Consider the following 87,824-nt stretch of genomic DNA (forward strand, 5'->3'; position numbering starts at 1 on the left):
GATCGAGCCGTCCGAGACGCGCGGGCAGATCGTCAGGGCGCTGCGCGCGCTGCGCAGCAAGCGCGCCGCGCTCCCGCCCAAGAAGCACGGGAACATCCCCCTGTGAGCGAGGACGCGGTCAACGCTGCCGCGGGCCTCCGCGTCGTCCGCGGCACGCCGGACGATGCGGAGCTGGCCGCGCTCGTGGCCGCCGCGGCCGCGATGGTCGCGGCGGGCGACGACGCGGAGCAGCCGGGCGACCCCCGTTCCGCGTGGATGGACCGCTCGCGGACGATGCGCGGCGACCACGGCCCGCTCCCGTTCGGCCGCGGCGACGGCGCCTGGCGCCACTCGCTCCGCTGACATGGCCCGGGCGCGCCTCGATCCGCGGCACCGCTGGAAGGTCGCGGCGCTGGTCGCGATCCCGTCGCTGCTGGCCGCGCCGTGGGTCGTGGTGACCGCGCAGACCTCGGCCGCGGTGCGCCCCGCCGCCGCGACCGGCTTCGCCCATGCTGACGCCGCGCTCGTGCTGGGCGCGGGGGTGCGCGCCGACGGCAGCCCGTCGCCCTTCCTCCTCGACCGGGTGACGGTCGCGGCGGAGCTGTACCGGTCGGGCGCGGTCGACACGCTCCTCATGAGCGGCGACGGGGAGGACTCGTCGGGCTTCGGCGAGCCGACCGTGATGCGCGGTCTCGCGGAGTCGATGGGCGTGCCGGCGGAGGCGATCGTCGAGGACCCGCTGGGCCTCGACACGTACTCCTCGTGCGTGCGCGCGCACGACGAGTACGGCCTGGGCTCCGTCATCGTCGCGACGCAGCAGTTCCACCAGGCCCGCGCGGTGTGGCTGTGCGACCAGGTCGGGATGGACGCCCAGGGCGCCTACCCGTCCCCCACCGCGACGCGCCACACCCTGCTCGGACACGTCCGGGAGGTGCCAGCGATCGCGAAGTCGATGGTCGACCTCGCGCGCGGGCGCGCGCCGGAGGCGGGGTGACGATGCGAGCCGTGGCAGCCGCCGCCGGCGCCGCCCTCGCGGCGCTCGCCGCGCCGCAGGCCTATGCCCGCGCATCGTCCCTGGGGCGGCGGCATCCGACCGCGTCGGAGGCGTTCGTCCCGGCGGACGCGGCGCTGGTGCTGGGCGCGCGCGTGTGGCCCGATGGCCGCCCGTCGCGCGCGCTGCGTCAGCGGGTCGAGACCGGCGCGGCGCTCTACCACCGGGGGCTGGTGCCCCTGCTCGTCCTCACCGGCGCCGCGAGCAACCGCGAGGGGCTCGACGAGACCGAGGCGATGGAGCGCACCGCGCTCGCCCTCGGCGTGCCGCGCGAGGCGCTCGTGCGCGACGGATCCGGCCACGACACCCGCGCCTCGGCGCGGAACGCCCGCGACGCCCTGGGACTCGCGAGCGTCATCGTCTGCACGCAGGAGTTCCATGTGCCGCGCGCGATGTGGCTGTGCCGGAGCGTCGGGATCGACGCGCAGGGCGCCTACCCGCCGGTGCTCGCACATCGTCACACCGCGCTCGGCTACGTCCGCGAGCTCCCGGCGACGTGGAAGGCGGCCCTCGAGATCGCGCGCGACTCCGTGGCGCCCGACGACGCGCCGCGCTGAGCCCTCCCCCTGGCGTGGTGGGACAGCGTGCTCCACCATGGGAGCATGCCGTCCCGATGGTCCATCGCCTCCGAGGACTCGTTCCTGTCGATCGCCAGCAAGGGTTCGACGCTGTCGATCCTGTCGGTGGGGAGCTTCGCGTCGATCGGGTCGATCGGCTCGGCTTGGTCCGCGTTCAGCATCGCCAGCACCGCGAGCATCGGATCGGCGATGTCGTTCGCCTCGCGTGGCACCGTGATGGCCTCACGCGCGAACGGCCATGTCATGGCGACGGCGCGGCCGGGCCCGGCCGGTCGCTGGGTCGTCGTGCAGGGACTCCTGGTAGGTGCACTGGCGATGGCCGCGATCGTCGGCACCCGCCGGGGGCGCGTGAGCCCGCAGGACGGCTAGGCAACGGCCCGCGCATCGGCCCGCTCGGCGCGTCGCCGCGCGGGTCAGACCGCGGCGCGCGTCGCAGGCAGGCCCGCCGTCATCGCATCGAGCGCGTCCCGGATGAGCGCGAGCTGGGCGTCGTCCAGGGCGGCGAGCTGCGCGCGGCGCTGGATGCGCGCGGTGCCCACGATCTCCATCGCGAGGTCGCGCCCCTCGGGCGTGAGGGTGAGCCTGCGGATGCGACGGTCGGTCGGGTCCTCGTGGCGGTCGAAGATGCCGCGCTGGACCATGCGCTGCACGATGCCGGTGGCGACCGAGGGGTGGACGCCGACCGCCTCCGCGAGGTCCGTGGTCGTGCACCCGTCCTCGGCGTACAGGATCACGACGGCGCGGAACTGGTGGAGCGTGAGCCCCATGTGGGAGACGGTCTCCGCGAGCGACGGCACCGACTTCCGAAGGAAGACGACCAGCGACTCGCACGCCGCCTCCAGCAGGTCATCGCGCTCGCTCATGGTGCTCCCCCCTTCGCCGCATCCCCTCGGCAAAGCCCACTATAGCCGCGTTATACAGGCCCTTTGTACGGACCAATGCGACACATCAGATATACACCCCGCGGCAATTGTCCACGCGACAAATAGCGAACCCGGGTGCGTCGTCAGCAGTCGAGGCGGCCGCCGCCGTCGGCGACGATGGTGGCGAGGATGCCGTGCAGCTGCGCGACCTGCTCGTCGCTGAGCGCGCCCAGGTGTGAGACGAACCCGCGCTCGGCCTCGTCGATCGCCTCGTCGACGAGCGCGATTCCCGCGGCCGTGAGCGACAGCAGACGCACCCGGCCATCCTCGGGCGACGAGGCGCGCTCGATCCATCCGCGATCCACGAGGCGCTGCACCACGCCGGTGGCGATGTTCGGCTTGAGCCCGAGCGTGTCCGCCGCGTCCGCGGTCGCGACGCCCGGCTGGCCGTGCAGGAGGACCAGCAGGTGGAACTGCACGGGCGTGAGCCCCTCGGCGACGAGCGTCCGCGAGTGGTCGCGGATCGAAGCCCGCATGACCTGCCGCTGCAGCTCGAGGATGCCCGTGATCGCCACGTCCCGGTCCATGCCGCCCTCGTCACATAGTTCGCCTCACACGAACTTGATAGTTCGCGTCACTAGAAGTACCCTAGCGGACATCCCACCGTCGGGACGTCCCCCTCCCCCTCTCCCAGGAGACCTCCGTGTCCAAGCAACCCGCCGCGCCCGCGTCGAGCCTCGACGATGCCCTCGCCGAGGGCATCTCCGAGCGCACCTACCGCCGCCGCTGGGCGATCCTCGCGACGCTGTGCTTCGCGCTCATGACCGCGATGATCGCGAACATGAGCCTCAACCTCGCGCTGCCTGATCTTGCGGTCGAGTTCGAGCTCACGCAGCTGCAGATGACCTGGGTGGTCGAAGCCTTCGCGCTCGTGTTCGCCTCGCTGCTCTTCGTCGCGGCGGCGATCGCCGACCGCTACGGGCGCAAGCGCACCATGATGGTCGGCCTCGCGATCTTCGTGATCGCCTCGCTGTACGCGCCCTTCCTCGCGCAGACCGGCGGCGAGCTCATCGCCTCGCGCGCCTTCATGGGCATCGGCGGCGCGCTCGTCATGCCCACCACGCTCTCGCTCGTGAACGTGGTCTTCCCGTCGAAGGAGCGCCCCAAGGCCATCGCGATCTGGTCGGCGGTCGCGGGCGTCGGCATGATGCTCGGCTCGGTCCTCACCGGCGTGCTGCTGCACTTCTTCGACTGGCACGCGGCATTCCTCCTGGGCGCCGTGTTCGGCCTCGTCGCCCTGCCCGTGACCGCGCGCATCGTCCCCGAGTCGGTGGACGAGAAGCGCACGCCCGTCGACTGGCTCGGCGGCGCGCTCATCACGGTCGCGCTCGCGGGCATCGTCTACACGATCATGGAGGTGCCCTCGCACGGGTGGGACGACGCCCTCACGGTGGTGGCGGCCGTCGCCGGGGGCGTGTCCCTCGCGCTGTTCCTCGCGTGGCAGGCACGTGCACGCTTCCCGATGATCGACCTCGCGCTGTTCCGCAGCTCGCGGTTCTCGCTGTCCGTCGTCTCGGTGACCCTGACGTTCTTCGCGATGATGGGCGCCTTCTTCGGCATGACCCAGATCTTCCAGCTGGTGATGGGCTACAGCGCCCTCACCACGTCGGTCGCCTTCATCCCGTCGATGCTGCCCATGATGATCGTCGGCCCGATGATCCCCAAGCTGGTCGAGAAGGTGGGCACGCGCTGGACCGTGGTCCCCGGGCTCGTCATCATCGCGGGCGGCTTCCTGCTCATGACGACGTGGCCCACGGTGCCGTCGTACTGGGACTTCCTCATCGCGATGAGCACGGTCACGCTCGGCATGGCGATGGTCATGACCCCGGCGACGAACATGATGATGTCCTCGGTCCCGCGCAACCGCTCGGGCATGGGCTCCGCGATGAACGACACGACGCGCGAGCTGGGCGCCTCGCTCGGCGTGGCGGTGCTCGGCTCGATGATCGCGAACGCCTACACCTCGAACATCGCCCCCGTGGCGGAGCAGCTGCCCGCCGAGGTCTCGGGCGTGGTCCAGGACTCGCTCGCCGGCGCGATCGCCGTCACCGCGGAGATGGGCGACGCGGGCGCCGCGATCGCCGAGGCGGCCCGCACGGCGTTCATGGACGCGAACCAGCACTCCATGCTCATCTCCGCGATCATCGCGGGCGTGACCGCCGTCATCATGCTCATCGCGCTGCCGCGCGGCGAGCGCTCCCTCAGCGCCGAGCCCGCGGAGGATGCCGATGCGGCGCTCGAGCCCGAGCTGGCCGGGGACGCCACCGCCTGACCCGCTCCGCGTCCTGGCGGGACCTGCGGGTCCCGCCAGGACGCGGAGCGTCCGCACCCGAGCAACTAGGCTCGCACCCATGCCCGTCCCCCTCCTGCTCGCCTCGCAGTCCCCCGCCCGCCTCGCGACCCTCAGGTCCGCGGGCGTCGACCCGGACGTCATCGTGTCCGACGTCGACGAGGACGCCGCCCTGGACGCGGCCCGCGCCGCCGCGGCGGTCGCGGGCGAGGCCCTCGCCCCGGCAGATGCGGTGCTCGCCCTCGCGCGCGCCAAGGCCGAGCACGTGGTCGCGGAGTATGAGTGCGAGGCGATCGTGCTCGGTTGCGACTCGATGCTCGAGCTCGACGGCGAGATCCTGGGCAAGCCCGCGGACGCCGCGACCGCGGTCCGCCGGTGGCGCACGATGCGGGGCCGCACCGGCGTGCTCCACACCGGGCACTGGCTGGTCGACGACCGCGAGGGCGGCACGAGCGGGACGCTCGGCGCCACCTCGTCCACCGTGGTGCGCTTCGCGGCTCTCACCGACGCGGAGATCGACGCCTATGTGGCGACCGGCGAGCCGCTGCGGGTCGCCGGAGCCTTCACCGTCGACGGGCTCGGCGGGCCGTACGTCGAGGCGATCGAGGGCGACCACCACGGCGTGGTCGGCGTGAGCCTGCCGCTCCTCCGCCACCTCCTCGCGGACCTGGGAGTCGCGTTCCACGAGCTGCGCGGCTGACCCCGGCTCCCCGCGCGTTTGTAGGCGCGGCACAACCTACGCGCCCGTAGGGCGGCGGAGCCCGGCAATCCTTTGTGGGAACCCCACAAGCCAGGCGCCACGCGCTTAGAGGCGCGCACAGACTTAGGTCCCGGTACCGCCGCGTGCGCCGGATGCCGTCAGGCCCCGCGCTACCGTTTCGGGGTGACCGCCTTCTCCTCCGTGCTCATCGCGAACCGTGGCGAGATCGCCGTCCGCATCATCCGCGCCTGTGCGGACGCGGGACTGCGCTCGATCGCCGTCTACGCGGACCCCGACCGCGACGCGCCGCACGTCTCCCTCGCCGACGAGGCGTACGCGCTCGGCGGCGCGACCGCACGTGAGACCTACCTCGACATCGCGAAGATCATCGACGCCGCGCGCCGCTCGGGCGCCGAGTCCGTCCACCCCGGCTACGGCTTCCTCGCGGAGAACTCGGACTTCGCGCGTGCCGTGATCGACGCCGGACTCACCTGGATCGGCCCCTCGCCCGAGGCGATCGACGGGCTCGGCGACAAGGTCAGCGCACGCCACATCGCGCAGCGCGCCGGCGCCCCGCTGGTGCCCGGCACCCCCGATCCCGTCGAGTCGGCCGACGAGGTGGTCGCCTTCGCACGCGAGCACGGCCTGCCCGTCGCTATCAAGGCGGCCTTCGGCGGAGGCGGACGCGGCCTCAAGGTCGCGCGCACGCTCGACGAGATCCCCGAGCTGTTCGACTCGGCCACGCGCGAGGCGGTCGCGGCCTTCGGCCGCGGAGAGTGCTTCGTCGAGCGCTTCCTCGACCGTCCCCGCCACGTCGAGACGCAGTGCCTCGCGGATGCGCACGGCAACGTCCGGGTGGTCTCGACGCGCGACTGCTCGCTCCAGCGCCGCCACCAGAAGCTGGTCGAGGAGGCGCCTGCGCCGTTCCTCACCGACGCCCAGAACGCCCGCCTGATCGAGGCATCGGAGGCGATCCTCAAGGAGGCCGGCTACCAGGGCGCGGGCACGTGCGAGTTCCTCGTCGGCGTGGACGGCACCATCAGCTTCCTCGAGGTCAACACGCGCCTCCAGGTCGAGCACCCCGTCACCGAGGAGGTCACCGGCGTCGACCTGGTCCTCGAGCAGTTCCGCATCGCGGCGGGCGGGTCCATCGCGGACCTCGCGCCCGAGACCCGCGGACACTCGATCGAGTTCCGCATCAACGGCGAGGACCCCGCGAACGGCTTCATGCCCGCCCCCGGCCGCCTCACCACCCTGCGCTTCCCTTCCGGCCCCGGCGTCCGCGTGGACGCGGGCGTCGCCGAGGGCGACACCGTGTCGGGCAACTTCGACTCGATGATCGCCAAGGTCATCGTCACGGGCGCGACGCGCGACCAGGCGCTCGCCCGGGCCCGCCGCGCGCTCGCGGAGATGACCGTCGAGGGCATCCCGACCGTGGTGCCGTTCCACCGCGCCGTGCTGGACGCACCGCAGTTCGCGGCCGCCTCGGGCGACTTCGGCGTGTACACGACCTGGATCGAGTCGGAGTTCACCGCCACCCTCGCGACCCTCGCCGCGCCGCCTGCATCGTCCCCCTCGGCCCCCGAGGAGGACGAGGTCGAGGCCACCGAACGCGTGGTGGTCGAGGTCGGCGGCAAGCGGCTCGAGGTGGTGCTGCCAGCGTCGCTCGCGCGTGCAGGTCGCGCCAACGCGCGCGCCGCGGGGCGCCGGCCGATGCGCAGGACGGGCAACGGCGCGGGGCGCTCCGCCACCGGCGCGACGCTCGCATCCCCCATGCAGGGCACCATCGTCAAGGTCGCGGTCGAGGAGGGCGCGACCGTCGCCGAGGGCGACCTCGTGGTGGTCCTCGAGGCCATGAAGATGGAGCAGCCGCTCACCGCCCACCGCGCGGGCGTCGTGCGCTCGCTGTCAGCCTCCGTCGGCGCGGGGGTCTCGGCCGGCACGGCGATCTGCGAGATCGTCGACGCCGAGGCCTGACCTCCCGCCGCCGGCTTTCCGGCACGCTGCGCCACCGTTGCGTGGTGCGCCTACCAGGGGCGACGCCTCGCCGCCGAGGATTTACGCAACGATGACGTTGGCTATATTTGACACTGCCCAGGCGGCGCCCCTACGCTCGCGGGAGCACGGGTAAGGCACGCCTTACCGTCCCCGAACGGAAGGCGCGTCGATGCTCGCCAACTACCTCATCGGCCTGCGCGAGGGCCTCGAGGCCGCGCTCGTCGTGAGCATCCTCGTGGCGTACCTGGTCCGCACCGACCGGCGCCCGTTGCTGCGCCAGGTGTGGTTCGGCGTGGGCATCGCGGCCGGCGTCTCCATCGGGCTCGGCGCGCTGCTCACGCTCGGCCCCCAAGGGCTCTCATTCGAGGCTCAGGAGGCGATCGGAGGCGCGCTCAGCATCGTCGCCGTGGGCCTCATCACCTGGATGATCTTCTGGATGGGCCGCAACGCCCGCCACCTCAAGGGACAGCTCGAGGGTGCGCTCGAGAACGCGATCGCCGTGGGCAAGGGCGCCGTCGTCGCGATGGCGCTGCTCGCGGTGGGGCGCGAGGGCCTCGAGACCGCGCTGTTCCTGTGGGCCGGCATCACCTCGGCCGGGTCGACCTGGGCACCCATCGCGGGCGCGTCGCTCGGCATCGCGACCGCCGTCGGGCTCGGCTTCCTCATGTACCGGGGCGCCGTCCGCGTCAACCTGCGCACGTTCTTCCAGTGGACCGGGGTGTTCCTCGTCCTCGTGGCCGGCGGGGTCCTCGCCTACGGGGTCCACGACCTTCAGGAGGCCGGCATCCTCCCGGGCCTCCACACCCTGGCGTTCGACGTGTCCGATGCGGTGCCCGCCGGCTCCGTCCACGGCACCCTCCTCAAGGGCATCTTCAACCTCTCGCCGCAGACCACGGTGCTCGAGGCCGTCGCGTGGGTCGCGTACGTGGTGCCCGTCATGTGGATCTTCATCGGGATGGCCTTCCGCGGCGGACCGCCGAGGGCCGCACGGACCGCACCCGCCGCATCGTCCCCCGACCTGGCCGCCGCCGGCGCCTGACAGCCGTCCCACCCCACCACCCCGACCCGCCGAAGGATCACCCATGCCCCGCCCCGCCCTCGCACGCCCTCTCGCCGCGACCGGAGCCGCCTTGTCGGCCCTCGCGCTGACCGCGTGCGTGCCCAACGCCTCCGCCGACGACGAGGCGATCGCCGTCGAGTCGACCGCCGACGAGTGCAAGGTCGCGTCGACCGAGGTGCCGTCGGGCACCGTGGTCTTCGACGTCACCAACTCCGGCGACGACGTCACCGAGTTCTACCTGCTCGCCTCCGACGGCCTGCGGATCATCTCCGAGGTCGAGAACGTGGGGCCCGGCATCACGCGTCAGCTCGTGGTGCAGGTGCCGGCAGGCGATTACCTCACGCAGTGCAAGCCCGGCATGACCGGCGACGGCATCCAGGCCGCGTTCACCGTCACCGACTCGGGTGAGGACGTCTTCTCGGGCGACGACGCCGAGCTCCTCGCTGCGGCGGGCGAGCAGTACCTGCTCTACGTCCGCGACCAGATCCAGACCCTCGAGGACAAGACCGACGCCTTCCTCGCGGCCTACACCGCGGGCGACGACGACGAGGCGCGCGCGCTCTACGCCGACGCCCGCGTCCACTGGGAGCGCATCGAGCCCGTCGCCGAGTCCTTCGGCGACCTCGATCCCATGATGGACGCCCGCGAGGCGGACCTCGCCGAGGGCGAGTCGTGGACCGGCTGGCACCGCATCGAGAAGAACCTGTGGCCCCCGGCGGAGGGCTACGACCTCACCTCCGCCGAGCGGGAGGAGCTGGCCGACAAGCTCGCCGCCGACACCGCGGATCTCGCCGCACGCGTGAACGCCGAGGACTTCGCCATCGACGCGTTCCAGGTGGGCAACGGCGCCAAGGAGCTGCTCGACGAGGTCGCCGCCGGCAAGATCACCGGCGAGGAGGAGATCTGGTCGCACACGGACCTGTGGGACTTCCAGGCGAACGTCGACGGGGCGTCCGTCGCGTACGGCGTGCTCCACGACGTGGTCGCCGAGTCCGACCCGGCCCTGGTCGAGGAGCTCGACTCGCGCTTCGCGGAGCTGGAAGGCCTGCTCGCGCAGCACGGCTCGGTCGACGAGGGCTTCGTGCTCTACACCGAGCTCACCGACGATCAGATCGTCGAGCTCGCGCGCGCGGTCGACGCCCTGGGCGAGCCCTTGTCGCGCCTCACCGCCGCGGCCGTCGCCTAAGGTTCGCCGCATGACGCAGGACCGTACGGACGCCCCCGCCCCCGCCCCTGAGGCGGGCGGGGGCACCCCCGCGCCGGCGGACGATGCGCGAGAGGGCTCCGGCCTCTCGCGTCGCACCGCGCTGGGAGCCGCCGGCGCGGTCGCCGGCGCCGCCGCGCTGACGGCCGGCGGCTTCGCCGCGGGCCGGACCGCCGCATCGTCCCCGCAGACGAGCGCCTACGACTTCTTCGGCGCCCACCAGAGCGGCATCGTCACGCCGCAGCAGGACCGCCTGCACTTCGCCGCCTTCGACATCACCACCGACTCGACGGCGCGCGTCGTCTCGCTGCTGCGCCGCTGGACGGAGGCCGCAGCGCGGCTCATGGCCGGCTCGGAGCTCGGGTCGGGCGCGGCGGGAGGCGCGTACGCCGCGCCGCCGGACGACACGGGCGAGGCGCTCGGCCTGCCCGCCTCGGGCCTGACCATCACCGTCGGGTTCGGTCCCGGGCTGTTCGACGAGCGCTTCGGGCTCGCGTCGAGGCGGCCCGACCAGCTCATCGACCTGCCGCAGTTCTCGGGCGACACCCTCGACGAGCGGTTCGTGGGCGGCGACCTGTGCATCCAGGCCTGCGCCGACGACCCGCAGGTCGCGGTCCACGCGATCCGCAACCTCTCGCGGATCGCGTTCGGCGACGCGGCGATCCGTTGGGCGCAGCTCGGCTTCGGCCGCACCTCCTCGACCACGCGCGAGCAGGACACCCCGCGCAACTTCATGGGGTTCAAGGACGGCACGGCCAACCTTCGCGCCGAGGACACTGCGCTGGTGGACCGGTGGGTGTGGGCCGATGCGTCGGACGGCCAGGACTGGATGGCCGGGGGCTCGTACCTGGTGGCACGGCGCATCCGCATCCTCGCCGAGATCTGGGACCGCACGTCGCTCCAGGAGCAGGAGGCGACCGTGGGCCGCACCAAGGGCTCGGGAGCGCCGCTGTCGGGCGGATCCGAGTTCACCGCGCCCGACTTCGCGGCGACGGGCCGCGATGACGCGCCGCTGATCCGCCCCGACTCGCACGTGGCCCTCGCCCACCCGAGCGCTCACGGCGGCGCCATGATGCTGCGCCGCGGCTACAACTTCACCGACGGCGCGGACGAGCTCGGGCGTCTCGACGCGGGGCTGTTCTTCCTCGCGTACGTCCGCGACCCGCGCGAGCAGTTCGTGCCCGTCCAGAACGCGCTGTCGAGCTCGGACGTGATGACCGTCGAGTACCTGCGCACCACCGGCTCGGCGCTTTTCGCGGTGCCGCGCGGCGTCGCGCCCGGCTCGGCGCTGGGCGCCGAGGGCGCCTACGTGGGCCAGGAGCTCTTCGCGTAGCTCGCCGTCATCGTCCTCCCCCTCCACCCCCAGACACCTCTCCACACGTGCGAGGCGCCTCTCCGCACCAGGGGCGCCGATCAGCACGACGATGTCCATGGCGACGTCACCATCCGCGTCGGTGCGTGGAGAGGCGTCGCCGCGAGAGATGCCGACCGTCGGCGCCTGTGGCGGCGTGTCGTCACCTTCCGCGCCTCGACTGACGGCGGGTCGCGCTCGACTCCGTTCGCAGTGCCGGGCGGGATCGGACGTGGGTTCTCCACAGGATGAGCCGGGCCGATTGAGCCCGTCCCGAGCTCCGGGTTAGCGTCGCTGCGACGGACCATCCAAGGGGGATCATGAGGCTCGTACCACGTATTTCGCTCGCCCTCGTGGCAGTGCTCGCGATTGTCGCGGGCAGCGGCGAGGCAACTCCGGCGGCAGCGGCGGGACCTGGCGGTCCGCCGGCGCACGCATCCGACCCGCGGGACCGGTTCGCCGGGATGTCGGGCGAGGAGATTGTCGACAAAGGCCTCGCCGGCGAGGGCTTCGACGCGGAAGCCGTCGAGGTCGGGCTCGACGGGATCGGGATCGTCGCGCGCTCGGCGACCGACAGCGACTTCATGATGCGCCTCGACCTGGCCGCCGGGTCAAGCAACGGGACGATGACAGTCTCCGAGACGGTCGACGGTCTGCACGTGACCGATGTGTACGGCGTCGACATCCGGGAGTCGACGGTCGAGCGCGCCGTGTTCGACCTCACCGATACGACGACCGGCGAGGTGCTCCACTACGACTCCACGGCGGCGAGCCCCTCGATCGCGTTCGTGATCCCGATCGCCTTCGCCGCGATCTCGCTCAGCACGGCGCTGTACTACCTGGCCGTCGGCGCCGCGATCGTGATCTCGGGCGCGCTCGCCCTCGAGACCGCGAAGGCCGTCAGCAAGATCCTCGAGGAGAACGACCGCCGCTCCGCCTCGAAGCGTCGCTACTACTACGCGGCCGTCCGCGAGAACGGGAAGGTGTACATCAGCCCCTCGGGCCTCACCGCCACGCAGGCGCTCGCTCGGGGCCGCAAGGGCTGGGATGTGTGGGCGACGTCGGCCGCATACGCGCGGAGCCTGGCGCGCAAGTTGAATCCGTCGAGGAGCCCTGAGTGGCATCCTGCCCACAAGGATGGGTACCTGCGCCACTACCACCCATACATGCACCGACCGAACATGCACGCTTTCTACGGCTTGCCGTCGTAGCCACCTGCGCGCGACTTCATGAACAAGGAGAGACATGGCAACGAGCGACGTGGGTGCGGCTGCAGCCGAGTACCGGGCGCAGCACCACATCCCCTTCTCACCGACAGTGACCGAGGCTTCGGCGCTTCTCGAGTCCTTGGGCGCGCAACCCTTCGCGTTCGAGCGGCATATCGAGCGGCTTCGCGACGAGTGGGTCGAGCCCGACCTGATCTCGGCGGTCTACTCCTTCGCCGACGTGGACCTGCTTCACTACCGCGCCAGCGACGAAGAGGTCCAGGACAGCATCGAAGCGGCCCAGTTCGCTTACGACCCGCTTGAGTACGGCCCCGACAATGTTGAGGACACGGTGCTCGCGCACGAGCTCGAATGCCTCGAGCGCATCATCGTCGCTCTCGAGCACAAGGCCGATGACGCGGAATTCGTCGGCGGGTTCCGGGTATGGGGCAGCGGCCACTGGCTCCGCGAGCTCGTCTGGGCCGCGACCGCCGTCATCCCACGTGAGCCAGGCTGGCCGAAGCAGTACTCGCCGCTCTTCGCTCGCGCGTTCGAGGAGGTGGGTATGCGCCCCTTCGAAGGCCGCCCCCTCGACTGGCCGTGAGGTCCGCCATGGCCGCGTCGACCCGCCGGGCCATCGCGGTGGCCGCCGCAGCCGCGTGCGCGGCCCCTGTCCTCGCATCGTGCGCCCCGACACCGGCAGGCCCAACAGTCATCGGCCTCGTCGACACCGGGGTGATCGTCGACGCCCCGCAGTTCGAGGCCTACGCGATCGACCAGGAGTCGCCCACCGTGTCGGGCGAGCACGGAACACTCGTGCTCTCCGTGCTCCTCGGCGTCGCGGGAGACGACGACGCGCTGCCACCCAAGGACGTGGACGTCGTGAGTGTCGACGTGGGCGCGGATGCGACCGCGGACGACCTCGCGGCGGGGATCGAGGCCGCTCTCGATGCGGACGTCGATGTGGTCTCCATCAGCATGGGATGCCGACGCGGCAGCCCGGCGCTCGCGGCCGCGGTGGGACGTGCCGAAGTCCTCGGTACGCCCATCGTCGCCGCGGCCGGGAACGTGCGGTTCCTCGCCCCCGACTACCCCGCGCGCTACGCATCGGTCATCGGGGTCGGCGCCGTCGCGGCTGGCAGGCGCCCGTGGAGCGAGTCTGCGTCCGACGGTGTCGAGGTGACGGCGCTCGGCGTCGACGTGCATGCGCTGGACGCGCACGGTGAGCCGCGCACCGTGTCCGGCACCTCGTTCGCCACGGCCCTCGCAACCCACGACCTCGTCCTCGACCTGGGATAAGCGCGCGCCCGGCGAGGCGCTCAGCGCTCAGATCCGTCGTTCTCGAGCACTGCGCACCTCGCCGGGAACATGTCGGGGGCTCCCAGCCGCCCCAAGGGCCACGACGACGCACGCCGTCTTGTCACATCCAGTAGTCGATCTGTTACAGTACTCGATGTGACACAGACAGACGCGTTCGCTGCCGACCTCCTGCGCGGCAACACCGAGACGATCGTGCTCGGCGTGCTCCGCCGCGGCGACAGCTACGGCTTCGAGATCCACAAGGCGATCCGCGACGCCGCGGGCGGCGAGCACGAGATCAAGGAGGCGACGCTCTACGCCGCCTACCGGCGCCTGGAGAAGGAAGGCCTCGTCGAGTCCTACTGGGGCGACGAGTCACAGGGCGGGCGCCGCAAGTACTACCGCATCACCGACGCGGGGCGCGCGGTCTACCGAGGGCGCGTGGACGCCTGGACCGCCACCCGCCGCATCATCGACACCCTCCTCGACGTGAAGGATCTGCCATGAACACCGACATCCACCGTCTGCTCGACGAGGCCTTCGCGGACGTCGAGATGACCTCCGAGGCGCGCGACCTCAAGGAGGAGATCCGCGCCAACCTCATGGCCCGCACCGGGGAGCTCGAGGGAGACGGCCTCTCCCCCGTCGCGGCGGCCCGCCGCGCGATCGAGGAGCTCGGCCCGCTCGATGAGCTTCTCGGCGAGACGGCGCCCTCGAGCGCCGCATCGGGACGGCCCGAGCCCGTCGCCGTGCTTCACGCACGCCACAAGGTGCGCCCGAAGCCGGGGTTCGTGGTCCGCGCGACGCTGCTGCCCGTGGTCGCGGCCGCGGCCGCCACCGTGGCGACGCTGGTCGCGGTCAACGTGATCGACGGCCGCCCGGGAGCGATCCTCGGGCTCGGCCTCCTGGCGGCGGCGGCGCTCGGGTGGGTCACCGCCGACGCGCTCGCGCAGGAGACCACCACCAACCACCCCATGCCCGTCGGGCGCGCCGCGGCGTGGGGCGCCGCCACGTTCGCGGCGCTCGGTGCCGTCGCCGCCGGCGGCACCTTCGCCGCAGACACGGACACGGTCGGCTTCGCGGCCCTCGGCGGCACGCTCGCGCTGGCCGCCACCGGGATGTTCGCCTGGCTCGGCGCGACGCAGACCAACCGCCACAAGGCCTGGGTGCGCGGGCCGGCGACCGATCCGGCGCACCACCTCGACCGCTTCGCGACCGACGAGGCCGCCGCGACGCGGTTCGGCCTCTCCATGGCCGCGCTCTGGGTGGTCGGCCTCGCCCTCGCGGTCGCGCTGGCCGTGGCGGTCGCGTGGTGGTGGGCGCTCATCGTCCTCGCCGCGTGCGTCGCGGCCATGATGCTCATGCTCGCGACGATGCTCGTCGGCTCGCACTCGACGCGCTGACGAGCCGCCCGGCGCTACGCCTCGTCGGTGATGCGATGCAGGCGCCGCGCGGCCTCGGAGATGGTGCCCGACAGCGACGGGTAGACCGTGAACGCGCCCGCGACGTCGTCAACGGTGAGGTGCTGGGCCACCGCGAGCGAGAGCGGGTAGATGTGCTCGCTCGCCCGCGGACCCACCACCACCGCGCCGAAGACCTGACCGGTCACCTTGTGGCCGAAGATCTTGACGAAGCCCTCGTCGATCCCGAGCATCTTCGCGCGCGGGTTGCGCGCGAGGTCGAGCCGGGAGACCTCGTAGAAGAGGCCCCGCTTCTCGAGCTCGGCCTCCGAGGCGCCCACGGCGGCGATCTCCGGCACCGTGAACACGTTCGACGCGACCCTGCGCAGGTCGAGCGGCGTCACCGCGTCGCCGAGCGCGTGCGCCATCGCGATGCGGCCCTGCGTCGCGGCGACGCTCGCGAGCGGCAGCACGCCCGTGCAGTCGCCCGCCGCGTACACGCCGCGCGCCGTCGTGCGCGAGACCCGGTCGACGCGGATGAGCCCGCGCTCGTCGAGCTCGACGCCCGCCTCCTCGAGGCCGAGCCCCTCGGTGTTGGGCACCGAGCCGACCGCCATGAGGACATGGCTGCCCTCGAGCACCGTGCCGTCCTCGAGGGCGACCCGCACCCCGGCATCGTCCCTGGTGACGGACGATGCGCGGCCTCCCACGAGCGTCATGCCCCGCTCTTTGAACACCTCGGTGAGGTGTGCCGAGGCGTCGGGATCCTCGCGCGAGAGCACGCGGTCGCCCGACGCGACGAGCGTGACGCGGCTGCCGAGCAGGTTGTAGGCGCCTGCGAACTCGGCGCCGGTGACGCCGCTGCCGACCACGATGAGGTGCTCGGGCAGCTCCGTGAGGTCGTACAGCTGGGTCCACGTGAGGATCCGCTCGCCGTCCGGCGCGCAGCCGGGGACGATGCGCGGGCGGGCGCCGACCGCGAGGAGCACGGCGTCGGCGTCGAGGGCCGTGCCCCCGACGACGACGCGGTGGGGCGCCGCGAGGCGGGCCTCGCCCTCGATCACCCGGACCCCGTTCGACGCGAGGCGGGACGCGATGTCGGCCGACTGCTTCCGCACCAGGCCCTTGATGCGCGAGTTGACCTGCGCCATGTCGACCGTGAGCGAGGAGGCCAGATCGGCGCCGTCGGGACGCCTGATGCCGAGCTCCGGCGCGCGGTGCGCGATGGTGAGCCACTCCGCGGTGGCGATGACGGTCTTGGAGGGGACGACGTCGGTGAGGACGGCATTGCCGCCGAGGCCCTGACGCTCGACGAGCGTCACATCGGCACCGGCCTTGACGGCCACCAGGGCCGCCTCGTAGCCGCCCGGACCGCCGCCGACGATGACGACGCGAGGGGACATGGCTCCATCTAACCGCACCCCCGGGCACGCCCCCGACCGCGCCCGCCAGGCCGCCCCCGACTAGGCTCGTCGCATGACATCTGCCACCGAGTTCGCCGCGGAGGCCGCGGCCGCCCTCGCCGCCGCCACCGGCGTCGACACCCACGACATCGCCCTCGTGCTGGGCTCCGGATGGGGCGGCGCCGCCGAGCTCATCGGCGAGGAGACGGCGCGCGTCGACGCGAGCGACATCCCCGGCTTCGACGCCCACGTGGTGCCCGGGCATCACCCGGTGTTCCGCTCGCTCGTCGCCCCCAGCGGTCAGCGCGTGCTCGTGCTCGGCGCGCGCCAGCACTACTACCAGGTGCGCGACGCCGGGAAGGTCGCGCACGCGATCCGCATGGCCGCCGCGGCCGGCTGCACCCGCCTGGTGCTCACCAACGGGTGCGGCTCGACGCGCCCCGAGGTCGGGCCCGGGTCGGTGGTGCTGCTCGCCGACCACATCAACCTCACCGGCCAGACCCCGCTCGAGGGAGCGACATTCGTCGACATGAGCCAGGTGTACTCGCCGCGCCTGCGCGAGCTCGCGCGGAGCATCGACCCCGACCTTCCGGACGGCGTCTACGCGCAGTTCACCGGCCCGCAGTACGAGACCCCCGCCGAGGTGCGCATGGCGGCGATCCTCGGCGCGAACCTCGTCGGCATGTCGACGGTGCTCGAGGCCATCGCCGCGCGCGAGGCGGGCCTCGAGGTGCTCGGCCTGTCGCTCGTCACCAATCTGGCGGCGGGCATCGGCGGGGACACGCTCGACCACCAGGAGGTGCTCGACGCCGGCAACGCCGCGGGTCCGCGGATCTCCGCGCTGCTCGCGGCGATCGTCAGGGGGATGTGATGGAGGAGCTGCTGGCCAGGGCAGAGGCCTGGATCGAGGACGACCCGGACGATGCGACGCGCGAGGAGCTCGCCGGCGTCCTCGAGGCGGCGGTCGCCGGCGGCGCCGACGCCCTCGCCGATCTCGAGGACCGGTTCCGGGGCTTCCTCGAGTTCGGCACCGCGGGCCTGCGCGGCCGCATCGGCGCGGGCCCGAACCGCATGAACCGCGCCGTGGTGATCCGCGCCGCCGCGGGGCTCGCGCGCTACATGACCGATGCGCTCGGCGAGCTCGGGGTCGAGGGGCCCGGCCGCATCGTCATCGGCTACGACGCACGCCACGGCTCGTCGGCCTTCGCGCTCGACACCGCCGCCGTGATGACCGCCGCCGGGCACGAGGCGCTGCTCCTCCCCCGGACGCTCCCCACCCCGGTGCTCGCCTTCGCGACGCGCCTGCTGGACGCGGACGCCGGGGTCATGGTGACCGCGTCGCACAACCCGCCGCAGGACAACGGTTACAAGGTCTACCTGGGTGGACGCATCGTCACCGACGAGGGCCAGGGCGCGCAGATCGTGCCGCCGTACGATGCGGCGATCGCGTCGCGCATCGCGGCGGTCCCGTCGGTCGAGTCCGTGCCCCGCGCCGACGAGGGCTGGCGCGAGCTCGGCGAGGGCGTGGTCGACGACTACGTCGCGCAGGTCGCCGCGCTGGGCGGCGACGTCGCACCTGTCGCCTCGCGCCGGGCCGCCACGCGCATCGTCCTCACGCCTCTCCACGGCGTGGGCGGCGAGACCGTCGAGCGCGTGCTCGCGGCCGCCGGCTTCACGGACGTGCACACGGTCGCGGAGCAGGCCGAGCCGGACCCCGACTTCCCCACCGTCGACTTCCCCAACCCGGAGGAGAAGGGCGCGATCGACCTGGCGCTCGCCCTCGCGGAGCGCGTGGAGGCCGACGTGGTGATCGCGAACGACCCCGACGCGGACCGCTGCGCGGTCGCCACCCTGGTCGACGGGCGGTGGACCATGCTGCACGGCGACGTGGTGGGCTCGCTGCTCGGCGAGCGCGTGGCGTCGCGCACGCCCGCGGGCTCGCACGTGCTCGCGAACTCGATCGTGTCCTCGCAGCAGCTCGACGCCATCGCCGAGGCCCACGGGCTCGGGCACGCGAACACGCTCACGGGGTTCAAGTGGATCGGCCGGACGCCGCGCATGGCCTTCGGCTACGAGGAGGCCCTGGGCTACTGCGTCGCGCCCGACCTGGTCCGCGACAAGGACGGCGTCTCCGCGGCGCTCCTCATGGCGGACTTCGTCTCCGAGCTCAAGGCCGCGGGCCGCACGCTCGCCGATGCGATCGACGACCTCGCCCGCGCGTACGGCGTGTACCTGACGTCCCAGGTCTCGGCTCGCTACGCCGACCTCGCGGAGATCCCGGCCACCATGGCGAGGCTCATGGCGTCGCCCCCGGCGACGCTCGCGGGCTCGCCTGTGGTCGCGACCGACGACATGTCGCAGGGCTTCCGCGGGCTTCCCGGCACCACCGGGCTGCACCTCGCGGCCGCCTCGGGGGCACGCGTCATCATCCGCCCGTCGGGCACCGAGCCGAAGGTCAAGGCATACCTCGAGGTCGTGGTCCCGGTCGAGGAGGACGACGTGACCGGAGCGAAGGCGGCGGCGGCGGACACCATGGAGGCGCTGCGCGCCGACGTGGCCGCCGCGCTCGGGATCTGATCGGCGCGAAGGCACACCTCTCGCCCGACTTGCTTGCCATGACAATCCTCAGGATTGCCATGGCAGGCAATCTCGACGCGACTCACGCCACCCCGCGCCTCGGCGCGGCGGATCGCGGGGTGGGCCGTCGACGTGCGCGCCCCGGCGGGCGGGCTCAGTACGAGCCCGTGGCCTCGCCCCCGTCGAGCACCGCGGCGGTGCCGGACAGCCCCAGCCGGGTCGCGCCCGCCTCGATCATCGCCACCGCATCGTCCCAGGTACGGATGCCGCCCGAGGCCTTGACGCCCAGTCGCCCCCCGACCGTGTCCGCCATGAGCTTCACGGCGTGCACCGTCGCGCCGCCCGTCGCGTGGAAGCCCGTCGACGTCTTCACGAAGTCGGCACCCGCGGCCTCGGAGGCCAGGCACGCCCCGACGATCGCCTCGTCGGTCAGCGCGGCGGACTCGATGATCACCTTGAGGATCTTCGGTGCGGGAACCGCGGCGCGCACCGCGGCGATGTCCGCCTCGACCGCCGCGAAGTCCCCCGCGAGGGCGGCCGCGACGTCGATCACCATGTCGACCTCGTCCGCGCCCTGCTCGATGCTCAGCGCCGCCTCGGCGGCCTTGACCGATGAGTGGTGCTTGCCCGACGGGAAGCCGCACACCGTCGCGACGGCGAGACCATCCGGCGTCGCGACCGGCAGCATCGACGGCGACACGCACACGGAGAAGACCCCGAGCGAGGCCCCCTCCGCGATGAGCGCCTCGACGTCCGCCGGGGAGGACTCGGGCTTGAGAAGGGTGTGGTCGACGTAGCGGGCCAGCTCGGCGCGGGTGAGAGTCATGGCTCCAGCCTAGGGCGCGCGCGGGCTTGCCACCCGCGCACGGGTGTGCGACCCTCGAGACCAGCGGCCCGCGATGGGCCTCCCGGACGAGCAGCGACGTACCCGGAACGCGACAAGACGACGCCCCAGGAGCACGTCATGCCGTGGATCGTCCTCATCCTGTCCGGGATCCTCGAGGCCGTGTGGGCCACCGCCCTCGGCCGCTCGGGGGGCCTCTCCAGACCCGTCCCCAGCCTCGTCTTCGCGCTCGCGCTCGTCGCGAGCATGGGAGGCCTCGCGTACGCGATGCGCACCCTCCCCACCGGGACCGCCTACGCCGTCTGGGTGGGCATCGGCGCCTCCCTCACGGTCGGCTACGCCATGGTGACGGGAGCCGAGGCCGCGAGCGTCCTCCGCATCGCGCTCATCCTCGGCATCGTCGGGTGCGTCGTGGGCCTCAAGCTCGCCCGCTGACGCGTGCCCGGAGGTGCTGGGCGCCCATCGCTGTCGCGTTCGGGCGCTCAGCACCTCCCCCGGCTCCGCGGCCGGCGGCGCGCTACAGCTCGAGGCCGTAGCCCTCGATGACCAGCTCGGCGAGGTCCGCCTTCTCGTCGTACGGCAGGAACGCGCCCCACGCGGCCGCCAGCGTCGCCTCGAAGAGGTCCTCCTTGTCCCACCCGACCGCGGCCAGCGCGGCGAACTCGGAGGACATCGACACGCCCGAGACCAGGCGGTTGTCGGTGTTGACCGTGACCGCGAAGCCGAGGTTGCGCAGCTCGTGCATCGGATGGTCCGCGATGGACGATGCGGCGGCCGTCTGGACGTTCGAGGTCGGGCAGCACTCGAGCGGGATCTGCAGGTCGAGCGCGTGCTGCGCGATCACGCCGAGCACCAGCTCCTCGCCGCCGAAGCCCTCGATGTCCTCGTGGATGCGGACGCCGTGGCCGATGCGGCGCGCCGAGCCCAGGCCGAGCGCCTCGCCCACGGAGGCGGCGCCGTCGGCCTCGCCCGCGTGGATGGTGACGGGCATGTGGTGCTCGCGCAGCAGCTGGAACGCCTCGCGGTGGTTCGACGCGGGGAAGCCCGCCTCCGGGCCGGCGATGTCGAAGCCGACGCAGCACCGGCCGCGGTTCGCGAGCGCGAGCTCCGCGATCTCGACCGAGCGGTCGAGGTGGCGCATCGCGTCGAGGATGGCGGCGGCGCGGATCGCGTAGCCGGCCTCGAGCGCCTCGGAGACGCCCTCCTCGATGCCCGCCTGCACCGCCTCGACGACCTCCTGGAGGGAGAGCCCTCCGGAGACGTGCTGCTCGGGCGCGTAGCGGAGCTCGGCGTAGATGACGCCGTCGGCGGCGAGGTCGAGCACGGCCTCGCGTGCGACGCGCGTGAGGTTTGCGGCGGTCTGCATCACCACGGTGGTGTGCGCGAACGCCTCGAGGTAGCGCACCAGGTCGCCCGAGTCTGCGTTCTCCGCGAAGATGCGCGCGAGCGCGTCGGGGTCGGTCGAGGGAAGCTCGTGGCCGATCCCCGCGGCGAGCTCGATGAGCGTCGCGGGGCGCAGGCCGCCGTCGAGGTGATCGTGCAGCACGACCTTGGGCAGGGCGAGGATCTCGTCAGAGGTGAGGGTCATGAGGCCAGGCTAGTCGCGGCGCGCGGCCGCCGCGCCATCGAGGAGCGCGGGGGCGCTACCCGCGCCTCGGGACGGGCAGGACCACCCACGAGGCGCGCGACCAGTTCCCGAGCGCGGGCTGCCGCCCCGCGCCCGGCCGCAGCTCCGCGTCCGCGATCGGCAGGATCCGCGCGGTGCCGGGCTCGTAGACCAGGAAGCCCTCGCCCGTGTCGCCGACGATGAGCACCACGTGGCGAGGGATCACCGAGTCGAGCCCGAGGCTCGAGTCTCCGGACGCGTACAAGGGCACCGGGATGCCGTCATGCACCGCGCGACGCACGTGGGCGAGCAACGGGGCGAGCGCCTCCGGCGTCGAGTCGTCTACGAGCGCGCCGCGGAACCGCAGCCCGGCGAAGCGCGTGTGCTCGTCGACCTTCCACGGCGGAGTCCCGAGCGATCGCGGCCACGCGACCGGGCCCAGCGCCGACGTGGTGGTGTGGAGGTGCAGCACGCGCTGGAGCGCATGCCAGCGCTCGTCGAGGCCGCGCGTGGGGAGATCCTCCGCCATCACCGCGAGCACCTCCGCGGGGATGTAGTCGGCGAGGGTGCGGCCGGTGACCACCCACAGCGCGACCAGGGGATCACCCTGCATGAGCATCGCCGACATGACGGCGGCGCCGCACGTGGTCTGATCGACCTGCCGCGCCTCGACATGCACCCACCGCACGTGGCTCTGCGGGCGCATCACCGGGTCGGCGATCGCCTCGCGCGCCTCCGCGTCGAGGCCGTCCCACGCGGCCGCGAACGCCGCGACGGCGGACAGCGGCGCACCCGAGGCCACGGCGCGGAACAGGACGGGAGCATCGTCCCCCATCTGGTCGCGCGCCACCGCGAGCGCCTTGGCGTCCGCCGCGGACGCCACCGCCACCGCGCGCTGGAAGGCGCGTGTGAACAGCCTCTCGGTCGCGGCCGGCTCCTCCGCGGGACGGCGCTCCGACACCCCCACGAGGCCCGCGACGCGGGCGACGGCGGAGGTGAGCGTCCAGGACATCTAGACCGTCCGCGCACCCACGGAGTCGAGGAGGATCTCGCGCGTCACGGAGCCGCCCGGCGTGATGTCGAGCGTGCCGGCGCCTTCGCATGCCTCGGTCAGGGCGGCGAGCCCGCGCGGCATGCGGTCCTCGGTCTCGGTGTGGAGGGTCATGATCACGTCGCCCGCCCTGACCTCGTCCCCGACCACCTTGTGCAGGAAGACGCCGGAGGAGACCTCGACCTTGTCCCCGAGCCGCGCGCGTCCGGCGCCCAGGCGCCATGCCGCGACGCCCACGCCCATCGCATCCATCCGGGTGATGACACCGTCGCGGTCCGCCCGGACCTCCTCGACATGCGGCGCCGCGGGCATCGACGCGTCGACGTCCCCGCCCTGCGCGGCGATCATGCGCCGCCAGGCGTCCATCGCGCGGCCGTCCCTGAGCGCCTCGGCGGGGTCGACGTCGGTGACCCCGGCGCCCGCGAGCATCTCCCGCGCGAGCGCGAGCGTGAGCTCGACCACGTCGGCCGGCCCGCCCCCCGCGAGCACCTCGAGCGACTCCGTCACCTCGAGGCCGTTGCCGATGCCGCGGCCCAGTGGCGTCGACATGTCGGTGAGGAGCGCGGACGTCACCACGCCCGCGTCGGTGCCCAGGTCCACCATGGTCCGCGCGAGCTCGCGCGCCTGGTCGATGTCCTTCATGAACGCGCCCGTGCCGACCTTGACGTCGAGCACCAGCACGCCGGTGCCCTCGGCGATCTTCTTGGACATGATGGACGATGCGATGAGCGGGATCGCCTCCACCGTCCCCGTCACGTCGCGCAGCGCGTAGAGCTTCTTGTCGGCCGGCGCGAGGCCCGTTCCGGCCGCGCAGATCACGGCGCCCACGTCCTCGAGCTGGCGCAGCATCTCCGCGTTGGAGACGTCCGCGCGCCAGCCGGGGATCGACTCGAGCTTGTCGAGCGTGCCGCCCGTGTGGCCCAGGCCGCGTCCCGACAGCTGCGGTACCGCGACGCCGCAGGCCGCGACCAGCGGCGCGAGCGGCAGCGTGATCTTGTCCCCCACGCCGCCGGTCGAGTGCTTGTCGGCTGTGGGGCGCGACAGGCTCGAGAAGTCGAGGCGCTCGCCGGTCGCGATCATCGCGGCCGTCCAGCGGGCGATCTCCGCGCGCGACATGCCGCGCTGGAGGATCGCCATCGCGAGCGAGCTCATCTGCTCGTCGGCGACGACGCCGCGCGTGTACGCGTCGACCACCCAGTCGATCTGGTCATCGGTCAGGGTGCCGCCGTCGCGCTTGGTGCGGATGACGTCGACGGCGTCGTGGCGCTCGGCCATCAGCCCTCCTCGAGGTGCTGGGGCCCGAAGGCCCACGGGAGTAGATCGTCCAGGGTGAGGGTGCTGTCGGGTCCGTCGATGAGAAGGCCCGGTCCCCCGAACTCGTACAGGAGCTGGCGGCAGCGGCCGCATGGCTGCAGCGGCGCACCCGCCGCGTCGACGCACGCGAAGGCCACGAGGCGCGACCCGAGCGCGTCGGTATGGAGCTTGGATACGAGCGCGCACTCGGCGCACAGCGTCAGCCCGTAGCTCGCGTTCTCGACGTTCGCGCCGGTCACCACCTCGCCGGTGTCGGTCAGCGCGGCGGCGCCCACCCTGTACTTCGAGTACGGCACGTACGCGCGCTCGCTCGCCTGCCGCGCGCGAGCGCGGAGCATGTCCCAGTCGACGTCCATGGTCCTACTTCTTGTACGGGATGCCCTCGGAGGCCGGCGGGCGGGCGTGCCCGACGAGGCCGGCGACGGCGAAGATGGTCGCGATGTACGGGAACATCGCCAGGAACTGCGACGGGATGGGCGAGCCGATGGTGCCCAGCTGGGCGCGCAGCGCGTCGGCGAAGCCGAAGAGCAGGGCCGCGGCCAGCGCACCGCGGGGGCTCCACCGGCCGAGGATCATCGCGGCGAGCGCGATGTAGCCCTTGCCCGACGTCATCTCCTTGCCGAAGGCGAGCCCCGACGCGACGGTGAAGAAGGCGCCGCCGAGCCCGGCGATCGCGCCGCCCAGCACGGTGTTGCGCACGCGCGTGCGGTTGACCTTGATGCCCACGGTGTCGGCCGCCTTCGGGTGCTCGCCCACGGCGCGCACGCGCAGGCCCCAGCGCGACTTGAACAGCATGATCTGCATCGCGGCGACCACGACGTAGAGGATGTAGACCAGGAGGTTCTGGTTGAACAGCACGGGTCCGATGATCGGGATCGAGGACAGCAGCGGGATCGGCAGCCGCGCCATGCCGAGCGCCTGGTTGAGGTCCCCGTTCTCGGTCATGACCGTCGAGAAGAAGAAGCTGGTGAGGCCGACCACCAGCATGTTGAGGACCACGCCCACGACGATCTGGTTGACCCAGTACTTGGTCGCGAAGATCGCGAGGAGCAGTCCGACGAGCGCGCCCGCGACGGGCGCCGCGATGAGGCCCACGTAGGCGTTGCCCGCCATCGACCCCACGAGCGCCGCGAGGAACGCGCCCGCCAGCAGCTGGCCCTCGATCGCGATGTTGATGATTCCCGAGCGCTCGCACAGCGTGCCGGCCAGCGCGCCGAACACGAGCGGCACCGCGAGGAACAGCGAGCTCGTGAGCAGGCCCGTGAGCTGGATGCTGGTCGCGTCGCGGCCGGCGCCCGCCCACGTGAGCAGCGCGCCCATGATCGCCATGCCGTAGACCACGGGCAGCCACACGCCGACCTTGCGGTGCTGGTTGGCGCGGTACGCGGCCCAGCCCGCGAGGGCGAGCGCGAGGACCGAGAGCACGATCGCGGCGAGGCGCGACGGCGCCGTGTAGGTGGGCAGGTGGACGAAGTCGGTATTGCGCGCGACCACGAAGGTGGTCGACGAGCCGGTCGGCGTGCCGAGGCCGAAGATGACGAGCGAGATCAGCGCGATGACGCCGAGCGCGATCGAGGCTCCCCACCGCTTCGCGGGGATGGGCGCGCTCGGGGCCGGGGCCGCGGGCGCATCGGCGACGGTCGCGGTCATGCCGCCACCTCCTTCTCGTGGGCGGGGCTGGGCAGCCGGAAGATGGCGCGCACCAGGGGCGGAGCGGCGATGAACAGCACGATGAGCGCCTGGATCACCACCACGATGTCGACCGGGAGACCCGCGTTGACCTGCAGCGACGGCCCGGAGGCCTGGAGGCCGCCGAACAGGATCGCGGCGAGGACGATGCCGAGCGGCCGCGACCGGCCGAGCAGCGCCACCGTGATCGCGTCGAAGCCGAGCGAGCCGGCGACCGCGTCCGTGAGGAACTTCTGCGTACCGAGCACGGGCGCCGAGCCCGCGAGCCCCGCGAGGGCGCCCGCGATCACCATGGTGAGGATGGTCGCGGCGCCGATGCTCATGCCGGCGGTGCGCGCGGCGCTCGGGTTGGCGCCCACGGCCCGCAGGCGGAAGCCGAGCGTCGACCTCTCCATGAGCCACCAGACGCCCCACGCGCACGCGAGCGCGAGCACGAAGCCGAGGTGGAGGTTGAACTGCACGCCGAGGATCTTCGGGTACTGCGCGGTCTCGGCGACGATGGGCGAGATCGGGTTGTCGCTGCCCTCGCGCTGGAACGCCTCGAGCGACAGGAGCCAGGCCACCAGGTAGAGCGCGATGTAGTTGAGCATGATCGTGACGATCACCTCGTGCGCGCCGCGCTTGGCCTTGAGCACGCCGGGGATGAAGCCCCACAGCGCGCCGCCGAGCGCGCAGCCGAGGACCGCGAGCAGCAGGTGCAGGCCCCACGGGAGGTCCCACGCGAACCCGATGTACCCGCCGACCGTCGCGCCGATGAGGATCTGGCCCTGGGCGCCGATGTTGAAGAGGCCGGCGCGGAAGCCCAGGCCCAGGCCGAGCCCCGCGAAGATCAGCGGGGTCGCCATCGTGAGCGTCTGCGTGAACGGCTTGATCATGCCGGCGAACGACTCGGCCTGGAGGTTGAGCACGGCGCCGTTGAACATCGCGGAGTAGGCGGAGCCGAGCGCGTCGCCGATCGCGGAGAACGTGTCGCCCGGGCGCGAGAAGAAGTAGCCCGCGGACTCGCGGACCGCCTCGTCCGCGAAGATGATGAGCAGCCCGCCGATGATCATCGACGCGACGATCGCCATGAAGACGACCATGCTCGAGCTCTCGGCGATCTCCCTCAGGACCTGCCGCGAGCGGCTCTCCTGGGGCGCCGCCACCTCGGCGTCGGGCTCCGTGGTGCTCTGGCCCTGCTCGCTCACGCGACCTCCTCCTGGTGCGCGCCGGCCATCATGAGGCCCAGCGTGTCGCGGTCGGTGTCCGGCGGCACGATGCCGACGATCCTCCCGTGGTACATGACGGCGATCCTGTCGGCGAGCGCGACCACCTCGTCGAGCTCGGCGCTCACGATGATGACGGCCGCGCCGGCGTCGCGCTCGGCGACGATGCGCTTGTGGACGAACTCGATCGACCCCACGTCGAGGCCGCGGGTCGGGTTCGAGGCGATGAGCAGCTTGAGCGGACGCGACAGCTCGCGCGCGAGCACCACCTTCTGCTGGTTTCCGCCGGACAGCGATCCTGCCGTCTGCTCGATCGAGGTCGCGCGCACGTCGAACTGCTCGACGTGCTTGCGCGCCTCGTCCGCGATGGCCTTCGGCTGCAGCGCGAAGCCCTTGGCGTACGGCGCCTGATCGTGGACGTCGAGGATGAGGTTGTTGGCGATGGTCATGGACGCGACGATGCCGTCCTCGGTGCGGTCCTCGGGCACGAACCCGATGCCGCTGAAGAGGACGTCCTTGATCGACTTGCCCGTGATGACGTCGCCGTCGAGGATCGCGGAGCCGGCGTCCGCGGCCACCACGCCGATGAGCGCCTCGGTGAGCTCGGTCTGGCCGTTGCCCTGCACGCCCGCGATCGCGAGGATCTCGCCGGCCTTCACCTCGAAGGAGACGCCGTCGAGCTGCACGATCTCCGCGTCGTCGACCACCGTGAGCCCCTCGACCGTGAGCATCGTCTCCCCGGGCTGCGCCGCGGTCTTGTCGACGCGCATCGACACCGCGCGCCCGACCATGAGCGAGGCGAGCTCCTCCTGCGAGGCCGTCGGCTCGGCGGTGCCGACCACCTTGCCGCGACGGATCACGGTGATGGTGTCCGCGACGGCCTGGACCTCGCGCAGCTTGTGGGTGATGAGCACCACGGAGGTGCCCGCGTCGCGGAGGTCCTTGACGATGCCGAGCAGCTCGTCGGTCTCCTGGGGCGTGAGCACGGCGGTGGGCTCGTCCAGGATGAGGATGGAGGCGTCGCGGGAGAGGGCCTTGATGATCTCGACGCGTTGCTGCGCGCCCACCGGCAGGTCCTCGATCACCGCGTCGGGGTCGACGTTGAAGTTGAAGCGGTCGGAGATCTCGCGGACCTTGGTCCGGGCCGCGTCGAGGTCGAGCAGCTTCGCGGGGCCGCGCACGTCCTCGTGGCCCAGCATGACGTTCTCGGCGACCGTGAAGGGGTGCACCAGCATGAAGTGCTGGTGCACCATGCCGATGCCGGCGGCCATCGCGTCGCCCGGTCCGTCGAAGACCACCGGGGAGTCGTCGAGCAGCACCTCGCCCTCGTCGGCGTCGTACAGCCCGAACAGCACGTTCATCAGGGTCGACTTGCCGGCGCCGTTCTCGCCCAGCAGGGCGTGCACCGTGCCCGGCTCGACCAGCAGGTCGATACGGTCGTTCGCGGTGAAGTCTCCGAAGCGCTTGGTGATGCCGCGAAGCTCGAGTTTCACTGGGGGTCCTCCCACGTCTTTGCTCGGACTTCACCGAGCCTACTAGCGGAGACAGCGAGGGGCGCGCCGCAGGCCAGGCCCGCGACGCGCCCCCGATGAGGTGTGTCTTAGGAGACGTCGACCGAGATCGAGCCGTCGATGATGCCGGCCTTGATCGTGTCGAGCTCCGCGAGGACGTCCTCGGGCACGACGCCCTCGGCGAAGTCCGCCACGCCGACGCCCTCGTTCTCGAGCGTGCCCAGGTAGGGCTCGGCCGAGAAGCCGGACTCGACGGTGGCCGCGATGGTGTCGAACACCGAGTTGCCGATGTTCTTCAGCACCGAGGTGAGGACGATGTCCGCGTAGTCGGTGGTGACGGTCCAGTCGGAGTCCACGCCGATCAGCCAGGCGTTGCCGGCCGACTGCACGGCCGCGGCGGCGCCGAGGCCCACGGGGCCGGCGACGGGCATGACCACGTCGGCGCCCTGGCTCAGGAACTCGTCGGTGACGTTCTGACCCTTGGACTGGTCGGAGAAGTCGCCGGTGAACTGGCCGTCGGTGCCGTCCCACCCGAGGACCTTGACGTCGCCGCCCATGGTCTCGTTGTAGTAGTTCGCGCCGGCGAGGAAGCCGTCCATGAAGATGGTGACGGACGGGATGTTCATGCCGCCGAAGGTCGACAGCGTGCCCGACGCCGAGGCGCCCGCGGCCGCGTAGCCCGCGAGGAACGAGGCCTCGTCGGTGTCGAACGTGATGGGCTTGATGTTCTCGGCATCGGTGGTGCCGTCGTAGTCGTTGTCCGCGAGGTCGTCGATGATCGCGAAGCTGACGTCCGGGTTGGCGAGCGCCGCGTCGACGGTGGCCTGCGAGAGCAGGAAGCCGACCGTGATGATGAGGTCGCAACCGGCGGCGACCTGGGCCTCGATGTTCGGCGCGAAGTCCGCGTCGGTCGTCGACTCAGCCGAAGCGATCTCGATGCCGAGCTCCGACTCCGCGCGGGTCAGACCCTCGTAGCCGGACTGGTTGAACGACTTGTCGTCGAAGCCGCCCGAGTCCGAGACCATGCAGGCCTTGAAGTCGACGGTCTCGGCGGGGGCGGCGCCGGTGGTGGCGTCGGCCGACGAGGTGCCCTCGTCCTCAGGGGCCGAGGCGCACGCGGCAAGGGCGAGCGCCGACACAGCGGCGACGGCGCCCACACGGATGATGTTCTTCATCAGGTGATTCCCTCTTCTGGTGATCCGCCCGGCTGCCACCGGGCGGGGGTCGTACGGGTCATCGTACGGACGCCATGTTACGAAAGATGCACAACTGATGACGCCGCCGCAACGATTCTGCAACGTTCATGCATCCGCGAGGGCCGACGCCGCATCCTTCACGCGCTGGGCTGCGGAACGCACCGTCACCAGGATCGCCTCCTCGGACTCGACCACCACCGCATCGTCCACCCCCACCACGACCACGGGCTTGGTGCCGCCGACCACGAGCGGTGCGCGTGCGCCGACGACGCCGACGGGCGCCTCGCGGCCGATGGCCACGGCCTCGGACGCCGCGCCCGAGAGCTCGGCCAGCGAGTCGAAGTCGCCCACGTCGTGCCACTCGAAGCTCGCGGGCACCACGGCGACGCCGCCCTGCGCGGCCACGGGCTCCGCGATCGCGTGGTCGATGGCGATCTTGGTGAGCGTCGGCCACACGCGACCGAGCACCTGCGCCCGCTCGGGGCCGTCCCACGCCGCGGCGATCTCGCGCACGCCGCTCGCGAGCGTCGGCTGGAGACGGTCGAGGTGACCCAGCAGCACATCCGTGCGCACCACGAACATGCCCGCGTTCCACGCGTAGCCGCCGCGCGCGAGCATCCCCGTCGCGGTCTCCGCGTCGGGCTTCTCCGTGAACGCGATCACGTCGCGCGCCTCGCCCTCCAGGGCTCCGCCCATCTCGATGTACCCGAAGGCCGTCGACGGCTCGGTCGGCTCGATGCCGATCACGACCACCTTGCCCGTGCGGGCGACTCGCGCCGCCTCGGCGACGGTAGCGCGGAACGATGCGGCGTCCGGGATGAGGTGATCCGCGGCGAACGATCCCATCACACAGGCGCCCCACCGCTGCTCGATGAGCGCCGCCGCCAGGGCGATGGCCGCCATCGAGTCCCGTGGGCTCGGCTCCGTGACCAGGTTGGCGCCCGGCACGTCCGGCACCTGGTCCGCCACCGCCGGGGCGTGCCGCTCGCCCGTGACGATGAGGACGCGCTCGGACAGCGGCGTCACGCGCGCGACGGTGTCCTGGAGCAGCGTCGAGCCGCTGCCGAGCAGGTCGAGCAGGAACTTGGGCCGGTGGGGCTGAGACAGCGGCCACAACCGCGATCCGACGCCGCCCGCCGGGATGACGGTGATGAAATCATGCACGATATCCGACACGATCGGCTCCCCCATGGTCGATTCAGTCATGGCGACCACACTAGGATGCGTGGCAAGCCCGGAGAAGTGCTGTGAGGAGTCCTGTGTCACCGACGACGTTGTACCGAGGCCATGAAGGCATGTGGATGTGGGTGGTCCACCGTGTCACCGGCGTGGCCATCTTCTTCTTCCTGCTCATCCACGTCCTGGACACCGCTCTCGTGCGCGTGTCCCCCGAGGCGTACAACGAGGTGATCGGGTCGTACAAGACGCCGCTCTACGGCCTGGTCGAGGCCGGGCTGGTCGCGGCGATCCTGCTGCACGCGTTCAACGGCCTGCGCATCATCGCCGTGGACCACTCCACGTGGGCGCTGCGCCACCAGAAGCAGCTGGTGTGGGCCGTCTGGATCCTCTTCGCGATCCTCATGGTCGGCTTCCTGCCCCGCCACCTCATGCACGTGTTCGGAGGTGCCTGATGACCGCATCGTCCCCCGAGTTCGTGCCCGGGCCCAAGATCAAGGAGCCGCGCATCGTGTCCGGGCGAGTGCGCCCGGGCGCCGAGCAGTGGTCGTGGCGCTTCATGCGCCTCTCGGGCCCGGTCCTCGTGGTGCTGATCCTCACGCACCTGTTCGTCAACCTCATGACGGGCGACGGCATCAGCCAGATCGACTTCGCGTTCGTCGCCGGCAAGTGGGCGGCCCCGCTGTGGCAGTGGTGGGACTTCCTCATGCTCGCGCTCGCGATGCTCCACGGCGGCAACGGCATGCGCCTGCTCATCAACGACTACGCGCACCGCGCGTGGCTCAACAAGACCCTGCACGGCGCGCTCGGCGTCGCGGTGCTCGGCATCATCGTGCTGGGCTCGCTGGTGATCTGGACGTTCGACCCCTGCCCGATCGACGCCGACCCGTCCCTGCTCCCCAGCTTCTGTGAGGATGTCCGATGACCCACCACGAGTACGACGTCGTCATCGTCGGCGCCGGTGGCGCCGGCATGCGCGCGGCCCTCGAGAGCTCGCAGCGGGCGCGCACCGCGGTGCTCACCAAGCTCTACCCCACCCGCTCGCACACGGGCGCCGCGCAGGGCGGCATGGCCGCGGCGCTCGCAAACGTCGAGGACGACAACGCCGAGTGGCACGTCTTCGACACGGTCAAGGGCGGCGACTACCTGGTCGACCAGGACGCGGCGGAGATCCTCTGCAACGAGGCCATCGACGCGGTGCTCGACCTCGAGAAGATGGGCCTGCCGTTCAACCGCACGCCCGAGGGCAAGGTGGACCAGCGCCGCTTCGGCGGGCACACCCGCGACCACGGCCAGGCTCCGGTGCGTCGCTCCTGCTACTCGGCCGACCGCACCGGCCACATGATCCTCCAGACGCTGTACCAGCAGTGCATCAAGCAGGAGGTCGAGTTCTTCAACGAGTACTACGTGCTCGACCTCATCCTCGACAAGGACCCGCAGGCCGCGGCGCCCGGCGAGGACGTCTCCGTGGCCGGCGTGGTCGCGCTCGAGCTGTCGACCGGCGAGATCCACACGTTCCGCGCCAAGTCGGTGATCTTCGCGACCGGCGGCGCCGGCAAGGTCTTCAAGACCACGTCGAACGCGCACACGCTCACGGGCGACGGCATGGGGATCGCGCTGGGCGCGGGCCTGCCGCTCGAGGACATGGAGTTCTTCCAGTTCCACCCGACGGGCCTCGCGGGGCTCGGGATCCTGCTGTCCGAGGCCGCGCGCGGCGAGGGCGGCATCCTGCGCAACTCCGAGGGCGAGCGGTTCATGGAGCGCTACGCCCCCACCATCAAGGACCTCGCGCCGCGCGACATGGTCGCCCGTGCGATGGCCAACGAGGTGCGCGAGGGCCGCGGTGCGGGCCCGCACAAGGACTACGTGCTCCTGGACCTCACGCACCTCGAGCCGGCGCACATCGACGAGAAGCTGCCGGACATCACGGAGTTCGCGCGCACCTACCTGGGCGTCGAGCCCTACACCGAGCCCGTGCCCGTGTATCCGACCGCGCACTACGCGATGGGTGGCATCCCCACCACGGTCCAGGGCGAGGTGCTGCGCAACAACACCGACACCGTCAAGGGCCTCTACGCCGCCGGCGAGGTCGCGTGCGTGTCCGTGCACGGCGCCAACCGCCTGGGCACCAACTCGCTGCTCGACATCAACGTGTTCGGGCGCCGTGCGGGCATCGCCGCCGCCGAGCACGCCGTCGCGACCGCGGAGGCCGCGGCCTTCCCGGACGATGCGGCGGCCCGGGTCGAGGGCATCGTCACCCGCCTGCTGGCGACGGTGGGCGGCTCCGGCACGGAGCGCGTCGCGGACGTCCGCAAGGCGCTCCAGGAGACCATGGACCGCAACGTCCAGGTGTTCCGCGACGCCGACTCCCTCGAAGAGGCGACGCGCGTCGTCGCGGAGCTCAAGGAGCGCTACAAGGACGTCGCGATCCACGATCGCGGCCAGCGCTTCAACACGGACCTCCTCGAGGCGATCGAGCTGGGCTTCCTGCTCGAGATCGCCGAGGTGGTCGTGGCCGGCGCGCTCGCGCGTCAGGAGTCCCGCGGCGGGCACTACCGCGAGGACTTCCCCACCCGCGATGATGAGAAGTTCATGCACCACACCATGGCCTACGCGACCGGGGAGGGCGTCCGCCTGGACACCAAGCCGGTCGTCGTGACGAAGTACCAGCCGATGGAGAGGAAGTACTGATGACGGCGACCGCCGAGTCCCCCGCCGTCGGCGAGGTCCAGGCCATGCTGGTCACGCTGCGCATCCTGCGCTCGAAGCCCGAGGGCAGCGACGACCACGCGCCCGGCGAGCAGTACTGGCAGGAGTTCCAGGTCGAGGCGCACGCCACCGACCGCGTGCTCGACGCCCTGCACAAGATCAAGTGGGAGCAGGACGGGTCGCTCGCGTTCCGTCGCTCGTGCGCGCACGGCGTGTGCGGCTCCGACGCGATGCGCATCAACGCGCGCAACCGCCTCGCATGCAAGACGCTGCTCAAGGACCTCAACCCGGCCAAGCCGATCATCGTCGAGCCCATCAAGGGCCTGCCGGTGGAGAAGGACCTCATCGTCGACATGGAGCCGTTCTTCGCCTCCTACCGCGAGATCATGCCGTTCCTCATGACCACCGGAAACGCGCCGACGCGCGAGCGCCTGCAGTCCCCCGAGGAGCGGGCCCGCTTCGACGACACCACCAAGTGCATCATGTGCGCCGCATGCACCACGTCGTGCCCGGTGTTCTGGACCGACGGCCAGTACTTCGGCCCGCAGGCGATCGTCGGCGCCCACCGGTTCATCTTCGACTCGCGCGACGAGGGCCAGTGGGACCGGCTCGAGGTGCTCAACGACAAGGCCGGCGTGTGGAAGTGCCGCACGGCCTTCAACTGCACCGAGGCCTGCCCGCGCGGCATCGAGGTCACCAAGGCGATCTCCGAGGTCAAGAAGGCGCTCACCACGGGCGCGATCTAGCCTCGACGTCGAAGGGCGGGGACGATGCGCATCGTCCCCGCCCTTCGGCGTTCCTGCGCCCCCGGCGCGGCTCCGTCCCGCATCCGGCGCGGGCAGCGTCGCCCCCTCCGCCGCCCCCTCTGTCGCAAGTCACGCATGGCGGGCGATCCGACGCGAGCCGCAACGGGGAGACGCGAACGCGATGCCGCAGAGTCGTGACTTCTGGCGGCGGCCCGGCGGCCGCGGCGGCGATGCGGCGCTTTCAGTCCTCGGGCGCGTCCGGGTTGCGCACCGTCGCGCGCGCGGTGGTGACCGGCGTGCCGTGCCGCCGCGGCCCCTCGACCACCACCGTCGGCGGCTCGACGCTGTCGGCATGGAACTGGCCCTGGTGATGCTCGGCGTCATGCGCGCCGAGCCACGCCGCGCACATGAGGATGATGCGGTTGACGTAGTCGACGAACACCATGAGCGTGATGACGGCCGCCGAGGCGCCGAGCGCCGCGTTCTTGCTCGAGCCGCCCACGATGAACGACACGCCGAGCCTCAGCACCCCGATCGCGAGCGCCGCCAGCACGATCACCCACAGCACCCGCCACGACAGACGCGCGCCGCCCAGCAGCATGAGCACCAGCGCGACGTACAGCATGTCCGCGATCACGCCCGCGGCGTACCCGATCAGACGGATCTCCCACGCGGGCACGGTGATGCCCACGGCGTCGGCGATGGTCCTGGCAGCGCTGGACGCGACCACCTGGATCGTGACGCCCACCAACGCGATGATGACGAGCGCGAACAGGCCGCCGACGTCGCGCACCTTCCCGAGCACCGGCGACGCCATCTCCTTGCCCAGCATGGTGCGGGTCGAGGTCCGCAGCCCGCGGATGAACTTGGTCGCGGTGTTGATCAGCACAAGGAACGAGACGACACCGACGATGCCGGCGATCGAGGTCGCCGAGCCCGAGCCGAGGTCGTCCGGCTTGATGATGCCGCTCTGGCCGTCCTCGGCGATGAGCCCGGGGACCGCGGTCGCGAGGTAGTCCACCAGCTCGGCACGGAGCTCGTCGTTGTTCGCGAGGAAGACCGTGGCGAGCGTGGTCGCCACCACCAGGCCCGCGGTCACGGAGGCCAAGGTGAAGTACGCGATCCCGGCGGACAGCACGGGCCCGTTCTGGATCGAGAAGCGCTTGATCCCGCGCCCCCAGGACGAGTTGTCCCACCACTCCTTGTAGCCCTTGCCCCGCTCGACGACCTCGGTGGCCTTGGCCTTGACGTCCTCCGTGGTCATGGAGCTCCTCAGCAGGTCAGCGGTGCATCGGGGGCAGCAGTCCCAGCCTGTCGTAAATGCGGTCCAGCGTCGACTGGGCGAGCGCCGAGGCCTTCGCCGCGCCGTCCGCGAGCACCGCGTCGAGCCTCGCGGGCGACTCGATCCACTCCTGCGCGGAGTCATGGAACGGGGTGAGGTAGTTCACCACCACCTCGGCGAGGTCGACCTTGAGGTGGCCGTACATCTTCCCCTCGTAGTCGGCCACGAGCGAGGCGACCGACTGCCCGGTGAGCGCCGAGTAGATGGTGAGCAGGTTGGACACCCCGGCCTTGGCCTCGCGATCGAAGGCGATCACCGTGTCGGAGTCCGTGGTCGCGGACTTGATGTTCTTCGCGACCCTCTTCGGGTCGTCCAGCATCTCGATGACGCCCTTGGGGTTGCCGTTGGACTTCGACATCTTCCTGGTGGGCTCCACCAGGTCGTAGATCTTCGCCGTCTCCTTGACGATGTGCGGCTCCGGCACGACCACGGTCCCCTCGCCCAGGCGCGTGTTGAGACGCTCGGCGAGGTTGCGCGACAGCTCGAGGTGCTGGCGCTGGTCCTCGCCCACAGGCACCACGTCGGTGTCGTACAGCAGGATGTCCGCCGCCATGAGGATGGGGTAGGTGAAGAGGCCGACGTTCGCGCCGGACTCGCCCGTCTTCTGGGCCTTGTCCTTGAACTGCGTCATGCGCGAGGCCTCGCCCATGCCGGTGAACGTCGACAGCACCCACGCGAGCTCGGCGTGCTGCGGCACATGCGACTGCACGAAGCACAGCGAGCGCTCCGGGTCCACGCCCGCGGCGAGGTACTGGGCCGCGGTCCGGCGGGTGCGCGCGCGCAGCAGGCTCGGATCCGGCGCCTGGGTCAGCGCGTGCAGGTCGACCACGGAGTAGATCGCGTCGTGGGTGTCCTGGAGCTTCACCCACTCGACCAGGGCGCCCAGGTAGTTGCCGAGGTGCAGGGAGTCGGAGGTGGGCTGCATGCCCGAGAACACACGAGTCATGGGGCCATTGTTCCAAACAATGCGAGCGCTCCCGCACCCTCCGCCCCTGACAGCAGCAACGGATCTCGGGGCGACACCCCGGGACGCCGGCCCGCATCGTCCCTTCTCACCGGCGTGTCGCGGCGAACTCCGTTGCCACTGCCCGGGCGCGGCGGCGGGGGGTGGGGGGACGATGCGTCAGGTGGCCTCGTCGTCGAACGGCGCCTTCCCCGGCACGGCCTGGGTGGCACGACGAGCCGCCGCCGCCCCTGCGGGCGGCGACGGCTCGTTGAGCGCATCGCGGACGATGCGGCGCGGATCGTACTGACGCGGGTCGAGCTGGGACCAGTCGACCTCGGTGCCGACCTCGGCCTTGATGGTGGCCTTGCTCGACTGGAACATGTCCCGCCCGCGCACGACGAGGGATCGCAGCTGCTTCGCGTACTCCGGCATCCTCTCGGGGCCGATCACCACGATGGCGACCAGCACGAGGATGAGGAGCTCCCCGCCGTTGATATCGAGCATGGACCTATTCTGACGGCTCCGGGAACAGCCGGCCGCCAAGGCCACCCTCGTCGTCCTGATTCTGCGGCAGCTGCTCGTCGCCGCTGTCCTCGTAGGTGACCGAGGTGTTGGCCGCGAGCGTGACCGCGATGTCCTGGGTGTCGTCGCCCCGCTGGACCGTGAGCGTCACCGTGTCGCCCGGCGCCTTGGCGCGGATCGCGACGATGAGCTCCTCGGAGCGGGTGATGGGACGGCCGTCGATCGCGGTGATGATGTCGCCCGCCTCGATACCGGCCTCGGCGGCCGGGCCGCCGGAGGCGACGGCGTTGGTCGCGTCCGCCACCTTGACGCCCTCGCCCGTGTAGCTGCCGTCGAGCTGGACGCCCACGACCGGGTAGGTCGCCTCGCCGGTCGCGATGATCTCCTCGGCCGTGCGGCGCGCCTGGTTCGACGGGATCGCGAAGCCCAGGCCCACGGAGCCCGCCTGCTCGGTCGTGCTGCTGGAGAGCGACGCGATCGCGGAGTTGATGCCGATGACCTCGCCCTCCGAGTTGATGAGCGGTCCGCCCGAGTTGCCGGGGTTGATCGCGGCATCGGTCTGGATCGCGTCGATGAACGCGGTCGACGACGTGTCGCCGGCCGTGACCGGGCGGTGGAGCGCGGACACGATGCCCGTGGTCACCGTGGACTCGAGGCCCAGCGGCGAGCCGATCGCGACGACGTCGTCGCCCACCACCAGCTCGTCCGAGTCGCCGAGGACCAGGGGCGTCAGCCCGTCCGCGTCGATCTTGACCACGGCGAGGTCGTAGTCGGCCGTCGCGCCGACCACGTCGCCCTGGTACTCGGTGCCGTCGCTCATCACCACGGTGACGGTGTCGTTGTCCGAGCCGTCGACCACGTGGTTGTTGGTGAGGATGTAGCCGTCCTCGCGGATGATGAAGCCCGAGCCCTCCGCGGCCTCCTCGCCGTTCTGGATGTTCTCGATCGAGACCACCGACGGCATGACGGCGGAGGCGATCGCGGCGACCGTGTTCTCGTCGGTGCGCGCGATGGTCGAGCTGCTCGACGTCGGAAGCGTCGACGTGCTCGAGCCGGAGGAGCCGCCCGAGGAGGTGCCCGAGTCGGCGACGAAGGAGTCGTACGCCCACGCGCCGCCGAAGCCCGCGCCGAGCGCGAGCACCAGCGCCGCGACGACGATGGCGGCGATGGCGCCACGGCCCACGCCGCGCTGCTCGCGCGGCGCGCCGGGCGCGGCCGCATACGCGGTGTCGTCCACCGGCGGCTCGGCCGGAGGCATGAAGGGCTGCACCTCCGTGGGCGCGGTCGGCGCCGCCTCGACGGAGGCGGGCGCGGCGGGCGCGGCCGACCCCGTGGGTGCGGCCGCGACGTAGGCGGGCGTGAGCTCGACGGTGTCGTTGGTCACGGGAGAGGCGTCCTCGACCCGCACCGTGGTGGCCTCGTCGTGGTTGGCAGTCGACTCGTCGGACGAGCCGGACTCGTCGCGCGGAGGCGCGAACGGGTTGTCGTTCATCGGGGTGTCTCCCTTATCGGGCTAGCGGCCGGAGAGGGCATCGGCGAACACGCCGAGCCCGGCCAGGACTTGGTCGACGAAGCCGTGCTCGTCGTCCTGAGGGAAGGCGGCCGCCACGTCCTCGAGGGTCTCCACCGCGCAGTTGCAGCTGAGAAGCACCACGACGTCGCCCGTCTGCCAGACGATGCGACCGGGAACCGTGTCGACCACGTAACCGTCGACGCCCTCGGCTGTGGTGCGCGGCATGTCCGCCACCAGCGCAGAGTTGAGGCGACCCTGCTGCTCGACGACGAGCACGGGCTCGACGTCGGAGAGCAGGGTGTACGTGAGGACCTGGGCGCCCTGGGGCGTCTCCCTCACCGTGGCCTCGACGGGTTCGAATCCACTCGACTGCCAATCCGGGTGGATCCAGCCGTCCGTCGGGACCCAGCCACGCATCGTGCTGGAGTCCATCCGGGCGACGCTGAGCATGCCGGTCTCGGAGGAGGCCGTGATGCCAGGATCGATGTCCTCGGGCTCGCCGGCGACATACGCGGCGCCCGTGACGGCGACAAGGATGAGGGAGGCCGACAGCGACACGACGACGGGGCGCCGGTCACGGCCGCGCGCCGCGCGCGCGTCCCGCCGCGTCTCGTGCGACGCGATCTGGGCCATCCGGTCCCGGTCGAGCAGCTGCTGCGCGAAGCGGACGTCGATGCCGGCCTCGGACGAGTTCAGCGCCTCGCGCGCCGCCCGCAGCTCCTTCCACCGCATCGTGCACGTGTCGCAGTCCTCGAGATGGGTCATCGCCTCGGCCGCCGCCTCGCGCGAGAGCCGGTTGTCCAGCAGGTCGTGGATCCGCTCGCCGAGGTGCCGCACCGTCACGCGTCACCTCGCGTGGGGGCACGATGCGCGAGGGACTCGCGAAGGCGGGCACGGGCCCGCGACAGGCGCGAGCGCACGGTGCCCATCTTGATGCCGAGCGTCGCGGCGATCTCCTCGTACGACAGGCCCTCGATGTCGCTGAGCACCACGGCGGCGCGGTACTCCGGCGGCAGGTCCGCGAGCGCCTCGATGATGTCGTCACCGAGGTTGGACATGTCGAAGGCGTCCTCGGGCTGACCCGAGCGCTCGTGCCGGTCGAAGCTGTCGGAGGTCGCCACGGCGGCGTCGTCGTCCGCCATGAAGTCGAAGCGGATCCGCTTCTTGCGACGCATGCGGTCGAGGAACAGGTTGGTGGTGATGCGGTGCAGCCAGCCCTCGAACGTGCCGGGCTTGTACTGCGACAACGAGTTGAACACGCGGACGAACACGTCCTGCGTGAGATCCTCGGCATCGTGCTGATTGCCGGTGAGGTGGTACGCCAGGCGGTACACGCGCGCCGAATGGTTCGCGACGATGCTCTCCCACGTGAGCTCCGGCGCACCCGCGGGGGCGCCCTGCTCGGCCGGGACGACGGTCTCGGTCATCGTGCTCCCCTCCAGACTCACATCGCTACAACGGGCCCTGACCTCTTCATGTTCCCACGGAGACCTGAGAGTTCGCTGGGACCTCCCGATAAGGTGGGCCCATGAGGAACGGGTCATGAGCATCGAGGCGGCCAACTGGGCGTACGCCGAGGACTTCATCGAGGAGGACCGCGTGGTCCTCGAGGCCCGCGACGTGGCCGACGAGCTCGGCTGCGTGCCGGTCCTCCCGGGCGCCTCGCGCGCGATCGAGGTGCTCGCCAAGGCGATGCGCGCCACCACCGCGGTGGAGATCGGCACCGGCGCCGGGGTGTCCCTCACGTACCTGCTGCGCGGCATGGCGCCGGGCGGCGTGGTCACCACGATCGACGTCGAGCCCGAGCATCACAAGGCCGCGCGCCGCACGCTCGCCGCGGCCGGCTTCGCCCCCGAGCGCGCACGCATGATCACCGGCCGCGCTCTCGACGTGCTGCCGCGGCTCACGGACGGCGGCTACGACATCGTCCTCATCGACGCGCGCAAGTCCGAGTACCCCGCGTACCTCGAGCACGCGATGCGCCTGCTGCGCTCCGGCGGCCTGCTGCTCATCGACAACGCGCTGTGGCACGGGCGCGTGCCCGACCCGGCCCAGCGCGACAAGGACACGACGGCGGTGCGCGAGACGCTCAAGGCCGTGCGGGAGGACGAGCGCCTCACGGTTGCGCTGCTCGACGCGGGCGACGGCCTCCTCACCGCGATCAAGGAGTAGGAAGCAGTCGACCCCGGCGCCGTCCGTGGACGATGCCGGGGTCGAGAGGTCTGACGATGCGCGACGGCTACTGGATCGCGGCGTGGAGCGCGTCGCCGAGCTCCTTGACCTCGTCGGCCGTGATCTCGACCACCAGGCGACCTCCACCCTCCAGCGGGACCCGCATCACGTAGCTGCGACCCTCCTTCACGACCTCCATAGGGCCGTCACCGGTGCGGGGCTTCATTGCAGCCATCGTGTGGTTCTCCTCGAGCTGAGTCAGGCGTCGTCCGTCGCGACGTTGCGCCCCATTCTACTTCGGTAGCGGGAGCGTTCCCAAATCCCCTCCCCGGTGCGCCGCGCCGCCGGTCAGCCGTCCGCGCGCACGGCGAGGACGTGGCGCACCGCGTCCTCCGGGTCGTCCGTCACGTAGACCAGGTCGAGGTCCGTCGGCGAGATCTTGCCTCCCGCCTCGAGCGTGCCCCGGAGCCACGCGAGCAGCCCGTCCCAGTAGTCGTGCCCGAGCAGCACGATGGGGAAGCGCTTGACCGTCCGCGTCTGGACCAGGGTGAGGCACTCGAACAGCTCGTCGAGGGTCCCGAAGCCGCCGGGCAGGGCGATGAAGCCCTCGGCGTACTTGACGAACATCGTCTTGCGGGCGAAGAAGTAGCGGAAGGTCATGCCGAGGTTGACGTGCTCGTTGATGCCCTGCTCGAAGGGCAGCTCGATGCCGAGGCCCACCGACAGCCCGCCCGCCTGGGCCGCGCCCTTGTTCGCCGCCTCCATGCATCCCGGACCGCCGCCCGTGATGACGGCGTAGCCCGACTCGACCAGGAGCCTGCCGATGATCTCCCCGGCGGCGTACTCGTCGGAGCCGGGGGCGGAACGCGCCGAGCCGAACACCGTGATCGCGGGACCGAGCTCCGCGAGGGCGCCGAAGCCCTCGACGAACTCGGACTGGATGCGGAGCACCCGCCACGGATCGCCGTGCAGCCACTCCGCACGGTGGTGCTCGTCGAGAAGCCGCTCGCTGGTCGACGACTCGGGCACGTTGCGCCCGCGCAGCAGCACGGGCCCCTTGCGGTACTCCTTCATCGGTCCTCCTCAGGTGGTGAGCCACGCCTCCAGGCCCGCGCGGCAGTGCCGGATGTCCGCGACGGGGCAGCGCTCGTCGTCGGCGTGGGCGAGCTCGGGGTCGCCGGGCCCGTAGTTGACGGCCGGGATGCCGAGCTCGCCGAAGCGGGCGACGTCCGTCCACCCCTGCTTCGCGCGCGGCGCGGCGACGCCCGTCGACGCGACCGATGCGGCGAACGATGCCGCGAGCGGCGCGTCGAGGCCCGGCCGCGCCGCGCCCGACAGGTCGGTGTAGACCAGGTGGTGCCCCTCGACCCCGGACGATGCGACGAGCGCCTCGAGGCGCACCTTCGCCTCGTCGAGGCTCCAGCACGGCGCGAAGCGGTAGTTCAGCGTCACCACGCACTCGTCGGGGATGACGTTGCCCGCGATGCCGCCGCGGACGCCGACGGCGTTGATCCCCTCGCGGTAGTCGAGCCCGTCGACCGTGATCGTCTCGGCCTCGTACGCCGCGAGCGCCGCGAGCAGCGGCGCGGCGCCATGGATCGCGTTGACGCCCTTCCAGGCCCGCGCGCTATGTGCGGCGACGCCGGGGATGCGCACCTCGGCGCGCATCGTCCCGTTGCATCCGCCCTCGATCACGCCGGACGTGGGCTCGCACAGCACCGCGAAGTCCCCCTCGACCAGGTCGGGGCGCTCGCGCGCGATCCGCCCGAGCCCGTTCCGGTCGGCCTCGACCTCCTCCTGGTCGTAGAAGACCCAGGTGACGTCGCGCGTCGGCGCGGTGAGCGCCGCCGCGAGCGACAGCTGCACCGCGACGCCCGCCTTCATGTCGACCGACCCGCGCCCGACGAGGTCGCCCTCGGCGGACCACGAGCCGGGCACGTTGCCCTTGATCGGGACCGTGTCGAGGTGCCCGGCGATCACCACGCGCTCGGCGCGGCCCAGGGACGTGCGCGCCACCACCGCATTGCCCAGGCGGAGCACCTCGAGGTGCGCCAGCGGCGCGAGCGCCGCCTCGACGGCATCGGCGATGCGGTCCTCGTTGCCCGAGACCGAGGGGATGTCCACCAGCGCCTTGGCGAGCTCTTCCACGGGTGCCGTCAGGTCGAGGTGCGTCATGCCGTCAGCCTAGCCACGTACCCTGGGAGCCATGACTCGCCCTGCCTTCGGATTCGGACTCGCGACCCTCGACAACAACGGCACCGTGCTCGACACGTGGTACCCCTCCCCCGCGCTCGGCGAGCCGAAGGCGCGCGACGCCGCGCCCGCGCAGCTCAAGGCCGCGGAACGCACCGACGACCTGCGCGACGTCGAGATCACGGTCGTCAGGACGGTCATCGACCTCGACGCGGCGCCCGCGTCGGTCGAGGACGCCTACCTGCGCCTTCACCTGCTCAGCCACCGCATCGTGCCGCCGCACGGCCTCAACCTGGACGGCATCTTCGGCGCGCTCACCAACGCGGTGTGGACCTCGGACGGGCCCTGCGCGATCGAGGGCTTCGAGCAGGTGCGCCTGCGCTACCGCGCGTTCGGCCGCCAGCTCACCGTGTACGGGATCGACCGCTTCCCCCGCATGGTCGACTACGTGGTGCCCACGGGCGTCCGCATCGCCGACGCGGACCGCGTGCGCCTGGGCGCGCACCTCGCCGAGGGCACCACCGTGATGCACGAGGGCTTCGTGAACTTCAACGCGGGCACCCTGGGCCACTCGATGGTCGAGGGCCGCATCTCGGCGGGCGTGGTGGTGCACGACGGCGCCGACATCGGCGGCGGCGCGTCGATCATGGGCACGCTGTCCGGCGGCGGCAAGGAGGTCGTGTCGATCGGCGCGCGCTCGCTGCTGGGCGCGAACGCGGGCGTCGGTATCGCGCTCGGCGAGGACTGCGTGGTCGAGGCCGGCCTCTACATCACCGCCGGCACCAAGGTCACCCTCAAGGGCCGCACCGACGAGGACGGCAACCCCGTCGTGGTCAAGGCGCGCGAGCTGTCGGGGCAGGACGGCATCATGTTCTGGCGCAACTCGGTCACGGGAGTGATCGAGGCCGTCGCGCGCGAGGGCAAGGGCATCGAGCTCAACTCCGCGCTGCACGCCAACTGACGTGGGCGCGCGGCGGCGCTCCGGCGCCGCGCTCGCGGTGCTCGCCCTCGCGGGCGGCGCCGCGGCGTTCGGCATGTACCTGCTCGCGGCCCAGCCGCAGGAAGGCGAGCCGAGCGGACGATGCACGGCCTGGCTCGATGACGCCTCGGCGACGCTGACCGCGGAGCAGGCGGGCAACGCGGCGCTCATCGCGGCCGCCTCGACCCGCCTGGGCCTGCCCGCGCGCGGCGCGACCATCGGCCTCGCGACCGCGATGCAAGAGTCGAGCCTGGTCAACCTGGACTACGGCGACCGCGACTCGATCGGCCTGTTCCAGCAGCGCCCCTCGCAGGGGTGGGGCACGGTCGAGGAGATCATGGACCCCTACTACTCGGCGGACACGTTCTACCGGGCGCTCGTCAAGGTCGGCGGCTGGCAGGACATGGCGGTGACGGTCGCGGCGCAGACGGTGCAGCGCTCCGCGTTCCCCGACGCCTACGGCAACCATGAGACGCGCGCACGCCTGTGGGCCTCGGCGCTGCGCGGCTACTCGGGAGCGATGGCCGTCGACTGCGACGTCGCCGCCGGTCCCGGCACCACGGCCGCGGCCTTCATCGACCGCGTGGAACGCGACTTCGGCGAGGGCGCGTACCAGGTGCGATCCCTGCGCTCGCCCGACGGCGAGGTGTGGCTCGACGTGGTGCCCGCCGCGACGGACGATGCGGGACGCGACGCCTTCGCCGCGTGGGCGGTCGCGGTCGCCGCCACCGAGTCGGTCGAGCAGGTCGCCGACGGCGCCGCGGGATGGACGCGCGGGGCCGGGCTCGGCGAGGTCGAGGCCCCGGCACGCCCGCTCGGCGTGGCGGTGAGGCTCCTCCCGGTCACGCCCCCCGTCGATTCCCGCTGACGCCTGGGGCGCGCGAGCACCGTGAGCCGCGTGAGGCGGCCCTCCCGGTCACGCGCGGCTCCCACGTCACAGGTGTCAGTGGGAATCCACGGGGTGTCAGGACTCGCGCTGCTCCAGCGGGACGTAGCTGCGCTCCACCTCGCCCGTGTAGATCTGGCGCGGACGGCCGATCTTGGTGCGCGGGTCCGCGAGCATCTCGCGGTAGTGGGCGATCCAGCCGGGCATGCGACCCAGCGCGAACAGCGGGGTGAACATCGTGGTCGGGAAGCCCATCGCCGAGTACAGCAGGCCGGTGTAGAAGTCGACGTTCGGGTACAGCTTGCGCTCGATGAAGTACTCGTCCGAGAGGGCGATCTCCTCGAGGCGCTTGGCCATGTCGAACGTCTCGTCGTTGCCGCCGAGCTGCGTGAGGAGCTGATCCGCGACCGTCTTCACCACGGCGCCGCGCGGATCGTACGACTTGTAGACGCGGTGGCCGAAGCCCATGAGGCGGGCACCCTCGGCCTTGTCCTTGACCTTGGCGACGAACTGCTCGATGGTGTCGCCCGACTCCTTGATCTGGTCGAACATGCGCAGCGCCGCCTCGTTGGCACCGCCGTGCAGCGGACCCGAGAGCGCGCCGACGCCGGCGGCGACCGAGGCGTAGATGTTCGCGTGGGACGAACCGACGATGCGCACCGTGGAGGTCGAGCAGTTCTGCTCGTGGTCCGCGTGGAGGATGAGCAGCAGATCGACCGCGCGGCGCACCGCCGGGTCGATGTCGATGTCGCCCGACGCGGGCGAGAACGCGATGCGCAGGAACTCGTCGACGTAGTGGCCGCCGCGGCGGGGCTCGATGAGCTCGCCGCCCTGGGCACGACGCTGGAGGTAGGAGATCACCGTCGCCGTCTTCGCGAGGAGGAGCACCGTCGCGAGCTCGATCTCCTCGGGCGAGCGGCCCACGGACTCCGGGTAGAACGTGCTGAGCGCGCTGATCGCGCCGGACAGCACCGCCATGGGGTGCGCGTCGCGCGGGAAGGCGTTGAGGAACGCCTTGATGCCCTCGTGGACGTGCATGTGGCGCGCGACGCGGTTGTTGAGCGCCGTGAGCTGGTCCTCGGTGGGGAGCTCGCCGTGGATGAGCAGGTACGCGACCTCGAGGAAGGTCGACTTCTCCGCGAGCTGCTCGATCGGGTAGCCGCGGTACCGGAGGATGCCGTTGTCACCGTCGATGTAGGTGATGGCGCTCTCGCACGAGGCGGTGTTCATGAAGCCGGGGTCGACGGTGACGAGGCCGGTGTCGCGCAGCAGCGTCGCGACGGACACGCCGTCGTTGCCGATGGTCGCGCGCTCCAGCGGGAGCTCCCGTGTTCCACCGTCGACCGTCAGCCTTGCGTCCACCACCTGCGCCATGTTCTCCCCTTCGAAAACCTCTGCGACCGGGGCCCATTGTTTGAGAACCGGTTTACTCGCGTTTTGCGAGCCTACTAGATGCGGAAGACACCCCGGTATCGCTCGCGGTGAGCGCGATCCGCACGTGGCGACGCGCCGCCTCGCCGTAGAACGCCCCCGGTGCGGCGAGGATGCCACGATCCGCGAGGAACGCGATCGTGTCCCAGCAGTCCTCGTCGCGGGTCGCCCACAGGTAGAGCCCGGCGTCCGAGTGATCGACCCGGAAGCCCGCCGCCTCGACCGCGGGCAGCAGCAGGTCGCGCCGCGCGCGGTAGCGCTCCTTCTGCTCGGCGACGTGCGCATCGTCCGAGAGCGCGACCGTCATCGCTGCCTGCACCGGCGCGGGCACGATGAGCCCGGCGTGCTTGCGCACCTCGAGCAGCGGCGCGATGACCGCCGGGTCGCCGGCCACGAAGGCGGCGCGATAACCCGCGAGGTTCGACTGCTTGGACAGCGAGTACACGGCGAGGACGCCCTCGTGGGACCCTCCGCACACGCGGGGGTCGAGGATGGACGGTACCGAGGCGTCGGACCACACGAGCTCCGCGTAGCACTCGTCGGAGGCGACCAGCGCGCCGATCTCGCGCGCCGCGGCGACCACCTCCGCGAGCTCCTCGACGCTCGCGACGCGGCCCGTGGGGTTGGACGGTGAGTTCACCCACACCAGGCGGACCGCGGGGTTGCCCCGCCAGTCGTCGACATCGTCGGTCGCGAGCGGCGCCGCTCCCGCGAGGCGGGCCCCCACGTCGTAGGTCGGATACGCCGCGCGCGGATGCACCACCACGTCTCCGGGGCCGAGCCCGAGGTAGGCCGGGAGCGTCGCGACCAGCTCCTTGGAGCCCACGGTGGGCAGGACGGCGTCGGGGCTCACGTCCGGCGCGCCGCGCCGGCGCGCGAACCACCCCGCCACGGCCTCGCGCAGCGCCGCGGTGCCGTGCGTGGTCGGGTAGCCCGGCGCATCGGCCGCCGCCGCGAGGGCATCACGGATGACCGCGGGCGTGGGATCGACGGGCGTGCCGACCGAGAGGTCGACCAGCCCGTCAGGGTGCGCCGCCGCGCGCGCCTTGAAGGGCGCGAGCGAGTCCCACGGGAAGTCCGGCAGCGAGCGAGGGCTCAGGCCCATGCGCCCGGGTCAGCCGTTCTGCGGGGCCAGCGACTTGATGAGGTCGTGGTCGTGCTCGATCAGACCCATCTTGGCCGCGCCGCCCGGCGAGCCGATCTCCGAGAAGAACTCGACGTTCGCGTTGTAGTAGTCGGCCCACTTGTCCGGGACGTCGTCCTCGTAGTAGATCGCCTCCACGGGGCACACCGGCTCGCAGGCGCCGCAGTCGACGCACTCGTCCGGGTGGATGTAGAGCATGCGCTCGCCCTCGTAGATGCAGTCGACCGGACACTCGTCGATGCACGCCTTGTCCTTGACGTCGACACACGGCAGAGCGATGACGTAGGTCACTGCGCCTCCTCCAAGCTGAGATCTACGGGGGTGCGGCCATCATACCGCCGGGCGAGCGGGCTCCGACCATGGCCGGTCGCCCATGCCCCATGGGGCATCCTTCCCGCTATTCGGCGGTGCAGGACACCCCGTTGTCGGGCTGATACGTCCACGTGTACGACGTCTTGTCGACCTGCTCGCCGTCGAGGTAGACCTCGCGCGTGTTGGTGATCGTGAAGCCCGGGTTGCCCTGCGGCGTCGCGATGCAGTCGTCGCGCGAGTTCTCGACGTCCTTCGGCTGGACGTAGTTGGTCTTGTCCGACGCGTACGTCTTGACCTCGAAGTACGGCGTCGACCAGATGTCGACATGCAGCCTGCCGGCCTCGACATACGAGTTGAGCACGAGCGCGTAGGGCGTGTTGTTCTTGAAGCGCATGTCGAGCGCGCCCACGTAGATGGTCGCCTCGCGCCCCGCCGGGTAGCGGTCGAACCACTTGGTGTGGGGACGATGCTCGACGTCCTCGAGACCGGCGAAGTAGCCCGCGTTGAACGTGGTGGTCGCCATCTGCGACAGGCCGCCGCCGATGCCGTCCGTGAGGAAGCCGTCCACGATGACGTGCGCGTCCTGGTAGCCGCCCGCGGCCGTGATGGGGGCGAGCGTGTCGAGCAGCGAGAACGTCTCGTCGGGCTTCACCACCGTGCCCGCGACCTTCGAGGCGCCCACCACAAGGTTCTGCGTGCGGATGGGCTCGTTGGTGAGCGGCGTGTCGAAGGACGACACCTTCTTCTTGAAGTCCGTCACGCCCAGGTCGTCGCTCGTGACCGCAGCCTCGGTGTCCTGGTACGGGAGCTCGCCCGCGCGCTCCGGCGTCATCGCCGCGGCCACCACGGCCTCGCCCAGCGCGGCACCGTCGATGGCACGGCCCGGCTGCGACTTCTTGATCTTGATGTCGTGGCTCGCGGTGAAGGAGAACGATGCGGAGGTCGCGGCGCTCACGAGGTCCGGGTCGGCGGACTCCAGCTCGGCGGCCAGCGTGAGGCCGTCGACCACGAGCGCCAGCTCGCCGCCGTCCTCCTCCACCGAGCCGAGCCGCGTGAGCTGGTCCGCGGTCACGGTCGCGTCGCCGTTCTCCCCGATCATGTCGACGTCGCCCGCGAGGATCTCCGAGTTGAGCTCGGTCACGAACTCCTCGGCCGTCTCGGTGGTGACCGCGGCCGGCTTGGCGATGGTGACCGCCTCGTAGGTCTCGACGGGCCACGTCGCGCCCAGCCCGTCCGCCGTCTCCTCCGGGTCGATCGCGAGGCCGTCGGTGGCGGGCTCGGCGCTGGCTCCCGTCGAGGCGATCTCGACGCTCGCGTCCTGACCGTCGATCTCGAGGGCGTCGCGCGTGCCGTCGATCGCCTCGACCAGGGCATCGTGATCGACCACCGTGACCACGTCGACCTCCGTGCCGCGTCCCGTGAAGGACCGCAGGATGTCGTACGGCGAGAGACTGAAGGCGATGAGCTCGTCGACGGTGGCGCCCGCGCCCGCGATGAGTCCGGAGTCGGCGGGGTCGATGCTCGCCTCGCGGTCCTCGGCGGTCAGCACCACCGGCGCCGCGTTGAGCTCCTCGACCGCGGGCTGGAGCGCGGCGACGGCCTCGTCGCGGTCCATGCCGCCCAGGTCGACGCCGAGCACCGTGGTGCCTGCGGGGATCCGCTGCGCGGCGTAGGCCGCCGCCGCGCCGTAGCCGGCGATCAGGAGCACGACCACGAGCAGCAGCACCCATCGACCCCAGCGCACGCCGCCCCGCTTCCCCTCGTCGGACCCCTCGACGGCGTCGCCGTCCGTCTCCTCCGCCGGCTCCTCCACGGCGGCCGTCCCGCGCGCATCGTCCTGCTCCTCGGGCGCGGGCGCCGGCACCGCGGGCAGCACGGCGGTCTCCTGGTCGTCGGCGCCCAGCGGCCGCTCGGGCGCCGGTTCCGCGAGGAAGGACGGCACGTACTCGTAGTCCTGCTCGAGCTCCACCTCGAGCTCCGGCGACGCCTCGGGTGCGTCGTCGTCCCGGTCGAGCTCGGCGTCGATCTCCGCCTGCGCCTCGTCGACCTCGTCCTCGAGGCGCTCGTCGTCCCGCTCGGTCATGCCGCGACCGCCGGCCGGCCGACGAGCAGCCGCTTGGGCAGCAGGCCCGCCGCCACGATGACGAGCGCGCCTCCGTACACCCAGGTGAGGCCCCGCGCATCCGAGAGGATGAGCGGCGCGGACCCTCCCGGTCCCGGCGTCGACAGCACCATCGTCAGCGCGACCCACACGCCCGCGAACGCGCCGAGGCCGCCGAAGCCCCGCCACGTCCGCGCGAACGTGCTCGCCGCCGCGACGAGCAGCAGGGCCGCCGTCACCCCGAACCACCCGTAGGCGCGATGGGATCCAGCACCCACGAGCGCGACCAGCGCACCCACGAGCGCGATCGTCAGATAGGACGAGACGATGCGAGCCATGCCGCCCATCGTAGGGCGAAGGGTCAGGCGTTCTGGCGCTTGAGGCGCGACGCGGCGCGTGCCCGCTCCGTGCCGTCCAGGATCACCTTGCGGATGCGCACCTTCTCCGGGGTCACCTCGACGCACTCGTCCTCGCGGGCGAACTCGAGGGACTCCTCGAGGGTGAGGCGGCGCGGCGGGGCCAGGCGCTCGAGCTCCTCGGCCGTGGACGACCGGATGTTGTTGAGCTTCTTCTCCTTGGTGATGTTGACGTCCATGTCCTCGTTGCGCGAGTTCTCGCCGATGACCATGCCCTCGTAGGTCTCCTCCGTGGGGCTCACGAAGAAGGTGCCGCGGTCCTGGAGCGCCATGAGCGCGTTCGACGTGACGGCGCCCGAGCGGTCCGCGACGAGCGAGCCGTTGGTGCGGTACTCGATCGCGCCCGCCCACGGCTCGTAGCCGTGCGCGATCGACGACGCGATGCCGGTGCCGCGCGTGTCGGTGAGGAACTGGCTGCGGAAGCCGATGAGGCCGCGCGCCGGGACGATGAACTCCATGCGGACCCAGCCGGTGCCGTGGTTCGACATCGACTCCATGCGGCCCTTGCGCGACGCGAGGAGCTGCGTGACGGCGCCGAGGTGCTCCTCGGGGACGTCGATGGTCATGTGCTCCATCGGCTCGTTGAGCTTGCCGTCGATCTCCTTGGTGACCACCTGCGGCTTGCCGACGGTGAGCTCGTAGCCCTCGCGGCGCATCTGCTCGACCAGGATGGCGAGCGCGAGCTCGCCGCGGCCCTGGACCTCCCACGAGTCGGGGCGCTCGGTGGGGAGCACGCGGATCGACACGTTGCCGATGAGCTCCTTGTCGAGGCGGTCCTTGACCTGGCGCGCCGTGACCTTGGCGCCCTTGACGCGGCCGGCGAGCGGGGACGTGTTGATGCCGATGGTCATCGAGATCGCCGGGTCGTCGACCGTGATGAGCGGCAGCGGACGCGGGTCCTCGAGGTCGGTGAGGGTCTCGCCGATGGTGATGTCCTCGATGCCCGCGACGGCGACGATGTCGCCGGCCTTGGCCGACTCGGCGGGGACGCGGTCGAGGCCCTTGGTCTCGAGCAGCTCGGTGATCTTCACCTGCTTGACCGAGCCGTCCTTGCGGGCCCACGCGACCTGCTGGCCCTTGCGGATCTCGCCGTTGAACACGCGCAGCAGCGCGAGACGGCCGAGGAACGGCGACGCGTCGAGGTTGGTGACGTGCGCCTGGAGCGGGTGGCCCTCCTCGTAGGACGGCGCGGGGATGCGGTCCATGATGACCGTGAAGAGCGGCTCGACGGAGTCGCCCTCGGGCAGCGTGCCGTCGGCCGGCTGCGTGAGGGACGCGATGCCTGCCTTCGCCGACGCGTAGATCACGGGGACCTCGAGCAGCGCGTCGACGTCCAGGTCCGGGACCTCGTCCTCGAGGTCGGATGCGAGTCCGAGCAGGAGGTCGTGGGTCTCCTCGACGACCTCGGCGATGCGGGAGTCGGGGCGGTCGACCTTGTTCACGACGATGATGACGGGGAGCTTCGCCGCGAGCGCCTTGCGCAGCACGAAGCGGGTCTGCGGGAGCGGGCCCTCGGACGCGTCGACGAGCAGCACGACGCCGTCGACCATCGACAGGCCGCGCTCGACCTCGCCGCCGAAGTCGGCGTGGCCCGGGGTGTCGATGACGTTGATGGTCGCGCCGCCCTCGGGAGCGGCCTCACCCGTGTACCGGATCGCCGTGTTCTTCGCGAGGATGGTGATGCCCTTCTCGCGCTCGAGATCGCCGGAGTCCATCGCGCGGTCCTCGACGTGGGCGTGGTCGCCGTAGGCGCCTCCCTGGACGAGCATCGCGTCGACGAGGGTGGTCTTGCCGTGGTCGACGTGGGCGACGATGGCGACGTTGCGCAGATCGGAGCGCAGGGGCATGCGGGAACTCGATTCGAATTGAAGGGGTGCTCGGTCCGACATGGACCGCCGGGTCATTCTACCGGCGCACGCGCGTCGATTCCCAACGACAGGGATGAACCGTGGGAGAGGGGTGACGGATGGGACCGTCCCACGCGTCTCAGGCGCGCTCGGGGGTCACCTCTGTCAGCGGGAGTCCGCCGTCCGCGAGGGCGACCTCGTCGACGATGCCCGCGGGGAGCGTGTCGGGGACCACGTCGGCGCCCGGCAGAGCGGGCTCGGGGGCCACCGCGAGCGCCTCGTCCGGCTCGCCGAGCTTGACGAGGACGACTCCCGCGAGCACGAGGCCCGCGCCCGCGATCTGGATCGGCGCCGGGGCCTGCCCGACGAGCGCCCATGCGAACAGCGCCGCCGCGAGCACCTCGGTGAGGGCGATGAAGGAGCCGAGGCGCGCGCCGAGGCGGCGCGTCGCCGCGATGCCGACCACGTACGCGACCGCGGAGGTGATGATGCCGAGCAGCGCCACGACCACCCACCACGGCACGTCGCCGGTGACGAAGTGCACGGTGCCGGTGGCGAACGCGACGGGCAGCACGCCCGTCGCCGCGGCCACGCCCAGGATCGCGGCGGCGACCACCAGCCCGCCCCACGCGAGCGTGACGGGCGGGAGCCCGGTCGACGTCGAGCCGGAGATGACGAAGTAGACGGAGGCGCCGACCATCGCGCCGAGCGCCCAGCCGATGCCGACGAGGCTCACCTCGGCGGCTCCGCCGATCAGGTCGAGCAGCAGCACGAGTCCCGCCATCGCGACCACCGCGCCGAGGAGCGTGAGGCGGCCCGGGCGGTGACCCTTGGTCGCCCAGAGGTAGCCGACCACGACGATGGGCGACAGGTACTCGATGAGCAGCGCGACGCCCACGTCGAGGTGGCCCACCGCGAAGAAGTAGAAGAGCTGGGCGCCGGCGACCGCGAAGGCGCCGTACGCGATGACCGTGCCCGCGGCGCGACGCAGCAGCGACCAGCGGCCGCGCAGCGCGATGAGCGCCGGCACCGTGAGCACCACCGCGGCGATCGCGACGCGCACGAGCGTCGCGGCACCCGCCGTCCAGCCCGCGTCCATGAGCCCGCGCGCCAGGCTTCCCGACAGCCCGAAGGACGCGGCGGAGAGCAGCGCGAAGCCGAGGCCCTGCGCACGGTTGACGCGCGCAGCGTCATGAGTCATAGCGGTCATGGCTCATGACCCTATCGGCGCGTTTGGTAATGTGTCAAAATGACGTTCGCCCATGACACGGCCGAGGCGCTCGAGTCGGGCGTCTTCCTGTCCAACTCCGAGCTCGAGCCCGACACCCTCACCTCGTACGACGAGCTCGTCGAGTTCTTCGACCGCTTCGGCTACACCGGGGACCGCCCCGTCGCCGCGGACCTCGAGCCGGTGCGCGCGATCCGCACTCCGCTGCGGCGGCTCTTCCTCGCGAGCCGCGACGACGCGGTCCCGCAGATCAACACGATCCTCGCGGAGCAGCGCGCGCTCCCCCAGCTGGTCCGCCACGGCGACGTGGACTGGCACATCCACGCCACCTCCGACGATCAGCCGCTCGACGTGCGGATCCTGGTCGAGACCGCGATGGCGATGATCGACGTCATCCGTGCGGACGAGCTCCAGCGCTTCTCGCAGTGCGCGATGGACGACTGCGAGGGCGTGGTGCTCGACCTCAGCCGCAACCGCTCGCGCAAGTACTGCACCGTCACGTGCACCAACCGCGCGGCCCAGGCGGCCTTCCGTGCACGCCAGTCGGAGGACTGAGGTCGCGGAGCCGCGGCGGTCCCGCGTGGGACCATGACGGCATGCAGACCTTCCGCGCCCGCTCGTCCACGATCTGGGGCTGGGGCGCGATCGCGCTCGGCGTCCTGGTCGCCGTGATCCACGTCTCGAGCGTCGGCTTCAGCCTCGCGACGGGCGGCATCGGCCTCGGCGCCGCGGCGGCCCTGTTCGGCTACGGCGCGTTCCTCAGGCCCCACGTCGCGGCGCACGAGGACCGCGTGGTGGTGCACAACGTCACCCAGACCGCGACCGTGCCCTACGCGCGCCTCGCGGATCTCGAGACCCGCTGGTCGCTCGAGATCGTCGGCGACGACGGCCTCAAGGTCGGCGCGTTCTCCGCACCCGCCCCGAGCGCCACGGCCGCGCGGCACGCGCAGCGCGACGCCGCCCGGAAGGACGATGCGCGGGCGGAGTACGGCCGCGCCGGCGACCGCCTGGGCACCCCCTCGGGCGACGCCGCCGCGCTGGTCCACGCCGCATCGTCCGCCTGGACCGCGGCGCACCCGGGCGAGAGCGGCGGCGAGGGCCCGTCCATCGTGCGCCGCCCCGACTGGATCGGCATCGCCGTGGTCGCGGGGGCGATCGCCGCGGCGCTCTGGGGCCTGCTCGGCTGACCGCTGCTCGGGCCTACTCCTCGGGCGCCGCGGCGTGCGACTCGAGGAACTCGTAGAGCTCGCGGTCGTCGACCCCCGGGTACGTGCCCTGCGGCAGCGGCGAGAAGATGTGCGCGTGGACGCGGGCGCTGGCCCAGGCCCTGCCGCCCCACCGGCGCGCGCTGTCGGCGTCGGGACGGCGGCAGCAGCTGAGGTCGGGGCACCGTGACACCGCGCGGTTCTGCGTCTCACGGCCGCGGAACCACCGCGACTCCTCGTACGGCACGCCGAGCGTGATGGAGAACTCCTCGGCCTCGGTGGTGCCCGTCTGGGTCGCCTCGAAGAACGTGCCGACCGGGGTGTCCGTGTACTGGAAGTACTCGGTGGTGCGGGTGGTGCGCGCGAACGCGCGGCGCGCGCTCCAGTGCCGGCACAGGATCTGCCCCTCGGCCGATCCGGTGACGTCGACGGGCAGCGGCAGCGCGTCGTTCTCGTACGCGCGCACCAGGGCGCCGTCGCCGGCCGCGCGCAGGAAGTGCAGCCGGATGCCCAGGTGCGCCGTCGCGAGGTTGGTGAAGCGCAGCGCCGCCGCCTCGTGCGTCACGCCGAAGGCGTCACGGAAGTCCTCGATCGCGATGTCGCGCGACTTCTTCGCCGCCTCGAGGAACGGCACCGCGGCGGCCTCCGGCATGAGGCACGCCGCCGCGTAGTAGCTGGCATCCTGGCGCTGGCGCAGGAAGTCGGCGTAGTCCTGCGGCTCGCCGTGCCCGAGCCGCATGTGCGCCATGGCCTGCAGCGCGAGCGAACGCAGCCCGTGCCCGCCCGGGATCGAGGCCGGCGGGATGTAGATGCGGCCGCTCTCGAGGTCGAGCACGCAGCGCGCCGAATGCGGGAGGTCGTCGGCGTGGACGATGCTCAGGCCCAGGCGCGCGGCCATGAGGCTCACCGTGCGGTGCGTGAGCGCGCCGCCCGCATGCCCCACCGCGGCGACGTCCTCCGAGGCGAGCGCCTCGATCTCGGGCACGTGGTTGTCGACCTCCTCCATGCGCAGGCGCTGTCGCGTGTTCGCGCGCCGCGCCTCCTCGGGGGTGGCGATCGCCTGGCGCGCGCGGCGGTCGAGCTCGCGGTGGAGTCCCACGAGCGTGCGGAGCACGTCGTCCCCCATGCCGCGCGAGGGGCGCAGCGCGGGCAGCCCGAGCTCGCGGTACGCGGCCCCCTGCTGCGCACGCTCGAGCGCGATCTCGAGGGCCGCGCGCGGGCTGGGCGGGGCGTCGTCGAGCAGGTCCGCGACCGTCACCCCGAGCCGCGCGGCGAGCGCCGTGAGCAGCGTGAGGCGCGGCTCGCGCCGGCCGTTCTCGATGAGGGAGAGCTGGCTCGGCGCGACGTCGAGCTCGCGGCCCAGCTGGTCGAGCGTGAGGCCCGCGCGGGTGCGGAAGTGCCGCACCCGCCGGCCGAGCGTCGAAAGATCCTGCATGGATTTGACAGTAGCGAAAGAATCGCCAATCTTCACGCCGGATCTGCCGCCAAGTCGTGCACGCGGCCCCATAGTGTCGAGATCAGGCGCCAAGTTTCACGCCAGTCCCCCGACACCGAGGTCACGTAAGGAACCACCATGGCGATCATCGACCAGCCGCTCCGCGAGCCCGCCGCCCCTGTGTCCGTCACGTCCCCCGACGGCGCCGACCCGCGCATCGTCGCGTGGGTCGAGCGCCTCGCGCTCCACGCCACCCCCGAGGAGGTCGTGTGGTGCGACGGCTCGCAGCCGGAGCGCGCGCGGCTGATCCGCGACATGGTCGACGCCGGCACGCTGGTGGCGCTCGACCAGGAGAAGCGCCCGGGCTCCTACCTCGCGCGCTCGAACCCCGAGGACGTCGCGCGCGTCGAGTCGCGCACCTTCATCTGCTCGGACAAGGAGGAGGACGCGGGCCCGACGAACAACTGGGTGCCGCCGTCGGCGATGCGCGAGACCCTCCACGGCCTGTTCCGCGGCGCGATGCGCGGCCGCACCATGTACGTCATGCCGTTCGCGATGGGCCCCATCGGCGGCCCGCTCACGCGCTACGGCGTGCAGGTGACCGACTCGCCCTACGTCGTGGTGTCGATGGGCACCATGACGCGCATGGGCCACGCCGCGCTCGCCGAGATCGGGCCCGACACCGAGTGGGTCAGGTGCGCGCACACCGTCGGCGCCCCGCTCCGGCCCGGCCAGGCCGACGTGCCGTGGCCGTGCAACCCCATCAAGTACATCTCGCACTTCCCGGAGTCGCGCGAGGTGTGGTCGCACGGCAGCGCCTACGGCGGCAACGCGATCCTCGCGAAGAAGGCGTTCGCGCTGCGGATCGCGAGCGCGATCGGCCAGGACGAGGGCTGGCTCGCGGCGCACATGCTGCTGCTCAAGGTCACCAACCCGCGCGGCCGCGTGTTCCACGTCGCCGCGGCCTTCCCCAGCGCGTGCGGTAAGACCAACTTCGCGATGCTGCAGCCCACGCTGCCGGGCTGGAAGGTCGAGACGCTGGGCGACGACATCGCGTGGATCGCGCCGGGCCCCGACGGCCGGCTGCGCGCCATCAACCCCGAGGCAGGCTTCTTCGGGGTCGCGCCGGGCACCGGCCGGTCGACCAACCCTGTCGCCATGGACACCCTGACGCGGGACGTGGTCTTCACCAACGTCGCCCTCACGGACGACGGCGACGTGTGGTGGGAGGGCATGACCGATGACACACCCGCGCACCTCACGGACTGGTTGGGTCAGGACTGGACGCCCGACGCGGACCGCCCGGCGGCGCACCCGAACTCGCGCTTCACCGTCGCCGCGGCGCAGTGCCCCACCATCTCCGACGACTGGGACGCCCCCCAGGGCGTCACCCTCGACGCGATCATCTTCGGCGGGCGCCGCGCCACCAACGTGCCGCTCGTGTCGCAGGCCGCGTCGTGGGAGCACGGCGTCTTCATGGGCGCGACGCTCGCCTCCGAGCGCACCGCCGCGGCGGAGGGCACGGTGGGCGAGCTGCGCCGCGACCCGTTCGCGATGCTGCCCTTCTGTGGCGTCCACATGGCCGACCACTGGGCGCACTGGCTCGAGGTGGGCGCGAAGGCGCAGGCCGCGGGCGGCGCCCCGGCGATCTTCCAGGTCAACTGGTTCCGCAAGGACGCCGACGGACGGTTCCTCTGGCCCGGCTTCGGCGAGAACATCCACGCGCTGGCCTGGATGCTCGACCGCATCGAGGGCCGCACGGGCGCCGACCAGAGCCCGTTCGGCCTGGTCCCCGAGGAGGGCGCGATCGACCACGCGGCCGCGGGGGTCACCGACGATCGGTGGGCCGCGCTGTTCGGCCTCGACAAGGCGGCGCTGTCCGCCGAGGCCGACGATGCGGAGGCGTTCCTCGACTCCTACGGCGCCAAGGTCCCTGCGCAGGTGCGTGAGCAGCTCGCGGTGATGCGGGGCGCCATCGACTCGCTCGACTGAGGGGGATCGGGCAGAGGCAGGACCCGGCCGGAGCGCTACCTCCGGCCGGGTTCCTTCGCGCTAGAGGCGCGGGGTGCGCGGAGGCTCCTCCCGCCGCGACCCCGCGCCTTCGTCGTGCGTGGCCTCGAAGCCCGCAGCGAGGCGCAGGAGCCTCACGTCGTCCCAGCCGCGTCCCGCGAAGGTGAGGCCCGCCGGCATGCCGATGTCGCGCATCGTGCCCATGGGGACGGTCACGGTCGGGACGCCCAGGTGGCGGATCGCCAGGTTGCCGTTCGCAACCCACACGCCGTTGCGCCAGCCCGCGTCCGCGCTGTCCGGGTTCACATCCATGTCCGCGGCGCCCACGTCCGCGACGGCGGGGAACACGATCGCGTCGAGGCCCAGCGAGTCCATCCACTCCTCGAGGTCGAGGCGACGGGTCTCCTCGAGGCCGCGCAATCCGCCCTCGATCGCGGGGATGTCCTCGAAGCGCGCCGGCAGGCCGGCGCGGACCACCTCGGGGTAGACGGCGATGTCGTCGTCGAAGCCGGTGTAGCGGTCCGGGAGCGCGCCGGCGGGATGGGGGAAGATGCGCGCGCCGTCCACGGCCGTGAGGTCCGGGAGCGCGGGGTCGCCGTTGGCGCGCAGGAAGTCGTCCCACGCCCATGCCGAGAGGTCGACGATCTCGCGCCGCAGGTACTCGGGGCTGACGAGCCCGCGCGTGGCGATGGTCGGCGCCCCCGCGCGGTCGCCCTCGTAGCGGCTGACCATCGGCAGGTCGACCTCGACCACGGTCGCGCCGGCGGCCTCGAGGTCGCGGCGGGCGGCCTCCCACAGGTCGAGCTCGCTCGGGCGGGGCACGATGCGCGTGCCGGTCGGGCCGCCGATGCCGCCGTCCCCGGTGCCGGCCTCGGGGTCCGTTCCCAGGTACATGCGCGGGACGCCGATGCGGGCGCCGGCGAGCGCGGCGACCGCACCCTCCGCGAGCGCCGGGTAGGACGGGGGACGATGCGCGGCGACGGTCGGGAGGGCGATCCACGGCTGGGCGCGCCACAGGTCGCCGCGCGTGTCCGGGTCCTCGGCGACGATCACGTCGAGCACCTCGAGCAGGTCCGCCATGGTGCGGGTGTGCGGCACCACCACGTCCATGGTCGGCACGAGCGGCCAGTTGCCCCGCACCGAGATGACGCCGCGGCTGGGCGTGTAGGCGCACAGCGCGTTGTTCGAGGCGGGGCCGCGGCCGGAGGACCAGGTCTCCTCCCCCAGCCCGAAGGCCGCGAAGCTGGCCGCGGTCGCCGTGCCCGAGCCGTTGGAGGAGCCCGAGCCGAACGGCGCCGTGAGGTAGGCGGCGTTGTAGGGGCTCTCCGCGCGACCGTAGACGCCGCGCTGCATGCCGCCGTTGGCCATCGGGGGCATGTTGGTGAGCCCCAGGCAGATCGCCCCCGCGGCGCGCAGGCGCTCGACGGTGAACGCGTCGCGCTGCGCCACGAGGTCCGCGAACGCCGGGCTGCCGGCGGCCGCGGTGAGTCCCCGCACGAGGTACGAGTCCTTCGCCGTGTACGGGATGCCGTCGAGCGGACCCCGCGCCTCCCCGCGGGCGCGGCGCGCGTCGCTCTCACGCGCCTCCGCGAGCGCGTCCGGGTTGTCGACCACGACGGCGTTGAGGGCGGTCGATGTGCCGGGGCGGTCGTACGCCTCGATGCGGGCGAGGTACGCCTCGACAAGCGCCACGCTGGTGACGTGGCCGGACTCGAGCGCGCCGCGAAGCCGCGCGATCGAGGCCTCGACCACGTCGAAGCGGGTCATCCCGCCACCGCCGGCTGCTGCTGCGTGATGCAATGGATGCCGCCGCCGCGCGCGAAGATCTCCCGCGCGTCGACGGTCACCACGGTCCGTCCCGGGTACGCGTCCGTGAGGATCTCGCGCGCTCGCGCATCCGCCGCCTCGTCCCCGAAACCGCACGCGACCACGCCGCCGTTGGCGACGTAGTGGTTGACGTAGCTCCAGTCGACGGGTCCGTGCTCGTCCGACAGCTGCGCGGGCGCGGGCAGGTCGACCACCTCGAGGCTGCGGCCCGCGGCGTCGGTCTGCGCCTTGAGCAGGTCGCGGAGGTCCGCGCTCACGCCGTAGTCGGGGTGGGCCGGGTCGGTCTGCCCGTGCAGCAGCACGCGCCCCTCCCCCACGAGCGTCGCGACGATGTCGACGTGGCCGTTGGTGCCGAAGTCGTCGTAGTCGCGCGTGAGGCCGCGCGGTAGCCAGATCGCGCGCGTCGCGCCGAGCCGTGCCGCCATCTCCGCCTCGACGTCCTCGCGAGCGAGGCCCGGGTTGCGGCGCGGGTCCAGCTGCACCGTCTCGGTGAGCAGCACCGTGCCCTCGCCGTCGACGTGGATCCCGCCTCCCTCGTTGGTGAGGTCGCTCGGGACGAGCTCGGCGCCTGCGGCCTCGGCGACGATGCGCCCGAGGCGCGCGGACTTCTCCCACTCCGCCCACGCGGGCGCTCCCCAGCCGTTGAACACCCAGTCCACCGCGCCGAGGACGCCGGGTCGCGCATCGTCCACCACGAAGGTGGGGCCCACGTCACGCATCCAGAACTCGTCGACGGGCGCCTCGAGGATCTCGATCCCCTCGCCGAGCATGCGACGGGCCCGGGCGGTCTCCGACGGGTCGACCACCATCGTCACGGGCTCGAGCTGCGCCACCGTGTGCGCCACGCGCGTCCACGCCCTGTATCCCGCCTCCCGCTCGGCATCGGTCGCGCCCAGCGTCGGGCCTTCGCACGGGAACGCCATCCACGTGCGGGTGTGGGGCGCGGTCTCGGGCGGCATGCGCCAGGCCATGGGTCCTCCTCGTGCTGGGATGCCGAGAGTAGCGCGAGGCGCGCGTCAGCCTCGGGACGCAGGGGCCTCGACGTCGACGCGCGTGCGGTAGGCGTAGGTGACGTACGGCATCGCGTGCTCGCCGTCGCCCGCGAGCTCGGGCGTGAGGGAGATGAGATGCTCGAGCGCCGCGTCGAGGTCCGCCCGGTACGCCTCGGTGCCGGTGATGTAGTTGCTGCGCGAGCGCACGAGCGCGCGCAGGCCGTCGATGGTGATGGGGCGGCGCCACGCCAGCTCGCGGCTCTCGAGCGGGCCGAAGGGCGCTCCGACGCGCGGCGGCCCGGCCGCGAGCATCGTCTCCGCCGAGGAATGCCCGACGGCGCGCGACAGGGCCGCGACCCAGTCGCTGCGCTCGTCGCGGATGTTCCAGATGAGCCCCAGCACGCCGCCCGGCGCCAGGACGCGAGCGATCTCCCGCGCGGCCGTGTCGGGATCGACCCAATGCCATGCCTGGCCCATCACCACAGCATCGACGCTCGCGTCCTCGAGCGGGATCTCCTCGGCGCGCCCGAGCCGCGTCGCGACGCGCGGCACGTGCGCCTCGAGCGTGGCGAGCATGACGGGGTCGGGGTCGACCGCGATCACCTCGGCGTGTCGACAGCGATGGATCGCCTCCGTCAGCTTGCCCGTGCCTGCGCCCAGGTCGAGCACGCGGCCGCGGACGCCCTCGAGGAGCCAGTCGACCGCCTCCAGGGGGTAGCCGGGACGGCCCTTGGCGTAGTCCGCCGCCGCCTTGCCGAAGCTGAGCGATCTCTCGGTCACGGGTCCACGGTAGCCGCGGTGAGCGCCCGCGGGAACGTCGGACCTGCCCCTTCCCTCGACACCTGTGCGGCGATAGCGTGACTGCAGGGTTGGGGGGGTCCACGATGAGCCGACGATGGCGGATGCGCACCACGATCGCGTGGTGGTGCGCCGTGGCGTATGGAATCGCCGTGATCGGGATCGCGCTGCTCGCGCCGCTGTACAGCAGCGCGACCGAGGATTCCGACGGGGTCCAATCGCTCTCGACGGCGACGCTCGTCGAGGTCGAGGGAGTGAGCGGGCTGGTCACCATGAGCGTGCCCCTGCTGGTGACGCTCGCGGTGGGTGCCGCTCGCGTCGCGCCGACGCGCTGGGGACGGCCCGTCGCGTGGGTCCTGTGGTCGCTGCTGTGCGTCGGCACCGTGCTCGCCCTCATGTCCGTCGGCGTGCTCGTGCTCCCGCTCACGGTCGCACTGCTGATCGTGTGCCTCGAGCCCGGTTCGGCGCGGATGGCGGAACGAGCGAGCGTCCCGGCATGACGAGCACGCGCAGCCGGTTGATCGCCGGCCTGGGCGCGGTCGCCGGCACCGCGCTGGTCGCCGCGACCGCGCTCGCGGTGCTCCCGCCGTGGCAGACGGCGGAGGTGGCCGTCCCCGCGGACGATGCCGAGGCGGGCGCCGTGGTGCGCGCCTACGTGGCGGCGCTCGACGCGCATGACTGCGCGACCGCCGAGGCCCTGTCCGCGCCCGACGCGGTCGACGCGACCGCGCGGTGGTGCGGCCGGGTCGCGCACCTCGACGGCGTCGACGTCGCGGACGCCGTGGTGGAGGACCCGGCGTGGTCGGGGCGCCCCGCGACCGTCGAGGTGGTCATGGTGCCCGTCACGTTCGACCTCGACTGGCGCCTCGGGCACGGCGACGTGTCAATGCCCGAGGGCAGGACGGTGTGGGGCTACGTGCTCGTGAGGGAGGACCCCGCCGACCCGTGGCGGATCGCCGATCAGGGAGTGGGCTGAACCACAGTCCGGGCGCGGGGCGCGCGCGGCGGGGCCGGCCGGCGGCTCGGCCCCGCCGCGCGGGTCACCCCAGCGTCCGATGACGCGCCGCGAGCACCGCGACGCCGCCGAATCCCAACAGCGCCGCCATCCACGCGAGCAGCGACGCCACGTCGGCGCCGGTCTCGGAGAGCTCGCCGGACGCGCCGGCACCCTCGGCGCCTGCGCCGCCCCCAGCGCCCGCGACGTCCGGGTCGCTCGGGGCGCTCGGGGCGCCCGCACCGTCGACGTCGGGCGTCGACCCGTCCTCGTCGTCGGAGGGGCTCCGCACCGGCGCGATGACGGTCACCACGACCGTGGCCGTGGTCTCGGCGCCCTCGGCGTCGCGCACGGTGTACGTGAACGCGTCGGTACCGACGAAGCCCCCGTCGGGCGCGTACGTCACCGAGCCGTCGGCACCGAGCGTGACCGTTCCGTGGGCGGCCTCGGTTGTCGCGACGACGCGCAGCGCGGTGCCCTGGTCGTTGCCCGTGAGGTCCGCCTCGGCGAAGGTCAGCGGGACGCCTGCGCGCGTGGACCCCGCATCGTCCGCCGCGACGGGCGTGACAACGATCGCGAGGACGGCGGATGCGCGCCCCCCGGACGAGTCCTCGACCGTGTAGGCGATGCGCGTCGTGCCGCTGAAGCCCGCCGCGGGCGTGAAGGTGTAGGCGCCGTCCGCCCCGATGGAGAGCGTGCCGACGCCCGCCGCCGGGGCGTCGTGGGCGACGACGGTGAGGGCGCTGCCGACATCGTTCGCGAGCACGCCCGCGTCCGCGCCGCGGGTCAGGCCGAGCCCAGCCGTGGTCGCGTCGGCATCGTCCGCCGCGGCGGGCGTGACCTCGATCGTGAGGATCGCGCTCGCGCGGCGGCCCTCGTGATCCTCGATGGTGTAGCCCGCGGTCACGGTGCCCGAGAACCCGTCGGCCGGGGCGAACGTGTACGAGCCGTCCGCTGCGATGGCGAGCACGCCATGCGCTGCGGCCACGGCATCGTGCGCCACGACGGTGAGGGCGCTGCCGAGGTCGTTGACGAGCACGCCGTCGACGGCCGCGCGGCTCAGGGGGTCGCCCGCGACCGTCGCGTCGGCGTCATCGACCGCCGCGACGTCGACCGCGATGGTGAGCGTCGCGCTCGCGCGCTGCCCCGACGCGTCCTCGACGGTGTAGGTGGTCACCACCGTGCCGGAGTACCCGGCGGGCGGGGTGTACGCGAACGAGCCGTCCGCGGCCACGGTCAGGGTGCCCTGCCCCGCCGCGAGCGCGTCCCAGGCGACCACGGTGAGGCCCGCACCCGCGTCGTTCGCGAGCAGACCGTCGGAGCCGCCGCGGCTGAGGGGCGTGTCCGCCGCCGTGCCCGCGACGTCGTCACGCGCGGCCGGGGTCACCGCGACCGTCACGTGGGCGGTCGCGCGCCGGCCCTCCGCGTCCTCCACCGTGTAGGTGAAGACGTCCGCGCCGGAGTAGCCGGCCTCGGGCGTGTAGGTGATCGAGCCGTCGGCGCCGAGCACCGCCATGCCGTGCGCGCCGTCGGTCGCGGCGACCACCGCGAGGGCCGAGCCGCGATCGTCGTCCGTGAGCTGCGCCTCGGTGAGCGTCACCGGGTCGCCGGACCGCGTCGCGGCGGAGTCGGGACCGGCGGTGGGCGTCACCGTGAGGGTGAGCGTCGCCGTGGCACGCTGCCCGGCGGCGTCCTCGACCGTGTAGGCCGCGCTCGTCGTGCCGCTGAAGCCCGCGGCCGGCGTGAACGTGTAGCCGCCGTCCGCATCGATGACGAGCACTCCTGCCGCGGCCGGGACCGGATCCGCTCCCACCACGCGCAGGGCGGAGCCGCGGTCGTCGGTCAGCACGCCCGCCCCCGCGCCGCGCGTGAGGGTGGCGCCCGCCTCCACGGTGTCGGCGTCGTCGTCGGCGGTGGGCCGCACCACGATGGTGAGCGTCGCGGTGTCGGTCGCGCCGTCACCGTCCTCGATCGAGTAGTCCGCGGTGACGATGCCGGAGAAGCCGGACGCGGGCGTGTACGTGTACGCGCCGTCGGCCGCGATCGCGAGCGTGCCGGCGGCCGCGGCGATCGCGTCGTGCCCGGTGACCGTCAGGGCGCCGCCGATGTCGTTGACGAGCACCCCCGCGGCGGCTTCGCGCACCAGCGCGGTGTCGAGCGGCGTCTCGTCGCTGTCGTCGACCGCCTTCGCGGCGGCGTGGACGGTCGCGACGGCGGAGACCGGCGCGAGCGGCGCCGCATCGGGGTCCGTCGCGGATGCCGTCGCGGTGTTGCGCACGTAGCCGCGTGCGACGTCCGACGCCGTGACCGTCGCGGCCGCGGTGCAGGTCACCGTCGCATGCGGGGCGACGGTCGCCCACGTGCAGCCCGACGTGGTCGCGGTCGGGTCGGCCACCGCCACGGCCGTGAGCGGCACGTTGCCCGTGTTGGTGAACGCGAGGTCGAACGTCAGGGTCTGCCCGGCGACGACGGCGCCCCCGGTGTGGGTCTTCGTGAGGCTCATGCCGGGCGCGGGGGGCCACTCGAGCGTCATCGCGTAGTCCTCGACCTCGCCGGCCGAGGAGAACCCGGTCGGGGTCAGCTCCGCGGCGGTCGGCGCGATGCGGAACCGCGCGAACGTGGTCTGAGTCGCGAGCGGTCCCGCAGTCGCGGGTACCTCGAACACAAGGTCGACGGTGCCGCCGCCGTCCGGGCAGGCCTGCTGATCCGAGCGCTCGGAGTCCTGGAACACGCCGTCGCCGTCGAAGTCGATCCAGCCGGCCACGAGCCCCGGCTCGGCGGCCGAGGCGTAGCAGCGGACAGCGGGGATGGTGAGGGTGCCGCCGGGGGTGAGGTGGTAGGCCGGGTCGAGCGTGACACCGTCCTCGTCGCCGATGCCCGCCGCATCGTCCCCGCCCGCGTCCGCGCTGGCCTGCGAGACGCCCTCGAAGTCGACGGTCGGGCCCAGGCGGAGCACGGGCGCGAGCTGATCGGCGAGGGCGATGGTGAACACGCCCTGGCCGTCGCCGCCGGTGTAGAGCGCCGGCACGCCGCCCGTGAAGCGACCCTGGCTCAGCGCCGCGGCGGCGCCGTAGCCGGTCGGGGCGTCGCCGAAGTCGACGTCGATGACGACTCCGAGCGCGATCGCCTCGTTGCCGCGGCCCTGAAGCGTCACGTCGGTCGCGGCGCTCACGCCGTCCATGAACGCCACCGCCATGGGGTTGGGCGTGGGCCCGCCGCTGGCCTCGCACGCGGTCGACTTGGAGCCGTACATCATCAGCGTGCTGGTGGTGGCCGTCTCGGTGCGGCGCAGGTAGTTGTCGTTGGTGCATGCCGCGCCGCGGACGCGGTCGAGGATGCGCCAGGTGCCGGCGTTCGAGATGGTCGCGCCGACGCGCTCCCAGGTTCCGCTGCCGGAGTACACCGACGACTCGGCCGAGGCCATGACGAGGCCGGCGAGCGGGAGCGGGCTCGAGGCCGCACCGTCGACGAGCGCCGCATCGCACTCGAAGTCGAAGGTGACGGTCGAGCCGCTGGTGACGTTCCCGACGCCGGCCACGAGGCCGTTGCTGGTCCCGGTGCCACCGATGTTGTAGAGATCGTCGAGGCCATCGCCTCGCCAGGTGCCGCTCGCGTAGGCCTTGATGGTGTCGCCGGCGACCTCGTCGATCGCGCAGGTGACGTCGATCCGCTGCGCACCGATCGCGATGGACTCCGTGGTGACGATCCTTCCGTCGGGACCAGCCGTGAGCGTTGAGCCCGACGCACCCCACGAGATCCACTGGACGGACGGGAAGCGGGCGGTGCCGCCCGTCGCGGCGACGGCGCCGGCGGGCGGCGCCGTCAGGACGCCGGGCACCACCGTTGCGGCGACCAGGGTGGACAGGATGGCGACCGCCGGAAGGCGGCGCCGGGGCGCGCGGGCGCGCAGGAGCGACGTGGCTCGGTTCACAGGAGTTCCTCAGCTCATCCGTGCCCGGCTCGGGGCTCGGCGCCGGCCCTCAGCGTGCTGGGGCGCTCGAGCCCGGCGAGCGGGCATGGTCTGTCAACGACCCGTGAAATCTAGCGGGCGCCGGGAACCGATGTGAGCAACGCCACGCCGGTGAGGTCCGTCACACCGGCGGCTGCGGCGCCGGCGGTCAGGCACCTCGGGCATCACGCCGGCCGAGGTGCCCTACCGGGAGCTCCGGAGAGGAGATCAGCGTCCCGCGACCACGCCTCCGGCCGGTGCGATCTCGGCGATGCGCGCAAGGTCGGCGCCGGTAAGGACGACGTCGGCCGATGCGATGTTCGCGGCGACGCGGGAGGCGTTGCGCGAGCCGGGGATGGGGACGATGTAGTCCTTCTGGGCGAGCAGCCAGGCGATCGCGAGCTGAGCGAGCGTGGCGCCCTTCTCCGCCGCGAGCGCGGTGAGCCGATCGACGATCGCGACGTTCGCGTCGTAGCTCTCGGGGGCCCACCACGGGATGCGCTGACGGAAGTCGTGCGGTCCGTACTCGCTGCGGGGCTTGACCGCGCCGCTGAGGAATCCGCGCGCGAGCGGCGAGTAGGCCACAAGGCCGATGCCGAGCTCCTCGAGCACGGGGAAGAAGGCCTCGGACTCGCGGGCGAAGATCGAGTATTCGGTCTGCACCACGGAGATGGGGTGGACCTCGTGGGCGAGGCGCACGTTGTCCGGCGTGGTGTTGGACAGGCCCAGGAACCGCACCTTGCCCGCGTCGACGTACTCCTTCATCACACCGACGACGTCCTCGACCGGCACGGCCGGGTCGTGCACGTGCTGGTAGAGCACGTCGATGTGGTCGACGCCGAGGTTGCGCAGGCTGTTGTCGACGACGGTGCGCACGTGGTCGGGCTGCGAGTTCGGGGCGTAGGCGGGCGTGAAGCCGAACTTGGTGGCGATCGTGACCTGATCGCGGATAGGCGCGAGGGCGGCGCCGAGCAGCTGCTCGCCGACGCCCCAGCCGTACATCTCGGCGGTATCGAAGTGCGTGACGCCGAGGTCATGCGCGGCGCGGATCGCGGCGATGGACTCGGTGTCGTCGCTCGGACCGTAACCGACCGCCGTGCCCATCGCGCCGTAACCGATGGCGGAGACGGCGAGGCCCTGGCTGCCGAGGATGCGCTGTTCCATGAGGTGTCCTTTCTCGAATGACTTGACGACAGAATACGCCCATTCTGTCAGTCTCTGCCACTTGTGGCGCGATATGATGGATCTATGAGCGAGATCACCAGACCCGGAGGCATGCGTGCCATCGCGCGCGACGCTGTCCGTGCGCGCATCTCCGAGGTCGCCGTCGACCTCTTCGATGAGCACGGCTTCGACCACGTCACGGTCGAGCAGATCGCCGCCGCGGTCGGCGTCTCGCCGCGCAGCGTGCACCGGTACTTCCCCGCGAAGGAGGACACCGTCATCGGCGATCCAGCCGGCTGGGGCGAGCATGTGCGGGATCAGCTCGTGGCCCGCCCGTCGGAGGAACCCGTCTGGGAGGCGCTGCTCGCGTCCTACGAGGCGCTGCTCGCGACTCCTGGTCGGAACGAGGAACAGGGCAGGAAGGCGATGCGGGTCCTCGGCAGCACGCCGGCCCTGCGGGCGCGCAACCTCGAGAAGCACCTGCTGTGGGCCCGCATGCTCACACCCGTCGTCGCGGAGCGCCTCGACGGCGACCACCGGGACCTACGCGCCGAGACGATCGTCCAGGCGTCCCTCGCCTGCTTCGACATCGCGCTCACCGCGTGGGCGGAGGACGATGCCGCGGAGAGCGCGGTCGCACTCCTCCGCCGCAGCTTCGGCGCGCTCCAGCCCACCGCGTAGGCGTTTCGCGCGAGTCGGCGCCCGCGACCCCGTCGCGACGCCCGCAGCCGACGGCATCGTCCCCAGCCGTCGAACCGTGACGTGGAGGCGTGCCGTCGCCGAAAAAGGTCAGCCCGACGGCGCGATCACGTCAAGACCCATGGCTCGGGCCGCCTCGCCGAGCCTGTGGTCGTAGGTGAGGATCGCAGCGGCATCGAGTCTCATCGCCGCCTCGAGATGCAGCGCGTCCAGCGTCCGGAGGTAAGGCATCGGCAGGAAGCCGGCGCCGCGATAGACGGCACGGTCGAGCGCAGCGAGCGCAACGCCATCAAGGACCCGCGTCACGTCGGCCTGGTCGAGCCCCTCGCGCACCGCCACGCGACGCAGCTCGGTCTCGAGAAGGTCGCTGGAGACGAGCACAGAGGGGGTGCGGTCGAGCCATTCCAGGAGCGCCTCGCTCTCCGCCTGATCGATCAGCAGCGCACCGAGCGCCGAGGTGTCGACGTAGACGACCGCGGGGGCAGTCACAGTCGTTCGCCGCGAAGGTCGTCAAGGGTCGCAGCGAGGCCTCGCCCCGAGACCCTGCGGCGGATGCCCAGCGCCGCCCAGCCGCCCTCGCGCCTCGCGGGACGCGCGATCGGCAGCGCCGGCGCCGGCGCATCGAGCGGCACGAGACGCCCCACGGGCACGCCACCGTTGGTCAGAACGAACGAGCGGCCCTCGCTCACCGCGCGGAGCACGCGACCGGACTCGTTGCGCAACTCACGCTGCGACAGGCGCTCGATGGCGCTCTCGGATGCCTCCACACTTCACCGTAGCACGCGTGCTACAAGTGCGACGAGGGCCTGCTGAACGATCGCGCCAGCGCCATGGCGCTGCACGCAGAGGCCGGGGTACTGGACGTTGAACCTGAACTCGACGCCGTTCCGTAGCCGAACAACCTCACGGCCGCCGAATGCAGTCAGGCAACCTGCAAGGGCTTGATCGCAGCGATCTGATCCGCGGCGCGGTCCTCGGCAAGATCCAGCTCGTAGTGCGACTGAAGGTTGAGCCAGAACTCCGCGGACGTGCCGAAGTACCGTGCCAGGCGCAGAGCGGTATCGGCCGTGACGCCACGCTTGCCGTGGACGATCTCATTGATGCGCCGCGGGGGCACACCGATCGATACGGCAAGCTTGTTCTGCGTGATCCCGAATCCCTCGATGAAGTCCTCCAGGAGAACCTCGCCCGGGTGGATGGGCGGAATCTTGTCAGTGGTAGTCAACGATCTCCACCTCCTCTGGTCCAGCATCGGCCCACACGAAGCAGATCCGCCACTGGTCATTGATCCTGATGCTGTGTTGACCACACCGATCGCCCTTCAAGGCTTCGAGCCGATTGCCCGGAGGGACCCGAAGATCTTCGAGCGTCTCGGCAGAGCCGAGTTGGCGGAGCTTGCGAAGCGCCACGCGTTGGATTCGTGGATCCAAGGCAGGTACGCGCTCACGACGCCACAGGCGCTCAGCGTCCTTGTCGCCGAACGATCTGATCACGCGAGCATTGTATAACGCGATGCGTCAATAACGCTAGACGCTAAACCTGAACTCGACCGCGTTCCGTAGCCGAATCACCTCTCGGCGGCAGCACCGATTGCCACGGCGCACGCGCTCACAATGGCATCGCTCGCAGAGATCGCCTCGCGAATGTCATCGCGGGTCGCCTCGGGGCGCGCGTCCTCCGGGTACTCGGTGCTGTTGCGCACCTGCCGCATCCAGTCGAACTCGGCGATCTCCTCGACCGCCTGCGGCATCAGCACGGCCGCAGCGAGTCCGGTGTTGCGGTGCGCACCTCCCACGGGTCGGACCCGCAGCCCGTGAACCGCCAGCACCGCGGCCAAGGCCTTCCGCGCGCCGTCGTACGCGGCGGTGAAGGCCATCGCGACGTCGTCCGTCTCGGCGAGAATGCGGGCGGTCACGAGGTGGCGCTGCGCCGTGGTGATCACCGACCGCGCGTGATCTGTGTTGATGGCCACGCGCTCGAGCCGACCCGACGCGAGCATCCGCGCGATCGCGTCGGGGAGCTCATGCATCGGCCGTACCGTTCAGGAGCGCGACCATCGGGCGGTCCTTCACAGTCGCAAGGAAGGGTGCCGGATCATCGGCGTCCCACTCCTCTCGGGAGACGCGAGCGACGTTGACCTCGACGCCGAGGCTCTCGGACGCGGCCTTCGCCGCGTCCGACAACCCTCGCCGCGAGGCGGTTCCGACCACGAGCACGTCGATATCGTGCGGAAACTCCCCGGCCTCGCCTGACCGTCGCGCGGCCCACGAGCCATAGATGTAGGCGTCGTCGATACCATCGATGTCGGCGAGCACCTCGCGAAGCACCGGCACCGGTCCGTAGGTCGCAGCGATGATCTCCTCCATCAGGGCGAACAGTGGGTGCTCGGTGTTGGCGCGCACCATCCGGTTGCGGCCCACGGTGCGATCACGGAGGACGCCAGCGTCAACGAGCCGGCCGACCTCCTTGTGCACCACGCCCGCACCGGCACCCGTCAAGCGGCCGAGCTCGGCGAGTGAGAACTCCTCATCGGCGCGACCAAGCGTCTCCGCGAGCAGCGCTCCGGAGACATCCGACCTCACGAAGGGCGTAAGCGCCGACGGCAGAGTCTTCACAAAAAGTGACGATATATTCCTGTTAAAAGAAAGGTCAAGGCGGATTTCTAGACGTTGAACCCGAACTCGACCGCGTCCAGTGGCCGAACAACCTCTCTGGGAGCACGCTGCGCTGCGGACCGGCAACGACGATGTTCCTCCAAATACGCATCGCACTACAGTCTCGACATGACCCTTGCCGATGACGAGGCCCTGGCAGCCGCTGCCGGTACCCCAGACGACGTACTGATCCAGCTTCTCTCCCACCGGAACTGGCACGTGCGTTGGGAGGCAGCGCAGAACAGCGAAGCGAGCGACGCGGTGCGACTCGCGGCGCTCGCAACGGGCGACAAGGATCTTGCTGCCGCAGTCGGCCAGCTAGGCGACGCACTCTCGTCGACAGTTCTCGAGGCCGTCTTTGACCACCCGAAGAGGGACGGGCGCGAGCAACTTGGATGCGTTGTTCGTGACCGAGCGACGCAAGAGCGCCTTGCCTCGGGCCCTGACGTGAAGGTGAGGGCGTCGCTAGCCGTGAGCAACGAAGATCTGCCTGAGGACCTGGTGCGCAAGCTCGCAGCTGACCGACGCGCCGAGGTCCGGGCGTGCGTCGCCAAACGCCGCTCGCTCCCTGAAGACCTCGTCATCGCATTTGCGTCGGACCGGTCCGCCAACGTGCGATGGTGGCTTCTTTGCATGCGCGACACTCCCGAGGTCGCGGCACTGCTCCGCGAAGACCCCGACGAGATGACAAGAAACCACGCACGCCGAGTGCTTGGCGAGCCGCTCACCTAGAGCTTCGGTCGAGGCTCAATTACACATTGAACCTGAACTCGACCGCGTTCCGTAGCCGAACAACGTCTGGTTGTCCACGACGGCGCGATGCGGAACCGCATCGGATCAGGAGACCGTCCGCGCCCGCAAGGCTTCGACAAGCTGGGCCTGGGTGGGGCAATCGGCAAGGCCCGCATTCGTCGGGTAGACCCGACACGCGAGAGCGAGGAGCAACTGCCCCGTAGGGAACAAGTCCTCTCCATCCACGAGGATCGTCGGCGAGCCCGCGAAGGAAGTCTCAGCCGCCTGCTCGGACGTACGGACAAGTTGCTCCTGGACCTCGACCGCAGCCAGACCCAGATCGTCGAGCGCCGCCCGCAGACGCACCCGCGCGTGCGCATGGCCGGGGCAACTCTCAATATGCAGCAACTCGACTTTCACGAGTCAACTGTCCACCGCAACCATGCCGCAGGGCAACCACTGCCGCACCGCGCATACCGCCGCGTCAACCGCCAGATGTTAGACGGCGACTACACATTAAATCTGAATTCGACCACGTCGCCGTCCTGCATGACGTAGTCCTTGCCCTCGATGCGGACCTTGCCCTTGGCCTTCGCCTCGGCCATCGAGCCGGTCTCGAGCAGGTCGTGGAAGTGGACCACCTCGGCCTTGATGAACCCGCGCTCGAAGTCGGTGTGGATCACGCCCGCCGCCTGCGGGGCCGTCCAGCCCTGGTGGATGGTCCACGCGCGGGCCTCCTTGGGGCCCGCCGTGAGGTACGTCTGCAGGCCGAGCGTCGCGAAGCCGACGCGCGCGAGCTGGTCCAGCCCGGACTCGTTCTGGCCGTTCTCGGCCAGCATCTCGCGGGCCTCGTCCTCGGTGAGCTCCACGAGCTCCGCCTCGAACTTGGCGTCGAGGAAGATCGCCTCGGCCGGCGCGACCTGCGCCGCGAGGGCGGCCTTCTTGGCATCGTCGGCGAGGACCGCATCGTCCACGTTGAAGACATAGATGAACGGCTTGGCCGTCAGCAGGTTGAGCTCCCGCACGTCCGCGAGGTCCAGCTTGGCCGCGGCGGCGCCGGCGCTGAGCGCCTTGCCCGACTCGAGGATCTCCTTGGCGGTCTGGACCGCGGCGAGGAAGTTCGGGTCGGCCTTCTTGGCGCGCACCTCCTTCTCGAGGCGCGGGATCGCCTTCTCGACGGTCTGGAGGTCGGCGAGGATCAGCTCGGTGTTGATCGTCTCGATGTCGGACGCCGCGTCGACCTTGCCGTCGACGTGGATGACGTCCGGGTCCTCGAAGCCGCGGGTCACCTGGCAGATCGCGTCCGCCTCACGGATGTTCGCGAGGAACGCGTTGCCCAGACCCTCGCCCTCGGACGCGCCCTTGACGATGCCCGCGATGTCGACGAACGACACGGTCGCGGGGACCTCACGCTCGGAACCGAAGACCTCGGCGAGCTGGCCGAGGCGCGCGTCCGGCAGCGGGACCACGCCGACGTTGGGCTCGATGGTCGCGAACGGGTAGTTCGCGGCGAGCACCTCGGCGCGGGTGAGGGCGTTGAAGAGCGTCGACTTGCCGACGTTGGGGAGACCGACGATTCCGATGGTAAGAGCCACGGGCGACAAGTCTACCGGCGGACGGTCCCGGTGCCCGCCGGGACGATGCGGCGGTCGCCGCCCCGCAGAGGTGACCCGCGCATCGTCCGGCCGTAGGCTGGCGACGTGAGCGTCGAGGAGATCTTCAACCAGGGCGCCGCGCATCTGCGCGAGCAGAAGGACCTGGACAAGATCCGTCCCGCCACCGAGGTGGTGGGCGAGGCCCCGCCGCGCGACGAGGACGATCCGCTGGCCGATCTCGACATCCCGGCGCCCGAGTAGCGCGGCGCGCCGACCGGGGTTGCCCCCTAGGGCGCGGAGGCGCTCCGGAAGCGACCGTGGGTGCCCCATTCGGCGCGTGCGGCGGGAGCAGGTACGGCGGGAGCAGGTCCGGCGGGAGCACGAGGGCCCCGGCCCTCCCTCGCGGGAGGACCGGGGCCCTGTGCGTGCTCGGCGCCTAGGCGCCGAGCGGGATGTTCGCGCCGGGGATGGCGTCGAGCAGCTTCTGCGTGTACTCGGTCTGAGCGTTCGCGAAGATCTCCTCGACGTTGCCCTTCTCGACGATCTTGCCCTTCTCCATCACCGCCACGTCATCGGCGACGACGCGCACGACGGCGAGGTCGTGGGTGATGAACAGGTACGTGAGCCCCAGCTCCTCCTGCAGGTCCGCGAGGAGCTGCAGGATCTGCGCCTGGACCAGCACATCGAGAGCGGAGACCGCCTCGTCGAGGATGACCACCTCGGGCTTGAGCGCGAGCGCACGCGCGATCGCGACGCGCTGACGCTGACCGCCCGAGAGCTCATTGGGGTAGCGCGACGCGATCATGCGCGGCAGCGCGACCTCGTCGAGCACCTCGTTGACGCGCAGCTCGCGCGACTGCTTGTCGCCGACCTTGTGGACGTCGAGCGGCTCACGGATGATCGAGCCGATCGAGCGCATCGGGTCCAGCGAGCCGTAGGGGTCCTGGAACACCGGCTGCATGCGCCGACGGTGCGCGAGCATCTCGCGCTTGTCGAGCGCCGTCGCGTCCTTGCCCGCGATGAGGATCTCGCCCTCGGTCGCGGTCTCGAGGCCGAGCACCATTTTGGCGACGGTGGACTTGCCCGAGCCGGACTCGCCCACGAGCGCCATGGTGGTGCCGCGCGGCACCTGGAAGCTCACCTGGTCCACCGCGGTGAACGGCTCGGACTTGAAGCCGCCCTTGCGGATCGAGAAGACCTTGGTGAGGTCCTTGACCTCGATGGCGGGGACGCCGCCGTGGTCCGCGTGCTCCACCACGTCGTGGCGGTGAGCCGAGGCGGCCACCAGGTCGATCTCGTCGCCCTGCGGGGCGTCCGTCACCACGATCTTCTGGGACTTGAGGCGCTGCGACGCGAGGCTCGGGGCCGCCGCGATGAGGCGCTTCGTGTACGGGTGCTGCGGGTTCTGCAGGATCTCGAGGCTCGGGCCGGCCTCGACGATCTTGCCCTGGTACATCACGATGACCTTGGACGCGCGCTCGGCGGCGAGGCCCAGGTCGTGCGTGATGAGCAGCAGCGCGGTGTTCTTCTCCCGCGTGAGCGACTCGAGGTGGTCGAGGATCACGCGCTGCACCGTCACGTCGAGCGCCGAGGTGGGCTCGTCCGCGATGAGCAGCTTGGGGTCCGCCGCGAGACCGATGCCGATGAGCACGCGCTGGCGCATGCCGCCGGAGAACTGGTGCGGGAACTGCTTCATGCGGCGCTCCGCGTCGGCCAGACCGGCCTCCTGGAGCACCTCGATGGCGCGCTTGTCCGCTTCCTTCTTGTTCTTGGCCATGTTGTTGGCCATGACGGCCTCGCGCACCTGGAAGCCCACGTTCCACACGGGGTTGAGGTTCGACATGGGGTCCTGCGGGACGTAGCCGATCTCACGACCGCGGACGCGGACGATCTCCTGCTTGGACGCCTTGGTCAGGTCCTTGCCGGCGAACATCACGGAGCCGCCGGTGATGCGGCCGTTGCTCGGGAGCAGGTCGATGATGCCGGTCGCGGTGGTCGACTTGCCGGAGCCCGACTCGCCCACGATCGCGACGGTCTCGCCCGGGAAGATGTCGAACGAGACGCCCTTCACCGCCTGGACGAAGCCGTTGCCGGTCTGGAACCCGATCTCGAGGTCCTTGATCGAGACGAGCGGCTCAGCGGTGTCGGTCACAGAGGTCTCCTGGGTCATCCGCGGGCCCTCGCCTTCGGGTCGAGGGCGTCGCGCACGAGCTCGCCGAGCGTGATGAAGGCGAGGACGGTCGTGGTGAGGAAGATCGACGGCCAGATGAGCGTCATCGGGGCCGTGCGGATGCTGGTCTGGGCCGCGCTGATGTCGTTGCCCCACGACATCACCTCGGACCCGAGACCGACGCCGAGGAAGCTCAGCGTCGCCTCCGCGACGATCGCGCCACCCAGGGACAGCGTCAGGTAGACGATGACCGGGGTGATCGAGTTCGGCAGGACGTGCGAGATCAGCGTGCTGAACTTGGTGCGTCCGGTGGCCGTCGAGGCCATGACGAAGTCGCCCGACTTCACCCGCAGGATCTCGGAGCGCAGGATGCGCGCCAGGGATGCCCACGCGAAGCCACCGATCGCGAACGCGAGCGTCCACACCGAGCGGTACTCCGACAGCGTGGTCATGACGACCACGGCGGCGAGGATGTAGGGGATCGAGAAGAAGATGTCGCCGATGCGCGAGAGCACCGAGTCGACCCAGCCGCCGTAGAAGCCGGCGAGCGATCCCATGATGATGCCGACGACGCCGGAGATCAGGGTCGCGAGCAGGCCCACCGCGAGCGAGGTGCGTGCGCCCCACACCACGCGGGCGTAGACGTCGCAGCCGCGCTTGGTGAAGCCCATCGGGTGGCCCTCGGTCGCGCCGGCGTTGCTGAACTCGAGGTGGCAGTCGTCGTTCGGGGCGACGTCCGTGAACAGCGTCGGGAACAGCGCCATGAGGACGATGACCGCCACGGCCGCGAGCGAGATGTAGAACAGCGGGCGACGGCGCAGCGAACGCCACGCATCGCGCCACAGGTTCGACGGCTTCTCGTCGAGCTTGATCTTGTCGACCTCGACGGCGTCCTCGTCGAACGGTGCGACGTAGTGCTCGGGCTTAGGCATAGCGGATCCTCGGGTCGAGAACGGCGTACAGGAGGTCCACCAGGATGTTGATGGCGACGTAGGCGAGCACCATGACGGTCACGAAGCTCACGACCGTCGGTCCCTCGCCACGGATGATCGCCTGGTAGAGCGTGTTGCCGACGCCGGGGACGTTGAAGATGCCCTCGGTCACCGTCGCGCCGACCATGAGCACGCCGAAGTTGGCGGCCGAGTTGGTGACGACGGGGATGAGCGAGTTGCGGAGCACGTGCACGGGGATGACGCGGCGGCCCGGGAGACCCTTCGCGTACGCGGTGCGCACGAAGTCGCGGCTGCGCGTGTCGATGACCGTGCCGCGCATGAGTCTCATCGATGTGGTGAAGAGGCTTGCGGCGAGCACGATCGCCGGCAGGAGCATGTTCGAGAAGCTCGTATCCGCGCCCACCGTCGGCGACGCCCAGCCCCACTTGATCGCGATGAAGTACTGCGCGAGGAAGCACAGCACGAAGATCGGGACCGAGAGCATGATCAGGCCGATGACGAGGGTCAGGTTGTCGAAGAACTTGCCCTTGCGCAGGCCGGCGAACAGGCCCAGGACCACGGCGACGCAGAACTCGATGGCGATCGCCATCGACGCGAGCTTCAGCGTCACGGGGAACGTGCGCGACAGGACTGCGCCGACGGACTCACCCGAGAAGGTGGTGCCCAGGTTGCCCGTGAAGAGATCCTTCATGTACAGGCCGTACTGCACCAGGAACGGCTGGTCCAGGTGGTACTGGGCCGCCAGCTGGTCGTACAGCGCGGGGCTGGGCGTCTTGTCGCCGAACATCGCGAGGATGGGGTCTCCCGGCATCGAGAAGACCATGAAATAGATGAGGAAGGTGGTGCCGATCACGACCGGGACCGCCTGGAGGAGGCGGCGGACCACATACATCAGCATGGGCGCGCTCCTCGGATGTGCTTCGTCTGGAACATATGGTGGCCGATTCTACTCTGCGTGCCGCGTGTGTCCGTCCCCACGGTGAGGATAGCCGCGCTCGAGGCCCCGCACCGCGCGAGCATAGTCGCTGCGGTCGGGGCCTCGGGGACAGACGCACGATGGCCCGCCCCGCTGTTCGCGGGGCGGGCCAAGGTGGATGCTAGTTCTTCGTGATCTCGTAGAACAGCGGGACCGAGTGCCAGTCGAACTGGACGTTGTCCACGGTCTCGGCGTAGCCGCCGGTGACGTTCGAGTACCACAGCGGGATCGCCGGGAGGTCCGTGAAGAGGATCTCCTGGGCCTGCTGGAAGATCTCGTTCGCCTTGGCGGTGTCCGCCTCGGCCGAGCCGGCCTTCAGCAGGTCGTCGAACTCAGTGCTCGAGTAGTCGCCGTCGTTCGAACCCGCGCCGGTGCCGTAGATCGGGCCGAGGAAGTTGAACAGCGACGGGTAGTCCGCCTGCCAGCCGGTACGGAAGGCCGTGCCGATGGTGCGGTTCGAGACCTGCTCGCGGAAGTCACCGAAGGTCGCGAACGGGTTGCCGAGCGCGTCGATGCCGAGCGTGTTCTTGATCTGGTCGGTGACCGGGTCCACCCAGCCGGCGTGGCCGCCGTCGGCGTTGTAGCCGATCTGGAAGGTGCCGTCCCACTCGGAGATCGCGTCGGCCTCGGCCCAGAGCTCGACAGCCTTCTCGGGGTTGTAGTCGAGGACCTCGGAGCCGGGGATGGAGTCCGACCAGCCGTCGATGACGGGCGAGGTGAAGTCCGAGGCGGGGGTACGGGTGCCCTGGAAGATCGTGTCGGTGATGAGCTGACGGTCGATCGACATCGAGATCGCCGCACGGCGCAGCGCGCCCTCCTCACCCGAGAAGTGCTCGAGGTCCTGCGGGATCGTGAAGGACTGGAAGATCGCGGCCGGCTGGTTCACGGCGCGGTCGCCCAGGTCGGCCTCGAAGGTCTCGAAGGCCGAGTCCGGGATGGTGTCGATGACGTCCACGTTGTTCGCGAGGAGGTCCGCGTAGGCGGCGTCCGGGGTCGCGTAGAACACGATCGAGAGGCCGTCGTTCTGCGGCACGCGCTCACCGACGTAGGAGTCGTTGACGGCGAGGTCGATCTGGACGTCGTGCTTCCAGTCGTCCGCCGAGGCGAGCGTGTAGGGGCCGTTGCCGACGGGGGCCTTGCCGAAGGCCTCCATGTCCTCGAAGGCCGAGTCGGGCAGCGGGTAGAACGCCGAGTAGCCGAGCGACAGCGGGAAGTCCGACTGCGGCTGCTTCAGGGTGATGGTGAACGTCAGGTCGTCGACGACCGTGAGGCCCGACATCTCCTCGACGCCCTCGTCCCAGCTGAAGCCCTCGATGGGCTCGAAGAAGTACGAGTTGGCGTGCGCGTTGTCGAGGTTCGCGCCGTAGTTCCACGCGTCGACGAAGTTGTGCGCCTGGACGGGCGTGCCGTCGGTGAAGGTCCAGCCGTCCTTGAGCTTGACGGTGAAGGTCTGCGAGTCCTCGGTCTCGATCGACTCGGCGACCTCGTTGTGCGGGGCACCCGTGGCGTCGTAGTAGACGAGGCCGGCGAAGATGGCGTCAAGGATCTTGCCGCCACCCGTCTCGTTGGTCATCGTCGGGATGAGCGGGTTCTCCGGCTCGGAGCCGTTGGTCTTGATGATGGCGTCACCGGCAGGTGCGGCCGAGTTCGTGGCCTCGTCATCCGAACCGGTGGACGAGCAGCCGACCAGCACGAGCGCCGACGCCGAAGCGAGGGTGACACCGCCGATCACGGACTTGCTGAACTTCACTTTTCCTCCTACAGACGCCCGCCGCGCGGCGGGCTGGGATAGGCGCCTCCCCGGGGTGTCGGAGCGACGACTCGGATGCACGCTGATGACGTGCAACTCGGACAGGCTAAACAATCTCGGGTTACCGGAGTGTTTCTCCGCCGGAATTGACCCCCTTTTGTGACCAAACAGTAACCCCGCGTCTCACCATATGGGACGCGTGTGAGGCGCATCACGCGACAATCCCCACGATTCGGACGGGAGGCGTCCGCGTCGTGTTGTCGGAGCCCTCTGCGATGCTGACGCCATGATCGAGATCACCATCGCCCTCGTGTCCCTCGCCGTCGGCTGCGCGCTCGGGGCGGCGCTCATGGCGGCCCGCGGGGCGGGGATGCGGGCCGACCTCGCCGACTCGCGGGCCAGGCTCGCCGCGGCCGAGCAACGCGAGAGCCTCGCGGCGGCGTCCCAGGAATCGCTGCGCGACCAGTTCCGCGTGCTTGCGGCCGATGCGGCGCGCACCCTCGCGGAGACCCAGGAGCGACGCCTCGCGGCCGAGCGCACGGCGCAGAGCGCGGAGGCCCAGCGGCGCGAGGAGACGATGCGGCGGCTGGTCGACCCGATGGCGAAGGCGCTGGACGAGGTCCGGCGGTCGACCACGGACGCGGACAAGGCCCGGCTCGAGACGGAGACGCGCCTCACCGCGCAGGTGCGGGCGCTCATGGACGCCTCGGAGAAGGTCGGTCGCGAGACCGCGGGCCTCAAGGCCGCGCTGCGACGCCCCGAGGTGAGGGGCCGCTGGGGCGAGCTGCACCTCCGGCGCGTGGTGGAGGTGGCAGGGCTGGTCCACCACGTCGACTTCGTCGAGCAGGCGACGGACACCGACGAGGACGGGCGCCGGCTGCGCCCCGACATGCTCGTCCACCTCGCGGGCGGACGCACCGTGGTCGTCGACGCGAAGACGCCGTTCGACGCGATCCTCGATCTCGACGACGAGTCGATCGACCGCGAGGAGACCCTCGACCGTCACGTCGACGCGGTGCGCAAGCGCGTGCTGGAGCTCAAGGGCAAGGCGTACAGCAGCCAGGTCGACTCGCGGCTCGAGTTCGTCGTGCTGTTCATGCCGGCGGAGTCCTTCCTGCAGCTCGCCCTCGAGCGCGACCCGCGCCTGCAGGAGTGGGCGTGGGATCAGGGCGTCGTCATCGCGACGCCGACCATCCTCGTCGCGCTGCTGCGCACCATCGCGCACGCGTGGCGCGAGACGGCGCTCGCGGAGAACGCCCAGCAGGTGCTGAGCACGGGGCGCGAGCTCTACGACCGGCTCACCAAGATGGGCGATCACCTCGCGAGGCTCGGTCGGTCGATCGAGGGGGCGAGCAAGGCCTACAACGACACCATCGGCGCGTTCGAGCGTCGCGTGCTTCCCTCGGCGCGGCGCATGGGCACGCTGCAGGAGCTCGACTCGGAGTTCGCCGCGACGCCGCTCGACACCGAGGTGCGCGAGCTCACCGCGGCCGACGTCCCCGTCGAGACCGGCGCGCGCGAGGGCTAGGCGCGCAGCGCGCGCTCGGCCTCCTTCGCCTTGAGGTCGGCGCGGATCTCGCGCGGCAAGGAGAACATGAGGTCCTCGGTGGCCGTGCGGACCTCCTCGACCGTCTCGTAGCCGCGGCCCGCAAGGTCCGCCAGCACGTCGCGGACCAGGATCTCGGGCACCGAGGCACCCGAGGTCACGCCCACGGTGGCGACGCCGTCGAACCACTCGTCGCGGATCTCGGTCGCGCGGTCCACGCGGAACGCCGTCCGCGCCCCCGCCTGCAGGGCGACCTCGACCAGGCGCACCGAGTTGGACGAGTTCGCCGAGCCGACCACCACCACCAGGTCGCACTCGGGCGCGAGCTTCTTGACCGCGACCTGCCGGTTCTGCGTGGCGTAGCAGATGTCGTCGCTCGGCGGGTCCTCGAGCGACGGGAAGCGCTCACGCAGGCGTCGCACGGTCTCCATCGTCTCGTCGACCGACAGCGTGGTCTGGGAGAGCCACACGACGTTCTCGGGGTCCGGGACGTCGAGCCCATCGACGTCCTCGGGCGAGTTCACCACGATGGTGTGCTCGGGCGCCTCGCCCGCGGTGCCCTCGACCTCCTCGTGCCCCGTGTGGCCGATGAGCAGGATGGTCCGCTCGTCGCGCGCGAAGCGGATGGCCTCCTTGTGGACCTTGGTCACCAGAGGGCACGTGGCGTCGATCGTGAGCAGCTGCCGCGCATCGGCCGCCTCGCGCACCGCAGGCGAGACCCCGTGCGCGGAGAACACGACGCGGGCGCCTTCGGGCACCTCGTCCGTCTCGTCGACGAAGATCGCTCCTCGCTCGGAGAGCGTCTCCACCACGTACTTGTTGTGGACGATCTCCTTGCGCACATAGATAGGTGCGCCGTGGAGCTCGAGGGCCTTCTCGACCGCGATGACCGCGCGGTCCACACCGGCGCAGTAGCCTCGCGGCGCGGCCAGCAGGACGCGCTTGGTGGGGGTGTCGGGCATGGCGTCCATCCTACGTGGCAGGCTGAGGGCCGTGACCGAGACGCCCGCGCCCCACACCCTGCCCGCGACCGCCGGCGGGACCTCGGCGGAGCGTCCGTGGCCGGTGCGGCACCTCTCCCCCAAGATCGGGGAGTTCGTGTCGCGGCTGCCCTCGGTGTGGGTCGAGGGCCAGGTCCTCAACGTCAAGCGCTGGCGCCACCTGGTGTTCCTCACGCTCCGCGACACGGACGAGAACATGTCGCTCAGCGCGACCCTGCCCGCGCGCGAGGCCGAGGCGCTCGGGGTGGACCTCGTCGACGGCACACGCGTGGTGATCCACGCGAAGCCGGAGTGGTGGACGCGCTCGGGCTCGCTCCAGCTCGCGGGCCGCGAGGTGCGCCAGGTGGGGCTCGGCGACCTCCTCGCTCGGCTCGAGGCGCTCAAGGAGGCGCTCGCGCGCGAAGGGCTGTTCGAGCTCGAGCGCAAGGTCCCGCTGCCGTTCATCCCCCGCGTGGTCGGCCTGGTGTGCGCGACCCAGGGCGATGCAGAGCACGACGTGGTCGAGAACGCGACGCGGCGCTGGCCTGGTGTGAGGTTCACGATCCGCCGCGTCACCGTCCAGGGGCCGCGCGCCGTCCCCGAGACCACTGCGGCGATCCGAGAGCTCGACGCCATCGAGGACGTCGACGTCATCGTGGTCGCGCGCGGCGGTGGGTCGTTCGAGGACCTGCTGCCGTTCAGCGACGAGGCGCTCGTGCGCGCGGCCGCGGCGTGCGAGACCCCCCTGGTGAGCGCGATCGGCCACGAGAAGGACTCGCCGCTGCTCGACCTGGTCGCCGACTACCGCGCCTCGACGCCCACGGACGCCGGCAAGCGCATCGTGCCCGACGCCGCCGCGGAGGCGGCCGGGATCGCTCGCGCGCGGGTGACCATGGCATCATCCGTCGAGCGGCTGCTCGCTCGCGAGGCCGCCGGCCTCGCGACCCTGCGCTCCCGTCCCGTGCTCGCACGGCCGGAGGCGATGCTCGCTCCCTACGCGGACGCGGTCGCGCACGGGCGCGACCGTGCGACACGCGCGATGACGGCCGTGCTCGACCGCGCGGGCGCGGCCACGCGCGAGCTCACGGCCACCCTGCGCGCGCTCAGCCCGCTCAGCACGCTCGAGCGCGGCTTCGCGGTGGTGCGCACGCCCGACGGAGCGGTCCTGCGCGATGCGGCTCAGGTCGCCGCGGGCGACGTGCTGCGGATCCGGCTCGCTCGGGGCGAGGTCGAGGCGACGGCGCGCGCCTGAGCCCGCCCGTCCCCTCCTTCGCTCCGCACGGTCTGAGCGGCGACACGCCGACGGGACCCGCGCATCGTGCCCCGTCAGGCGGCGTGTCGCACCGGCGACCGTGCGCAGCGAACCGAGGGGCGCCGGGGGTCAGCGCTTGTTGCCGAGCAGCACGTCGAGCGCGTCGGCGCGCTCGGCGTTGTCGTGCGTCTTCGGCGCGGATGCCGATGCGGGTGCGGGGACGCCCGCGGCCGTGACGGTCGGGAAGGACGGCACCTCGGGCGCGGCCGGCGCCTCGACCTTCGCGGCTGCCGCGGCGGCTGCCTCGGCCGCGGCGGCGGACGGGGCCCACGTCCCGGCCTTGACGGCCGCGCTGCGCGCACGCGCGGCCTTGGCGTACTCCTTGTGGAGATGGCGACCGAGCTTCGCGATGAGCGACTCGGACACGGCAGGGTTGTCGATGAGCGCGTAGATGACGTCGACGTTCTTGTCCCGGGCGAGATCCTCGCGCAGCTCGACGGGGATCGAGGCGCGCGGGTTGCGCGCGAGACCGATGCGCACGTCGACCGAGACGTCCTCGGCGAGCTTGAGCAGCGTCATGAGCGGCGTGTCCGGATGCGCTGCGACGGCCGCGCGCACCTTGGCCTCGGGAGAGCGCGCGAGGGTCGCGAGACCGCCGTCCGTGATGCCGTCGGGGATCGCCTTCTGTGCGCTCTGGCGTGCCGTCTGCTGTCCGTTGCTGTCGCTGAACATGTCCACCTCGTCGTGTTGTTCCGGGAACGTAACTCCTGAGAGGGCCCACGGCCCGCGCTATGACGCTGTTCTCGGCATATTTCCCTCAAACCTTGAGCGGACGCCGGGTACGGTAGCCGGCATGAGCACCGCAGCCACGCCCGCCGGCCGCCCCGTCGAGGACCTCAGCTACGAGGAGGCGCGCGACGAGCTGATCGCGATCGTCGCCAGGCTCGAGGCCGGCAGCGCGACGCTCGACGACTCCCTGGGCCTGTGGGAACGCGGCGAGGCGCTCGCCGCGCGCTGCCAGTCGCTGCTCGACGGGGCGTACGCCCGGATCGCCGCCGCAGGGGACGATGCGGACGCCGGCGTCGTGGGCATCGTCGCCGACGAGGACGAGGACGACGCGCTGTGACGGACCACGTGCTGGTGATCGGCGAGGCCCTGGTCGACGTGGTGGTCGGCCCGGAGGGCACCGAGGCGCACCCCGGCGGCTCGCCCGCCAACGTCGCGCTCGGGCTCGCGCGCCTGGACCGCGAGGTCGACCTCCTCACCCACCTGGGGCTCGACCCCAACGGCGCCATGGTCGCGGACCATCTCCAGGACAACGGCGTTCACCTGGTCCCCGGATCCGCAGGGCCGGGCGCCACCTCCGTCGCGACGGCGACGCTCGGCGCCGACGGCTCGGCGGCCTACGACTTCGCGATCGACTGGCACCTGTCCCCCGGCGTGCGCATGCGCAACGCGCCGCTCGCGGTCCACACCGGCTCGATCGCCGCGGTGCTCGAGCCGGGCGCCGCGGACGTCGCCAAGATCGTCTCGGTCCTCCGCCACGGCTCGACCATCACGTACGACCCCAACGCACGCCCGTCGCTCATGGGAGATCCGGCCACCGCGCGCGCGGCCGTCGAGGCCTTCGTGCGGAAGGCGGACGTGGTCAAGGCCTCGGACGAGGACCTCGCGTGGCTCACGCAGGGCGGCGACGTGGACGATGCGGCGCGCGCGTGGGCGGCGATGGGCCCGGCCTTCGTGGTGGTGACGCGGGGCGCCGAGGGCGCGAGCGTGCACGTGCACGACGGCCGCGAGCTGCGCGTGCCGGGCGTCGAGGTCGACGTCGCGGACACCGTCGGCGCCGGCGACTCGTTCATGGCGGGCATCCTCGACGGGCTGTGGGAGGCGGGCCTGCTCGGCGCTCGCCAGCGCGCGGCCCTGCGCGCCATCCCCGATGCGACCCTCGCCGCCGTCCTCGAGCGCAGCGCGCGCATCGGCGCGATCACGTGCTCGCGGCCCGGCGCGAACCCTCCGACGCGGGCCGAGCTCGAGGCCTGACGCAACTCCCCACGAATCGTGTGCGATCCGGGGCGAGGCGGGACAGGGGTCCCGCGCGGGCGTGCCACACTGGGCGCCATGACAACGGAGTTCCGCATCGAGCACGACACCATGGGCGAGGTCCGTGTGCCCGCCGACGCCCTCTACCGCGCGCAGACCCAGCGCGCCGTCGAGAACTTCCCGATCTCGGGGATCACGCTCGAGCGACGCCACATCGAGGCGCTCGCCCGCGTGAAGAAGGCCGCCGCCCGCGCGAACGCGGAGCTCGGCGTGCTCGACCAGGAGGTGGCCGAGGCGATCGTGGCCGCTGCGGACCAGGTCGCGTCCGGCGCGCACGACGCGCACTTCCCCGTCGACGTGTTCCAGACGGGCTCCGGCACGTCCTCGAACATGAACACCAACGAGGTCATCGCGACGCTCGCGACCGCGGCTCTCGGCCGGGACGTGCACCCGAACGACCACGTCAACGCGTCGCAGTCGTCGAACGACGTGTTCCCGACCTCGGTGCATGTCGCCGCGACCTCCGCGCTCGTGGGCGACCTCATCCCCGCGCTCGAGCACCTCGCGACCTCGCTCGAGGGCAAGGCCGAGGAGTTCGCTGACGTCTTCAAGTCCGGCCGCACGCACCTCATGGACGCGACCCCGGTGACCCTGGGCCAGGAGTTCTCCGGCTACGCGGCCGCCATCCGCTACGGCGTCGAGCGCCTCATGGTCGCGCTGCCGCGCGTCGCGGAGGTGCCCCTGGGCGGCACCGCCGTGGGCACGGGCATCAACACCCCCGCGGGCTTCCCGCAGCGCGTCATCGCGCTGCTCGCCGAGGACACCGGCCTGCCGATCACCGAGGCGCGCAACCACTTCGAGGCGCAGTCCGCGCGCGACGGCCTGGTCGAGGTCTCGGGTGCGCTGCGCACCATCGCGGTGTCGCTCACCAAGATCTGCAACGATCTGCGCTGGATGGGCTCCGGCCCCAACACGGGCCTGGGCGAGATCCAGCTGCCGGACCTGCAGCCCGGATCGTCGATCATGCCCGGCAAGGTCAACCCCGTGGTGCCCGAGGCCGTGCTCATGGTCTGCGCGCGCGTGGTCGGGAACGATGCGACGGTCGCGTGGGCCGGCGCGTCCGGGGCCTTCGAGCTCAACGTGCAGATCCCGGTGATGGCGCTCGGCACGCTCGAGTCGACCCGCCTCCTCGCCAACGCCGCCCGCGTGCTCGCGGACCGCACGGTCGACGGCATCGTCGCCAACGTCGACCGGGCACGGTTCCTCGCCGAGGCCTCGCCGTCGATCGTGACGCCCCTCAACCGCGTCATCGGCTACGAGAACGCCGCCGCGATCGCGAAGCACTCCGTGAAGAAGGGGCTGACGGTCCGCGAGGCGACCCTCGACCTCGGCTTCGTCGAGCGCGGCGAGATCACCGAGGCGCAGCTCGACGAGCTCCTCGACGTCACCACGATGGTCGGCCGCTGACGCCGTGACGGGTCCCCGGCGGTTCGCGTAGAATCGCCGGGTTCCAGATCGCACAGCCGCGGGACGGCGGTGCGGGAACAGCGCGACGCCGACCCCGGTTCACCTTCGTGGAGGTGTCACCATGTCACGCACCCGAGTCCTCATCGCCGGCGGCGGCTACGTCGGCCTGTACACGGCGCTCACCCTCATGAGGAAGGCGGGCGACAAGGTCGACATCACGGTCGTCGACCAGCGTCCGTACATGACGTACGCGCCGTTCCTGCCCGAGGTCGGCGCATCGTCCATCGCCCCGCGCAACGCGGTGGTGCCGCTGCGCCGCGAGCTCGAGGGCGCGCGCATCCTCCAGGGCAAGATCAAGCGCATCGACCACGCGTCGCGCACCGTCGAGGCGACCACCGACCTCGGCGAGACCATCGCGGTCGAGTACGACGAGCTCGTCGTGGCGCTCGGCGCCGTGTCGCGCACGCTGCCGATCCCGGGCCTGGCCGAGTTCGGCATCGGCTTCAAGTACGTCGAGGAGGCGATCGCGCTGCGCAACCGCGTGCTCGGTCGCATCGCGCGCGCCGCGACCACCGACGACGACGAGCTGCGCCGCAAGCTCCTCACCTTCGTGTTCGTGGGCGGCGGCTTCGCGGGCGTCGAGGCGTTCTCGGAGACCGAGGACATGGCGAAGGCGTCGCTGCGCTACTACCCCGAGCTGTCGGCGGACGACTTCAACTTCGTGATGGTCGAGGCCGCGCCGCGCATCCTTCCCGAGATGGGCCCCGAGATGGGCGCCTACACCGTCACCGAGCTCGAGGAGCGCGGCATGCGCGTGCTGCTCGAGACGCGCCTCGAGAGCTGCATCGACGGCCACGTGGTGCTCTCCAACGGCGAGGAGTTCGACGCCGACACGGTGGTGTGGACCGCGGGGGTCAAGCCGTCGCCGGTCATCCAGTCGTCGGACCTGCCGCTGGGCCCGCGCGGGCACGTCAACACCGCGGCGACGCTCCAGGTGATCGACGAGCACGGCCTCCCGATCGGCGGCGCGTGGGCCGCCGGCGACTGCGCGCAGGTCCCCAACCTGGTCGAGGGCGAGGGCGACTGGTGCGCCCCGTCGGCGCAGCACGCGGTCCGCCAGGCCAAGCACCTCGGCGCGAACATCGCGCGCGCTCTCGACGGGCAGACCCTCACGCAGTACAAGCACAAGCACCTCGGCGTGGTCGCCTCGCTGGGACTCGGCAAGGGCGTCGCGTCCACGATGGGCATCAAGCTGCGCGGCTGGCCGGCGTGGCTCATGCACCGCACGTACCACCTGCTCGCGATCCCGACCTTCAACCGCAAGGCCCGCGTCGCGCTCGACTGGACCGCGGCGGCGTTCTTCCGTCGCGACCTCGTGTCGATGGGCCGCATCCAGGAGCCGCGCCGCGCCTTCGAGGAGGCCGCGCGCTCCTAGCCCCCACCCCCTCTGGACACTTCCAACGGAGTTGGTCCCGACACGCCGTGCAGGAGCGGACGATGCGCCGGTTCCGTCGGCGTGTCGCCGCGAGATCCGTTGTG

General features: G+C 71.6%; 89 protein-coding genes and 1 riboswitch (1 of these 90 only partly in view). Of the genes, 40 read left to right on the forward strand and 49 right to left on the reverse strand.

The features are described from left to right. The 5 genes in view from AOM09_RS09425 to AOM09_RS14975 are tightly spaced (at most 45 nt apart) and all read left to right on the forward strand, a layout consistent with a single transcriptional unit that may run on beyond the window. Positions 1–106, forward strand: the end of a protein-coding gene (locus AOM09_RS09425; RefSeq protein WP_062387315.1) for an acyl-CoA carboxylase subunit beta. It extends 1,475 nt beyond the left edge of the window; only the last 106 of its 1,581 coding nucleotides appear in the window; its start codon lies beyond the left edge, outside the window; it ends in the stop codon at positions 104–106. Further along, the gene (locus AOM09_RS09430; RefSeq protein WP_062387318.1) at positions 103–342 is read left to right on the forward strand and encodes an acyl-CoA carboxylase epsilon subunit; all 240 of its coding nucleotides are present in this window, start codon (positions 103–105) and stop codon (positions 340–342) included. The genes AOM09_RS09425 and AOM09_RS09430 overlap by 4 nt, the downstream gene beginning before the upstream one ends. Before the next feature lies 1 nt (position 343). Then, the gene (locus AOM09_RS09435; RefSeq protein ID WP_062387320.1) at positions 344–973 is read left to right on the forward strand and encodes a SanA/YdcF family protein; all 630 of its coding nucleotides are present in this window, start codon (positions 344–346) and stop codon (positions 971–973) included. Positions 974–984: 11 nt separating this feature from the next. Continuing rightward, positions 985–1,587: a SanA/YdcF family protein gene (locus AOM09_RS09440; RefSeq protein WP_062387323.1), complete on the forward strand. Its 603-nt coding sequence runs from the start codon at positions 985–987 to the stop codon at positions 1,585–1,587. 45 nt (positions 1,588–1,632) lie between these two features. Further along, positions 1,633–1,977 (forward strand): hypothetical protein, encoded by a 345-nt coding sequence (locus tag AOM09_RS14975; RefSeq protein ID WP_082099003.1) that lies wholly within the window; start codon positions 1,633–1,635, stop codon positions 1,975–1,977. 44 nt (positions 1,978–2,021) lie between these two features. Here the strand turns inward: AOM09_RS14975 and AOM09_RS09450 are convergent, their stop codons facing one another. Beyond that, positions 2,022–2,471 (reverse strand): MarR family winged helix-turn-helix transcriptional regulator, encoded by a 450-nt coding sequence (locus tag AOM09_RS09450; RefSeq protein WP_062387326.1) that lies wholly within the window; start codon positions 2,469–2,471, stop codon positions 2,022–2,024. Positions 2,472–2,614: 143 nt separating this feature from the next. Then, the gene (locus AOM09_RS09455) at positions 2,615–3,058 is read right to left on the reverse strand and encodes a MarR family winged helix-turn-helix transcriptional regulator (protein ID WP_062387330.1); all 444 of its coding nucleotides are present in this window, start codon (positions 3,056–3,058) and stop codon (positions 2,615–2,617) included. Between the two features lie 116 nt (positions 3,059–3,174). Between AOM09_RS09455 and AOM09_RS09460 the strand changes: the two genes are divergently transcribed. The 11 genes from AOM09_RS09460 to AOM09_RS09510 all read left to right on the forward strand — a co-directional run bounded on the left by AOM09_RS09460 (position 3,175) and on the right by AOM09_RS09510 (position 15,041). Further along, positions 3,175–4,803 (forward strand): MFS transporter, encoded by a 1,629-nt coding sequence (locus tag AOM09_RS09460; protein WP_062387333.1) that lies wholly within the window; start codon positions 3,175–3,177, stop codon positions 4,801–4,803. Between the two features lie 79 nt (positions 4,804–4,882). Next, a complete protein-coding gene (locus AOM09_RS09465; protein WP_062387336.1) occupies positions 4,883–5,521 on the forward strand; it encodes a Maf family protein in 639 nt (212 codons plus the stop codon). Positions 5,522–5,704: 183 nt separating this feature from the next. Next, a complete protein-coding gene (locus AOM09_RS09470; protein WP_156162319.1) occupies positions 5,705–7,498 on the forward strand; it encodes an acetyl/propionyl/methylcrotonyl-CoA carboxylase subunit alpha in 1,794 nt (597 codons plus the stop codon). Between the two features lie 190 nt (positions 7,499–7,688). Next, positions 7,689–8,558: an iron uptake transporter permease EfeU gene (efeU, locus tag AOM09_RS09475; protein WP_062387338.1), complete on the forward strand. Its 870-nt coding sequence runs from the start codon at positions 7,689–7,691 to the stop codon at positions 8,556–8,558. A gap of 43 nt (positions 8,559–8,601) precedes the next feature. Continuing rightward, complete coding sequence (gene efeO, locus AOM09_RS09480) at positions 8,602–9,765, forward strand: iron uptake system protein EfeO (RefSeq protein ID WP_062387340.1); 1,164 nt, start codon at positions 8,602–8,604, stop codon at positions 9,763–9,765. 10 nt (positions 9,766–9,775) lie between these two features. After that, entirely contained in the window at positions 9,776–11,116 is a 1,341-nt protein-coding gene (efeB, locus tag AOM09_RS09485) for an iron uptake transporter deferrochelatase/peroxidase subunit (protein WP_062387344.1), read from the forward strand. A 482-nt stretch (positions 11,117–11,598) separates the two neighbouring features. Beyond that, entirely contained in the window at positions 11,599–12,345 is a 747-nt protein-coding gene (locus AOM09_RS09490; RefSeq protein ID WP_062387346.1) for a hypothetical protein, read from the forward strand. A 34-nt stretch (positions 12,346–12,379) separates the two neighbouring features. Further along, on the forward strand, positions 12,380–12,943 hold the full coding sequence (locus AOM09_RS09495) for a hypothetical protein (RefSeq protein ID WP_062387348.1): 564 nt from the start codon (positions 12,380–12,382) through the stop codon (positions 12,941–12,943). A gap of 8 nt (positions 12,944–12,951) precedes the next feature. After that, positions 12,952–13,638, forward strand: coding sequence for a S8 family serine peptidase (locus AOM09_RS09500; RefSeq protein WP_082099004.1), 687 nt, complete (start codon positions 12,952–12,954; stop codon positions 13,636–13,638). A 156-nt stretch (positions 13,639–13,794) separates the two neighbouring features. Next, positions 13,795–14,145 carry a PadR family transcriptional regulator gene (locus AOM09_RS09505; RefSeq protein WP_062387354.1) on the forward strand — a complete coding sequence of 117 codons (351 nt, stop codon included), beginning with the start codon at positions 13,795–13,797 and terminating at the stop codon, positions 14,143–14,145. After that, positions 14,142–15,041 (forward strand): permease prefix domain 1-containing protein, encoded by a 900-nt coding sequence (locus tag AOM09_RS09510; protein WP_062387357.1) that lies wholly within the window; start codon positions 14,142–14,144, stop codon positions 15,039–15,041. Before AOM09_RS09505 ends, AOM09_RS09510 begins: the two co-directional genes overlap by 4 nt. 14 nt (positions 15,042–15,055) lie before the next feature. Here the strand turns inward: AOM09_RS09510 and AOM09_RS09515 are convergent, their stop codons facing one another. Next, on the reverse strand, positions 15,056–16,441 hold the full coding sequence (locus AOM09_RS09515) for an NAD(P)H-quinone dehydrogenase (protein ID WP_062387360.1): 1,386 nt from the start codon (positions 16,439–16,441) through the stop codon (positions 15,056–15,058). A 73-nt stretch (positions 16,442–16,514) separates the two neighbouring features. On the opposite strand from AOM09_RS09515, the gene AOM09_RS09520 reads away from it, so the two are divergent. Together AOM09_RS09520 and AOM09_RS09525 are read left to right on the forward strand one after the other, a co-directional pair. Continuing rightward, positions 16,515–17,312 (forward strand): purine-nucleoside phosphorylase, encoded by a 798-nt coding sequence (locus tag AOM09_RS09520; RefSeq protein WP_062387363.1) that lies wholly within the window; start codon positions 16,515–16,517, stop codon positions 17,310–17,312. Next, entirely contained in the window at positions 17,312–19,018 is a 1,707-nt protein-coding gene (locus AOM09_RS09525) for a phospho-sugar mutase (RefSeq protein ID WP_062387366.1), read from the forward strand. Before AOM09_RS09520 ends, AOM09_RS09525 begins: the two co-directional genes overlap by 1 nt. A gap of 154 nt (positions 19,019–19,172) precedes the next feature. Here the strand turns inward: AOM09_RS09525 and deoC are convergent, their stop codons facing one another. Then, positions 19,173–19,844 (reverse strand): deoxyribose-phosphate aldolase, encoded by a 672-nt coding sequence (deoC, locus tag AOM09_RS09530; RefSeq protein ID WP_062387369.1) that lies wholly within the window; start codon positions 19,842–19,844, stop codon positions 19,173–19,175. Between the two features lie 60 nt (positions 19,845–19,904). After that, positions 19,905–19,971: riboswitch (guanidine-III (ykkC-III) riboswitch) on the forward strand. Positions 19,972–19,982: 11 nt separating this feature from the next. Here deoC and AOM09_RS09535 point away from each other — a divergent pair. Continuing rightward, positions 19,983–20,297 carry a DMT family transporter gene (locus AOM09_RS09535; protein WP_062387372.1) on the forward strand — a complete coding sequence of 105 codons (315 nt, stop codon included), beginning with the start codon at positions 19,983–19,985 and terminating at the stop codon, positions 20,295–20,297. 82 nt (positions 20,298–20,379) lie between these two features. Here the strand turns inward: AOM09_RS09535 and AOM09_RS09540 are convergent, their stop codons facing one another. The 9 genes from AOM09_RS09540 to AOM09_RS09580 form a co-directional block, all read right to left on the reverse strand. Further along, positions 20,380–21,450, reverse strand: coding sequence for an adenosine deaminase (locus AOM09_RS09540; protein ID WP_062387375.1), 1,071 nt, complete (start codon positions 21,448–21,450; stop codon positions 20,380–20,382). Positions 21,451–21,505: 55 nt separating this feature from the next. Further along, positions 21,506–22,480, reverse strand: a complete 975-nt coding sequence (locus AOM09_RS09545) for a hypothetical protein (protein WP_062387378.1) — start codon at positions 22,478–22,480, stop codon at positions 21,506–21,508. Beyond that, positions 22,481–23,794, reverse strand: coding sequence for a thymidine phosphorylase (locus tag AOM09_RS09550; RefSeq protein WP_062387381.1), 1,314 nt, complete (start codon positions 23,792–23,794; stop codon positions 22,481–22,483). After that, positions 23,794–24,189 (reverse strand): cytidine deaminase, encoded by a 396-nt coding sequence (locus tag AOM09_RS09555; RefSeq protein ID WP_062387384.1) that lies wholly within the window; start codon positions 24,187–24,189, stop codon positions 23,794–23,796. The genes AOM09_RS09550 and AOM09_RS09555 overlap by 1 nt, the downstream gene beginning before the upstream one ends. A 4-nt stretch (positions 24,190–24,193) precedes the next feature. Continuing rightward, positions 24,194–25,483 carry an ABC transporter permease gene (locus AOM09_RS09560; RefSeq protein WP_062387387.1) on the reverse strand — a complete coding sequence of 430 codons (1,290 nt, stop codon included), beginning with the start codon at positions 25,481–25,483 and terminating at the stop codon, positions 24,194–24,196. Next, positions 25,480–26,709: an ABC transporter permease gene (locus AOM09_RS09565; RefSeq protein ID WP_062387390.1), complete on the reverse strand. Its 1,230-nt coding sequence runs from the start codon at positions 26,707–26,709 to the stop codon at positions 25,480–25,482. Before AOM09_RS09565 ends, AOM09_RS09560 begins: the two co-directional genes overlap by 4 nt. Then, positions 26,706–28,220, reverse strand: a complete 1,515-nt coding sequence (locus AOM09_RS09570; protein ID WP_062387393.1) for an ABC transporter ATP-binding protein — start codon at positions 28,218–28,220, stop codon at positions 26,706–26,708. The genes AOM09_RS09565 and AOM09_RS09570 overlap by 4 nt, the downstream gene beginning before the upstream one ends. A gap of 107 nt (positions 28,221–28,327) precedes the next feature. Then, on the reverse strand, positions 28,328–29,413 hold the full coding sequence (locus AOM09_RS09575) for a BMP family lipoprotein (protein ID WP_062387396.1): 1,086 nt from the start codon (positions 29,411–29,413) through the stop codon (positions 28,328–28,330). Between the two features lie 126 nt (positions 29,414–29,539). Continuing rightward, positions 29,540–30,640, reverse strand: a complete 1,101-nt coding sequence (locus tag AOM09_RS09580; RefSeq protein WP_228375109.1) for a mannose-1-phosphate guanylyltransferase — start codon at positions 30,638–30,640, stop codon at positions 29,540–29,542. An 89-nt stretch (positions 30,641–30,729) separates the two neighbouring features. On the opposite strand from AOM09_RS09580, the gene sdhC reads away from it, so the two are divergent. Genes sdhC through AOM09_RS09600 form a run of 4 tightly spaced genes read left to right on the forward strand, consistent with a single transcriptional unit; the run spans position 30,730 to position 34,065 of the window. After that, positions 30,730–31,065 (forward strand): succinate dehydrogenase, cytochrome b556 subunit, encoded by a 336-nt coding sequence (sdhC, locus tag AOM09_RS09585; RefSeq protein ID WP_062387402.1) that lies wholly within the window; start codon positions 30,730–30,732, stop codon positions 31,063–31,065. Then, on the forward strand, positions 31,065–31,535 hold the full coding sequence (locus AOM09_RS09590) for a succinate dehydrogenase hydrophobic membrane anchor subunit (RefSeq protein ID WP_062387405.1): 471 nt from the start codon (positions 31,065–31,067) through the stop codon (positions 31,533–31,535). Before sdhC ends, AOM09_RS09590 begins: the two co-directional genes overlap by 1 nt. Then, positions 31,532–33,301, forward strand: a complete 1,770-nt coding sequence (gene sdhA / locus AOM09_RS09595) for a succinate dehydrogenase flavoprotein subunit (RefSeq protein ID WP_062387408.1) — start codon at positions 31,532–31,534, stop codon at positions 33,299–33,301. Before AOM09_RS09590 ends, sdhA begins: the two co-directional genes overlap by 4 nt. Further along, complete coding sequence (locus tag AOM09_RS09600) at positions 33,301–34,065, forward strand: succinate dehydrogenase iron-sulfur subunit (RefSeq protein WP_062387411.1); 765 nt, start codon at positions 33,301–33,303, stop codon at positions 34,063–34,065. Before sdhA ends, AOM09_RS09600 begins: the two co-directional genes overlap by 1 nt. Before the next feature lie 241 nt (positions 34,066–34,306). On the opposite strand, the gene AOM09_RS09605 is transcribed toward AOM09_RS09600, so the two are convergent. The 6 genes from AOM09_RS09605 to sigE all read right to left on the reverse strand — a co-directional run bounded on the left by AOM09_RS09605 (position 34,307) and on the right by sigE (position 39,815). Then, on the reverse strand, positions 34,307–35,329 hold the full coding sequence (locus AOM09_RS09605) for a YihY/virulence factor BrkB family protein (protein ID WP_062387414.1): 1,023 nt from the start codon (positions 35,327–35,329) through the stop codon (positions 34,307–34,309). Between the two features lie 16 nt (positions 35,330–35,345). Beyond that, the gene (trpS, locus tag AOM09_RS09610) at positions 35,346–36,353 is read right to left on the reverse strand and encodes a tryptophan--tRNA ligase (protein WP_062387417.1); all 1,008 of its coding nucleotides are present in this window, start codon (positions 36,351–36,353) and stop codon (positions 35,346–35,348) included. Positions 36,354–36,530: 177 nt separating this feature from the next. Continuing rightward, positions 36,531–36,857 (reverse strand): twin-arginine translocase TatA/TatE family subunit, encoded by a 327-nt coding sequence (locus tag AOM09_RS09615; protein ID WP_062387420.1) that lies wholly within the window; start codon positions 36,855–36,857, stop codon positions 36,531–36,533. A 4-nt stretch (positions 36,858–36,861) separates the two neighbouring features. Beyond that, positions 36,862–38,367 (reverse strand): S1C family serine protease, encoded by a 1,506-nt coding sequence (locus AOM09_RS15555; RefSeq protein WP_062387423.1) that lies wholly within the window; start codon positions 38,365–38,367, stop codon positions 36,862–36,864. Positions 38,368–38,388: 21 nt separating this feature from the next. After that, complete coding sequence (locus AOM09_RS09625; RefSeq protein WP_062387426.1) at positions 38,389–39,231, reverse strand: anti-sigma factor family protein; 843 nt, start codon at positions 39,229–39,231, stop codon at positions 38,389–38,391. Continuing rightward, positions 39,228–39,815: an RNA polymerase sigma factor SigE gene (sigE, locus tag AOM09_RS09630; protein WP_062387429.1), complete on the reverse strand. Its 588-nt coding sequence runs from the start codon at positions 39,813–39,815 to the stop codon at positions 39,228–39,230. Before sigE ends, AOM09_RS09625 begins: the two co-directional genes overlap by 4 nt. A 115-nt stretch (positions 39,816–39,930) precedes the next feature. Between sigE and AOM09_RS09635 the strand changes: the two genes are divergently transcribed. Continuing rightward, complete coding sequence (locus tag AOM09_RS09635) at positions 39,931–40,560, forward strand: O-methyltransferase (protein ID WP_062387432.1); 630 nt, start codon at positions 39,931–39,933, stop codon at positions 40,558–40,560. A 67-nt stretch (positions 40,561–40,627) separates the two neighbouring features. Here AOM09_RS09635 and AOM09_RS14980 read toward each other — a convergent pair whose 3' ends face one another. The 3 genes from AOM09_RS14980 to dapE form a co-directional block, all read right to left on the reverse strand. After that, positions 40,628–40,795, reverse strand: a complete 168-nt coding sequence (locus AOM09_RS14980) for a DUF3117 domain-containing protein (protein ID WP_074789343.1) — start codon at positions 40,793–40,795, stop codon at positions 40,628–40,630. 113 nt (positions 40,796–40,908) lie between these two features. Beyond that, positions 40,909–41,634: an LOG family protein gene (locus AOM09_RS15215; RefSeq protein WP_062387436.1), complete on the reverse strand. Its 726-nt coding sequence runs from the start codon at positions 41,632–41,634 to the stop codon at positions 40,909–40,911. Between the two features lie 9 nt (positions 41,635–41,643). Then, positions 41,644–42,735 (reverse strand): succinyl-diaminopimelate desuccinylase, encoded by a 1,092-nt coding sequence (gene dapE, locus AOM09_RS15220; RefSeq protein ID WP_062387439.1) that lies wholly within the window; start codon positions 42,733–42,735, stop codon positions 41,644–41,646. 31 nt (positions 42,736–42,766) lie between these two features. Between dapE and dapD the strand changes: the two genes are divergently transcribed. After that, positions 42,767–43,714 (forward strand): 2,3,4,5-tetrahydropyridine-2,6-dicarboxylate N-succinyltransferase, encoded by a 948-nt coding sequence (gene dapD, locus AOM09_RS09650; protein ID WP_062387442.1) that lies wholly within the window; start codon positions 42,767–42,769, stop codon positions 43,712–43,714. A 1-nt stretch (position 43,715) separates the two neighbouring features. Further along, positions 43,716–44,600, forward strand: a complete 885-nt coding sequence (locus AOM09_RS09655) for a hypothetical protein (protein WP_062387445.1) — start codon at positions 43,716–43,718, stop codon at positions 44,598–44,600. A gap of 96 nt (positions 44,601–44,696) precedes the next feature. Here AOM09_RS09655 and AOM09_RS09660 read toward each other — a convergent pair whose 3' ends face one another. The 7 genes from AOM09_RS09660 to AOM09_RS09690 form a co-directional block, all read right to left on the reverse strand. After that, complete coding sequence (locus AOM09_RS09660) at positions 44,697–45,992, reverse strand: citrate synthase (protein WP_062387447.1); 1,296 nt, start codon at positions 45,990–45,992, stop codon at positions 44,697–44,699. Between the two features lie 52 nt (positions 45,993–46,044). Beyond that, a complete protein-coding gene (dapC, locus tag AOM09_RS09665; RefSeq protein WP_062387449.1) occupies positions 46,045–47,154 on the reverse strand; it encodes a succinyldiaminopimelate transaminase in 1,110 nt (369 codons plus the stop codon). Positions 47,155–47,163: 9 nt separating this feature from the next. Further along, positions 47,164–47,484 (reverse strand): ferredoxin, encoded by a 321-nt coding sequence (gene fdxA, locus AOM09_RS09670; RefSeq protein ID WP_062387452.1) that lies wholly within the window; start codon positions 47,482–47,484, stop codon positions 47,164–47,166. 106 nt (positions 47,485–47,590) lie between these two features. After that, complete coding sequence (locus AOM09_RS09675; RefSeq protein WP_062387454.1) at positions 47,591–49,588, reverse strand: VanW family protein; 1,998 nt, start codon at positions 49,586–49,588, stop codon at positions 47,591–47,593. Further along, a complete protein-coding gene (locus AOM09_RS09680; RefSeq protein ID WP_062387457.1) occupies positions 49,585–49,944 on the reverse strand; it encodes a hypothetical protein in 360 nt (119 codons plus the stop codon). The genes AOM09_RS09675 and AOM09_RS09680 overlap by 4 nt, the downstream gene beginning before the upstream one ends. A gap of 23 nt (positions 49,945–49,967) precedes the next feature. Next, complete coding sequence (gene typA / locus AOM09_RS09685; RefSeq protein WP_062387461.1) at positions 49,968–51,869, reverse strand: translational GTPase TypA; 1,902 nt, start codon at positions 51,867–51,869, stop codon at positions 49,968–49,970. Positions 51,870–52,008: 139 nt separating this feature from the next. Beyond that, a complete protein-coding gene (locus AOM09_RS09690) occupies positions 52,009–53,079 on the reverse strand; it encodes an EamA family transporter (protein WP_062387464.1) in 1,071 nt (356 codons plus the stop codon). 39 nt (positions 53,080–53,118) lie between these two features. Here AOM09_RS09690 and AOM09_RS09695 point away from each other — a divergent pair, with 39 nt between their 5' ends. Both AOM09_RS09695 and AOM09_RS09700 read left to right on the forward strand, forming a co-directional pair. Beyond that, the gene (locus AOM09_RS09695) at positions 53,119–53,652 is read left to right on the forward strand and encodes a CGNR zinc finger domain-containing protein (RefSeq protein WP_062387467.1); all 534 of its coding nucleotides are present in this window, start codon (positions 53,119–53,121) and stop codon (positions 53,650–53,652) included. Between the two features lie 41 nt (positions 53,653–53,693). After that, complete coding sequence (locus tag AOM09_RS09700; protein ID WP_062387470.1) at positions 53,694–54,284, forward strand: hypothetical protein; 591 nt, start codon at positions 53,694–53,696, stop codon at positions 54,282–54,284. 13 nt (positions 54,285–54,297) lie between these two features. Here AOM09_RS09700 and AOM09_RS09705 read toward each other — a convergent pair whose 3' ends face one another. After that, positions 54,298–55,737, reverse strand: coding sequence for a helix-turn-helix domain-containing protein (locus AOM09_RS09705; RefSeq protein WP_062387473.1), 1,440 nt, complete (start codon positions 55,735–55,737; stop codon positions 54,298–54,300). Between the two features lie 138 nt (positions 55,738–55,875). On the opposite strand from AOM09_RS09705, the gene AOM09_RS09710 reads away from it, so the two are divergent. After that, positions 55,876–57,729 (forward strand): phosphoenolpyruvate carboxykinase (GTP), encoded by a 1,854-nt coding sequence (locus tag AOM09_RS09710; RefSeq protein WP_062387476.1) that lies wholly within the window; start codon positions 55,876–55,878, stop codon positions 57,727–57,729. Positions 57,730–57,789: 60 nt separating this feature from the next. On the opposite strand, the gene AOM09_RS09715 is transcribed toward AOM09_RS09710, so the two are convergent. From AOM09_RS09715 to AOM09_RS09725, 3 genes are read right to left on the reverse strand one after another with little or no spacing between them, the layout of a single operon-like run. Further along, positions 57,790–59,514: an amidase gene (locus tag AOM09_RS09715; protein WP_062387479.1), complete on the reverse strand. Its 1,725-nt coding sequence runs from the start codon at positions 59,512–59,514 to the stop codon at positions 57,790–57,792. Next, a complete protein-coding gene (locus AOM09_RS09720; protein WP_062387482.1) occupies positions 59,511–60,545 on the reverse strand; it encodes an agmatine deiminase family protein in 1,035 nt (344 codons plus the stop codon). The genes AOM09_RS09715 and AOM09_RS09720 overlap by 4 nt, the downstream gene beginning before the upstream one ends. A gap of 45 nt (positions 60,546–60,590) precedes the next feature. Then, a complete protein-coding gene (locus AOM09_RS09725; RefSeq protein WP_062387485.1) occupies positions 60,591–61,346 on the reverse strand; it encodes a class I SAM-dependent methyltransferase in 756 nt (251 codons plus the stop codon). 122 nt (positions 61,347–61,468) lie between these two features. Between AOM09_RS09725 and AOM09_RS09730 the strand changes: the two genes are divergently transcribed. Both AOM09_RS09730 and AOM09_RS09735 read left to right on the forward strand, forming a co-directional pair. Further along, positions 61,469–61,864: a hypothetical protein gene (locus AOM09_RS09730; RefSeq protein WP_062387488.1), complete on the forward strand. Its 396-nt coding sequence runs from the start codon at positions 61,469–61,471 to the stop codon at positions 61,862–61,864. Beyond that, positions 61,861–62,340 (forward strand): DUF4829 domain-containing protein, encoded by a 480-nt coding sequence (locus AOM09_RS09735; RefSeq protein WP_062387491.1) that lies wholly within the window; start codon positions 61,861–61,863, stop codon positions 62,338–62,340. The genes AOM09_RS09730 and AOM09_RS09735 overlap by 4 nt, the downstream gene beginning before the upstream one ends. A gap of 64 nt (positions 62,341–62,404) precedes the next feature. Here AOM09_RS09735 and AOM09_RS09740 read toward each other — a convergent pair whose 3' ends face one another. Both AOM09_RS09740 and AOM09_RS09745 read right to left on the reverse strand, forming a co-directional pair. Continuing rightward, complete coding sequence (locus AOM09_RS09740) at positions 62,405–66,289, reverse strand: CshA/CshB family fibrillar adhesin-related protein (protein WP_062387494.1); 3,885 nt, start codon at positions 66,287–66,289, stop codon at positions 62,405–62,407. A gap of 246 nt (positions 66,290–66,535) precedes the next feature. Further along, the gene (locus AOM09_RS09745; protein WP_062387497.1) at positions 66,536–67,471 is read right to left on the reverse strand and encodes an aldo/keto reductase; all 936 of its coding nucleotides are present in this window, start codon (positions 67,469–67,471) and stop codon (positions 66,536–66,538) included. A gap of 84 nt (positions 67,472–67,555) precedes the next feature. Between AOM09_RS09745 and AOM09_RS09750 the strand changes: the two genes are divergently transcribed. After that, the gene (locus AOM09_RS09750) at positions 67,556–68,152 is read left to right on the forward strand and encodes an acyl-CoA-like ligand-binding transcription factor (protein ID WP_062387500.1); all 597 of its coding nucleotides are present in this window, start codon (positions 67,556–67,558) and stop codon (positions 68,150–68,152) included. Positions 68,153–68,260: 108 nt separating this feature from the next. Here AOM09_RS09750 and AOM09_RS09755 read toward each other — a convergent pair whose 3' ends face one another. The 6 genes from AOM09_RS09755 to AOM09_RS09780 all read right to left on the reverse strand — a co-directional run bounded on the left by AOM09_RS09755 (position 68,261) and on the right by AOM09_RS09780 (position 70,785). Then, positions 68,261–68,659: a type II toxin-antitoxin system VapC family toxin gene (locus tag AOM09_RS09755; RefSeq protein ID WP_062387503.1), complete on the reverse strand. Its 399-nt coding sequence runs from the start codon at positions 68,657–68,659 to the stop codon at positions 68,261–68,263. Then, entirely contained in the window at positions 68,656–68,937 is a 282-nt protein-coding gene (locus AOM09_RS09760) for a type II toxin-antitoxin system Phd/YefM family antitoxin (RefSeq protein WP_062387506.1), read from the reverse strand. Before AOM09_RS09760 ends, AOM09_RS09755 begins: the two co-directional genes overlap by 4 nt. Before the next feature lie 155 nt (positions 68,938–69,092). After that, positions 69,093–69,395: a HigA family addiction module antitoxin gene (locus tag AOM09_RS09765; protein ID WP_062387592.1), complete on the reverse strand. Its 303-nt coding sequence runs from the start codon at positions 69,393–69,395 to the stop codon at positions 69,093–69,095. Further along, positions 69,382–69,663: a type II toxin-antitoxin system RelE/ParE family toxin gene (locus AOM09_RS14990; protein WP_082099006.1), complete on the reverse strand. Its 282-nt coding sequence runs from the start codon at positions 69,661–69,663 to the stop codon at positions 69,382–69,384. Before AOM09_RS14990 ends, AOM09_RS09765 begins: the two co-directional genes overlap by 14 nt. A 74-nt stretch (positions 69,664–69,737) precedes the next feature. Then, positions 69,738–70,169 carry a HEPN domain-containing protein gene (locus AOM09_RS09775; protein WP_169747640.1) on the reverse strand — a complete coding sequence of 144 codons (432 nt, stop codon included), beginning with the start codon at positions 70,167–70,169 and terminating at the stop codon, positions 69,738–69,740. 22 nt (positions 70,170–70,191) lie between these two features. Beyond that, on the reverse strand, positions 70,192–70,785 hold the full coding sequence (locus tag AOM09_RS09780; RefSeq protein ID WP_062387516.1) for a nucleotidyltransferase family protein: 594 nt from the start codon (positions 70,783–70,785) through the stop codon (positions 70,192–70,194). 168 nt (positions 70,786–70,953) lie between these two features. Here AOM09_RS09780 and AOM09_RS09785 point away from each other — a divergent pair, with 168 nt between their 5' ends. Further along, positions 70,954–71,556 (forward strand): hypothetical protein, encoded by a 603-nt coding sequence (locus AOM09_RS09785; protein ID WP_062387520.1) that lies wholly within the window; start codon positions 70,954–70,956, stop codon positions 71,554–71,556. 105 nt (positions 71,557–71,661) lie between these two features. Here AOM09_RS09785 and AOM09_RS09790 read toward each other — a convergent pair whose 3' ends face one another. After that, positions 71,662–71,976 (reverse strand): hypothetical protein, encoded by a 315-nt coding sequence (locus AOM09_RS09790; protein ID WP_062387523.1) that lies wholly within the window; start codon positions 71,974–71,976, stop codon positions 71,662–71,664. An 89-nt stretch (positions 71,977–72,065) separates the two neighbouring features. Beyond that, complete coding sequence (gene ychF, locus AOM09_RS09795) at positions 72,066–73,151, reverse strand: redox-regulated ATPase YchF (RefSeq protein ID WP_062387526.1); 1,086 nt, start codon at positions 73,149–73,151, stop codon at positions 72,066–72,068. Between the two features lie 105 nt (positions 73,152–73,256). Between ychF and AOM09_RS15225 the strand changes: the two genes are divergently transcribed. Next, positions 73,257–73,412: a hypothetical protein gene (locus tag AOM09_RS15225; protein ID WP_156162320.1), complete on the forward strand. Its 156-nt coding sequence runs from the start codon at positions 73,257–73,259 to the stop codon at positions 73,410–73,412. A gap of 175 nt (positions 73,413–73,587) precedes the next feature. On the opposite strand, the gene AOM09_RS09800 is transcribed toward AOM09_RS15225, so the two are convergent. The 4 genes from AOM09_RS09800 to AOM09_RS09815 form a co-directional block, all read right to left on the reverse strand. Further along, on the reverse strand, positions 73,588–75,321 hold the full coding sequence (locus AOM09_RS09800; protein ID WP_062387529.1) for a dipeptide ABC transporter ATP-binding protein: 1,734 nt from the start codon (positions 75,319–75,321) through the stop codon (positions 73,588–73,590). Continuing rightward, positions 75,318–76,253 carry an ABC transporter permease gene (locus AOM09_RS09805; RefSeq protein ID WP_062387532.1) on the reverse strand — a complete coding sequence of 312 codons (936 nt, stop codon included), beginning with the start codon at positions 76,251–76,253 and terminating at the stop codon, positions 75,318–75,320. Before AOM09_RS09805 ends, AOM09_RS09800 begins: the two co-directional genes overlap by 4 nt. Beyond that, positions 76,246–77,172, reverse strand: a complete 927-nt coding sequence (locus tag AOM09_RS09810) for an ABC transporter permease (protein WP_062387534.1) — start codon at positions 77,170–77,172, stop codon at positions 76,246–76,248. Before AOM09_RS09810 ends, AOM09_RS09805 begins: the two co-directional genes overlap by 8 nt. 199 nt (positions 77,173–77,371) lie before the next feature. Continuing rightward, a complete protein-coding gene (locus AOM09_RS09815; protein ID WP_062387537.1) occupies positions 77,372–79,000 on the reverse strand; it encodes a peptide ABC transporter substrate-binding protein in 1,629 nt (542 codons plus the stop codon). Positions 79,001–79,286: 286 nt separating this feature from the next. Here AOM09_RS09815 and AOM09_RS09820 point away from each other — a divergent pair, with 286 nt between their 5' ends. Then, positions 79,287–80,528 carry a DNA recombination protein RmuC gene (locus AOM09_RS09820; protein ID WP_062387540.1) on the forward strand — a complete coding sequence of 414 codons (1,242 nt, stop codon included), beginning with the start codon at positions 79,287–79,289 and terminating at the stop codon, positions 80,526–80,528. Here the strand turns inward: AOM09_RS09820 and AOM09_RS09825 are convergent. Then, the gene (locus AOM09_RS09825) at positions 80,525–81,517 is read right to left on the reverse strand and encodes a 4-hydroxy-3-methylbut-2-enyl diphosphate reductase (RefSeq protein ID WP_062387543.1); all 993 of its coding nucleotides are present in this window, start codon (positions 81,515–81,517) and stop codon (positions 80,525–80,527) included. The two genes, AOM09_RS09820 and AOM09_RS09825, sit on opposite strands and share 4 nt — an antisense overlap. A 22-nt stretch (positions 81,518–81,539) precedes the next feature. On the opposite strand from AOM09_RS09825, the gene xseA reads away from it, so the two are divergent. Beyond that, on the forward strand, positions 81,540–82,778 hold the full coding sequence (xseA, locus tag AOM09_RS09830) for an exodeoxyribonuclease VII large subunit (protein WP_228375111.1): 1,239 nt from the start codon (positions 81,540–81,542) through the stop codon (positions 82,776–82,778). Between the two features lie 129 nt (positions 82,779–82,907). Here the strand turns inward: xseA and AOM09_RS09835 are convergent, their stop codons facing one another. Then, positions 82,908–83,510, reverse strand: coding sequence for a hypothetical protein (locus tag AOM09_RS09835; protein ID WP_062387547.1), 603 nt, complete (start codon positions 83,508–83,510; stop codon positions 82,908–82,910). A gap of 121 nt (positions 83,511–83,631) precedes the next feature. Here AOM09_RS09835 and AOM09_RS09840 point away from each other — a divergent pair, with 121 nt between their 5' ends. The 4 genes from AOM09_RS09840 (at position 83,632) to AOM09_RS09855 (ending at position 87,720) form a co-directional block, all read left to right on the forward strand. Continuing rightward, positions 83,632–83,904: an exodeoxyribonuclease VII small subunit gene (locus tag AOM09_RS09840; RefSeq protein ID WP_062387550.1), complete on the forward strand. Its 273-nt coding sequence runs from the start codon at positions 83,632–83,634 to the stop codon at positions 83,902–83,904. Beyond that, complete coding sequence (locus tag AOM09_RS09845) at positions 83,901–84,818, forward strand: carbohydrate kinase family protein (RefSeq protein ID WP_062387553.1); 918 nt, start codon at positions 83,901–83,903, stop codon at positions 84,816–84,818. Before AOM09_RS09840 ends, AOM09_RS09845 begins: the two co-directional genes overlap by 4 nt. A 78-nt stretch (positions 84,819–84,896) precedes the next feature. Then, entirely contained in the window at positions 84,897–86,285 is a 1,389-nt protein-coding gene (locus AOM09_RS09850; RefSeq protein WP_062387556.1) for a class II fumarate hydratase, read from the forward strand. A gap of 121 nt (positions 86,286–86,406) precedes the next feature. Next, complete coding sequence (locus AOM09_RS09855) at positions 86,407–87,720, forward strand: NAD(P)/FAD-dependent oxidoreductase (protein ID WP_062387559.1); 1,314 nt, start codon at positions 86,407–86,409, stop codon at positions 87,718–87,720. Positions 87,721–87,824 lie beyond the last annotated feature (104 nt).

It is taken from the genome of Demequina iriomotensis, from assembly GCF_000971395.1.
Taxonomy (GTDB): Bacteria; Actinomycetota; Actinomycetes; order Actinomycetales; family Demequinaceae; genus Demequina; species Demequina iriomotensis.

Coding starts and splice junctions, on each gene's coding strand:
- AOM09_RS09435 (WP_062387320.1), top strand. CDS start 344: ATGGCCCGGGCGCGCCTCGATCCGCGGCACCGCTGGAAGGTCGCGGCG.
- AOM09_RS14975 (WP_082099003.1), top strand. CDS start 1,633: ATGCCGTCCCGATGGTCCATCGCCTCCGAGGACTCGTTCCTGTCGATC.
- AOM09_RS09450 (WP_062387326.1), bottom strand. CDS start 2,471: ATGAGCGAGCGCGATGACCTGCTGGAGGCGGCGTGCGAGTCGCTGGTC.
- AOM09_RS09455 (WP_062387330.1), bottom strand. CDS start 3,058: ATGGACCGGGACGTGGCGATCACGGGCATCCTCGAGCTGCAGCGGCAG.
- AOM09_RS09465 (WP_062387336.1), top strand. CDS start 4,883: ATGCCCGTCCCCCTCCTGCTCGCCTCGCAGTCCCCCGCCCGCCTCGCG.
- efeU (WP_062387338.1), top strand. CDS start 7,689: ATGCTCGCCAACTACCTCATCGGCCTGCGCGAGGGCCTCGAGGCCGCG.
- efeO (WP_062387340.1), top strand. CDS start 8,602: ATGCCCCGCCCCGCCCTCGCACGCCCTCTCGCCGCGACCGGAGCCGCC.
- efeB (WP_062387344.1), top strand. CDS start 9,776: ATGACGCAGGACCGTACGGACGCCCCCGCCCCCGCCCCTGAGGCGGGC.
- AOM09_RS09490 (WP_062387346.1), top strand. CDS start 11,599: ATGTCGGGCGAGGAGATTGTCGACAAAGGCCTCGCCGGCGAGGGCTTC.
- AOM09_RS09495 (WP_062387348.1), top strand. CDS start 12,380: ATGGCAACGAGCGACGTGGGTGCGGCTGCAGCCGAGTACCGGGCGCAG.
- AOM09_RS09500 (WP_082099004.1), top strand. CDS start 12,952: ATGGCCGCGTCGACCCGCCGGGCCATCGCGGTGGCCGCCGCAGCCGCG.
- AOM09_RS09510 (WP_062387357.1), top strand. CDS start 14,142: ATGAACACCGACATCCACCGTCTGCTCGACGAGGCCTTCGCGGACGTC.
- AOM09_RS09515 (WP_062387360.1), bottom strand. CDS start 16,441: ATGTCCCCTCGCGTCGTCATCGTCGGCGGCGGTCCGGGCGGCTACGAG.
- AOM09_RS09520 (WP_062387363.1), top strand. CDS start 16,515: ATGACATCTGCCACCGAGTTCGCCGCGGAGGCCGCGGCCGCCCTCGCC.
- AOM09_RS09525 (WP_062387366.1), top strand. CDS start 17,312: ATGGAGGAGCTGCTGGCCAGGGCAGAGGCCTGGATCGAGGACGACCCG.
- deoC (WP_062387369.1), bottom strand. CDS start 19,844: ATGACTCTCACCCGCGCCGAGCTGGCCCGCTACGTCGACCACACCCTT.
- AOM09_RS09535 (WP_062387372.1), top strand. CDS start 19,983: ATGCCGTGGATCGTCCTCATCCTGTCCGGGATCCTCGAGGCCGTGTGG.
- AOM09_RS09540 (WP_062387375.1), bottom strand. CDS start 21,450: ATGACCCTCACCTCTGACGAGATCCTCGCCCTGCCCAAGGTCGTGCTG.
- AOM09_RS09545 (WP_062387378.1), bottom strand. CDS start 22,480: ATGTCCTGGACGCTCACCTCCGCCGTCGCCCGCGTCGCGGGCCTCGTG.
- AOM09_RS09550 (WP_062387381.1), bottom strand. CDS start 23,794: ATGGCCGAGCGCCACGACGCCGTCGACGTCATCCGCACCAAGCGCGAC.
- AOM09_RS09555 (WP_062387384.1), bottom strand. CDS start 24,189: ATGGACGTCGACTGGGACATGCTCCGCGCTCGCGCGCGGCAGGCGAGC.
- AOM09_RS09560 (WP_062387387.1), bottom strand. CDS start 25,483: ATGACCGCGACCGTCGCCGATGCGCCCGCGGCCCCGGCCCCGAGCGCG.
- AOM09_RS09575 (WP_062387396.1), bottom strand. CDS start 29,413: ATGAAGAACATCATCCGTGTGGGCGCCGTCGCCGCTGTGTCGGCGCTC.
- AOM09_RS09580 (WP_228375109.1), bottom strand. CDS start 30,640: ATGACTGAATCGACCATGGGGGAGCCGATCGTGTCGGATATCGTGCAT.
- sdhC (WP_062387402.1), top strand. CDS start 30,730: ATGTGGATGTGGGTGGTCCACCGTGTCACCGGCGTGGCCATCTTCTTC.
- AOM09_RS09590 (WP_062387405.1), top strand. CDS start 31,065: ATGACCGCATCGTCCCCCGAGTTCGTGCCCGGGCCCAAGATCAAGGAG.
- sdhA (WP_062387408.1), top strand. CDS start 31,532: ATGACCCACCACGAGTACGACGTCGTCATCGTCGGCGCCGGTGGCGCC.
- AOM09_RS09600 (WP_062387411.1), top strand. CDS start 33,301: ATGACGGCGACCGCCGAGTCCCCCGCCGTCGGCGAGGTCCAGGCCATG.
- AOM09_RS09605 (WP_062387414.1), bottom strand. CDS start 35,329: ATGACCACGGAGGACGTCAAGGCCAAGGCCACCGAGGTCGTCGAGCGG.
- trpS (WP_062387417.1), bottom strand. CDS start 36,353: ATGACTCGTGTGTTCTCGGGCATGCAGCCCACCTCCGACTCCCTGCAC.
- AOM09_RS09615 (WP_062387420.1), bottom strand. CDS start 36,857: ATGCTCGATATCAACGGCGGGGAGCTCCTCATCCTCGTGCTGGTCGCC.
- AOM09_RS15555 (WP_062387423.1), bottom strand. CDS start 38,367: ATGAACGACAACCCGTTCGCGCCTCCGCGCGACGAGTCCGGCTCGTCC.
- sigE (WP_062387429.1), bottom strand. CDS start 39,815: ATGACCGAGACCGTCGTCCCGGCCGAGCAGGGCGCCCCCGCGGGTGCG.
- AOM09_RS09635 (WP_062387432.1), top strand. CDS start 39,931: ATGAGCATCGAGGCGGCCAACTGGGCGTACGCCGAGGACTTCATCGAG.
- AOM09_RS14980 (WP_074789343.1), bottom strand. CDS start 40,795: ATGGCTGCAATGAAGCCCCGCACCGGTGACGGCCCTATGGAGGTCGTG.
- AOM09_RS15215 (WP_062387436.1), bottom strand. CDS start 41,634: ATGAAGGAGTACCGCAAGGGGCCCGTGCTGCTGCGCGGGCGCAACGTG.
- dapE (WP_062387439.1), bottom strand. CDS start 42,735: ATGACGCACCTCGACCTGACGGCACCCGTGGAAGAGCTCGCCAAGGCG.
- dapD (WP_062387442.1), top strand. CDS start 42,767: ATGACTCGCCCTGCCTTCGGATTCGGACTCGCGACCCTCGACAACAAC.
- AOM09_RS09660 (WP_062387447.1), bottom strand. CDS start 45,992: ATGGCGCAGGTGGTGGACGCAAGGCTGACGGTCGACGGTGGAACACGG.
- dapC (WP_062387449.1), bottom strand. CDS start 47,154: ATGGGCCTGAGCCCTCGCTCGCTGCCGGACTTCCCGTGGGACTCGCTC.
- AOM09_RS09675 (WP_062387454.1), bottom strand. CDS start 49,588: ATGACCGAGCGGGACGACGAGCGCCTCGAGGACGAGGTCGACGAGGCG.
- AOM09_RS09680 (WP_062387457.1), bottom strand. CDS start 49,944: ATGGCTCGCATCGTCTCGTCCTATCTGACGATCGCGCTCGTGGGTGCG.
- typA (WP_062387461.1), bottom strand. CDS start 51,869: ATGCCCCTGCGCTCCGATCTGCGCAACGTCGCCATCGTCGCCCACGTC.
- AOM09_RS09690 (WP_062387464.1), bottom strand. CDS start 53,079: ATGACCGCTATGACTCATGACGCTGCGCGCGTCAACCGTGCGCAGGGC.
- AOM09_RS09695 (WP_062387467.1), top strand. CDS start 53,119: ATGACGTTCGCCCATGACACGGCCGAGGCGCTCGAGTCGGGCGTCTTC.
- AOM09_RS09700 (WP_062387470.1), top strand. CDS start 53,694: ATGCAGACCTTCCGCGCCCGCTCGTCCACGATCTGGGGCTGGGGCGCG.
- AOM09_RS09705 (WP_062387473.1), bottom strand. CDS start 55,737: ATGCAGGATCTTTCGACGCTCGGCCGGCGGGTGCGGCACTTCCGCACC.
- AOM09_RS09710 (WP_062387476.1), top strand. CDS start 55,876: ATGGCGATCATCGACCAGCCGCTCCGCGAGCCCGCCGCCCCTGTGTCC.
- AOM09_RS09715 (WP_062387479.1), bottom strand. CDS start 59,514: ATGACCCGCTTCGACGTGGTCGAGGCCTCGATCGCGCGGCTTCGCGGC.
- AOM09_RS09720 (WP_062387482.1), bottom strand. CDS start 60,545: ATGGCCTGGCGCATGCCGCCCGAGACCGCGCCCCACACCCGCACGTGG.
- AOM09_RS09730 (WP_062387488.1), top strand. CDS start 61,469: ATGCGCACCACGATCGCGTGGTGGTGCGCCGTGGCGTATGGAATCGCC.
- AOM09_RS09735 (WP_062387491.1), top strand. CDS start 61,861: ATGACGAGCACGCGCAGCCGGTTGATCGCCGGCCTGGGCGCGGTCGCC.
- AOM09_RS09745 (WP_062387497.1), bottom strand. CDS start 67,471: ATGGAACAGCGCATCCTCGGCAGCCAGGGCCTCGCCGTCTCCGCCATC.
- AOM09_RS09750 (WP_062387500.1), top strand. CDS start 67,556: ATGAGCGAGATCACCAGACCCGGAGGCATGCGTGCCATCGCGCGCGAC.
- AOM09_RS09775 (WP_169747640.1), bottom strand. CDS start 70,169: ATGCTCGCGTCGGGTCGGCTCGAGCGCGTGGCCATCAACACAGATCAC.
- AOM09_RS09785 (WP_062387520.1), top strand. CDS start 70,954: ATGACCCTTGCCGATGACGAGGCCCTGGCAGCCGCTGCCGGTACCCCA.
- AOM09_RS09800 (WP_062387529.1), bottom strand. CDS start 75,321: ATGACCCAGGAGACCTCTGTGACCGACACCGCTGAGCCGCTCGTCTCG.
- AOM09_RS09805 (WP_062387532.1), bottom strand. CDS start 76,253: ATGCCTAAGCCCGAGCACTACGTCGCACCGTTCGACGAGGACGCCGTC.
- AOM09_RS09810 (WP_062387534.1), bottom strand. CDS start 77,172: ATGCTGATGTATGTGGTCCGCCGCCTCCTCCAGGCGGTCCCGGTCGTG.
- AOM09_RS09820 (WP_062387540.1), top strand. CDS start 79,287: ATGATCGAGATCACCATCGCCCTCGTGTCCCTCGCCGTCGGCTGCGCG.
- AOM09_RS09825 (WP_062387543.1), bottom strand. CDS start 81,517: ATGGACGCCATGCCCGACACCCCCACCAAGCGCGTCCTGCTGGCCGCG.
- AOM09_RS09835 (WP_062387547.1), bottom strand. CDS start 83,510: ATGTTCAGCGACAGCAACGGACAGCAGACGGCACGCCAGAGCGCACAG.
- AOM09_RS09840 (WP_062387550.1), top strand. CDS start 83,632: ATGAGCACCGCAGCCACGCCCGCCGGCCGCCCCGTCGAGGACCTCAGC.
- AOM09_RS09850 (WP_062387556.1), top strand. CDS start 84,897: ATGACAACGGAGTTCCGCATCGAGCACGACACCATGGGCGAGGTCCGT.
- AOM09_RS09855 (WP_062387559.1), top strand. CDS start 86,407: ATGTCACGCACCCGAGTCCTCATCGCCGGCGGCGGCTACGTCGGCCTG.